This window comes from Tenacibaculum sp. SZ-18, assembly GCF_002813915.1.
Lineage (GTDB): Bacteria > Bacteroidota > Bacteroidia > Flavobacteriales > Flavobacteriaceae > Polaribacter.
The window spans coordinates 3,295,620-3,410,962 of the sequence record NZ_CP019335.1 but is presented as its reverse complement, the minus strand read 5'-3'; the positions used below and the strand labels follow the sequence as shown (position 1 = coordinate 3,410,962).

General features: G+C 31.6%; 97 protein-coding genes and 2 tRNA genes (2 of these 99 cut by a window edge). 56 read left to right on the top strand and 43 right to left on the bottom strand.

Annotation, left to right across the window (positions count from 1 at the left end; genetic code table 11):
• From BTO06_RS15410 to BTO06_RS15360, 11 genes are all read left to right on the top strand, one after another.
• Window positions 1–436, top strand: partial view of a ferritin gene (locus tag BTO06_RS15410; RefSeq protein ID WP_100926155.1) — the 3' portion only. The gene continues 74 nt to the left of window position 1, outside the view; only the last 436 of its 510 coding nucleotides appear in the window; the start codon falls outside the window, past its left edge; its stop codon occupies window positions 434–436.
• Window positions 437–751: 315 nt separating this feature from the next.
• A complete protein-coding gene (locus BTO06_RS15405) occupies window positions 752–1,912 on the top strand; it encodes a homogentisate 1,2-dioxygenase (protein ID WP_100926154.1) in 1,161 nt (386 codons plus the stop codon).
• Between the two features lie 18 nt (window positions 1,913–1,930).
• Window positions 1,931–3,091: a 4-hydroxyphenylpyruvate dioxygenase gene (gene hppD, locus BTO06_RS15400; RefSeq protein WP_100926153.1), complete on the top strand. Its 1,161-nt coding sequence runs from the start codon at window positions 1,931–1,933 to the stop codon at window positions 3,089–3,091.
• 77 nt (window positions 3,092–3,168) lie between these two features.
• Window positions 3,169–4,086 carry a tryptophan 2,3-dioxygenase family protein gene (locus BTO06_RS15395; protein ID WP_100926152.1) on the top strand — a complete coding sequence of 306 codons (918 nt, stop codon included), beginning with the start codon at window positions 3,169–3,171 and terminating at the stop codon, window positions 4,084–4,086.
• A 68-nt stretch (window positions 4,087–4,154) separates the two neighbouring features.
• The gene (locus BTO06_RS15390) at window positions 4,155–4,931 is read left to right on the top strand and encodes a DUF3108 domain-containing protein (RefSeq protein WP_100926151.1); all 777 of its coding nucleotides are present in this window, start codon (window positions 4,155–4,157) and stop codon (window positions 4,929–4,931) included.
• A gap of 83 nt (window positions 4,932–5,014) precedes the next feature.
• Window positions 5,015–6,337: a peptidoglycan DD-metalloendopeptidase family protein gene (locus BTO06_RS15385; protein ID WP_232731474.1), complete on the top strand. Its 1,323-nt coding sequence runs from the start codon at window positions 5,015–5,017 to the stop codon at window positions 6,335–6,337.
• A gap of 5 nt (window positions 6,338–6,342) precedes the next feature.
• Complete coding sequence (gene pgi / locus BTO06_RS15380) at window positions 6,343–7,908, top strand: glucose-6-phosphate isomerase (RefSeq protein ID WP_100926150.1); 1,566 nt, start codon at window positions 6,343–6,345, stop codon at window positions 7,906–7,908.
• Between the two features lie 223 nt (window positions 7,909–8,131).
• Complete coding sequence (locus BTO06_RS15375) at window positions 8,132–10,894, top strand: TonB-dependent receptor (RefSeq protein WP_100926149.1); 2,763 nt, start codon at window positions 8,132–8,134, stop codon at window positions 10,892–10,894.
• A 121-nt stretch (window positions 10,895–11,015) separates the two neighbouring features.
• The gene (locus BTO06_RS15370; protein ID WP_100926148.1) at window positions 11,016–11,426 is read left to right on the top strand and encodes a hypothetical protein; all 411 of its coding nucleotides are present in this window, start codon (window positions 11,016–11,018) and stop codon (window positions 11,424–11,426) included.
• Window positions 11,427–11,477: 51 nt separating this feature from the next.
• Window positions 11,478–12,209, top strand: coding sequence for a lysophospholipid acyltransferase family protein (locus BTO06_RS15365; RefSeq protein WP_100926147.1), 732 nt, complete (start codon window positions 11,478–11,480; stop codon window positions 12,207–12,209).
• A 56-nt stretch (window positions 12,210–12,265) separates the two neighbouring features.
• Window positions 12,266–13,246, top strand: a complete 981-nt coding sequence (locus BTO06_RS15360) for an acyl-ACP desaturase (protein WP_100926146.1) — start codon at window positions 12,266–12,268, stop codon at window positions 13,244–13,246.
• 142 nt (window positions 13,247–13,388) lie between these two features.
• Here the strand turns inward: BTO06_RS15360 and BTO06_RS19020 are convergent, their stop codons facing one another.
• The 4 genes from BTO06_RS19020 to BTO06_RS15340 all read right to left on the bottom strand — a co-directional run bounded on the left by BTO06_RS19020 (window position 13,389) and on the right by BTO06_RS15340 (window position 15,437).
• Window positions 13,389–13,499 (bottom strand): hypothetical protein, encoded by a 111-nt coding sequence (locus BTO06_RS19020; RefSeq protein ID WP_443081495.1) that lies wholly within the window; start codon window positions 13,497–13,499, stop codon window positions 13,389–13,391.
• Between the two features lie 87 nt (window positions 13,500–13,586).
• Window positions 13,587–14,213 (bottom strand): acyloxyacyl hydrolase, encoded by a 627-nt coding sequence (locus BTO06_RS15350; RefSeq protein ID WP_100926145.1) that lies wholly within the window; start codon window positions 14,211–14,213, stop codon window positions 13,587–13,589.
• Window positions 14,214–14,256: 43 nt separating this feature from the next.
• Window positions 14,257–14,616: a hypothetical protein gene (locus BTO06_RS15345; protein ID WP_100926144.1), complete on the bottom strand. Its 360-nt coding sequence runs from the start codon at window positions 14,614–14,616 to the stop codon at window positions 14,257–14,259.
• 44 nt (window positions 14,617–14,660) lie between these two features.
• Window positions 14,661–15,437, bottom strand: coding sequence for an amidohydrolase (locus BTO06_RS15340; protein ID WP_100926143.1), 777 nt, complete (start codon window positions 15,435–15,437; stop codon window positions 14,661–14,663).
• Window positions 15,438–15,486: 49 nt separating this feature from the next.
• Between BTO06_RS15340 and BTO06_RS15335 the strand changes: the two genes are divergently transcribed.
• Window positions 15,487–18,240, top strand: a complete 2,754-nt coding sequence (locus tag BTO06_RS15335) for a PD-(D/E)XK nuclease family protein (RefSeq protein ID WP_100926142.1) — start codon at window positions 15,487–15,489, stop codon at window positions 18,238–18,240.
• On the opposite strand, the gene BTO06_RS15330 is transcribed toward BTO06_RS15335, so the two are convergent.
• Window positions 18,221–18,787 carry a hypothetical protein gene (locus BTO06_RS15330; protein WP_100926141.1) on the bottom strand — a complete coding sequence of 189 codons (567 nt, stop codon included), beginning with the start codon at window positions 18,785–18,787 and terminating at the stop codon, window positions 18,221–18,223. The genes BTO06_RS15335 and BTO06_RS15330 overlap by 20 nt on opposite strands.
• A gap of 27 nt (window positions 18,788–18,814) precedes the next feature.
• Window positions 18,815–19,345 (bottom strand): GNAT family N-acetyltransferase, encoded by a 531-nt coding sequence (locus BTO06_RS15325; protein ID WP_100926140.1) that lies wholly within the window; start codon window positions 19,343–19,345, stop codon window positions 18,815–18,817.
• Window positions 19,346–19,492: 147 nt separating this feature from the next.
• Between BTO06_RS15325 and BTO06_RS15320 the strand changes: the two genes are divergently transcribed.
• The 4 genes from BTO06_RS15320 to BTO06_RS15305 are packed head-to-tail and all read left to right on the top strand — an operon-like array spanning window position 19,493 to window position 22,576.
• Window positions 19,493–20,680: a phosphoglycerate kinase gene (locus BTO06_RS15320; RefSeq protein ID WP_100926813.1), complete on the top strand. Its 1,188-nt coding sequence runs from the start codon at window positions 19,493–19,495 to the stop codon at window positions 20,678–20,680.
• A gap of 22 nt (window positions 20,681–20,702) precedes the next feature.
• Window positions 20,703–21,179, top strand: a complete 477-nt coding sequence (locus tag BTO06_RS15315; protein WP_157811884.1) for a hypothetical protein — start codon at window positions 20,703–20,705, stop codon at window positions 21,177–21,179.
• Window positions 21,176–22,216 (top strand): NADP(H)-dependent aldo-keto reductase, encoded by a 1,041-nt coding sequence (locus BTO06_RS15310; RefSeq protein ID WP_100926138.1) that lies wholly within the window; start codon window positions 21,176–21,178, stop codon window positions 22,214–22,216. Before BTO06_RS15315 ends, BTO06_RS15310 begins: the two co-directional genes overlap by 4 nt.
• Window positions 22,217–22,255: 39 nt before the next feature.
• The gene (locus BTO06_RS15305; RefSeq protein WP_232731473.1) at window positions 22,256–22,576 is read left to right on the top strand and encodes a c-type cytochrome; all 321 of its coding nucleotides are present in this window, start codon (window positions 22,256–22,258) and stop codon (window positions 22,574–22,576) included.
• A gap of 33 nt (window positions 22,577–22,609) precedes the next feature.
• On the opposite strand, the gene BTO06_RS15300 is transcribed toward BTO06_RS15305, so the two are convergent.
• Both BTO06_RS15300 and trpS read right to left on the bottom strand, forming a co-directional pair.
• Entirely contained in the window at window positions 22,610–24,040 is a 1,431-nt protein-coding gene (locus tag BTO06_RS15300; protein WP_100926137.1) for a S41 family peptidase, read from the bottom strand.
• 240 nt (window positions 24,041–24,280) lie between these two features.
• Window positions 24,281–25,249 (bottom strand): tryptophan--tRNA ligase, encoded by a 969-nt coding sequence (gene trpS, locus BTO06_RS15295; RefSeq protein ID WP_100926811.1) that lies wholly within the window; start codon window positions 25,247–25,249, stop codon window positions 24,281–24,283.
• 117 nt (window positions 25,250–25,366) lie between these two features.
• Between trpS and BTO06_RS15290 the strand changes: the two genes are divergently transcribed.
• The 3 genes from BTO06_RS15290 to BTO06_RS15280 are packed head-to-tail and all read left to right on the top strand — an operon-like array spanning window position 25,367 to window position 27,135.
• A complete protein-coding gene (locus BTO06_RS15290; protein ID WP_100926136.1) occupies window positions 25,367–26,143 on the top strand; it encodes a lysophospholipid acyltransferase family protein in 777 nt (258 codons plus the stop codon).
• On the top strand, window positions 26,133–26,774 hold the full coding sequence (gene trhA / locus BTO06_RS15285; protein ID WP_100926135.1) for a PAQR family membrane homeostasis protein TrhA: 642 nt from the start codon (window positions 26,133–26,135) through the stop codon (window positions 26,772–26,774). The genes BTO06_RS15290 and trhA overlap by 11 nt, the downstream gene beginning before the upstream one ends.
• A gap of 13 nt (window positions 26,775–26,787) precedes the next feature.
• The gene (locus BTO06_RS15280) at window positions 26,788–27,135 is read left to right on the top strand and encodes an SMI1/KNR4 family protein (protein ID WP_100926134.1); all 348 of its coding nucleotides are present in this window, start codon (window positions 26,788–26,790) and stop codon (window positions 27,133–27,135) included.
• Window positions 27,136–27,138: 3 nt separating this feature from the next.
• Here BTO06_RS15280 and BTO06_RS15275 read toward each other — a convergent pair whose 3' ends face one another.
• Complete coding sequence (locus BTO06_RS15275; RefSeq protein ID WP_100926133.1) at window positions 27,139–27,609, bottom strand: CYTH domain-containing protein; 471 nt, start codon at window positions 27,607–27,609, stop codon at window positions 27,139–27,141.
• Between the two features lie 68 nt (window positions 27,610–27,677).
• On the opposite strand from BTO06_RS15275, the gene porZ reads away from it, so the two are divergent.
• Genes porZ through BTO06_RS15255 form a run of 4 tightly spaced genes read left to right on the top strand, consistent with a single transcriptional unit; the run spans window position 27,678 to window position 33,482 of the window.
• Window positions 27,678–29,999 (top strand): type IX secretion system anionic LPS delivery protein PorZ, encoded by a 2,322-nt coding sequence (gene porZ, locus BTO06_RS15270; RefSeq protein WP_100926132.1) that lies wholly within the window; start codon window positions 27,678–27,680, stop codon window positions 29,997–29,999.
• Window positions 29,999–30,721, top strand: coding sequence for a DNA repair protein RecO (gene recO / locus BTO06_RS15265; protein WP_100926131.1), 723 nt, complete (start codon window positions 29,999–30,001; stop codon window positions 30,719–30,721). The genes porZ and recO overlap by 1 nt, the downstream gene beginning before the upstream one ends.
• A gap of 3 nt (window positions 30,722–30,724) precedes the next feature.
• Complete coding sequence (locus BTO06_RS15260; RefSeq protein ID WP_100926130.1) at window positions 30,725–33,205, top strand: TonB-dependent receptor; 2,481 nt, start codon at window positions 30,725–30,727, stop codon at window positions 33,203–33,205.
• Between the two features lie 4 nt (window positions 33,206–33,209).
• Window positions 33,210–33,482 (top strand): DUF3817 domain-containing protein, encoded by a 273-nt coding sequence (locus BTO06_RS15255; RefSeq protein WP_100926129.1) that lies wholly within the window; start codon window positions 33,210–33,212, stop codon window positions 33,480–33,482.
• Between the two features lie 87 nt (window positions 33,483–33,569).
• Here the strand turns inward: BTO06_RS15255 and BTO06_RS15250 are convergent, their stop codons facing one another.
• Both BTO06_RS15250 and BTO06_RS15245 read right to left on the bottom strand, forming a co-directional pair.
• Window positions 33,570–36,035 carry a DUF5686 and carboxypeptidase regulatory-like domain-containing protein gene (locus tag BTO06_RS15250; RefSeq protein WP_100926128.1) on the bottom strand — a complete coding sequence of 822 codons (2,466 nt, stop codon included), beginning with the start codon at window positions 36,033–36,035 and terminating at the stop codon, window positions 33,570–33,572.
• Window positions 36,036–36,269: 234 nt separating this feature from the next.
• Complete coding sequence (locus BTO06_RS15245; protein WP_100926127.1) at window positions 36,270–38,894, bottom strand: AsmA-like C-terminal region-containing protein; 2,625 nt, start codon at window positions 38,892–38,894, stop codon at window positions 36,270–36,272.
• 112 nt (window positions 38,895–39,006) lie between these two features.
• Between BTO06_RS15245 and queG the strand changes: the two genes are divergently transcribed.
• The 9 genes from queG (at window position 39,007) to BTO06_RS15200 (ending at window position 53,781) form a co-directional block, all read left to right on the top strand.
• Window positions 39,007–39,936 (top strand): tRNA epoxyqueuosine(34) reductase QueG, encoded by a 930-nt coding sequence (queG, locus tag BTO06_RS15240; protein WP_100926126.1) that lies wholly within the window; start codon window positions 39,007–39,009, stop codon window positions 39,934–39,936.
• A gap of 626 nt (window positions 39,937–40,562) precedes the next feature.
• Window positions 40,563–42,848 carry an NADP-dependent malic enzyme gene (locus BTO06_RS15235; protein ID WP_100926125.1) on the top strand — a complete coding sequence of 762 codons (2,286 nt, stop codon included), beginning with the start codon at window positions 40,563–40,565 and terminating at the stop codon, window positions 42,846–42,848.
• 70 nt (window positions 42,849–42,918) lie between these two features.
• Window positions 42,919–43,500 carry a Holliday junction branch migration protein RuvA gene (gene ruvA / locus BTO06_RS15230; RefSeq protein WP_100926124.1) on the top strand — a complete coding sequence of 194 codons (582 nt, stop codon included), beginning with the start codon at window positions 42,919–42,921 and terminating at the stop codon, window positions 43,498–43,500.
• A 6-nt stretch (window positions 43,501–43,506) separates the two neighbouring features.
• Window positions 43,507–50,763, top strand: a complete 7,257-nt coding sequence (sprA, locus tag BTO06_RS15225; protein ID WP_100926123.1) for a T9SS outer membrane translocon Sov/SprA — start codon at window positions 43,507–43,509, stop codon at window positions 50,761–50,763.
• Window positions 50,764–50,792: 29 nt separating this feature from the next.
• Entirely contained in the window at window positions 50,793–51,173 is a 381-nt protein-coding gene (gene gcvH / locus BTO06_RS15220; RefSeq protein ID WP_100926122.1) for a glycine cleavage system protein GcvH, read from the top strand.
• A complete protein-coding gene (locus BTO06_RS15215) occupies window positions 51,163–51,525 on the top strand; it encodes a VanZ family protein (protein WP_157811883.1) in 363 nt (120 codons plus the stop codon). Before gcvH ends, BTO06_RS15215 begins: the two co-directional genes overlap by 11 nt.
• A gap of 49 nt (window positions 51,526–51,574) precedes the next feature.
• Window positions 51,575–52,300 (top strand): energy transducer TonB, encoded by a 726-nt coding sequence (locus tag BTO06_RS15210; RefSeq protein ID WP_100926120.1) that lies wholly within the window; start codon window positions 51,575–51,577, stop codon window positions 52,298–52,300.
• Between the two features lie 98 nt (window positions 52,301–52,398).
• Window positions 52,399–53,151 (top strand): energy transducer TonB, encoded by a 753-nt coding sequence (locus BTO06_RS15205; protein WP_100926119.1) that lies wholly within the window; start codon window positions 52,399–52,401, stop codon window positions 53,149–53,151.
• Between the two features lie 45 nt (window positions 53,152–53,196).
• Window positions 53,197–53,781 carry an acyltransferase gene (locus tag BTO06_RS15200; protein WP_100926118.1) on the top strand — a complete coding sequence of 195 codons (585 nt, stop codon included), beginning with the start codon at window positions 53,197–53,199 and terminating at the stop codon, window positions 53,779–53,781.
• 58 nt (window positions 53,782–53,839) lie between these two features.
• Here BTO06_RS15200 and BTO06_RS15195 read toward each other — a convergent pair whose 3' ends face one another.
• From BTO06_RS15195 to BTO06_RS15170, 6 genes are all read right to left on the bottom strand, one after another.
• Entirely contained in the window at window positions 53,840–55,228 is a 1,389-nt protein-coding gene (locus BTO06_RS15195) for a DUF2029 domain-containing protein (RefSeq protein ID WP_100926117.1), read from the bottom strand.
• Window positions 55,228–56,718: a cellulose synthase family protein gene (locus tag BTO06_RS15190; RefSeq protein WP_100926116.1), complete on the bottom strand. Its 1,491-nt coding sequence runs from the start codon at window positions 56,716–56,718 to the stop codon at window positions 55,228–55,230. The genes BTO06_RS15195 and BTO06_RS15190 overlap by 1 nt, the downstream gene beginning before the upstream one ends.
• Window positions 56,718–57,410, bottom strand: a complete 693-nt coding sequence (locus BTO06_RS15185; protein ID WP_100926115.1) for a glycosyltransferase family 2 protein — start codon at window positions 57,408–57,410, stop codon at window positions 56,718–56,720. Before BTO06_RS15185 ends, BTO06_RS15190 begins: the two co-directional genes overlap by 1 nt.
• Before the next feature lie 180 nt (window positions 57,411–57,590).
• Window positions 57,591–57,881 carry a hypothetical protein gene (locus BTO06_RS15180; RefSeq protein WP_100926114.1) on the bottom strand — a complete coding sequence of 97 codons (291 nt, stop codon included), beginning with the start codon at window positions 57,879–57,881 and terminating at the stop codon, window positions 57,591–57,593.
• The gene (locus BTO06_RS15175) at window positions 57,871–59,475 is read right to left on the bottom strand and encodes a 4Fe-4S binding protein (RefSeq protein WP_100926113.1); all 1,605 of its coding nucleotides are present in this window, start codon (window positions 59,473–59,475) and stop codon (window positions 57,871–57,873) included. The genes BTO06_RS15180 and BTO06_RS15175 overlap by 11 nt, the downstream gene beginning before the upstream one ends.
• Window positions 59,476–59,489: 14 nt before the next feature.
• Window positions 59,490–60,833 carry an NAD(P)/FAD-dependent oxidoreductase gene (locus BTO06_RS15170; RefSeq protein ID WP_100926112.1) on the bottom strand — a complete coding sequence of 448 codons (1,344 nt, stop codon included), beginning with the start codon at window positions 60,831–60,833 and terminating at the stop codon, window positions 59,490–59,492.
• A 449-nt stretch (window positions 60,834–61,282) separates the two neighbouring features.
• On the opposite strand from BTO06_RS15170, the gene BTO06_RS15165 reads away from it, so the two are divergent.
• From BTO06_RS15165 to BTO06_RS15155, 3 genes are all read left to right on the top strand, one after another.
• Window positions 61,283–62,284 (top strand): glycoside hydrolase family 113, encoded by a 1,002-nt coding sequence (locus BTO06_RS15165; protein ID WP_100926111.1) that lies wholly within the window; start codon window positions 61,283–61,285, stop codon window positions 62,282–62,284.
• Between the two features lie 1,233 nt (window positions 62,285–63,517).
• The gene (locus BTO06_RS15160) at window positions 63,518–65,341 is read left to right on the top strand and encodes a transglutaminase-like domain-containing protein (protein ID WP_100926110.1); all 1,824 of its coding nucleotides are present in this window, start codon (window positions 63,518–63,520) and stop codon (window positions 65,339–65,341) included.
• Window positions 65,307–67,334: a DUF3857 domain-containing protein gene (locus BTO06_RS15155; protein ID WP_100926109.1), complete on the top strand. Its 2,028-nt coding sequence runs from the start codon at window positions 65,307–65,309 to the stop codon at window positions 67,332–67,334. Before BTO06_RS15160 ends, BTO06_RS15155 begins: the two co-directional genes overlap by 35 nt.
• A 124-nt stretch (window positions 67,335–67,458) precedes the next feature.
• On the opposite strand, the gene BTO06_RS15150 is transcribed toward BTO06_RS15155, so the two are convergent.
• From BTO06_RS15150 to BTO06_RS15135, 5 genes are all read right to left on the bottom strand, one after another.
• Entirely contained in the window at window positions 67,459–69,546 is a 2,088-nt protein-coding gene (locus BTO06_RS15150) for a S46 family peptidase (protein ID WP_100926108.1), read from the bottom strand.
• A 41-nt stretch (window positions 69,547–69,587) separates the two neighbouring features.
• Window positions 69,588–70,472: a sterol desaturase family protein gene (locus BTO06_RS15145; protein ID WP_100926107.1), complete on the bottom strand. Its 885-nt coding sequence runs from the start codon at window positions 70,470–70,472 to the stop codon at window positions 69,588–69,590.
• 69 nt (window positions 70,473–70,541) lie between these two features.
• Entirely contained in the window at window positions 70,542–70,838 is a 297-nt protein-coding gene (locus BTO06_RS15140) for a hypothetical protein (protein WP_100926106.1), read from the bottom strand.
• A 158-nt stretch (window positions 70,839–70,996) separates the two neighbouring features.
• Window positions 70,997–71,131, bottom strand: coding sequence for a hypothetical protein (locus BTO06_RS18915; protein ID WP_257790641.1), 135 nt, complete (start codon window positions 71,129–71,131; stop codon window positions 70,997–70,999).
• A gap of 31 nt (window positions 71,132–71,162) precedes the next feature.
• A complete protein-coding gene (locus tag BTO06_RS15135) occupies window positions 71,163–73,511 on the bottom strand; it encodes a penicillin acylase family protein (protein ID WP_100926105.1) in 2,349 nt (782 codons plus the stop codon).
• 298 nt (window positions 73,512–73,809) lie between these two features.
• Between BTO06_RS15135 and BTO06_RS18590 the strand changes: the two genes are divergently transcribed.
• Window positions 73,810–73,980 carry a hypothetical protein gene (locus tag BTO06_RS18590; protein WP_157811882.1) on the top strand — a complete coding sequence of 57 codons (171 nt, stop codon included), beginning with the start codon at window positions 73,810–73,812 and terminating at the stop codon, window positions 73,978–73,980.
• 868 nt (window positions 73,981–74,848) lie between these two features.
• Here BTO06_RS18590 and arsM read toward each other — a convergent pair.
• The 9 genes from arsM to BTO06_RS15090 form a co-directional block, all read right to left on the bottom strand.
• A complete protein-coding gene (gene arsM, locus BTO06_RS15130) occupies window positions 74,849–75,817 on the bottom strand; it encodes an arsenosugar biosynthesis arsenite methyltransferase ArsM (RefSeq protein ID WP_100926104.1) in 969 nt (322 codons plus the stop codon).
• Between the two features lie 83 nt (window positions 75,818–75,900).
• Window positions 75,901–76,716, bottom strand: coding sequence for a purine-nucleoside phosphorylase (locus tag BTO06_RS15125; RefSeq protein ID WP_100926103.1), 816 nt, complete (start codon window positions 76,714–76,716; stop codon window positions 75,901–75,903).
• Entirely contained in the window at window positions 76,713–77,300 is a 588-nt protein-coding gene (locus BTO06_RS15120; RefSeq protein ID WP_232731472.1) for a TIGR04282 family arsenosugar biosynthesis glycosyltransferase, read from the bottom strand. Before BTO06_RS15120 ends, BTO06_RS15125 begins: the two co-directional genes overlap by 4 nt.
• A gap of 10 nt (window positions 77,301–77,310) precedes the next feature.
• The gene (locus BTO06_RS15115) at window positions 77,311–77,808 is read right to left on the bottom strand and encodes a rhodanese-like domain-containing protein (protein WP_100926101.1); all 498 of its coding nucleotides are present in this window, start codon (window positions 77,806–77,808) and stop codon (window positions 77,311–77,313) included.
• A 4-nt stretch (window positions 77,809–77,812) separates the two neighbouring features.
• Window positions 77,813–78,865, bottom strand: coding sequence for an arsenosugar biosynthesis radical SAM (seleno)protein ArsS (arsS, locus tag BTO06_RS15110; protein ID WP_100926100.1), 1,053 nt, complete (start codon window positions 78,863–78,865; stop codon window positions 77,813–77,815).
• 7 nt (window positions 78,866–78,872) lie between these two features.
• Window positions 78,873–79,208 carry an arsenosugar biosynthesis-associated peroxidase-like protein gene (locus BTO06_RS15105; RefSeq protein ID WP_095074706.1) on the bottom strand — a complete coding sequence of 112 codons (336 nt, stop codon included), beginning with the start codon at window positions 79,206–79,208 and terminating at the stop codon, window positions 78,873–78,875.
• 56 nt (window positions 79,209–79,264) lie between these two features.
• Window positions 79,265–79,975, bottom strand: coding sequence for a DUF547 domain-containing protein (locus BTO06_RS15100; RefSeq protein ID WP_100926099.1), 711 nt, complete (start codon window positions 79,973–79,975; stop codon window positions 79,265–79,267).
• Window positions 79,976–80,669: 694 nt separating this feature from the next.
• A tRNA-Leu gene (locus tag BTO06_RS15095) sits at window positions 80,670–80,755 on the bottom strand.
• Window positions 80,756–80,779: 24 nt separating this feature from the next.
• Window positions 80,780–80,851: transfer RNA gene (locus BTO06_RS15090), tRNA-Gly, on the bottom strand.
• Between the two features lie 178 nt (window positions 80,852–81,029).
• Here BTO06_RS15090 and cyoE point away from each other — a divergent pair.
• From cyoE to tsaB, 11 genes are all read left to right on the top strand, one after another.
• Window positions 81,030–81,929: a heme o synthase gene (gene cyoE / locus BTO06_RS15085; protein WP_100926098.1), complete on the top strand. Its 900-nt coding sequence runs from the start codon at window positions 81,030–81,032 to the stop codon at window positions 81,927–81,929.
• Entirely contained in the window at window positions 81,930–82,514 is a 585-nt protein-coding gene (locus BTO06_RS15080; RefSeq protein WP_100926097.1) for a cytochrome c oxidase subunit 3, read from the top strand.
• Between the two features lie 58 nt (window positions 82,515–82,572).
• On the top strand, window positions 82,573–83,556 hold the full coding sequence (locus BTO06_RS15075; protein ID WP_100926096.1) for a cytochrome c oxidase subunit 3: 984 nt from the start codon (window positions 82,573–82,575) through the stop codon (window positions 83,554–83,556).
• Window positions 83,557–83,578: 22 nt separating this feature from the next.
• Window positions 83,579–83,917 carry a cytochrome C oxidase subunit IV family protein gene (locus tag BTO06_RS15070; protein WP_100926095.1) on the top strand — a complete coding sequence of 113 codons (339 nt, stop codon included), beginning with the start codon at window positions 83,579–83,581 and terminating at the stop codon, window positions 83,915–83,917.
• A gap of 186 nt (window positions 83,918–84,103) precedes the next feature.
• Window positions 84,104–84,751, top strand: a complete 648-nt coding sequence (locus BTO06_RS15065) for a hypothetical protein (protein ID WP_100926094.1) — start codon at window positions 84,104–84,106, stop codon at window positions 84,749–84,751.
• 6 nt (window positions 84,752–84,757) lie between these two features.
• A complete protein-coding gene (locus tag BTO06_RS15060) occupies window positions 84,758–85,405 on the top strand; it encodes an SCO family protein (protein ID WP_100926093.1) in 648 nt (215 codons plus the stop codon).
• A complete protein-coding gene (locus BTO06_RS15055) occupies window positions 85,398–85,931 on the top strand; it encodes a DUF420 domain-containing protein (RefSeq protein WP_100926092.1) in 534 nt (177 codons plus the stop codon). Before BTO06_RS15060 ends, BTO06_RS15055 begins: the two co-directional genes overlap by 8 nt.
• Before the next feature lies 1 nt (window position 85,932).
• Window positions 85,933–86,154 carry a hypothetical protein gene (locus BTO06_RS15050; protein WP_100926091.1) on the top strand — a complete coding sequence of 74 codons (222 nt, stop codon included), beginning with the start codon at window positions 85,933–85,935 and terminating at the stop codon, window positions 86,152–86,154.
• 62 nt (window positions 86,155–86,216) lie between these two features.
• Complete coding sequence (locus BTO06_RS15045; RefSeq protein ID WP_100926090.1) at window positions 86,217–87,551, top strand: TolC family protein; 1,335 nt, start codon at window positions 86,217–86,219, stop codon at window positions 87,549–87,551.
• A 15-nt stretch (window positions 87,552–87,566) separates the two neighbouring features.
• Window positions 87,567–88,883, top strand: coding sequence for a serine hydrolase domain-containing protein (locus BTO06_RS15040; RefSeq protein WP_100926089.1), 1,317 nt, complete (start codon window positions 87,567–87,569; stop codon window positions 88,881–88,883).
• Window positions 88,884–88,916: 33 nt separating this feature from the next.
• Window positions 88,917–89,591, top strand: a complete 675-nt coding sequence (tsaB, locus tag BTO06_RS15035) for a tRNA (adenosine(37)-N6)-threonylcarbamoyltransferase complex dimerization subunit type 1 TsaB (protein WP_100926088.1) — start codon at window positions 88,917–88,919, stop codon at window positions 89,589–89,591.
• Here the strand turns inward: tsaB and BTO06_RS15030 are convergent.
• Both BTO06_RS15030 and BTO06_RS15025 read right to left on the bottom strand, forming a co-directional pair.
• Entirely contained in the window at window positions 89,588–90,394 is an 807-nt protein-coding gene (locus BTO06_RS15030; RefSeq protein ID WP_100926087.1) for a mechanosensitive ion channel family protein, read from the bottom strand. The genes tsaB and BTO06_RS15030 overlap by 4 nt on opposite strands.
• 92 nt (window positions 90,395–90,486) lie before the next feature.
• The gene (locus BTO06_RS15025; protein ID WP_100926086.1) at window positions 90,487–90,687 is read right to left on the bottom strand and encodes a dodecin family protein; all 201 of its coding nucleotides are present in this window, start codon (window positions 90,685–90,687) and stop codon (window positions 90,487–90,489) included.
• Between the two features lie 102 nt (window positions 90,688–90,789).
• Between BTO06_RS15025 and BTO06_RS15020 the strand changes: the two genes are divergently transcribed.
• Window positions 90,790–91,203 carry a toxin-antitoxin system YwqK family antitoxin gene (locus tag BTO06_RS15020; protein WP_232731471.1) on the top strand — a complete coding sequence of 138 codons (414 nt, stop codon included), beginning with the start codon at window positions 90,790–90,792 and terminating at the stop codon, window positions 91,201–91,203.
• A gap of 79 nt (window positions 91,204–91,282) precedes the next feature.
• Here the strand turns inward: BTO06_RS15020 and BTO06_RS15015 are convergent, their stop codons facing one another.
• The 3 genes from BTO06_RS15015 to BTO06_RS15005 all read right to left on the bottom strand — a co-directional run bounded on the left by BTO06_RS15015 (window position 91,283) and on the right by BTO06_RS15005 (window position 98,818).
• The gene (locus BTO06_RS15015; protein ID WP_100926085.1) at window positions 91,283–93,244 is read right to left on the bottom strand and encodes a hypothetical protein; all 1,962 of its coding nucleotides are present in this window, start codon (window positions 93,242–93,244) and stop codon (window positions 91,283–91,285) included.
• A gap of 146 nt (window positions 93,245–93,390) precedes the next feature.
• Window positions 93,391–96,216, bottom strand: a complete 2,826-nt coding sequence (locus tag BTO06_RS15010; RefSeq protein WP_100926084.1) for a TonB-dependent receptor — start codon at window positions 96,214–96,216, stop codon at window positions 93,391–93,393.
• A 313-nt stretch (window positions 96,217–96,529) separates the two neighbouring features.
• On the bottom strand, window positions 96,530–98,818 hold the full coding sequence (locus tag BTO06_RS15005) for a TonB-dependent receptor (protein ID WP_100926083.1): 2,289 nt from the start codon (window positions 98,816–98,818) through the stop codon (window positions 96,530–96,532).
• Window positions 98,819–98,927: 109 nt separating this feature from the next.
• Between BTO06_RS15005 and BTO06_RS15000 the strand changes: the two genes are divergently transcribed.
• Window positions 98,928–99,584: a metal-dependent transcriptional regulator gene (locus BTO06_RS15000; protein ID WP_100926082.1), complete on the top strand. Its 657-nt coding sequence runs from the start codon at window positions 98,928–98,930 to the stop codon at window positions 99,582–99,584.
• Complete coding sequence (locus BTO06_RS14995; RefSeq protein ID WP_100926081.1) at window positions 99,581–100,417, top strand: ZIP family metal transporter; 837 nt, start codon at window positions 99,581–99,583, stop codon at window positions 100,415–100,417. Before BTO06_RS15000 ends, BTO06_RS14995 begins: the two co-directional genes overlap by 4 nt.
• Window positions 100,418–100,423: 6 nt before the next feature.
• Here BTO06_RS14995 and BTO06_RS14990 read toward each other — a convergent pair whose 3' ends face one another.
• The 3 genes from BTO06_RS14990 to BTO06_RS14980 are packed head-to-tail and all read right to left on the bottom strand — an operon-like array spanning window position 100,424 to window position 103,099.
• The gene (locus tag BTO06_RS14990) at window positions 100,424–101,569 is read right to left on the bottom strand and encodes a hypothetical protein (RefSeq protein WP_100926080.1); all 1,146 of its coding nucleotides are present in this window, start codon (window positions 101,567–101,569) and stop codon (window positions 100,424–100,426) included.
• Between the two features lie 19 nt (window positions 101,570–101,588).
• Window positions 101,589–102,155 carry a cysteine hydrolase family protein gene (locus BTO06_RS14985; protein WP_100926079.1) on the bottom strand — a complete coding sequence of 189 codons (567 nt, stop codon included), beginning with the start codon at window positions 102,153–102,155 and terminating at the stop codon, window positions 101,589–101,591.
• Window positions 102,152–103,099 (bottom strand): carbon-nitrogen hydrolase family protein, encoded by a 948-nt coding sequence (locus BTO06_RS14980; RefSeq protein WP_100926078.1) that lies wholly within the window; start codon window positions 103,097–103,099, stop codon window positions 102,152–102,154. The genes BTO06_RS14985 and BTO06_RS14980 overlap by 4 nt, the downstream gene beginning before the upstream one ends.
• Before the next feature lie 116 nt (window positions 103,100–103,215).
• Here BTO06_RS14980 and BTO06_RS14975 point away from each other — a divergent pair, with 116 nt between their 5' ends.
• From BTO06_RS14975 to BTO06_RS14950, 6 genes are all read left to right on the top strand, one after another.
• A complete protein-coding gene (locus tag BTO06_RS14975; protein ID WP_100926077.1) occupies window positions 103,216–103,752 on the top strand; it encodes a DUF2911 domain-containing protein in 537 nt (178 codons plus the stop codon).
• A gap of 71 nt (window positions 103,753–103,823) precedes the next feature.
• The gene (locus BTO06_RS14970; protein WP_100926076.1) at window positions 103,824–106,946 is read left to right on the top strand and encodes a UvrD-helicase domain-containing protein; all 3,123 of its coding nucleotides are present in this window, start codon (window positions 103,824–103,826) and stop codon (window positions 106,944–106,946) included.
• Between the two features lie 25 nt (window positions 106,947–106,971).
• A complete protein-coding gene (kbl, locus tag BTO06_RS14965; protein WP_100926075.1) occupies window positions 106,972–108,165 on the top strand; it encodes a glycine C-acetyltransferase in 1,194 nt (397 codons plus the stop codon).
• 121 nt (window positions 108,166–108,286) lie between these two features.
• Entirely contained in the window at window positions 108,287–109,678 is a 1,392-nt protein-coding gene (locus BTO06_RS14960) for an OmpA family protein (protein WP_100926074.1), read from the top strand.
• A gap of 167 nt (window positions 109,679–109,845) precedes the next feature.
• The gene (gene atpD / locus BTO06_RS14955; protein WP_100926809.1) at window positions 109,846–111,357 is read left to right on the top strand and encodes a F0F1 ATP synthase subunit beta; all 1,512 of its coding nucleotides are present in this window, start codon (window positions 109,846–109,848) and stop codon (window positions 111,355–111,357) included.
• Between the two features lie 19 nt (window positions 111,358–111,376).
• A complete protein-coding gene (locus tag BTO06_RS14950; protein WP_100926073.1) occupies window positions 111,377–111,670 on the top strand; it encodes a FoF1 ATP synthase subunit delta/epsilon in 294 nt (97 codons plus the stop codon).
• A gap of 77 nt (window positions 111,671–111,747) precedes the next feature.
• On the opposite strand, the gene pyk is transcribed toward BTO06_RS14950, so the two are convergent.
• The 4 genes from pyk to fabF form a co-directional block, all read right to left on the bottom strand.
• Window positions 111,748–113,175: a pyruvate kinase gene (gene pyk / locus BTO06_RS14945; protein ID WP_100926072.1), complete on the bottom strand. Its 1,428-nt coding sequence runs from the start codon at window positions 113,173–113,175 to the stop codon at window positions 111,748–111,750.
• 3 nt (window positions 113,176–113,178) lie between these two features.
• Entirely contained in the window at window positions 113,179–113,649 is a 471-nt protein-coding gene (locus BTO06_RS14940) for an IPExxxVDY family protein (RefSeq protein WP_100926071.1), read from the bottom strand.
• Between the two features lie 85 nt (window positions 113,650–113,734).
• The gene (rnc, locus tag BTO06_RS14935; protein ID WP_100926070.1) at window positions 113,735–114,475 is read right to left on the bottom strand and encodes a ribonuclease III; all 741 of its coding nucleotides are present in this window, start codon (window positions 114,473–114,475) and stop codon (window positions 113,735–113,737) included.
• 15 nt (window positions 114,476–114,490) lie between these two features.
• On the bottom strand, window positions 114,491–115,343 hold the 3' portion of the coding sequence (gene fabF, locus BTO06_RS14930) for a beta-ketoacyl-ACP synthase II (protein WP_100926069.1). It continues 398 nt past the right edge of the window; the window shows 853 of its 1,251 coding nt (coding positions 399–1,251); its start codon lies beyond the right edge, outside the window; its stop codon occupies window positions 114,491–114,493.

The following is a 115,343-nucleotide window of genomic DNA, read 5'->3' as shown; positions in this document are numbered from 1 at the left end:
AATGGAAATGCATGCATCGGCATCTTATTTAGCAATGGCTTCATGGTGCGATCAAAGAGAGTTACTAAATAGTAAATCATTCTTTTATAAACAAGCTGAGGAGGAAAGAGAGCATGCAATGAAAATTTTCGAATTTGTAAACGATGCAGGTGGAGCAGCAATGTCTCCTGAAGTTCATAATGTGAACAATGAGTTTGAAAGTTTGAGAGCTATTTATGAAAGATCTTTAGAAAAAGAAATAAATGTTACACAGTCCATTTACAAGTGTTTTAAAAAAGCACGTAATGTTGGAGACTTTGCCTCTGAGGTGTTTTTACAATGGTTCGTAAATGAGCAGGTAGAAGAAGAAGATACTATGAGAAGTATTTTAGATGTGTTCGATTTAATGGAAGGTATGCCACTTAAAATGATTGATGAAAGATTACCAAAAGAGTAATTTAAGTGATAACAACTATTTAAAAATCCGAGGTTCAATACTTCGGATTTTTTATTTTGTGTTAATTGATGAGTCATACTGACTTTTATCAGCCTATAATCCACATTCTTTTTATTATATTTGTGCTACAAACAACTAAAGCTCTAAAAATGTATTGGTTAGGCTTATTATCACACTTAAAATTTATGATTAAGCGAAATCCAGAATAGTGGATTATTACACCAATTTTATCAATTTGAAATTGTAACAAGCAATATTCATAATCTTCTCGAATAGCTGTTACAAGAGTCCATTAACAAATTAAAATATTGATTTATGCCTTTTTATCATAAATTAGGAAAAATACCACCAAAGCGTCATACGCAATTCCGTAAAAAAGATGGGAGTTTGTATTATGAGCAATTGTTTGGTACTATTGGGTTCGACGGAATGTCATCAAACTTATATCACGAGCAAAGACCAACCCAAGTAAAAGAAATAAAAAAACAATATTCTGTTGCGCCAAAAATCGCAAAGAAAAATAATATTCAATCGTATCGTTTTAGAGGATTTCAAGTTCCTCAAGAACAAGATTACTTAGACAGTAGAAAAATCGTATTAACAAATTCTGATTGTAACATTATTCTGTCGGCGCCAAAATCTTCAACAAAAGATTATTTTTATAAAAATACAGATGCAGATGAGGTAATTTTTGTGCACAGAGGAACAGGTAAGCTAAGAACTCATATGGGAAATTTGGATTTCAAATATGGAGATTACTTGGTAATTCCTCGTGGTATGATTTATAAATTAGATTTTGATACAGAAGACAATCGTTTATTCATAGTTGAATCTTACCGTCCAGTGTACACGCCTAAAAGATATCGCAATTGGTTCGGACAATTGTTAGAACATGCTCCATTTTGTGAAAGAGATATTCGTCAACCTTATGAGTTAGAAACATATAATGAAAAGGGAGACTTTTTAATCAAAATTAAAAAGCAAGACGAAATAATAGAAATGGTTTACGCAGCGCATCCTTTTGATGTTGTAGGTTATGACGGATTTAATTATCCATATGCATTTTCTATTCATGATTTTGAACCAATAACAGGAAGAGTTCACCAACCACCTCCAGTACATCAAACATTTGAAACAGATGCCTTTGTAATCTGTAGTTTTGTGCCAAGGTTGTATGATTATCACCCACAAGCAATTCCTGCTCCTTATAACCATAGTAATATTGATTCTGATGAAGTTCTATATTATGTTGATGGAGATTTTATGAGTAGAAATGATATTGATGCAGGACATATTTCGCTTCATCCTGCTGGAATTCCTCATGGCCCACACCCTGGAGCAACAGAAAGAAGTATTGGTCAAACAGTAACAGAAGAGTTAGCTGTAATGGTAGATACATTTAAGCCATTAATGGTTACAGAAGAAGCGATGAAAATAGCCGATGAAAAGTATTTTCAATCTTGGTTAGAAGAATAATTTAAATTTAGAAAAGATATGTCAAAAGATATAAAATCAGTAAACTACGGTTTAGAAAAAATATTTGAAGGAGCTCAAGATTTCCTTCCACTTTTAGGAACAGATTACGTTGAATTTTACGTAGGAAATGCAAAACAAGCTGCACACTTCTATAAAACAGCTTTTGGATTTCAATCATTAGCATATAGAGGATTAGAAACTGGTTCAAAAGACGAAGTAAGCTACGTGTTAGTTCAAGACAAAATTCGTTTAGTTTTAACAACTCCATTAAACAGTAAGTCTCCAATTAATGATCATATTGTGAAGCATGGAGATGGTGTAAAAGTTGTTGCGCTATGGGTTGAAGATGCTCGTTCTGCTTGGGAAGAAACTACAAAAAGAGGTGCGAAATCATACATGGAACCAACTGTAATCACTGATGAAGATGGAGAGGTTGTCCGTTCTGGAATTTACACGTATGGAGAAACAGTTCACATGTTTGTAGAGCGTAAAAACTACAAAGGAACATTTATGCCAGGATTCATGGATTGGAAATCTGATTATAATCCACCTTCAGCTGGTTTAAAGTATATTGATCATATGGTAGGAAATGTTGGTTGGGGACAAATGAATAAATGGGTAAAATGGTACGAAGAAGTAATGGGATTCGAGAACTTCTTATCATTTGACGACAAACAAATCCATACAGAATACTCTGCATTAATGAGTAAAGTTATGAGTAATGGAAATGGACGTGTTAAATTCCCGATTAACGAACCAGCAAAAGCGGCGAAAAGATCTCAAATTGAAGAATATTTAGATTTTTATGAAGGTGAAGGAGTTCAGCATATAGCAGTTGCTACGGATGATATTATTAAAACAGTATCACAATTAAGAGCAAATGGTGTAGAGTTTTTACCTCCACCACCGCAATCATATTATGATATGATTCCTGAACGTTTAGGAGATCATATGGAAATCATGAAGGAAGATATATCAAAACTTCAGGATTTATCAATTTTAGTTGATGCAGACGAAGAAGGTTATTTATTACAAATTTTTACCAAACCAGTTGAAGACAGACCAACATTGTTCTTTGAAATTATTCAAAGAATGGGAGCAAGAGGATTTGGAGCAGGAAATTTCAAGGCCTTATTCGAGTCAATCGAAAGAGAACAACAGAGAAGAGGAACTTTATAAATATATATTATTGAAGTATCTTTAGAACCAAGAAAGAAAATAACTTTCTTGGTTCTTTTTATATGAACTATAGTAACATGAGCAGAGAAGAATTATTAAAAGCTATAGAAGAAAAGTATGATAAACTGGGAGTACCAGTAGAAGCCATGCTTGAAGGTTTATTATGGAGTAAGCCAATTACGTATTGGGATTATATCCAAACCGATGCTTTATTAGGATTACAAATTCCAAGAACAACAGAGCCTGATGAAATGGTATTTATCATGTATCATCAAGTAAACGAATTGTTGTTTAAAATGATACTTTGGGAAATAGATCAAGTGGCAAAAACTAATGAAATTACCTCTGAGAAATTTTCAAAACACTTAATGAGAATTAGTCGCTATTTTGATGTGTTATGCAGTTCGTTTGAAGTAATGGGTGAAGGAATGGATGTAGAACAATATTTGAAGTTTAGGAATACCTTAACGCCAGCAAGCGGTTTTCAAAGTGCTCAATATCGTAAAATTGAATTTGCTTCCACAGAATTAATAAACTTAATTGATGCTCGTTTTAGAGATACTATAGATCGTAATTCGTCATTTAAAAATGCATATGATCATTTGTACTGGCAAGCCGCGGGTAAAAATTACACAACAGGACAGAAAACAACCTTGTTAAAGTTATTTGAGAAAAAATACATGGGTGAGTTTATCGAGTTCATGGAAGACTATAATGATATAAATCTTTCTAAAAAATTCATGCAACTACCTAAAGAAATTCAGGAAGACGAGGTTTTGATAAAAGCTATGCGCCATTACGATTATACTGTAAATGTAAAATGGGTTTTGGCTCATTACAATGCCGCAGGTAAATATTTAGGAGGTGATAACAAAGATATAGAGGCCACAGGTGGCAGTAGTTGGCGTAAATATTTACATCCTAAATATCAAAAAAGAGTTTTCTTTCCATACTTATGGAGTCAAGAAGAGCTTGAAAGTTGGGGGACATTTTAAAGTTATATAATTGCTAATTTCTTTTTATGGAATAATAATTGTAATAGTTTTTTCATAAGTTTGAATTTATGAAGATAAAAATAGTCCTTTTACTATTAGTTGGTATTTCATTATCAGCTTTATCGCAAGAAACAATTCCAGCATTTCAACACGGAGAATGGCTGCGTTATCGAATGAGCTACAGTGGTTTTTTAAAAGCTGGTGAAGCGACGTTAGAATTGAGAGAAGAAATATTTCAGGATAAAAAAGTGTTACATGCAATCGGTAAAGGAAAAACTTCGAGTGTAATTGGTTGGTTTTTTAAGGTAAGAGATACCTATGAAAGTTATTTCGATCCCAATGATGTAAGGCCCTATTATTTTATTCGTGATATTGACGAAGGTGGCTATAAAAAGAAGAAGAATATTACTTTTGATCATGATAAAAATACGGCTCACGTAAAAGACTTATTAAAGAAGAAAGATACTGTAATTTCTGTTACAGGTCCGCAGGATATGATTTCTACGTTTTATTTTCTGAGAAGTTATAATACAAAGAATTTGAAAAAAGGTGATGAAATTTATGTAGACATGTTCTTTGATGAAAAACAATACCCTTTTAAATTATTATTCTTAGGTTTTGAAACTTTAAATACAAAGTTCGGGAAAGTAAAAACGCAAATGTTTAGACCGTTGGTTCAAGCAGGAAGAGTTTTTAAGGCTAAAGAAAGTGTAACTGTTTGGATAACTGCTGATGACAACAAAGTTCCTGTAAAAATGAGTGCGTCTTTATCAGTTGGTTCGTTAAGAGCTGAACTTGATGCTTTTAAAGGTTTGACAAATCCTTTCGAAATCGTTGTAGAATAAAAATCGTTACAGTTTGTTAAAGTCTTACCAGAAATTCCTTTAATTTGTACTTTTGTGGTTGGTTCAAATTAAAACACAATTCGTTGAAAACTACCTATTACGCTGCGATATTAATTGTTTGGTTATTAACTTTTTATTCTTGTAAAGAGGAGAAAATCCAAGAAACACCTCAAGAAGTTATGGTTGAAGTTAAACCGAAACCAGTAATTAAATATGGATTTAATTTCGATAAGTATAAAGTAATCAATGATACTATTAAGAGTGGTGAGAGTTTCGGGATAATATTAGATAGACATCATGTTTTTTATCCGAAAATTAATCAAATCAGTACTACTATAAAAGATACATTTGATGTAAGAAAAGTAAGAGCTGGTAAACCGTATACAATCTTAGCCACTAAAGATACCTTAGAAAAAGCACAAATTTTCATCTACAAACATAATCGAATTGAATCAACTATTATCAATTTTCAAGATTCAGTTATATCAGCATATAAGTATAAGAAGCAAGTAAAATTTGTGGAAAGAGAAATTGCAGGAAGAGTAATTGATAATTTTTCAAATGCAATCGATACGTTAGGTTATAGTCCAATTCTAGCTTATAAGGTAGCAGATATTTATTCTTGGACGGTTGATTTTTATAGACTTCAGAAAGACGATACTTTTAAATTAATATTCGAGCAAAAATTCATTGAAGATTCTATTCCTGTTGGTTATGGAAATATAAAAGCCGCGGTATTTAATCACAAAGGAAAGGAATTGTATGCTTACCATTATTTAGCCGATTCAATCAAAGGAATTCCTGAGTACTATGATGATGAAGCAGGTTTATTAAGAAGACAATTTTTAAAATCACCAATAAAATTTCGATACCGAATTTCTTCTCGATATAACTTAAGAAGGAGAATAAAATTATATGGCAATCGTGTTCGACCTCATAAAGGGACTGATTTTGCAGCACCGTATGGTACACCAATTATGACGACAGCTAGTGGTACAGTTGTAGAATCGGCAAGAAGAGGTGGAAATGGAAATTATGTAAAAGTAAGGCACAATGGAACTTACTCCACTCAGTATTTACATATGAAGAGAAGAAAAGTTCGAGTTGGAGATTTTGTTCAACAAGGTGATATAATTGGTTGGGTTGGATTGACAGGAAATACAAGTGGACCTCATGTGTGTTATCGATTCTGGAAAAATGGAAGACAAGTCGATCCTTTTAGAGAGAAGTTACCAACCGCAAAACCAATGGTAGATAGCTTACGTCCGAAATATTATGAATTTATAGCTCCATTGAAAAAACAGTTAGATAGTATTCCTTATCCTGAAATAGAAGCTGTATTAGAAGAAATTATAAAGGAGAAAGAAACTAATGAAGAATCCGAAGAAATAATTGCGAAACCGTAGTAAATATGACTCTTAAGAACATCAATCCAACACAAACTGTAGCTTGGAAGAAATTAACTCAACATTTTGAAGAAACTAAAGACTTAACATTAACTGAGCTTTTTAGTAATACTTCTAGAAAAGAAACTTTTACGATCTCTCAAAATGATTTAGAATTAGATTATTCTAAGAACAAGATTACCGCTGAAACAATGGATTTGTTAAATGAGTTAGCAAATGAAGTTGAGTTAAGTGATGCAATTGAAAAGTATTTTTCAGGAGCAAAAATTAATGATACTGAAGGCAGGGCGGTTCTACATACTGCATTAAGGAGTAATTCGGAAGAAGAAGTTATTATTGACGGAAGAGATATAAAACCTAAGATTCAGACTGCGCTTCGAAAAATTCGAGCGTTTAGCAATAAAGTAATCTCGGGAAAATGGAAGGGCTACACAGGGAAGTCAATTACAGATATTGTAAATATAGGAATTGGAGGATCAGACCTTGGTCCAGATATGGTTGTTGAATCATTAAAATATTATAGAAATAAATTAAATGTACATTTTGTTTCAAATGTAGATGGTGATCATGTTTCTGAAGTAATCAGAGATCTGAATCCCGAAACCACTTTATTTATAATCGTTTCAAAAACATTCACAACTCAGGAAACTATCAGCAATGCAAATACAATTAAAGACTGGTTTTTAAGATCGGGTTCTATTTTCGATGTTGCAAAACACTTCGTTGCAGTATCAACAAATTTAAATGCTGTTTATGATTTTGGTATAGATAAAAACAATGTTTTTCCTATGTGGGATTGGGTTGGTGGACGTTTTTCATTATGGTCAGCCGTTGGATTATCAATTAGTTTAGCTGTTGGTTTTGAGAACTTTCGTGAATTATTAGATGGTGCAGAAGAGATGGACGTGCATTTCAGAAACACTGATTTTAATAAGAACATCCCAGTTGTACTTGCACTATTAAGTGTGTGGTATAATAATTTTTATAAAGCTGAAACCGAAGCAATATTACCCTATACACAATATTTATCAAAACTACCAGATTACTTGCAACAGGCAGTTATGGAAAGTAATGGAAAAAGTGTGGATAGAAATGGTAATTTCGTAAATTATCAAACAGGAACAATTGTTTGGGGTAGCACAGGAACTAATATGCAACATGCATTTATGCAACTTGTACACCAGGGAACAAAATTAATTCCAGCTGATTTTATTGGTTATAAAAAATCTTTACACGGATTAACCAATCATCATAAAAAGTTAATGGCCAATTATAATGCCCAAATGGAAGCATTAGCTTTCGGTAAGTCCGCAGAAGAGGTTCACTTAGAATTAAAAACGGCAGGAGACTTCGATAAAATCAATCAGTTACTGTCATATAAAGTGTTTAAAGGGAATAGACCTAGCAATGCTATTCTTTTTGATGAATTAACACCAAAATCTTTAGGAAAGTTAATAGCAATGTACGAACACAAAATATTTGTACAAGGTATCATATGGAATATCTATTCTTATGACCAGTTTGGAGTAGAATTGGGAAAAGAGTTAGCGAGAAAAATTCTATCTTCTTAAAAGAATCTTAAGAAAATACTAAAGGCTTTTAACCTGCCTAATTATGATCGCTATCTTCGGATGGAGATTTTTTATTGAAAAATAACTATCTTACTTAAAATTTTGTCATTATTTTAAGGATTGCTGAACTCTTAAAAATCTATTAAACTTAACATTTAGTTAACGTTTCTGACTCTGAAATAATAGAATTTTGCTTGGTTTTTAATAACAATAAAATAGGACAATGAAAAAAATCACAAATTTATTACTAGTAGCGTTATTTTTTGTTTCTGCTACAGTATTAGCCCAAACTCAAATTTCGGGTTCTGTTGTTGATGAAACAGGGGAGCCACTTCCTGGTGCATCGGTAGTTGAGAAGGCAACTACAAATGGTACATCAACAAACTTCGACGGAGAATTTAAATTAAATGTCAAGGGTACTTCAGGTACTTTAGTAGTTTCTTTTGTTGGTTACAAAGACAAACAAGTTGCATTTAACGGTGCAGGTAACGTAGGTACTATTCAATTACAACCTAGTGATAATGTATTAGAAGAGGTTGTTATTAAAGGATTAATTGATGTTGCAAAAGATAGAGAAACTCCAGTAGCGGTTTCTACAATTAAAGCTGCTGAAATCCAAGAAAAATTAGGATCTCAAGAATTTCCAGAGATTTTAAACACAACTCCATCTGTTTACGCAACTAAGTCTGGTGGAGGATTTGGAGATGCAAGAATAAATATTCGTGGTTTCTCTCAGGAGAATATCGCTGTATTAATTAACGGGGTTCCTGTTAATGATATGGAGAATGGTCGTGTATTCTGGTCTAACTGGGCTGGTTTATCTGACGTAACTACTGCGATGCAAGTTCAGAGAGGTTTAGGATCTTCTAAATTAGCTATTTCTTCTGTAGGTGGAACAATTAACATTATCACGAAAACTACAGATAAGAAAGAAGGTGGATCTGTTTTAGCTTCTTATGGAAATGATAATTATTTGAAAACATTAGCTACTTACTCAACTGGTAAAAACGAAAATGGTTTTGCAGCTTCTTTCTTATTCAGTAGAACTGCTGGAGACGGATATGTAAATGGAACTGAATTTGAGGGATATAACTATTTCGTAGGGTTAGGATGGGAAATTAATGAAGATCACGATTTACAGTTTATGTTGACTGGTGCTCCTCAAACTCATAACCAAAGAACTACAAGTTTCTTTAACATGGCTACTTTAGCAGATTACAGAAGATTAGGTAACAGATATAACTACAACCACGGTTTCTTAAATGGTGAGCAATTCAACTGGAGAAAGAACTTTTATCACAAGCCAGTTACATCTTTAAACTGGAACTGGGATATCGATGAAGAATCTTCTTTATCTGCTTCTGCTTACGTTTCTTTTGGACGTGGGGGAGGAACTGGAGATATCGGACGCTTAGGAGGTAACTTCGCTAGTTCAAGTAGATTTAGAGATCCAAGTACAGGTTTAGTATTATGGGATGAAATCGCTAACTCTAACTCAGGACAAGGTGGTACTTTCAGTAACGGATTTACGTATAACAACGTTGTTGATCCAAGTACTGGATTATACATTGTAAATGATGATGAATTAAGATCAACAGATATTCCTGCTGGATTAGAAAGAAGAAACGGAGCGATTCGTCGAGCTTCTATTAACTCTCACAACTGGTATGGTTTATTAGCTAACTATAACAGAAAGTTAAATGACGAATTTACTTTAGATTTTGGAGTAGATGTACGTTCTTATACTGGAATTCACTATAGAAGAATTGATAACTTATTAGGAGCTGATGGATACCGCGATAACGATAATATTAACCAACCTTTAAATGTATTAACTACGGAGTATTCTTCTGATTTATCAAGCTTATGGAATGTATTTAAAAGTACTGATGATGAGGAAAAAATCAACTACCATAATGATGGAAATGTACGTTGGTTCGGAGGATTTACTCAGTTAGAATATAACAATGGAGAAGGAATAACTGCATTCCTTCAAGGAGGTTTGTCTAATCAAGGATTTCAAAGAGTTGATTATTTTAACTATTTAGATACTGATCCAGCACAAACGACAGAATGGGTGAATTTATGGGGTGGAAACATAAAAGGAGGAATTAACTGGAACATTAATGAAGAGCACAATGTTTTCGCTAATGGAGGTTACTACTCTAAACAACCTTTCTTTGATGCTGTTTTCTTAAACTTTAGAAACGATATTAATGAAGCTGTTACAAACGAAAAAGTTTTAGGTCTTGAATTAGGATACGGATTCAAAACTGAGCGTTTTAATTTGAATGCCAACCTTTATAGAACTCAGTGGAAAGACAGATTTGTTACCGCTGGATTTGAAAATCAAACTACGGGAGATAGAGGAACAGCTCAATTAAACGGTGTGACTCAAACTCACATGGGAGTTGAATTAGAGTCTACTTATAAAATTACTGAGGATGTAACTTTATTTGGTATGGTATCTATTAACGACTGGGAGTTTAGTGGTACTGCAACAGGTAACGCTTTTGATAATGATAACCAAACTCAAATTGGATCAGTGAATGTAAACTTAGATGGTGTTAAAGTTGGAGATGCTGCGCAATCTACAGCCAGATTAGGAGTTGAAATTAGACCGTGGAAAGGATTTAAAGTAGATTATTCTCAACGTTTTGTTGATAGATTATACTCAGCTTTCACATTAGAAGATTCTTTTAGTAGTGGAATCGACGGAGTTGCTGAACCTGCAATTAAATTACCAGGTTATGCCTTATCTGATTTAGGATTCTCTTATAAGTGGAACTTCAATGAAGAAACTAACGAGTCAGTTAGCTTCCGTTTAAACATCAATAACTTGTTTGATGAGGAGTATATCGCAGAATCTAGAACTAACATTGCTGCTGAGCCAGGAGATGAAACTTTCAGAGGAGTTAATACTAGAAATAAAGTATTCTTTGGATTCGGAACTACTTGGAATTTCTCAGTAAGATATAGTTTCTAATTATTTAATTAGAACAGAATATAAAAAAGACCACCTTTGTCCTGAATTTATTTCAGGATATAAGGTGGTTTTTTTATGTCTAAAATCAGTATTTTTGTTGGATATAAACTAACAAATCATGATGAAAGTTATCCATTCTTATTGGGCCTATATTGTATTAGCTGTTTTAATTTATGCAGTTATTAATGCAGTTATTGGTTTAGTAAAGAAAAAAGAATTTACTCATAAAGATTTCCGCTTAGGACTGTTCACTTTAATTACAACTCATATTCAACTATTAATTGGTTTAGGTTGGTATTTTATGTCACCATGGTACAAATCAATGAAAGCAAGTGGAATTGATAGTTCAAATAGATTATTGGCAGTTGAGCATCCAATTATGATGATTCTTGCAATTGTATTAATTACCATGGGATGGTCAAAACATAAAAAGAAAGTTAAAAGTGAATCAAAGTTTAAAACTTTTGCTTTGTTCTACGGTCTAGGATTGGTGTTTATTTTATCACGAATACCTTGGTCTAACTGGCTCTAAAGTATAATATTTTTATTCCCGCTTTGCTGCGGGAATCTTATTTTTTTAAAAATGAAAATTATAAGTTATCTGTTATCTACAGTATTTGCCATTGTCTTTTTTATCATATTACTAATCTTCCATCCTATACAATGGATAGGATTAAAGTTAGGTGGTCAGGAGGGTCATCAGAAAGTAGTCAATATTATGAATTGGTTTCTTGTAAAGTCACTTTTGATTTTAGGAATTCCAGTGAGAGTTAAGAACAAATATGATATCCCAGAAAATCAAACAGTTATTTTTGTTTCAAACCATCAAAGTATGTTTGATATTCCTCCAATCATTTGGTTTTTCAGGAAACATTGTCCTAAATTTGTATCTAAAGTTGAGTTGGGTAAAGGTATTCCAAGTATTTCATTCAACTTAAAGTATGGAGGAGCTGCGTTAATTGACAGAAAAGATAAGAAACAGGCAATAGCAGAAATGATTAATTTCTCAAAAAGAATTAAAGAAAACAATTGGTCTGCAACAATATTTCCTGAAGGAACAAGAAGTAGAAACGGAAAACCTAAGAGTTTTGCTTCAAATGGGCTTAAAATGCTAGTTAAATACAATCCGGAAGCATATGTAGTTCCTTTAAGCATAAACAACTCTTGGAAAGTATTTAAGTATGGTAAATTTCCATTAGGAATTGGAAGTCCAATAACAATTGAAACTCACGAACCTATAAAGGTTAATGGCATCTCGTTTGAAGATTTATTAAAAAAAGTAGAATTAACTGTTAAGTCTGGAATTGCGGAATAAAGAAAAGGTACAACAAACAACAAACAATTAACTAATATTAATCCCGTAACAGACATATGTCAATACACAATATAAGAAAAGAAGTGATGAAAACCTTGGAAAGTAAAATCCATGGTTTTGTTGATGATTTTTTAATTCCAATTGAAAAAATTTGGCAGCCAACCGACTTTCTCCCAAATTCACAAAGTGAAAACTTTATTGAAGAAGTAAAAGAAATTCAAGAAATTTCTAAGGAGTTAGACGATGATTTTTGGACTGTTTTAATTGGTGATACAATTACAGAAGAAGCTTTACCAACATACGAATCTTGGTTAATGGAATTAGACGGAGTTGAACAAGATCCTGAGAACGGATGGTCGAAATGGGTAAGAGCTTGGACGGCTGAAGAAAACCGTCATGGAGACGTTTTAAATAAATATTTGTATTTATCTGGTAGAGTAAATATGAGAGAAGTTGAAATTTCTACGCAGCATTTAATTGCGGATGGATTTGATATTGGAACTTCTACTGATCCATATAAAAACTTCGTATACACAAGTTTCCAGGAATTAGCTACGTATGTTTCCCATAATAATGTAGCAAAAATAGCTCGTAAGAAAGGACATAAATTACTAGCAAGAATGTCTAAGATTATTGCAGGAGATGAAATGAGACATCATAAGGCTTATACTGCTTTTGTGAGTGAGATTTTCAAAATTGATCCTAGTGAAATGATGTTGGCTTTTGAAAAAATGATGAGGCATAAAATTGTTATGCCAGCAATGCATTTACGTGAGTCTTTCAATGCAAAAGGAAGTTTATTTGATGATTTTTCAACTGTTGCACAACGAATCGGAGTTTACACTGGATTTGATTACGTAGATATTTTGAAAAAGTTGAATGAAACTTGGGAAATAGATAAAATTACTGGTTTAACAGCAGAAGCGGAAAAAGCTAGAGATTATTTAATGAAACTTCCAGATAGAATGTATCGAATTACAGAACGTATTGTAATTCCTGATACAAAGTTTAATTTTAAATGGATGATACCAGCATAAAAAAAAGCAACCTAATTTAGGTTGCTTTTTTATTGTTTTAAACTGAAAGAGAAACTTCAATATTATCATCAATTTGAAGTTTTAATTTTTGACGAATCGAAGCTTTTATAGGGAGTAAATATGTAGCGTGCTTTGTGTCATACTAAATTGCAGTTTCCCATGCTAAATCTTGAATTTTAGATGTTGTTTTTAATCTTCCCCAGTCTTCTTCCATCCATTGGTTTTGCGTTCTAATTTCTTTTGTAACAGAGATAGGTAAAGAAATAAAATGCCAGCCGCCTGTAGTTGCATGTTTCCATAGATTTCCTGAAAACTTATATGATTTTAGAACTTATAACTATTATAAATTAAACGAGATTCCGGTTTCTATCCCAGCACTATTATGTCCACTATTTGGGAAGGCAAAATCTAAGTTTGAATTATGTCGCAAAGTAAAACGAAAGTCAAATCGTAGTTTTTGTTTTGAATATGAAAACCCTAGCCCTAGAATGTCGGAGAAAGCGAATCCCTTTTTCAAACGTTCAGTATCATCTCCGGAAATCATTGGCCCTACACTTCCTTGTATATAAGTGCTGAAATTTTTCAAAATGTTATATCTAACTATAATACCTAGATTTAAGGCATACTCATTAAATCTTCTTTTTTGAGTAAATAGTGCCCTTAATTCAAGATAATTTGGGGTTGAAGGACGAATAAACTGTTCATTTAACAACTGATATTTTACAAAATAAATACTAGGTTCAATAGTTAGTTCGTAGTTCCATCTTTTATTGTCAGACAGTAAGTAGTTTATTTGAAACTTAAAGAATTCATTTTTGTAAGCATAATCAGGATCGTTTAAAATAATATTATCTTGATTCGCCTGCCCGTAGTTTAAACCAATCCAAAATTTATCGTTACTTTCTTGGGATAAAACTTGATGAGTAATCATCATTAAAAACAAGAATAAGGAATAGTTTCTATTCATGAAAGTTACTAAGCCTTTGTTGCAGAGCTTTTGTTTTATAGGATTACATTCCGAATACTCTCATTGTACCATTTTCAATGTTTAATAATGAAACTCCATCGTAATAAGAATTTATACTACCATTAGAGTCAGTTACGTCGACCTCTAAAAAATCATTTATGTCTTTAGGTTTAAAAACAAAATAACCAAAGTCTTCACTAAACTTAAATTTATATGGTGTTTTTAAATTTTCAGTAAGTTTTCCATTTAAAACCATACTAAATTCAACAGGCTTTTTAGATGAAATTTTTATTGTTTTCTCCTTATTTATAAAAGGCTTGTCGCTATTTAAATTAGATTTACAAGACCAAAAACTTAAAGAAATTATTAATGTAAAGAATACTAAAATAATTATTTTTTTCATGTTTTTTTTATAATTTTTTAAGATTGCTAAGATAGTAAAATTGATTAGACAAGTTTGAACTTGTCTTTATCCTTCAGGAATCCAAGTTTATTTCTAATTTCACCTTGAGACTCTTTTTCTATCTGAACAGAAATAGTTTCCTGACGTTCGTTCTGTTCTTGAGATAATGGATTTCCTAAACAATCAAAAAGTATAGAATGACCAACATAATCGTAATTATTACCGTCCTTACCTATTCTATTTACACCTATTGTATAACTCATATTTTCAATAGCTCTGGCTTTTAATAATGTATCCCAAGCATTAATTCTTTTTTCTGGCCAACTTGCTACGTAAATCAACAAATCATAATCTTCCACATTTCTTGCCCAAACAGGAAAACGTAAATCGTAACAAATAAGCGGGCAAATTTTCCAACCTTTGTATTCTACAATTAATTTATTTGAACCTGAGTTATAAGTTTCATGCTCTTTGGCTAAAGTGAAAGTGTGTTTTTTATCATAGTATTGAAGTTCACCTGAAGGAAAAACAAAAAAGAGACGGTTGTAAAAATTCTTATTTTCTGAAATGATTACACTTCCTACTACTGCACTTTGTTTTTTTATTGCTGTTTCTCGCATCCAGTTTACAGTTTTTCCATTCATTTCTTCGGCGAGTTCTTTTGCATTCATTGAAAATCCAGTAGTAAACATTTCAGGTAAAACAATCAGGTCCAAATCATTACTTATTTTATCTATTTGTTCGGTAAAATAGTTAATGTTTTCTTGGACATTTTCCCAGGATAAATCTGCCTGTAATAAAGAAATATGTAGTGTATTCATTTGATTTGATTCTAAACCAAAAATAACATAATTATTGTACTTTAGATCTATGAAAACATTTATTCAGGAGACAATTGAAGACATTTTAAAAACAACAAATAGTTTCGAAAATGTCACATTTATTTTGCCGTCTAATCGTGCAGGTGTTTTTGTAAAACAAGCATTTAAAGAATCGCAAATAACTGGGTTTTTACCTGAAATAATAAATATTGAAGAATTCACTCAGAAGGTTTCGGGAATACGAAAAATAGATAGTATTCAGCTTTTATTTTACTTCTACAAAATTTACAAAGAACAAGAAGTTAATCCTGATTCATTTGATGCATTTGCTTCATGGGCTTTTACGGTAATTCAAGACTTTAATGAGATTGATCAGCATTTGGTAAATACAGAAGATGTATTTGTGTATATCAGAGATATTCAGCGTTTAAAAAATTGGTCTGTAAAAGGAACTATCCAAGAAACAGAATTGATGAAAAATCACTTTGCTTTCATGGAGAAGTTGAATGAATATTACAATGCTTTGTATGCGTTTTTATTAGAGAATAAAATTGGTTATCAGGGATGTATGTATCGAGAAGCAACCAAAAATATTCATCAGTTTTTAGAAAATAATAGTTCGAAAAAATTCTATTTCATTGGTTTTAATGCACTTAACAAAGCAGAAGAATTCTTATTGAAAGAAATGCTTATTCAAGGAAATACCGAAGTTTACTGGGATATAGATGAAACATTTTTGAATTCAACTCATCAAGCGGGGAATTTTATTAGAAAGTATCTGAGTTCATGGAAGTATTACGAAAAGGAGGAATTAAAAATGCCGAGTAATTACTTCAATGGAAATAAGAACATCCAATTAATAGGTGCTGCAAAGAATATTTCTCAAATGAAATATGTGGGCGAGTTATTATCAGATATGGAAAACCACAACAATACAGCTCTGGTTTTGTCTGATGAAACCTTGTTACCAATTTCGTTAAATTCTCTTCCAGAAAGTGTTTCTTCCATCAATATAACAATGGGATATCCGTTGAAAGATATTCCCCTGACAAGTTTGTTTTTATCTATCTTTCAATTGTTTATTTCTCAAGAAAAATTACAAAAAAAGGGGAGTAAAGAATTTTATTATAAAGATGTAATTAAAGTAATGAAACAACCATTATTACATCGATTATTAATAGTGAATGAAATTTCTGTTTCAGATGAAATTACTTCTGCAATTCACAACAACAATCATACTTTTGTAAGTAAAGAATTTATAGATAGATTTTTACAAAAAACAGAAAGTTCGGTTCAAGAATTAGTTGGAAGTCTTTTTTTAAATAGTAATGACGTAAGAGGGTTTTTAAATAAAATTATTGCACTTATTGATCAACTAAAAGCAATAGTTTCTGGTTTAGAAAAAGAATTTTTATTTCGTTACTACACCGCTTTTATGCAATTAAATAATTTGCAAAAAGAATTTGGTTACTTTTCAGATTTGAAGACGTTATATCAGTTTTTTAAACAATTAATTACTTCAGAAACCATTTCTTTCCAAGGAGAACCATTAGCTGGATTGCAGTTAATGGGAATGTTAGAAACTCGTTTGTTAGATTTTGAAACGGTAATATTAACTTCCGTAAATGAAGGTATTCTTCCAGGAAATTCAAAACAAACCTCTTTTATTCCGTTTGATGTAAAAGTTCAATTCGGATTGCCAACGTATCGTGAAAAAGATGCAATTTTCTCTTATCACTTTTTTAGGTTATTACAGAGAGCAAAAAATATTTATCTAGTTTATAACACTGAAAGTGATTCTTTTGGAGGTGGAGAGAAAAGTAGATTTATAGGACAACTTGAGTTGTTAAAGAAAAATATTACCAGTCGATTTATAAGTCCGAAAGTAACGACGAATGCCGAATTCAAAAAAGAAATACAAAAAAACGAGGCGGTTTTACTAAAACTTAAAGAACTAGCCAAGAAGGGAATTTCTCCTTCGGCATTAACGAATTATTTATATAATCCGATTGCTTTCTATCAACAAAAAGTTCTAAAAATTAAGGAGTTTGATGAAATTGAGGAAGAAGTTGCTTTTAATACTTTAGGAACTGTAGTTCACGAAACATTAAGAGAATTATACGAACCTTATTTAGGAAAATTCATTCAGTTGGAAAATGTGAAGGAAATGAAACCTAAAATTAAGGAATTTGTTCTTCGAAACTTTGCCATTCATTTTAAAAATGGAGATGTTTCTACAGGTAAAAACCGATTGATTTTTGAGGTGGCAACTCGTTTCGTTAGTAATTTCTTAAATCAAGAAATAGATTTATTAAAAGATGAATCGAATGAATTGAAAATTCTCGGAATAGAAAAAGATTACGAAGCTTATATTCACATTGATGAAATTGATTTTCCAATTAAAATTCATGGACAGGTTGATAGAATTGATCAATTAAATGGTGTTGCCAGAATTATTGATTATAAAACCGGAAGTGTAAAACCTTCAGATTTGAAGGTTCCGTTTTTAGAAGAAATCCGTGATTTTAAATACAGTAAAGCTATTCAGGTGTTATTATATGCATTTATGTATCTGGAAAGTGAAAACATTAATGAAAATGCTGAGATGCAGGCAGGAATAGTTTCCTTTAAAAAGTTACAATCAGGATTTATGAAACTTAATTTTTCAGAGAAGTTTAGAGGTGAAGATTTTAATGTAACACCAGAAAGAGTGTACGCTTTTATTGATGAGATGAAAATTCTTATAAGAGAGATTTACAATCAGGAAATTGATTTTGTAGAACCTAGTGAGTTGCCTTTTTAGTTTTTCTACCGATAAACAAACCAATCAAAAATATACTTAAAGGATAGAAATAAGACCATGAAAACAAATTAAAATTATATAAGTTTATTGTTTCTGGAAATTTTGCATCTAATTTTTCCTGATCAGGTTTATAGTTGCTTTTTTCACTAGAATTATATTCATTAATAGTTCGAGAGCACAGCCAAGTTGTTGGTGTAGTATAAACTCCTAAGATCGATTTATTCTCAGCGTAAACCAGATAATTTTGATTTATATTGGTAAAGTTAAATCCACAACTATTTCCATCTTGATATATTGTAATATATTTCTTTCTTGAGCCTTTCCATTTTTTTTCAATTTCAAAAGTCGCAGACCAGTGTGTAGTATGCTTTTGGTTCGGTGCTTCAGGATATGATTCATTGAAGAGTTCTTTTACTTCAATTAATCTTCCAACAAAGATTTCATCAGCCCATTCTACAGCTTGGTTAAATGGAATTGGTTCACAACTACAAGCGAAAGTTCGTAAAGTTGAGAATAATAAAATAGTTAATAGGTGAAATTTTTTCATTGTGCATTTTTGTTTAAAAATAACAAATTAAATTTCCATCGCAACAATTTTCCAAACCTGGTTATTAGCAGGATATTCAGAAATAGTTTTAAATCCTATAGCCTTATGAGCATTTATCGAGCGAATGTTTTCAGCATCGATTTCGGTTATAATACTAGAATACTTTTCGGTAAAAACAGCACTCATTTTTTCATATAAACTTCGGAAGATTCCTTTACCACGATGTTCTTTATCCACACAAACCTGCCCCATAATGATAAAATTCTGATCAATGTTTAACTTTTCCAATTCTGTAAACATAGGAATTAAAGCAGGAATGGAATCTTTAAAAACGGTTGACATTGATAAAGCATATCCAACAACTTTATCGTTGTATTTTGCAATAATATGTGGATGAATTTCATGCATTTGAAAAAGCGTTTCAAAATCATGTTCAACAGTAACAAAACCTTCTTGCTTTTTTTCTTCATCACTTAAAACTTTAGGCAAGTTTTTCTGTTGCAACCCCAATATTTGATGAAGCTCAGTTTCAGTAGAAGTTTGTGTGAAAATTAGCATTAGGTGTAGCAATAAGTTGAACAGATTTTTTGCAAACGTTTTCGTTATAAAAATAACGAAATATGCTTTTTTAATCGCGTTTTTTCTAATTTAGAATAATTATTTTTGCTAGAAATCAAAAAAGCAAACTTCTTAAAAACCGAAGCAATGAAGACAATCAACGATTTTAATTTTAAAGATAAAAAAGCATTAATCCGTGTAGATTTTAATGTGCCGTTAAACGATGAATTTCTAGTAACGGATGATACCAGAATCCAATCAGCAAAACCAACTATTATTAAAATATTAGAAGATGGTGGAAGCTGTGTATTAATGTCTCATTTAGGTCGTCCAAAAGGAGTTGATGAAAAATTCTCTTTACAGCATATTGTTGATAAGGTAAGCGAAGTAATTGGTGTACAAGTAAAGTTCGTAAACGATTGTGTTGGAGCTAGTGTTGAAGAAGCAGTAGCTGGATTACAAAACGGTGAGATTTTATTATTAGAAAATTTACGTTTTCACGGTGAAGAAAAAGCAGGAGGTGTTGCCTTTGCAGAACAACTTTCAAAGTTAGGAGATGTGTATGTAAATGATGCTTTTGGAACTGCTCATAGAGCTCATGCATCAACAGCAGTAATTGCACAATTTTTTCCAAAAAACAAATGTTTTGGGTCTTTATTAGCGAAAGAAATTGAAAGTATAGATAAAGTATTAAACAACTCTGAAAAGCCTGTAACTGCAATTTTAGGAGGAGCAAAAGTATCTTCTAAAATTGGTGTGATTGAAAATATTATTGAGAAAGTAGATCATATTATTGTTGGTGGAGGAATGACGTTCACATTTGTAAAAGCCTTAGGTGGATCAATTGGAAATTCTTTAGTTGAAGAAGATAAGTTACAGTTAGCTTTAGATATTTTAAAAATTGCGAAAGAGAAAAATACTGAAATTCACTTACCAGTAGATGCTGTTATTGCGGATAATTTTGCAAACGATGCAAATACACAAAAAGTGAATACTAATGAAATTCCTGATGGTTGGATGGGATTAGATGTTGGACCAGAAACATCTAAAAAGTTTGCAGAAGTTTTAGCGAACTCTAAAACCATTTTATGGAATGGACCTTTAGGAGTTTTTGAAATGGAGAACTTTGCAAAAGGAACAATTGAACTAGGAAATGCAATTGACGCAGCAACTAAAAACGGAGCGTTCTCTTTAGTTGGAGGAGGAGATTCTGTAGCAGCGGTAAAACAATTTGGATTTGCAGATAAAGTAAGTTATGTGTCAACTGGTGGAGGAGCTATGTTAGAAAGCTTAGAAGGAAAAACCTTACCAGGAATTGATGCTATTTTAAACTAATAGGAATCAACCGATGAGGAAAGTGTCGATTTTTATTTTCATAATAGCGTTATTTAACTGCTGTGAAGTAAAAAAAGAAGTCGATATCAAAGGGAACTGGAGCTTTTTAAAAAGGAATAAAGAAGTTGTAGAAGGAGCTGAATGGGATTATGAGGAATGGTTTGTAACAAAAAATCGTATTTATAGATTTTCATATTATTTAGGTGAACGGATTCCTGTTTATTATAAAATAGAAAATGGTAATTTATACGTGAATGTTTCGACCAATGAAAAGTATTCTATTAAGGACTTACAAGGTCAAATAAATCAGACGGAAAAAGGTAAATTTATTTTAATAAACCCATCTTCTATAGAATTTAATAGAATAGAGAATAGTGAATATAAATTATCTGATTTTCTTTATAATGAGGGAAATTCAAATGAACGATTAAAAATAGATAATACTTATACTCAACATTTTTTTAATCGTTTTAATTCAATAACTAAAAGAAATAAATGAAATATACAACGTTACCAAATACTGATGTAAAAGTTTCTAAAATATGTTTAGGAACTATGACATGGGGAAATCAAAATACAGAAGCAGAGGGTTTCGAACAAATGGATTACGCTTTAGAACAAGGTGTAAACTTTTTTGACACGGCAGAATTATATTCTGTTCCTGCAACACCAGAAACGTATGGTGCAACAGAAAAAATTATTGGAAACTGGTTTAAGAAAACTGGAAATAGAGAGAAGGTAGTTTTAGCTTCTAAAATTGCTGGAGGTGGAGCGTATACTGCTCATATTAGATCAGGAGGATTAACAGGTCAAAATATTATTGAAGCTGTTGAAGGAAGTTTAAAGCGTTTACAAACAGATTATATCGATTTATATCAATTGCACTGGCCGAACAGAGGTGTAAATTGTTTTGGTGTTAGAGATTATCCATACAAAACGTCAACAAAAGAAGCAGAAGATCATATTGAGATTTTAGAAACACTTCAGGAATTAATTAAACAAGGAAAGATAAAACACGTTGGATTATCAAATGAAACTCCTTGGGGAACGATGAAGTATTTACAAGCTGCTGAACAGAAAGGATTACCAAGAATGGCAACAATCCAAAATTCATATTCATTAATCCACCGTGGTTATGAATATGGGATGTCAGAAGTTTCAATGCGTGAAAATATTGGATTATTAGCGTATTCTCCATTAGCACAAGGAGTACTTTCTGGAAAGTATTTAGATGGTGGTCAGCCAAAAGGAGCAAGAGGAACATTATTCCCTCGTTTTATTGCTCGTTATATGGGCGACGGATCTCAAGAAGCAGTTCGAGCATATTTAGCAATTGCTGAGAAACACGGATTGACGTTGTCTGAATTATCATTAGCGTATATCAATCAATTACCATTTGTAACAAGTAACATTATTGGCGCTACAAAAATGGATCAATTAAAGGAGAATATCGGTTCTATTAACATCGATTTATCTGAAGAGATTTTAGAGGAAATCGAAGCTGTACATACAGCAAGACCGAATCCGGCGCCATAGTTTTAATTTGAGTATAAAAAAAAAATATTCTCATCATACATGGTAGTATTCATAACTATCATGATGATGCTTTTTTATTCTTTGTTGTTTTCAAATTCTAATAACGAACTATTAGAGTGCGGTGTTGTAGACACAATAGATAAAATTAGTAAAGATAAAAGAGAGGGAAGAAAGCTTTTTAATGCAAATTGTGCTTCTTGTCATAAATTGGACAAACATATGATTGGACCAGCATTGAGAAATATAAATTTGGATTCACTTTCTTTAAAGAAGTATTTGAATTCTGAGCGACATAGTCAGAGGTATCCACAGTTAACCACTGAACAGCAACATGAAATTTTAAAATATACTAAGGACTAAAAAACCGAAGCCTTTGACTTCGGTTTTATTAGTTTATTGTTTCTTCAAAAGTTCAATGGTTTGATCAACCCAACTTTTTATGTTATTTAGATAATGATTTGGAGCAATGCCAATCACTTCATACGCGCGTTGTTTTTTATATCTACTTGATGTACAGGTTAAGGTAAAGTTATAACAGGGCGTGTATACCGCTCCAACTTCTCCATAGCCAACATATCCTCCAGAATTTTCACCAACTAAAATTGTTTTTGAGCTTTGTTGTGCTAAGAACAACAACGCTTCACAAGAACTAACACAATTTTTATTATATAGAATTGCTACTTTTTGTACAGCGTTCGATTTATAATTTTTACTTATTTTTTCGCCTTTAGAAACAGACATGAATGAATTTAATCGTGCTTTTTTCATTTTCTTTAATCGTTTTGCAAACCACTTCACACGATCTTCACTAAAATTAATAGTATCTTCTTTCGCGTTTGTATACCATCTTTCCCAAATTTTAATATTGTCTTTTGTAATGTATAAATCTACTTTGTCGGTTTTAATTTTGTTAGTATAAATAAACTCTAATAATGGGTCTACATTAGCATCACTTCCACCACCATTATTGCGAACATCAATTATCAAATAAGGTTTTGTTCTGATTGTGTTGAATGATGCATCGTATAGTGAATCTATCTTTGCACTTCTTCCTCCAGAGAACGTCGGAATTTTCAAATAAGCAATGCTATCGTTTACTGTTTTAAAATCAAACTTATAGGAAACATCCGTAGCATGATTGACTTGTTTTTCAAGTGAGGTTTTAAACCAGAAATCACCTAAAACTCCTTCTTTTAAAGAGAATCTACTATCATATTCTAGAGCATGATTTTTAAGATATGAAATCGCTTGAAATTCATGTTGAACCTCCGTCTTTTTAAGTTCAAATTTTACCTGTCCCGCTTTCCAAAGTTTAGTTTTAGATTCCAGAATAACACCAACATAATCTCTAAGAGCTGTTTTATTGGGAATAACCGCAATTTTGTAGGCTCCTTTTATTTCATAAATACCTCTAATATCATCTAATGGATATTGGTTTTGATCAATTTGATCTTCAGGAATTAGTTCTCTTGAAGTAAATGTTTTTGATGCTAAAAATTGCTGTACTTGCTCTTCATTTGAATCATCAATATTTTCACTTCGCATGTAAATAGAAGAATGATTATCTCTGAAAAACTCAACGAATTGTAAAGTTAATTTATAGCAATCGCTTTTCGTTTCAGCTTTTTCTGCTTCGGTTTTTAAACTAGTTTTTAAAGAAGCGTATGTATCTTTTGTTTTGGAATTTACATTGTCTTTAAACCCTGGAAGATTGTTTTCGTAATAAGTAATTATAAAATCTAAATCTTTAGAACATTTACATGCCTCTTGCGAAAAAGAATAATTGCTAATGAATAGTAGTAAAAGGATAATTGTATTCTTCATTGTTGATTTTTTAAAAGACAACTATAAATTTAAGATGTTAGAGATTAAAGAGTGTTTTGAACATCTGGCGTCTTTTATGCGAAACTAATTTATGACTTTTAGAAGAATTTGATCTAATCGGTTTTCCGAATGTTTAGCTTTTTATTCTAAATGATCACTTCTTGAAAAAGAAAAACACCTACGAATTCAGTTTTTAAAGAATACACAGGTGTTAATATATTTTAGATTTTTAGTCTGAAACTAGTAACCCACTTTAGCACGAACGCGTTGTAAAACATCTTGAGCTACTTTTCTAGCTTTTTCTGCTCCAATGGCTAAAGCTTCGTCAATCTCATTTTTGTTTTCCATATAATGGTTATACTTTGCTCTAACATCAGCAAATTTCTCTATAATTAACTCATATAAAGCTTGCTTAGCATGTCCATAACCATAGTTTCCTCCTTCGTAATTTGTTCGCATTTCAGCAATTTGCTCTTCAGAACCTAATAACTTGTATAGAGCAAAAACATTATCAGTATCTGGGTTTTTTGGTTCTTCTAACGGAGTACTATCCGTTTGAATTTTCATAATTTGCTTACGTAACTTTTTGTCTGGTAAAAAGATATTGATTACGTTATCACGAGATTTACTCATTTTTTCTCCATCAATTCCAGGAACTAATTGTGTGTGTTCTTGAATTTTTGCTTGAGGCGGAACTAAAGTTTCACCTACAACATTATTCAATCTTTCAGCAACATCTCTAGTCATTTCTAAATGCTGTAATTGATCTTTTCCAACAGGAACTATTTCTGCATCGTATAATAAAATATCAGCAGCCATTAACATTGGATACGTAAATAAACCAGCATTAACATCCTCTAAACGGTCTGCTTTATCTTTAAAACTATGTGCAAGTTTTAACCTGTTATATGGAAAAAAACAATTCAAATACCATGTCAATTCAGTAACTTCAGGAATATCACTCTGACGATAAAAAACTGTTTTATTCACATCAATACCACAAGCTAACCAAGTAGCAGCTGTACTGTAAGTGTTTTCACGTAATTGATTTCCGTCTTTAATTTGAGTTAAAGAGTGCATATCTGCAATAAATAAAAACGATTCGTTTTCTGGCTTATTTGCCATTTTTATAGCAGGTAAAATAGCACCTAATAAATTTCCTAAGTGTGGAGTTCCTGTACTTTGTACACCAGTTAAGATCCTAGACATTGTATTTTTTACTTTATAAGTTTTTTCAAAATAAGCTTTTGAAACTTGTTGATTTTTTGCGAAAACAAAAGTAACGTTTAAATCTATCAAACAAAAGAAATTACTACATTAGCGAATATGAAGTACATAAAAATTCCTTTCTTGTTTCTTTGGCGTGCATGGTTTTATGTATTGATGTTTGCTGGGATTTTGTTCATGTCTCCGTTGTTAATTGCACTGTCTTCAAGTGAAAAATTATACCCATATTTTTGGAGTTTAGTTCGTTTTTTTTCGTTCTATTTATTATACGGTATGGGTTGTAGAGTTGAAATTGAAAAAGAAGAGGAAATAGACAGAGACAAGAGTTATGTGTTTTGTGCAAATCATGCTTCATTTTTTGATATTTGGTTAATGGCCATAATGAGTAAAAATCCAATTGTTTTTGTTGGAAAAAAGGAATTAGTAAAGATTCCAATTTTTGGCTTTTTTTATAAGAGAGTGGTAATAATGGTTGACAGAGGAAGCGCTAACAGTAGAAGAAAAGTATATGGTTTGGCGAAAAAGCGATTAAGATATGGAACTAGTGTCGCTATTTATCCAGAAGGGTTAGTACCAGATGAAGAAGTAGTGCTAGCACCTTTTAAAAATGGAGCTTTTAGTTTAGCAATAGAACATCAAATTCCAATTGTTCCTCAAGTATATTTCGATTGTAAAAGTTCTTTCTCTTGGAATATTTTTAAAGGTGGTCCGAAAAAATTAAGAGCAAAACAATGTAAATTTATTCTTACAGAAGGGTTATCTTTAGAAGATAGAATACCACTAAAAAACAAAACATTCGATTTAATTTACAACGAATTGATAAACGATAAAAAGTATATGAAATATACTTTAGCAGCTAAGAAACATGAGCAATAACAAACTACTTAACGATTACAGTCAAAAAGAAGAGTTTTTAAATATTCTAACTCATGGTTTTGGATTCGTTGCAAGTAGTGTTGGTTTTATTTTTTTAGTAATAAAATCAATGCGTTATGTGTCGTTTTGGGAAAGTGCAAGCTTTATTATTTTCGGGTTATCTATGATGTTGTTGTATGCCGCTTCAACTTTATATCATAATGCTAAAAACCTTGAAAAAAGAGCCAAACTTAAAGTCTTTGATCATGCTGCGATTTTTGTTTTAATAGCTGGAAGTTATACTCCATTTTGTATTGTAGCATTGCAATCAAAATTAGGTTGGAATATGTTCTTACTAGTATGGGTAATTGCTTTGGTTGGAATTATTTTCAAACTATTTTTTACTGGAAAGTTAGAGCATGTTTCTACCGTAATGTATGTGGTAATGGGTTGGTTAGTCGTCTTTTTTATTTCTCCACTTATGGATAGTTTATCTGAATTAGGAGCAACTTATTTAATTACTGGAGGAGTTTTTTATACTATTGGAGCTATTTTATATTCCATTAAAAAAATTCCGTTTAACCACGCCATATTTCATGTGTTTGTTTTGCTTGGTAGTTTCAGTCATTTTTGGGCGATTTATAAATTATAAATCTGTAAAAAGCATGCAACTATTAAAGGATTATGAAGCTAAGAAAAACATTAGTTTTCCGATAGTTTATATTGATTTCTTTTCTAAATATCAAAAGAAGTTACCTCATGGTTTAGTAGGAACGGATGTATTCAATGGCGTTGAAGATTTGAATTTATGGGCAAAGGAGTTGTTAAATGAGAATAATGTAAAAGATTTTTTGAGGGAAGACGATTTTGTTTTTATGATGCACCAAGGATATATGTTTTGGTATTTCAAAATTAGTGGAGATGAAAATCCCATGGTATATTCTTATTTCGAAGGTGATTTAAAACCTAAAGATAGAGGTAAGTTAAAATATTTTTTAGCGGAATATATTTAAAACTTACCACTCACAATAAGGCTTCTTATTCAAGTTAGAATTATAATATGCTGGTTTTCCAGTGACTTCTTCTCCTAACCATTTAGGACAGATATAATTTTCATTTTCTGAAGCAAGTTCTACTTCAGCAACAATTAACCCTAAATTGTCTCCAAGAAAAACATCTACTTCAAAAATATGATTTCCAATTTTAACTAAGTAGCGGTATTTTTCAATAATTCCTTTTTCGCATAAGTTCATTAAATCATTTGCTTCTGCTTTGCTAATTTCTTTTTCCCATTCAAAACGAGATGTACCTGAATCATTCGATTTTCCTTTTACTGTTAAAAAACCTTTTTCATCCTTAATACGAACACGAACAACTCGTTCCTTATCAGAATTTAAGAATCCTTGTTTTATATAATTACGCTGATAAGCGTCCTCTTTAAAACTGTGATCTTTTACTAAGAATTTTCGCTCTATTTCAATACTCATACAAGTCGTTTCAAATTTGTACGAATGTATCGCTTTTGTCGTTATTATTAAATATCTTTGACCAGATTATGAAGAAAATCACTACTTTTTTATTCGCTTTATTTTCAATTGTTTCCTATTCACAAACAGATTTTAGTACTCAGTGGGAAGATTTTTTTTCGTACAATAACATTAAAGATTTTACTATTTCTGGTGATGTTGTATATGCTTTAGCTGATAATGCAGTTTTCACCTATGATTTACAAACCCAAGAAACTCAAAAATTATCATCGGTAAATGGACTTTCAGGAGAAACTACTTCTGCTATTTTTTATAATGAAACTTATGAAAGATTAGTTATTGGTTATGATAATGGATTAATTGAAATTATAGATAGAGATGGAACTGTTACTGTTTCACCTGATATTGTAAATTTTAACCAGTCGGGAATTAAACAAGTAAATGCAATTTATCAATTTAACGATGAACTTTTATTAGCAACTTCTTTTGCAGTAATTGTATATAATATTGAAAGACTAGAATTTGGAGATACTTATTTTATTGGTCCAGGTTCAAGTAGCGTAAATGTCAATGATATCGTAGTTTCTAATAATGAGATTTTTGCAGCGACTGATACAGGAATTTTTGTTGCAAATGTTAATGGAGGAAGTTTGTTAGATTCTAATAATTGGACTTTGCGTTTTAATGGCGGTTTTCAGCATATCGTAGAATTCGAGGGAAATGTATATGTTTCTTCAAATAGAAATTTAATTAGACTTAACGGAAATACGCAACAGAGTATTTTTTCGTATTCTGAAGATATTTCAGAACTAAAAGTTGATAGTAATAGATTAATTGTTTCACTTGGGTCGAGTGCCAATGTGTACAATCAATCATTAGCACTAGTTGGAAGTAACTCGGTAAGTCCAACTTTTGATTTTACATTGAATTCGGCTGGTGTAAACAATAATATTGCTTTTTTAGCAACCCAAGAGTTTGGAATTCTGTTTGCACCAATTGGATCTCAGAGTTACACAGAAGTTCATCCGCAAGGACCACTTTCAAATAATGTTTTTTCTATTGAAGCGAATAATAATAGTTTATGGGTTGTATATGGAGGATATGATACAACATTCACGCCATCACAAGTAAGACAAGGTTATTCGCATTACAACGGTGCAGATTGGATAAATACACCTTTTAATCCCGGTGATCCTTTTGGTGATTTAGTTCATATTACTATTGATAGAAATAGTGATAACCGAGTTTTTATTAGTTCTTTTGGAGATACAGGTGCTGTAAATTCAAAATTAACAGGTGGTTTATATGAAATTATTGATGATCAAATAGCGAGATTTTACAATCATTTGAATAGTCCGTTAGAGGACATTGTTCCGTTAGATCCAAATAGAGTAACTGTTCGTGTTTCTGGGACAGCTTTAGATAGAGATGGGAATTTATGGGTTACCAATTTATTAGCTAATAACAGATTGAAAAAACTATCAACTTCAGGAACTTGGACGAATTATGATATTAATGAATTGTACATTGATAATAAACCTGGTTTAGGTGAAGTTGCTATTGATAATGCCAACACAGTTTGGATAACTACCAGAAGGAATGGAGTTTTTGCATACAACGAAAATGGCGACCGTAAAGGCGGTTTAACAACCGAACCAACCAGAGGAAACTTGCCTAATGCTTTTGCAAAAACAATTGCTATTGATAAAAATAATCGACTTTGGATTGGAACCCAATCAGGATTAGTTGTGTTTAGTAATGCTTCCGGAATTTTTGATTCGACAATTTATGAAGCTTCTCCAATTATTATTCTCGATGAAGGAATTCCAAAAAAGTTATTAGGAGATCAAACTATTAACTCTATTAAAGTAGATGGAGCAAATAATAAATGGTTTGGAACTGATAATGCAGGGGTACTTTATACGAATCCAAGCGGACAAAATACATTGGCGAATTTTAATAAAGACAATTCTCCTTTACCATCTAATAAAATTCTTAAAATAGCCATAGACGAGTTTTCAGGGAAAGTGTATTTCGCTACAGATAAAGGTATTGTAGTTTACAATAGTCAAGTAGCTCCTTTTGGTAACGAATTAGGAGAAGTGTACGCTTATCCAAACCCAGTTTTAAATACGCATTCATCAGTAACAATTGCAGGTAGAAACGGAACCAATATTCCGAAAGGAACGAATGTTAAAATTTTGGATGTGGCAGGTAATTTAGTTTATGAAACAAATGTTGTGGAAGGTCAACAAGTACAAGGAGGTAAAGTTGTTTGGAACAAAAGAAACTTAGCGGGCCAAAAAGTTGCGTCAGGAGTTTATGTTGTTTTATTAGTTACCGATGATGGAACAGAAACTTCAACTACTAAAATAGCTATTGTAAATTAATGGCGGTTCTTACAACGAAAGCTATCGTTTTTAGCTCTATTAAATATGGTGATACAAGTTTGATTGTGAAATGTTTTACACTTGAAGAAGGTATAAAAAGTTACATGATTAAAGGTGTTCTAAAGGCCAAAAAAGGCAAATTAAAAGCAGCATACTTTCAACCACTAACTTTACTGAATTTAACAGCAAGTCACAATAACAAAGGAAATTTAAATTCTATCAGAGAGGCAAATGTTTACAGTCCTTATGAAAGAATTCCCTTAGAAATTAAAAAGCAATCGATAGTACTTTTCTTATCGGAAATTTTATCTTCAATCATTCAAGAAGAAGAAAAAAACGAAAGTTTATTCAACTATATTGAAACCGCTCTTATTTGGCTGGATACTCATGATGAAATTGCGAATTTTCATTTGTTATTTCTCCTAAACCTTTCCAAGTATTTAGGTTTTTATCCTGATACGTCTAACTCATCTGCGAATGCGTTTAATTTATTAGAAGGTTCTTTCACAACTAGAGCCTATGAAAAATTAACACTAGTAGATGTCGATTTAATACTTTTTAAAAGGCTGTTAGGCATAAATTTTGATACAATTCATACAATTTCTTTCAATAAAAAAGAAAGACAAACCTTGCTAAGGGTTATAATTCAATATTTTGAATTACATTTGGAGGGTTTTAAAAAACCAAAATCTTTAGACGTTTTAGAAACTGTTTTTAGTTAACTCATGAGGTGCATTTTCATACTTTTTTTATGTTTTTCTTCAACCGTTTTTTCACAACAAATTACCGTTTATGACGGTGAAACAGGAAAAGTAATTGAGGCTGTAGCATTATATAATTTAGATAAGTCTATTTCGGCTATTACAAATAAAAATGGGCGTGTTGATATTTCTGAGTTTTCTAAAGGAATCATTTATTTTTCTCATGTTTCTTATGCTGAATTTTCCGTGAGAAAATCAGATATACTTTTAAACAATAATGTTGTATATCTATCTAAAGAGTCTGAGCAATTAGATGAAGTTGTTATCTCTGTTTTAAAGGCAAAAGCAAAAGCTAATAGAATTGCAGAACAAATAGAGGTTTTTAATGCCAAGGAAATTCAAAAGCTTTCACCACAAACTTCTGCTGAAATATTAGAAGTAATCCCTGGAATTAGAGTTCAAAGGTCTCAATTAGGAGGAGGTAGTCCAGTTTTACGTGGTATGGAGAGTAATAGAGTTTTATTAGTTGTTGATGGTGTTCGAATGAATAATGCAATATATCGTAAAGGACATTTGCAAAATTCGATTACCGTAGCTCCAAATATGTTAGATAAAACTGAAGTCGTTTTTGGTCCTTCATCTGTAATTTATGGCTCTGATGCATTAGGTGGAGCAATTCATTATTACACAAAAACTCCTAAACTATCAAAGGATAAGGAAGTAAAAGTAGGTTTATTTTCTCGTTATTCAACAGTGAATGATGAAAGAACGAATCAAGCGTCTTTTGAGTTGCGTTTTCCAAAATGGGCTAGCTTTACAAGTGTTGCATACAGTGAGTTTGGTGATTTGAAAATGGGAGAGAATCGTTCACATGGTTTTGAAGATTGGGGAAAAGTTTTCTATTATTCTGATAATTTGAATGGAAATTATAATCCAAATCCGATATTAAATCCTGACCCTGCTACACAAAGAAATACGGGTTATAATCAAACAGATATTTTACAGAAGTTTTATGTTCCTCTTTCTAGAGGTACAGATTTAAAAGTAAATATTCAGTATTCCACTTCTTCCGATATTCCAAGGTTCGATCGAATGACTGAAGTTACTGATATTAATGATCCTTCATCTTTGAAGTTTGCAGAATGGTATTATGGTCCACAAGACAGGTTTTTAGTTTCTCCTCAATTGACTATTAATCCTAAAAAGAAATGGTTAAACGAAGGAACATTTACATTTGCCTATCAAAATATAAAAGAAAGTAGAATCCAGCGCCGTTTCGGAAGTTTAGAAAGAAGTTACAGAGAAGAAAAAGTTGATATTTATAGTTTAAATGGAGATTTTTCTGTGGAGTTGGCTAGGAATCGTAATTTAGGTTATGGATTTGAAGTGGCTTATAATGATGTAAGTTCTAATTCTTTTGGAAAAGAATTGAATGTGATAAACAATCAGATTGTTGGTTCTACAGATGACTTTGCTGTACAGTCAAGATATCCTGATGGTGGAAGTAGCTACCTTAGTTCTGCGTTATATGCGAATTACAGACAAGATATTAATAAGAAATCTACCTTAAACTTTGGAGCGAGACTTACAAATACACAGTTAAGAGCAAAGTGGATTGACAATACTTTTATAACCCTACCAGATTCAGATATTAGTTTATCAAATACTGCCCTAACTGCAACGATTGGTTATGTTTATAAACCAGCGAAAACATGGAAGTTTAATGCAGTTATTTCTTCTGGATTCAGATCGCCAAATATTGATGATGTAGGTAAAATTAGAGAGAAAAGTAATCGACTTACCATTCCTAATGTGGATTTAAAACCGGAGCATGCTTATAATGCTGAAATTGGTGTTGAGAAATATTTCAACAATAAAAAATTCAGAATTGGAGCAAATGTGTATTATATGTTGTTAGATAACTATATCTACAGAGAGGCAATTTCTGATCTTGGTTTATCCTTAGATTATGATGGAGAAACATTTACAACAGCAAATAGTCAAATTTTAGCTAACGTGAATAAAGGAAACGCTTACGTCACTGGTTTTACAGTAAATTACCAAGGTAAATTATTTAAAAACTGGACAACTAGTGGATCCATAACATATACAAAAGGAGAAACTTTTGACACAAACGAGCCAATGTCTTCAATTCCACCTTTATTCGGAAACTTTGACGTGAATTATGTGAATAAGAGTGTTGAAGCTGGTGTGAATTTTCGTTTCAATGCTATGAAGCATATCGAAGATTTTAATATTAGTGAAGGTATCGATAATCATGATTTAACGCCAATTGTAGATCCAAATGCAACGGAAGACATTAATAAGTTCTATGGCTCTCCTAGTTGGGCAACGGTTGGGGTTCATGCTGGATATAAATTGAACACAAATTTTAAACTTCAAGGAAGATTATCCAACATCTTCGATAAACATTATCGAGAGTTTGCTTCAGGATTATCTGCTCCAGGACGTAATTTATCATTAAGTGTAATTGCTAATTTTTAATTTTATGATTAACCTATTTAAAGTAGTGAGTTTATTAGAGGGACTTTCTTATATCTTATTATTATTTATTGCTACACCAATTAAATATATATACGATAATCATACTTATGTAAAGTGGTTAGGAATGCCACATGGATTGTTATTTGTAGTATACATCATTTTAGCATATTTCTTATGGGAGTCTCAAAAATGGAGTGCTAAAGAATTTTCGATTATATGTTTATTATCATTACTGCCTTTCGGAACTTTTTTCGTAGGAAAATATTTGAAAGAGTAAGATCTATACTTTTACATTATAATATCAAAAAAGCACAACATTTCTGTTGTGCTTTTTTTATTTCTTATTGAAATTTTAAGCTTAAAATTAATCAAACAAACTAATTCCAAATAACAATCTGTTTTCTTTTTGTCCATTAAAGTTAGATTGAACGAAATCTAAACGTAAGAAACGCCATTTTCCCCATCCAATATTATCTAATCCAATTGAATATTCAGTATATGGTTTTCTGCCTCCAGAGAAGTACGTTTTAGCACCAATGACCGTATGAAAGTTAAGTTTATTCAACAAAGGTATTTTGTTTAATAAAAATCCTTCAAAATTATGTTGAGTGTGAAATTCAGCGTAGCGATCGTTTGTACTAAATTGATAATATGGCATAATTGAAAAACTACTTAATCGATTACCTGGAGCAAGATCTATTTCATTTGCTAAAGGATGGTAGAAATCCATAAATGGAATGTCCTTTTTGTCAAAAAACAAACCAGCTCTTGCATTATAGTCAAAAGTACCAATATTACCTAACGATACATTTTGTTGTAATCTAGAGAAAACTAAATCTGAATGAAACTCAGAGTTTTCTGAACCAAATGTTTTTCTGTATCCTAAAGTTAAGGTTGGATATTTCGAATTCGTAACTGTAAATCTTGATTTTGGATAACTAATGTACTTACTTCCGAAGTTAAAACTTCCAGCCAATTGCGTTTTAAAAATACTATGATCTGTAAAAGCAGGTAATGTGCTTGTTGGATCAATTGGATTATTTGTTTGATAGGTCTTTCTTTTACTGAAAAATGAATAATCAGTTGTGTTAGAAAGTGCTTTTCTATCTTCATATCCGAAAGATGTATATAAATCAATTCCTGGAGTTACTTCTTTTGAAAAGTTTAATTGAGCAAATGTTTTTTCGTAAAACTTTGCATAGTTTGATTTATCAATTAAAGAATATAACGTATTATTAAAGCTACTAATAGGATTTCTCTGATCGAATTGAACTACATCAATCCCTCCAGAAATAGATAATCTTGGTCGACTAATATTATTCCATTTTTTATAAAAGCTTACCGTTGGTCGGAGTATTTTATCGGAAAACCCATAATTAAGGCCAGCACTAACACCCCAGTTTTTTCCTTCGTCGTTTACTCTTTTTGAAAAACTAACCCGAGTATCAATATTAAATCCTTGAACAGTATTAAATTGTGTATTGGTAAGAAGTCCATTGTAGCTGATAGACCATTTTTCGTAACTATTTCTATATGAGTATCCAACCAAAGGAGAAAGTAATGTGAATTTATTTGATTTTTGATCAACAGAATCTAAATATTTTTTCGATTTACGGACAATTTTTATGCTGTCTTTAACAACATAATCTCTTTTTTCTTCTTTAGTTAAAGGAACACTTCGAAGATCATTCCAGTATGCTGAATCTTTTTTAGTAGCGTTTTCCTCAAATGATAATATTTCTTTTCCAAAAGTGTTTTTCGAAAATGTGGGTTTGAAATTATAATTAGAATATGAAGCTGAGAAACGGCCGTCTAAGTTAAACCCGAATAAACCAACTTTAAAATCTATTGTTTGTAAAATGAGCGCCCAAACTCCAGAATTAGGCTCGAAGTTGTAATTTTGTTTAATGTGTAAAACATCAATAGCTGGATTGTTAATTTGTTTACCTGTAATAGTTAAATCAGCTCCATAAATAGCCCAGTCATCTTCAACTACATAAATAAATCCACCAAATACTCGATCGTTTTCTCTTCTAGGTATAATTTTTATTTTATTAATTAACCTACCATTTTTATCATAAAAAGTCCCTTCTAGCTTGAATTTATAATAGCTAAATGTATAGTTTGAAATAGGAGAGAAAATATTAGATTCAGCAATTGGAACTAAGTTATTGTACAAATTAAAATTTACGTCTTGAGCTCGATTAAAAGAGATTCCATTATCTCGTCCACTTACTTTTGATGCCACAATAACTTCTTTAAAATTCTTAGGTTTTTTCTGATACCAAATTTTAGAAACAGTTTCAGATAAGTAGATAATTCCGCTTCTGGTAGAATCTAATCCACCACCTAAATCGCCAACTTGTTGACCTAAAATTTTCTTCGGTGCATTTTTAATTTTGAATAATCCACGGGAATAAAAATCTGAAGTATATTGTCCAGATTTATTAGTGTTTCTTTCTTTGCTAGCAATTACTTTACGAATAATGCCATTTGCGGGATTTTCGTTTGTATTTACAGTGACCTCTTCTAATTGAACTTCTTCTTCTTTCAGTTGAACGTTGAGTTGAAAAGGGAAGCTAGAAATTTCAACCTGTTTTTTTAATGTTTTAAATCCTAAGAATTGAAAAACAACAGTTTGTTTTCCAGTTTTTTTAGTTTCAAGTATATACTCGCCGTTGTCATTGGTTGTAGTTCCACTTAATGTATTTTGTAAATAAACACTTACGAATGGAAGAGGTTGGTTGCTTTTGTCAACGACTTTTCCTCTAATTTGTGCAACGGTACTTGTAATAAGTAATAAGAATAGTAACGTAGTTATATTTTTCATCTACTTGGTTTTGGTTAAGGTTGAGTTTCGTTTTTTCAATTGAAATCAAACTTGCAACAGAAGACGAAAAAGTTCATGTTTTGTTACAAAAAAGGATTCCGCAAAATAAGTTTTATTAGTATCAAGTATTGCACGTAAAACAAGCTCAATATCTGATACTTAAAAACTCATGAGGCAAACATAAAAGAAAAAGAAACTTCTTTTTCCTTAGAAAATGTTAAAGAGTTAAATTGCTTATTCGTCCTTTTTTTTCTTTTTCTTTTTACCAAATAATCCACCTAAGGCATCTTTAACTTTATTAGTCGTATTTCCTTTTTTATCAGTACCTGTAGCAGATGATTTATTATTTTTATTTCCGCCTAAAAGGCCTCCTACAGCCTTGTCAATTAGGTTGTTTTTTTGTTGATTTACTAGCTCTGTTGTTAAGTTATTGACTGCAGATTTTAAGTCAGTTTTAACAGATGGATTAGAAAAGCTTCCTGAAAAGTTTGCTGTAACGGGAACAGTTATATTCTGATCTTTTGTGTTTAGTTTTGATAATAAACCACCTACTTCCGAACCTAAATATTTTGCAGGAATATTAAAAGTAGCATTATAGTCCATTATTTGATCAAAACTATGACTACCTCCTATTTCAACGTCAATATCTTTATATTTTAATTTGAAAGGTTTTACGTTTACTTTTCCATTATTAAAAGATACATTGGTTTTAATATCTTTTACATCAAGTTTTTTCAAATCTAAAAACCCTAAATTCTGATCTAATAAATTTAAAGCTTTAGAATTTTTTACTTCTAAATTCGTGGCTAAAATTTCAGCTAGTGCTTTTCCTGAAACAGAGGACAAGTTTGGTGTAAAGTCATCTTTCAGATCTCCTGAAAGATTGATATTACTATTAAGTTTTCCTTGCAAAACATCAGAAAGTGGAGCGAGCATACTTAATAATTCAATATTTTTAAAGGAATCACTAATATTGAAATACTTAAAACCTAAATCAACATTAAAAACTGATTTTTCGGGTTTTGTGTCCACTTCACCGTTTAAAGCCATAATTCCCCCAAACATTCCTCCTTCTACGTTAGTCAAAATGGCTTTTTGATCTTTAATATTTAAGGTGCCTTTCACGTTTTTTAACTTTAGGTTATCATAAAAAACCTCTTTTGCATTAGCGTTTACAACACAATCTAAAAAGGCAGGTATTTTCATGTTTTCTTCTAATTCATTTGGTATAGAAGAATCATTTTTTTCTGGAGCTTGGTCAATTTCATTTGAAGTATTAGTAACCATAAAATCATTTACTTTAAAAGAATTTGAGTTCAAATTAAAATTTCCCTGCAAATTTTTATCGGAAAGAATAAACCCTAAAAAATTACGAATAGTTCCTGTTGCATTTAGGTCACTCGTTCCTGTAATTGCCTCAAAATTTGTAAGAGAAATCTTAGTTGGAGTAAAATCCACATTGGCACTATTTATTTTTAAAGGATTTGCCAGCTCTTCCCCATTAAAAAATAAATTTGTAATGTTAAGATGGCCACTATTTTTAATACGTTGATACCTGTTGTTTTGAACAGCATCGATATCAAATTGAGAAGTAAGATTTGCATTAATAATCCCACTTAGTTCATTATCTAATTTTACAGGATATACTTTATCAATATGACTTAAATCGATTTTTCCGTTAAGCGTTGCATTGATGTAGGGATTCTTCAATAAATTACTCACCTTAGCATTTCCATTAAAATTATTTTCATCAATATTAAAGGCCAATCTATTTACAGAAATATAAGTATCATCAACATTTCCTGTGGTATTTTTAATTTGAGTATCAATGTGAATGTTGTTTACACTTTTAGGTAAACTAGGATATTTGAAAGAAGCATTAGTTGATTTGATGGCAATATCAATTGTTGGGATAGTTTTTTCAGTGACCTTTCCATCAATTTTACCCACAACACTAAAGTCACCTGATGTTTTTACGTCAGTAATATTTGTTGAGTATTCTTCTGGAACAAGAGCTAAAAAGTTTTTAAAATCTGAAGAAGGTGTTTTGAAGTTTACCTGTATTTGCTGACTTTCATCTTCATTTAATTGAACGTAACCATCAAAAATTAAAGGCAATTTATTTATATAAGCTTCATTTTTAAGGAAAGTATATTTACTGTTTTCTAGATCTAAGTCTAATACAGCACTTACATCTAAATGTTGGTCATTGATAAATTTTGCGCCGTCTTTTTCAAATAAAATACTCATGGTAGTTTTTGTATCTAACTCAGTTCTTTTTTGAGAGAAATCTCCACTTCCTGAATGATTAAAATCGGAAAGGACAACCCTCATTTTTTCTTTCTCATCAGTATATTTTATAGTAGTTTTGGTTAACTCATAAGCATTTAAAGACAACTTGAAATTGCTGGACGAATTATTTTCTGTTTCCTCTTGTTCAGAAGAAACTGAAACATCTTTTTTAGTGATATCATAATTAGCGTTACCCTTTTCATCAATAATAACATTGACTAACGTATTATCAATGGAAAAAGATTGAATTTTTAACTCGCTATTTACGCTCTTAAAAATTTCGGTAAGTTTTAATTTTAGTTGGATATTTTCACTATATAATAAAGTATCTCCTTCAAAAGGAGAGAAATTTGTTATGGCTACATTTTTTAGCTCAATCGAAGCTTTTGGAAAGTTTTTAAGTAAGCTTAAATTCGCATCAGAAAACTCTACCTTTGCATTTAAATTGTTGTTAATAGTTTCCTTTAATAAAGAAACCAACTTATCCTGAAATAAGAAAGGTATAGTAGCCAAAGCGATTATGAAAAGGGTTACTATTGATAAAATGATTTTTACAATTTTTTTCATGATGCTAATAATTTTGAGATGAAAACATTAATGAGTTTGCTGTGTTGAGTGAGTAATTATAACAAAGTTAAAAGTTATCAGTAATATTGTGGTTAATTAATAGTTACTTTTTTTGAAAAAAGCAAGACAATTTTCTAAACTAATTAAAAAGCATGCCAGCTACTTAGGGTTTTTAGACTGCGGCATCGCTAAAGCTGATTTTTTAGAAAAAGAAGCACCGCGACTTGAAACTTGGCTACAGAATAATTACCATGGTCAAATGCAGTATATGGAAAACCATTTTGATAAGCGATTAGATCCAAGACTATTAGTAGAAGGAGCAAAGTCTGTAATTTCATTGTCTTATAATTATTATCCTGAACAAATACAAGAGAAGAATTCTTACAAGGTTGCTAAATATGCGTATGGTGAAGATTATCACCATGTCATAAAGAGCAAACTGTTTGCTTTATTAGAATTTCTTCGTGAGGAGATTGGAAACATAAATGGACGTTGTTTTGTTGATTCTGCACCAGTTTTAGAAAGAGCATGGGCAGAAAGAGCTGGTTTAGGATGGAATGGTAAACACACATTATTAATTCAAAAGAAACAGGGGTCTTTTTTCTTTTTAGCGGAATTAATAATTGATTTGGAATTAGAGTATGATCAACCTTTTACAACAGATCACTGCGGGAGTTGTACGCGTTGCATTGATGCTTGTCCTACTGATGCAATTTTACCGAACAACTCTATTGACGCTAGTAAATGTATCTCTTATGCTACCATTGAGTTAAAAGACAATATTCCATTAACGTTCAAAGATAAAATGGAAGATTGGATGTTTGGTTGTGATATTTGTCAAGACGTTTGTCCTTGGAATCGATTTTCTAAACCGCATAATCAACCTTTATTCAGCCCAAAAGATTCTATGTTGGAAATGGACAAAAGGGATTGGCAAGAGTTAACAGAAGAGACATTTAAAAAGGTATTCAAAAAATCCGCAGTAAAAAGAACGAAATATGCTGGATTAACGAGAAACATAAGCTTCCTAAAAGAAAAGTAAAACTAAACTGATCTCGGTGTTTTATTCATATTCTTCAAATAAGAACCATTATAATGTATGAATTCTTCCACAAAAAGATTCACAGTAAACTTACCATACGATTTTTTCATTCAAGTACACATGAAAGTACATTTCAATAAACTTTTCAACTTTTTTTATTTTAAGTAAATGATATATTTCGTTTCAATTTGATTACACCCTGAGGTACAAACTAGCTTCTCGCAATGCAACTAGAAATGTGCCTATTGTTAACTCTGTCAATTGTACAGTTGGTAATTATTTAAAATTATTTTCTGCCTTTATTGAGATTTTTAAAGATGGAATGAAAACTCTCTGCGAGTGTTAAAGGCTTCCATAATAGCTTGAAAGTAATATGCTTTCGAAAAAATAGTGTAAGCAAAGGTGTTGTTCAAAATATTTCAGTTTTACTGAGGATTGTTTCGTTTCACATAACTTTGTCTTATGATGTTCAGAACTGGTAATGTTTGTGGCATATGATTTAATTTTTGATTAATAAAAAATCTTAATAATGGGGAGGGAAAAAGGAGATGTCTCATTTTCTAATAAATTATGATACTAAATAACAAACCTTATATTTGTGAATCCACAATTAAGCATAAAAGTTTATGAGCGAATCACGTAAAAGACGCGAAGCCTTATTATATCACGCGAAACCATCACCAGGAAAAATATCGGTAGTACCGACTAAAAAATATGCCACTCAACACGATTTATCTTTAGCGTACTCACCAGGAGTTGCTGAGCCTTGTTTAGAAATAGCAAAAGATAAAAACAATGTTTACAAATACACAACAAAAGGAAATTTAGTTGCAGTAATTTCAAATGGAACAGCTGTTTTAGGTTTAGGAGATATTGGTCCAGAAGCCTCAAAACCTGTCATGGAAGGAAAAGGATTACTTTTTAAAATTTTTGCAGATATAGATGTATTCGATATTGAAGTTGATGCAACAGATATCGATAAGTTTGTAGAAACTGTGAAAGCAATCGCTCCGACATTTGGAGGAATTAACCTTGAAGATATTAAAGCTCCAGAGGCTTTTGAAATTGAAAGACGTTTAAAGGAAGAGTTAAATATTCCTGTAATGCACGATGATCAACATGGAACAGCTATTATTTCTGCGGCTGCATTGAAGAATGCATTAGAAATAAATGGGAAAAATATTGAAAATGTTCAGATTGTTGTAAATGGAGCAGGAGCTGCTGCCATATCTTGTACTCGCTTGTATTTGGCTCTTGGAGCTAAAAGGGAAAATGTTGTCATGTGTGATAGCAAGGGAGTTATCCGAAAAAGTAGAGAAAACTTAACTCCGCAAAAGGAAGAATTTGCGACGGAAAGAGATGTGGATACTTTGAAAGAAGCGATGAATAATGCAGATGTATTTATAGGTTTATCAAAGGGAAATGTTGTAAGTCCAGAGATGCTATTATCAATGGCTAAAAACCCTATTGTATTTGCAATGGCAAATCCTGAACCAGAAATATCATATGATTTAGCAGTCGCTACACGTGATGATATTATTATGGCAACAGGAAGATCTGATAATCCAAATCAAGTAAACAATGTATTAGGTTTCCCATTTATTTTCAGAGGTGCCTTAGATGTGAGAGCAACTAAAATTAATGAAGAAATGAAAATGGCTGCCGTACATGCATTGGCAGATTTAGCTAAGAAATCAGTGCCCGAACAAGTAAATATTGTTTATGACGAAATTAGTCTTTCATTTGGTAAAGAGTATATTATCCCTAAGCCTTTTGATCCAAGATTAATTTATGAAATTCCACCTGCAATTGCGAAAGCAGCAATGGATAGTGGTGTTGCTCAACAACCTATTGAAGATTGGGATCGATATAGAGACACTTTAATGGATAGATCAGGATCTGGAAGTAAAGAAGTGAGAATCTTACATAACAGAGCTCGAACAAATCCTAAGAAAATTATATTTGCAGAAGCAGATCATTTAGATGTATTAAAAGCTGCTCAAAGGGTTTATGATGAGAAAATAGGTATTCCAATTCTTTTGGGAAATAAAGAAATCATTCTAGAATTAAAACTGGAACTAGGTTTTGAGGCAGATGTGACTATTATCGACCCTAAAACTTCAGAAGAGAAGGAAAGAAGATTAAGATTTGCTGAAAAATTCTGGAAAACAAGACAACGTAAAGGAATTACTTTGTTGGAAGCTCAAAAATGGATGCGTGAGCGCAACTATTTTGCTGCAATGATGGTAAATGAAGGAGAAGCAGATGGATTAATTACAGGGTATTCACGTCCTTATCCATCGGTAGTAAAACCAATTTTAGAATTGATAGAAAAAGATCGTGGTGTTTTAAAAGTAGCTGCAACGAACCTATTGCTTACAAAGCAAGGACCAATGTTCTTATCAGATACAACGATTAATATTAATCCAAACGCGAAAGAACTCGCCAAAATTACTCATTACACAAGTATTTTAGCTCGTATGTTTGGTATGAAGCCAAATGTAGCAATGTTAAGCTTCTCTAACTTCGGATCAACAAGGTCTGAGACTTCAGTTAAAATTCGTGAGGCGGTTGAGTATATGCATGAACAGTATCCAGACTTAGTAGTTGATGGAGAGATTCAAGCAGATTTTGCATTAAATGAAGAGTTATTGTCAAAGGAATTTTCTTTTTCTAAACTTAAAGGAAAAAAGGTAAACGTGTTGATTTTTCCAAACTTAGAATCAGCAAATATTACTTATAAATTAATGAAACAAGTAAACGGAGCAGAGTCGATTGGTCCTATTTTGTTAGGTTTAAGTAAGCCTGTTCATGTTTTGCAACTTGGAGCAAGTGTAGATGAAATGGTAAATATGGCAGCGGTAGCTGTGGTAGATGCGCAGGAGAGAGAGAAGAGAAGTTTAAAGAATTAATAAGGAGTAAAATACAGGTTTTACAATCCTAAAAATTTTGCTACTTTAGGCGTCGGTTACACAAAAACAAATGATTACCCAAATAAAAGGAAGATTGGTAGAGAAAAATCCTACCTACGTTGTGGTAGATTGCAACGGATTAGGATACCTACTGAATATTTCACTAAACACCTACGGATCACTTCCAACGGATGAAAATGTAAAGTTATATACGCATCTTTCAATAAGAGAAGATGCACATACGCTCTACGGTTTCATTGATAAGGTTGAGCGAGAAGTATTTAAGTTACTTATTTCTGTTTCAGGAGTTGGACCTAGCATCGCAAGAACAATGTTGTCTTCAATGACCGCAGAGGATGTTCAGCATGCAATTGCATCTGAGAATGTAAAATTGATTCAATCGGTTAAGGGAATAGGATCCAAAACAGCACAAAGGGTTATCATCGATTTAAAAGAGAAAATCTTAAAAACGTTTAATATTGACGAAGTTTCTGTAACTGAGAGCAATACTAATAAAGAAGAAGCGTTATCTGCATTAGAGGTTTTAGGATTTACTCGAAAACAGTCAGACAAAGTAATTACCAACATATTAAAAGAATCGCCATCGGCGTCTGTGGAAGAGCTGATAAAAAAGGCACTTAAAAACTTGTAAAAGAAGTTGAGAAAACATTTTCGTAATAGATTTTTTACAGCACTTGCTATACTAGTAAGTGTTGTTTCATTTGCTCAGAGTACAAATAAGAAAGATTCTATTCCAGCAAAAAAAGATAGCATCGTTCCATTAAAGTATAATTTTAATTTTGCACAAAAGGCTCATCTCTTTTTAAACAATCCAACAGATATTCAAGTTCGATACGATAAAGCTATTAATAAGTTTGTGATTGTTGAAAAGATTGGAGATTACGTTATTGGAACTCCAATTTATATGACACCTCGCGAATACGATAAGTTTAAATTAAAAAACGATTTAAAATCTTATTTCAGAGAAAAAGTAGATGCCGCAAATCCAAACAAAAAAGGAAACGATAAAAAACGAAAAAATCTTCTTCCAAAATATTATGTCAATTCCAAGTTTTTCGAAAACGTTTTTGGAGGAAATGAAGTTGAGGTAATTCCAACTGGTCAAATAAGTATAAAGTTAGGTGGGATTTATCAGAATACTGAAAATCCTCAAATATCTGTCGAGAATCAAAGCAGTTTTACTTTTGATTTTGATCAGCAAATTAGTGCAAGTATTCAAGCAAAAGTTGGAAAACGTTTACAAGTAACTGCAAATTACGATACACAATCTACTTTCGATTTTCAAAATATCATTAAAGTTGAATATACGCCAACAGAAGATGATATTATACAGAAAATTGATGCGGGTAACGTAAACTTGCCAATTAAAAACTCATTAATTAATGGTGCTCAAGCTCTTTTTGGAGTTCGTGCAGATTTTCAATTCGGAAAAACAACGATTCGTACGGCTTTTTCGCAACAAAATTCTCAATCAAGAAATGTTGTTGCAGAAGGTGGTGCTGTAATAGAGCCGTTTGAGTTGCGGGTTACGGATTATGATAATGACAGACACTTCTTTTTATCTCAATACTTCAGAGAGAACTACAGTAAAGCATTATCTAATTATCCATTAGTTAGTAGTCCAGTTAATATTAACCGAATTGAAGTTTGGATTACTAACAGAAATCAGAATGTACAAGATTACAGAAGTATTGTCGCCTTTGCAGATATAGGAGAGTCTGATTTAGAAAATATGGTAAGTGCAAATCTTTCAACCGGTATTCCTCAAGAAAATTATGTAGATGTTGTTTCAAATCCAGTTAGTGTACAAGGAACACCAATTCCTTATAATGGGGTAAATAATATTAATGATTTATTGAGTGTTACTTCTGGCGGAATTCGTGAGGTGGGAACTTTAGATGCTTCTTTGCCAGTAGAAATGATTCAAGGTAATGATTATTCTTATCTTCAAAATGCAAGAAAATTACAATCAAACGAATATACATTACATCCTCAGTTAGGTTTCATTTCTTTAAATAGAAGGTTAAATGATGGAGAAGTATTAGCGGTAGCATATGAGTATACAGTTGTAGGTGCTTCGAATAACGAAACAGTTTTTAAAGTTGGTGAATTTTCAAATGATGGGATCAACGCACCATCAAATATTGCTGTTAAATTATTACGTAGTGAAATTTTAACAACAAGGAGAGAAATAGGAACCAATACTCCTCCAACATTCATCCCTGCACCGACTTGGAGACTAATGATGAAAAATGTTTATGCTTTAGGAGCATATCCTTTACGCCAAGAAGGTTTTCGTTTTGAGTTATTGTATCGTGACGATGAAACGGGAATTTTACAAAACACATTACAAAATGCTCAACAAACAGATTTACAAAATAGAACATTAATAAACTTATTCAATATTGATAAGTTAGATCAAAGTCAGTTTAAGGTCGATGGTGGAGACGGTTTTTTTGATTTTGTCGAAGGAATTACTGTGAATTCTGATAAGGGATTAATTTACTTTCCAGAAGCCGAACCATTTGGAATTGATTTAGAAACAAAAATTACTGATGCGGTTGATCAATCAAAATATTTATTCAAGGATCTTTATTTAACAACTAAAGTTCAGGCAAAAAATGAATTTCAAAATAAGGATAAGTTTTTCTTAAAAGGATATTTTAAATCGGAGGCTAGTAGAGGTATTTCGTTAGGAGCGTTTAATATTCCAAGAGGTTCAGTTAGAGTTTCAGCTGGAGGAAGAACTTTGGTAGAAGGAGTAGATTATGTAGTAGATTATCAGTTAGGTAGAGTTCAAATTTTAGATCCAGGATTAGAAGCATCAGGTGTTCCAATCAATGCATCTGTAGAAAATAATACATTTTTTAATCAACAAAGAAAGACATTTTTAGGAGTTGATATTGAGCATAAAATAAATGAAAACTTTATCATTGGAGGAACATTTTTAAATGTTAGCGAAAGACCCATAACTCCTAAAGTTAATTTTGGAGCGGAACCTATTGATAATGTCATGTTAGGTTTGAATGTAGATTTCTCCTCGGAAATCCCATATTTCACGAAGCTGGCAAATAAACTTCCTTTTGTGGAAACAGATGCACCATCAAATATATCGGTTCGTGCAGATATGGCATATTTATTACCGGGTTCACCGAGTGGTATTGATGTAAACGGAACAGCAACTTCATATTTGGATGATTTCGAGGCAACTCAAATTCCAATTAATTTAACTTCTCCACAACAATGGTTTTTGGCAAGTACTCCATTGTCTCAGGATTTCGCCGAAGCGACAAATGATCCAAGGTATAATTTTAGAAGAGGTAAATTATCATGGTATAGTATTGATCAGTTATTTTATTCAAATAGTACAAATAGACCTTCAAATATTACCGATATAGAACTATCAAGAAATGAAGTTCGACAGATTAGTTTCTCTGAATTATTTCCAAATACAGATTTAGATATCACTCAAATAAATTTAGTAAGAACATTAGATTTAGCATATTTTCCAAGTGAAAGAGGTCCTTACAATTTCAATACAGAAACAACAGAGTTAAATGGAGACGGAACATTTGTCAACCCCAATCAAAACTGGGGAGGAATTATGCGTGCATTAACAACTACAAATAATTTCGAACAAGCAAACGTTGAATATATTCAGTTTTGGTTAATGGACCCGTATGAAGGATATTCTATTACCCCAGAAGAGGGATTACCGGCTGGAGTTGATCCGCAAAATCAAGTAAATCAAGGAAAATTATTTATCAACTTAGGGAGTATTTCTGAAGATATCCTTAGAGATTCACAAAAACAATTTGAAAATGGGTTATCAACAACTCAGAATCCAGTACCACAAGTTGATACAAATATGGGTACTATTCCAAGAAACCCATCTATTTTATACGCATTTAGCGCAGATGCAGATGAAAGAACGCAACAAGATATAGGTTTAGATGGACTTTCAGATAGCCAAGAGAGAAATCTAATAGACAGAATCAATAATGATTCAAGTTTGCCAATTAATATTGATGTAACAAGACTTAACCAAGAAGATTTATCAGGAGATAATTTTCAATTTTTTAGAAGTGGAGACTTGGATGCTTCAAACGCTTCTATTCTTACTCGTTATAAAAATTATAACGGAACCGAAGGAAATTCACCAACGACTGATCAATCTGGAGAAGATTTTCCAACTTCTGGATCTACCTATCCAGATGTTGAAGATTTAAATCGAGATCAAACAATGGATCCTGTAAGCGCATATTTCGAATATGAGGTTTCATTACGAAAAAGTGATTTAGTAAAAGGGAATAACTTCATTGTAGATGTAAAATCTGAGCCAGTTACATTACCAAATGGTGAAACGAGAAGTACAACATGGTATCAATTTAGAATTCCTGTACGAAATGGATTTACGCAAGCAGTAGGTGGAATTACCGATTTTAATAGTATTCGTTTTATGCGAATGTATTTAACTGAGTTCAACATGCCGGTTGTAACCCGTTTTGCAGAACTAGAGTTAGTTCGTGGAGACTGGAGACGTTATACGAGAACATTGGATCCAACAATTCCTGAACAAGATTTAGATAATGATGATTTAAATAATTTTGAGGTTGGAGTTGTAAGTATTGAGCAAAACGATGATCGATATGAATTGCCTCCAGGAATTACTAGAGAACAATTACAAGGAACCAATAGAATTCAACGTCAGAATGAGCAATCTTCTACGATAACGGTAAATGATTTAGAACCAGGAAAGGCAAGAGCAATTTTTAAAAATATTAGTATTGATTTACGTCGTTATAAAAATTTAAGAATGTTTTTACATGCAGAACAAGTTCCTGGAAAAACAGTTTCTGACAATGACATGTCTGCTATTATTCGTTTGGGAACAGATTTAAATGAAAACTATTACGAAATTGAGAAACCATTAATCTTATCTACATCGAGTAATTCTCCATTAGAAGTTTGGCCAGAAGAAAATAATCTTGATATTTTAATGACAGACTTGTCAACATTAAAATTAGATAGAGATGGAGCAAATGTTTCTCCTGCTGATATATATTCTGGAACTGATTCAAATGGATTAATTATAAAAGTAAAAGGTAATCCAACTCTAGCTCAAGTGAGAACTGTTATGTTAGGAGTAAAGAATACAACTTTAAACGATAGAAGTGTAGAAGTTTGGTTTAACGAGTTAAGAGCCGTAGGATTTGATAATCAAGGTGGTTGGGCGGCAGTTTTAAATGCAGACACCAACTTTGCAGATGTAATTGATTTGTCTTTAGCTGGTCGTATGTCAACAGTTGGATTTGGAAATGTTGATCAACGTGTACAAGAAAGAAGTTTAGAGGAACAGAAACAATATAACGTTTCAACAAATGTTCAGTTAGGTAAAATGATGCCTAAGAAATGGAACATGCAAGTTCCTATGAGTTATAGTTATGGAGAAGAATTTATCGATCCAAAATTCGATCCGCAATATCAAGATGTTGTTTTAGAAGATGCTAAATCCAAAGGATCTGCACAAGCGCAGAGAAATGCTGAAAATGCTCAGGATTATACAAGAAGAAAAAGTATTAGTTTCATTAATGTTAAGAAGAATAGAAATCCGAAAAGTGATAAAAAACCAAAATTCTACGATGTAGAAAATATCGCCGCTTCTTATTCTTTTAGTGAAGAGTTTCATAAAGATTATAACATTGAAAGATTCGTTAATCAAAATTTAATGGCTGGATTAAATTATAACTTTAACTTTACTCCATTCGTGATTGAACCTTTCAAAAAGTCTAAAATATTTAAAGGAAGACACTGGCGTTTTATTAAAGATTTAAACTTTAATCCAGTTCCGAAAAACTTAACTGTGAATTCTAAGATTAACAGAAATTATAATTTACAGCAATCAAGAAATTTAATTGAAGGTTTAACACCACAACCAGAATTAATTCAACGTAGATTTTTGTTTGATTGGGATTATACAATTGCATTTGATTTATCAAAGTCGTTACAGTTAAATTTCAACGCTACTAATAATTACATCTATGATAGTTTTGGTCAAGATGAAAAGCTAGAAATTTTCGATAAGTTTTTTACTTTCGGAAGAAGAAATCAATACCATCAAACATTAAACGCTACTTATAAAGTTCCAATTAATAAACTACCATATCTAAGTTTTATAACCTCAGATTATGGATACACTGCCGATTTTGATTGGCAAGCTTCTTCTAGAAGTACGATTACGGAAGAGGTAAACGGAATCCCAGTAGAGGTAAGTATCGAAGATAAAGTTGGTAATATGATTCAGAATGCCAATAAGCATACAATTGGAGCAACTATCGATTTTAAACGTTTTTATAAAACAATTGGTTTAGAGAATTTATTTCTTAAAAAGAGTCAAAGAAAAGCAGTAAGTGGTCAGAAAAAAGGTGTAGCTCTTGGAAGTAATGGAGCGAAATCTCAACCAATAAAATTAAAGAAGAATGCCTCATTCGGTAAGAAACTTTTAAAAGGAACCTATGATGTGTTGACTTCTGTTAAAAGAGCTAAGATTAATTATTCTCGTGAAAGTGGAACTCTATTACAAGGATTCCGTCCTTCAGTTGGTTTCTTAGGAAGAAGTAATTATAACGGTAGTGTTGCGCCAACTTTAGGTTTTGTTTTTGGTAGTCAAACGGAAATGTTAAATGAAGCTATCTCTAACGGTTGGTTAATTACCCGTGATGCGAACGCGGATTATTATAACCAGAATTATGGAAGAACTAGAAATGATAATTTGGATTATAATATTTCTATTAAACCTTTAAAAGACTTTACAATAGATTTAAGAGGTAATAGAATTAAGACATCTAACATCACACAACAGTTAGATGTAATATTAAAACCCGGCGGAGATCCCACAAATAATAACGATTACGAACAAAATCCAGCCTTAAGAGCATTTGAAACTGGAAATTATAGCACGAGTCATTTCATGTTAGGAACCATGTTTACAGATGGAGATGCGTTGTATCAGAACTTTTTAGACAATAGAGATATTATAGCAAACAGAATCGCTGCAGAACGTGGTATAATTGTAAATGATATTGATCCAAACAATAATAATCCAGGTTTTAAAAGAAATGGTCAACAAGCAATGCTGCCTGCATTTCTAGCTGCTTATTCAGGTACCAATGCTAACTCGACAAGTACAGACATTTTCAGGAATATTCCATTACCAAACTGGACTATGCGTTATAATGGTTTAATGAAGTTAAAGTGGTTTAAGAAAAACTTCTCTTCATTTACGCTTTCTCATAGTTATAAATCATCGTATACAATTGCTAATTTCACTAATAATTTACAATACGATGAAAACGACTTAAGCTTAACAAATAATTCGGGGAATTATCAACCAGAATTATTAATTTCGTCGGCAACATTAATCGATGAGTTTTCACCACTTATAAAAGTGGATATGAAAATGAGGAATTCATTTTCTTTGAGAGGTGAAATTAAAAAGGATAGAAGTTTATCCTTGAACTTTAACAATAACACCTTAACTGATATTAAAGGGACTGAGTTTATTTTTGGTTTTGGATATCGAATTAAAGATGTTAAAATGATAACAAGAATCACTGGTAAAAAAGAAACTCTTAAAGGAGATATTAATTTGAGAGCAGATATTTCACTAAGAGATAATTTAACACTGATTAGGTCGGTAGACGAGCAGAATAATCAAATAACCGGTGGAGAACGATTGTTTGGGTTGAAGTTTTTAGCAGATTATAATTTGAATAGTAATTTAAGAGCTTCTTTTTATTATAATCATAATACGTTTGATTATGCAATTTCAACAAATTTCCCCCGTCAATCGATTAATGCAGGATTTAACATAGTATATAACTTAGGAAACTAAAATTTTAAAACACATAAAATAAAACTACAATGAATATTCCAGCTGAATTAAAGTATACTAAAGACCACGAATGGGTAAAAGTTGAAGGAGATGTTGCTATTATAGGTATTACTGATTTTGCTCAGAGCGAATTAGGAGATATCGTATACGTAGATGTAGATACATTAGATGAGACAGTTGAAACAGAAGAAGTTTTTGGTTCTGTTGAAGCCGTAAAAACAGTTTCTGATTTATTTATGCCTTTAACAGGAGAAATTATTGAATTTAATGAGAAATTAGAAGACGAGCCAGAATTAGTAAATTCTGATCCCTACGGAGAAGGATGGATGATTAAGGTTAAGATTTCTGATAACGCTCAAGTTGATAGTTTATTAGATGCTGATGCTTACAAAGAAATTATTGCAGAGTAAATTTATTTATTTAGCAATTGTTGTAACTGTAGGAATAGCTGTTTTAAGTTTGATTAAAATTAATGCTCCTGCAGTTAGTTTAAGTTATTCTGATAAAGCATTTCATACATTGGCCTATTTTGTTCTTGGTTTTTTATGGTTGTTAGCAATAAGAAAAAAGGGCACGAAATTTGCAGTGATATTATTAGTGATTTTGTTTGGAATCCTTTTAGAAATTCTACAATCACTATTGACGGATTATAGGACCTTTGAATACTTAGATATGGTAGCAAATAGTTTAGGGGCATTCATATCAGTTTTAGCTTTCACATATATTGAAAAAAAGCAGTCCAAATTGTTAAATAGCTTGTAAAAGTCGAAATAAATTACTTAAATTAGCAAACCTTATAAAAACTATTAGGATGGAAATAAAGAAAAATCCAAAATTTAACCTTGAAAACTACAGTAAACTGTTCATTCAGTTAGGTTTAGTTTTGGCTTTGTTTGTAACATATGTTGCAATTGAGCATAAGACCTATGATAAATCTATTGGTGATCTTGGTGTGGCGGACTTAGGAAATGACATTGATGAAGAGACTTTAGTAATTAATGCACCACCACCACCACCGCCTCCACCCGTAACTCCACCACCACCAACACCAGAAAAAATCGAGGTTGTTGAAGACGATAAGGAAATTGAAGAAACAGTTATTGAATCTACTGAAACTGATGAGTCTGAATCTGTAGAAGTTGAAGAAATCGTTGAGGCAGTAGAGGAAGAAGAAGTAATTGAGGATGTACCTTTTTCAATCATTGAAGATGTACCAGTTTTCCCTGGATGTACAGGATCAAACCAGCAAAAGAAAGATTGTTTAAATAAGAAGATGCGTAAGCACGTTCAGAGGTATTTCGATGCTGAATTAGCAAACGAATTAGGATTGCCATCAGGAAAAAAAAGAATTTTTGTTCAATTTAAAATTGACAAAGATGGTTCGATTACTAGTATTCAAGCAAGAGCTCCACATCCAAGATTAAAGAAAGAGGCTGAGCGAATTGTAAAAAAGTTACCTAAAATGAAACCTGGTAGACAAAGAGGTAAGGCCGTAAGAGTGGGTTATACTTTACCGATTACTTTCAACGTTGAATAGGAAGATACAAATATTTATTAAAAACGACTCTTTTGAGTCGTTTTTTTTTGTGGCATGTTTTTTGGATTTAATTAGTTCTAATTTAAAACTATTACATTATGAAAAAGTTAAAGAAGCATCCCAGAAAACAGCTAGAGAAATACTCTAACATATTTACACAATTAGGTTTAGTTTTAGTTTTGTTTATTGTTTTTGTTACATTAGAACATCAAACAGAAAAGAAATCAGAAGCAATTGCGCGAGATTTTATTATAAACGACGATAATACGTTCACATTATCTGATTATGTAAAGATTCCGAAAATAGTTGAAGTACATAAACCTACCCCTAAACCTAGAGTTATTCCAAAAGTAGTTCCCCTTATTAACTTTAAACCAGTAAAAGAAACATCTAAGATTGAGGTAACGGAACCTGCCATTGTAGTTTCTGATAATACGCCAGTAATCACAACCAAAGTTATACCTGCAGAAAATAAGGAACCAACATTGGTTGGGCCTGTATCAATAAATAACGTACAGAGAGCTCCTATTTTTAAGGGTTGTGAACGATCTTCTGAAATCGAGAACAGAAGGTGTTTTGAAAGTAAAATGAAGCAGTTGGTATTACGAAACTTTAATACGGAGTTAGCCAACGAATTAGGACTAAGAAGCGGAAAAAAGAGAATTATGACTCAGTTTGTTATTGATAAAAATGGATATGTTACAGATATTCAAATAAGGGCCCCACATCCGGAGCTAAAAAAGGAGGCTGGAAGAATCATTGGTAAAATACCTAAATTGACGCCAGGTATGCAAAACGACAAGGCTGTTAAAGTTAAATATACATTGCCAATTAGTTTTATGGTAGAATAAATAGAAAAAACTCAATCATTAGATTGAGTTTTTTAATTTTGTTATATGAGCAAGTTAAAAGAATATTTTTCCCATGAAACAGCGGTTATAGATGAAGGCTGTGTTATTGGGCAAGGAACCAAAATTTGGCACTTCAGTCATGTAATGACTAATTGCAGTATTGGTGAAGGTTGTAATTTAGGTCAGAATGTGGTTGTTTCCCCTTCTGTTGTTCTTGGAAAGAACGTAAAAGTTCAAAATAATGTTTCCATTTATACAGGGGTTATTTGTGAAGATGATGTTTTTTTGGGGCCTTCAATGGTTTTTACGAATGTGATCAATCCGCGAAGCGCTGTCAATAGAAAGAATGAATTTAAACAAACTTTGGTAAAGAAAGGCGCAAGTATTGGTGCAAACGCTACAATTATATGCGGTATTACAATTGGTGAATATGCACTCATTGGTGCTGGAGCTGTTGTAACTAAGGATGTACCTGCTTTTGCATTAGTAGTTGGAAACCCATCAAAACCGATTGGTTGGGTAAGTAAGAATGGACATCGTTTAAATTTTAATGAGAATGGAAGAGCTATTTGTCCGGAAACATCTGAAAAATATATACTTATCGAAGATAGATTAATGTTAGAAAAATAAGAATTTAATGTTAATTTTTTTTGCGTCAGAAGAAATAAGACATATATTTGTCATGTGGTTATAAACCACTTTCTTTTTCTTTTTCATAGCAATTTTTCCCACTCAATCTTTGAGTGGGTTTTTTTAGTTCATAAATTAAGAATCCGTATAGGATACTATATTCTAGAGTTACAAACCATAAATTTTCTTTCCATGTTAAATTTGCATAAGCTTGATAGCTCAAAATAATTATGAATGACCAAATTAAAGGGAATCTATATTCTGTAAATATTGATAATACCACTAGTGTTGCCAAATACCATGGATGCATAGTAGTTGTAGTAAAATAATAGAACGACGATGCTAATAACATAGTGGTTATGATTTCTGTTGTTGTTTTATTTCTTCTAAATAAACTTATTAATAAGATAAAGATAATGGTTAGGATAGGCGTAATTTTACCAATGATTGCTATTTCATTATAACCACGGAAAAGATATCCTATTTCTCTGAAGATATAGTATAAACTTGCATTGAATTCAAATGATCGAAACCATAGTCCAACAGAATTACTGTAATTACTAATTAAAAACTCTGAAATAAAAGGAAGAAATAATATTCCATTCGTACCAATGATAATAACATAAAAAAGTAGAAGTTTAATCCCATTCTCTTTCCATTTTATCTTTCTACCTCTTAATAGAAAACGTTTCAAAAATATGGGAAGAAATAACAATGGGATTAATTTAATACTAATGGAAAATGCAAACATAAATCCAGATAATATCCATTTTCTTTTATGAAAAAGATAGAGTGCTATAATTAAGAAAAATAACATTACTGGTTCGTAATGCAGATTTCCTGTTAACTCTATTATAATAAATGGATTGAGAGCATATAAAAATATGTTATTCGGATTTATATCAAGTTTACGCAATAATTTCGATCCAAAATATATGATTCCAATATCTGCAAAAATAATTTGAAGACGCATTATAATGACAGAGCCTAAAATTGATTTACCAGAAAATAAAGCTGCAATAAAAAAGCATAATTGATTTAATGGAGGATAGTTGGTGTAATGACTTCCATTCATTGGTCCCATTCCCGCATAAAGCTCTTCAGCTTGCTCAATAATTAAAAATTCCTCCTCGATAAATGTTTGTGGAAGGGATATATAAGGATTTAAATTTTCTAAAATCATTCTTCCGTCCCATATAAACCTATAAAAGTCTTGCGATAAGTTAGGCATAGCTAACAAAAAAACTAACCTAAATAAAATAGCAATTGTTGCTAAGTTTTTAAAAGAAAAGTTTAAATTAATGAAAAAAATATATCCAGTAAAAAGAGCTGTCCAAAATAAGATAATTTTTCCAAAAAAAGTTCTTTCAAGATGATAAGCAAATATATAATATAACAAACAAGATATTATTGTAATTGCCGTGAAAGAAGCTTTTTTGATAAACATTATGCTTTGGAAAATATGGATTTAAAGAATACATAACTAAAACCAATACATAACATTAAATGAAAAGGAAATAGTCCAAAATCTCCACCTTGGTCACCAACAATAAAAGCACTATATAAACCAAAAGCAAAGTATAAAGCTAATATACCTTCTATAATAACGTTTAAAGAAGGCTTCTTCTTGATGTATTTATTGTTTTTCCAATTATCTTTGAGCGTTCTAATATTGAATTTTGGTGTACGAACAAATTCACTTTTCTTACCAAAGTGACCTTCTAAAACTGCAATGGTATTGTGTAAAGAGAATCCCATTGCGATGGAGAAAAATGTAAAAAATGCTCCAATATATTTTATAAAACTCTTAATTCCACCGCCAAAGTTTCGCTTAAACATAAACCAATAACAAATGAAGAATATTGCTGTACTTGTTACAAAGAAGCTCATAACGATGAAATATATTCTTAAATGAGTATATTCATTTTTAATATATAACATAGGAATACTCAAAACTCCCATTAAAAATACACAAGTAAACATTGAACTGTTTAAAAGATGTAAAACACTATGAATTTTAGTTTTGAAGTTTACATTCTTACTTGTAATAATTTTGCTCAGCATTTTTTGGAAATTCTCTGCACCACCTTTATTCCACCTGAATTGTTGAGATCTAGCCGCACTAATCACAACAGGTAATTCAGCTGGAGTAACAACATCTTCTAAATATTTAAACTTCCATTTTTTCAATTGAGCACGATAACTCAAATCTAAATCTTCAGTTAAAGTGTCGCCTTCCCAGTTCCCAGCATCAATGATACATTCCTTTCGCCAAATACCCGCAGTACCGTTAAAGTTGATGAAATGTCCCTTGCTGTTTCGTCCAACTTGTTCTAAAGAAAAATGTGCATCTAAAGCAAATGCTTGTACTTTGGTTAAAGTCGAATAATCTCGGTTGATATGGCCCCATCTAGTTTGGACAACACCAATTTCTGGATTTTTAAAATAAATTACTGTTTTTTCTAACCAACATGGTTTTGGTAAAAAGTCGGCATCAAAAATAGCGATGAATTCTCCTTTAGCGATTTTTAAACCTTCTTTTAAAGCTCCTGCTTTAAATCCAATTCTGTTTTCTCGTCGAATGTGTTGAATGTCTAATCCAGTTTCCTGTAATCTTTTTACATGTGCTGCCGTTGTTTCCACAGATTCATCTGTAGAATCATCCAAAACTTGAATTTCTAACTTTTCTCTTGGATATTTTAAGAGAGCAATATTATCTAGAAGTCTCTCCATTACATACAATTCATTAAAAACAGGTAATTGAATCGTTACATATGGAACTTCGTCTTCCTTACTTAAATCAAAGGTCTCAGAATTGTCTGTTTTTTTTCTAGAAGATAAATAGTTAAAAAGTAAATTTAATTGTGCTAAAGCATACATGAAAACTAGCAATAATGAAATGCTGTAAAGACTAATAATAATGTATTCGAGAATCATTATTTAAAACTGTATTTGAAGATCCAAGTTAATATTTTTACGCCCGCTAATATAGTTCCTTTTACGGTTCCTGAAACTTTAGAAACGCCAATTCTGTTTCTATATTTTACAGGTATTTCTGTATAAGTAAATTTTCTTTTAATCGCTTTCAATTGCATCTCTACAGTCCAACCGTAGGTTTTATCTTCCATTTCTAGCGCCAATAACTTATCGAATTTTATAGCTCTAAAAGGACCTAAATCTGTGAACTTTGCTCCAAAAAAGACTTTCATTAAAAAAGTTGCTAACCAATTTCCAAAAACTTGTTGTGGAGTCATAGAACCATTTTCACGAAGTCTTTTAACTCTAGAACCAATGACAAAATCAATATCATCATTAATAATCGGAGCAGTAATTTCATCAAGTTGTTCAGGATAATCAGAATAATCACCATCCAAAAAAACGATGATATCTGGTTTTTTTCCTTGTTTAGTAATGTATTCCATCCCTTTTAAACAAGCATAACCATAACCTCTTCTTTTTTCTTGAAGTACCGTAGCTCCAGCATTTGTTGCATTTAATTCTGTATTATCTGTAGAGTTATTACTAACAACAATAACTTCACTTACACTTTTTGGAATATCATTAATCACTTTGGCAATTGAGTTTTGCTCATTGTATGCCGGAATAATAACTATAATTCTGGGTTCCATGGGCTATTTAAATCGTTCAGATTAATCCTCTTTTAAAAAAGAGGATTAATCTCTTCCCTTTTTTATTTTTTTCGTTTTCAAATTTGGAAGTATTACCAGTTCAGTTAAAACAATAGCCATCCTTTCTATTATTCTTCAATGGGCATTTATGATTAATATTTACTTATTATCATAGAATAGCTACCATTTGTTTTTCAGGCTTTTAACAAAGTATCCTTCCTTACTCTTAGACGTATCTCGGTTGTAAAAGTACCAATATTTATTTCTTAGACCATTGTTATAATGACCTTTCTCTTTATTATTCTCATTTTTATAATTGAAAACCCAATATTTTTCTTTTTTGTCATTTTCCATCCACCCTTCAGACTTTATTTTACCATTATCAAGATAGTTTTTTTGATAAACTTTTTGAGCAAAACAAGAATAGGCTAGAAATAAGAGAATTAAAGTGATTTTTGGTCTATTTTTCATTCATTAATTCTAATAAATCAACATCATTTCCTAATAAAACTTGAGTAGGATTAATTCTACCTTTTTCTGGACCATTTTCAAGTTTTAAAACTCCTCTTGGACAAACAGCAGAACAAACACCACATCCAACGCAGCTCGAACGAACAATGTTTTCTCCTTTTTGAGCATAAGATCGAACATCAATTCCTTGTTCACAATAGGTAGAACAATTTCCACAAGAAATACATTGTCCACCATTAGTTGTAATTCTGAATCTTGATTTGAAACGTTGCACTAAACCCATGTACGCAGCTAATGGACAACCAAAACGACACCAAACACGGTTACCTAAAATTGGATAAAAACCTGTTCCAATAACTCCAGAAAAAATAGATCCGATTAAGAATCCGTATGAACTTTGAATATCATAAGCAGATAACCCAAAAGCAACTTCTTTCCAACTTTCAATTTCTGCAAAATAGGTATATAAAGTCAAGGCAGTCATTAATGTCGCAAACACTAAAACTCCATGAATTAACCAACGTTCAACTTTCCAAGAGAATAGAGATTTACTTGATAATTGACGGTAAGGATCTCCTAAAGTTTCGGCTAATCCACCACATCCACAAACCCAAGAACAGTACCATCTTTTTCCATAGAAGTAAACCATTACAGGAATAATTACCAATGTTAAAATAATTCCCCAAACCAACATGAATATTCCCATATTTCCATTTTCGATTAAACTATTAATATTCCAATCAAAAAAGAAAGAATAGTTTAATGGCCAAGCATTTTTAAAATCAAACCAAGGTTTATTAAAGGCAACTAATATTTCAGGAATTAAAAAAGCAAATGCAATTTGAAAGAACAGAACAACTAATGTTCTAACAATCTGATAGTTGTTATGACGGTATTTTATGAACATACGTACAGCGAAAACTGTCATTACTGCACAATACATAAATCCATATAAGAACCACTGACTTGACTCATTTCCACTTAAACTTTTACTAACGCCATTTACAGATAAAATTGGATTGATTAAGTAGTTAGGGAAGAAATATAGCAACATATAAAATCCTACGAAAAACACGAATGCTACCATTCCAAGAATTCCTCTGTTTGTTGCCGAATGCTGAAAAATCCCATTATTTTTTATTCCAGGAGGTCCTAATAATTGATAGTCTGCACCAAAGAATAGTAAACCACCTAAAATGGCTAATCCGAAGGTAAGGAAGAAGAAGAATCCTTGATTTTGAACTACCCAACCAGTAGCCGAAGCTCTTACTAACGGATACACAAAATCTTTATACGTTTTATTCCATTTTATATGAATAATTTTTTCCCAGGCAATTTCATCTTTACTTTTTTGAAATTCATTTGATTGTTTAGCGATATCAATTATTTTAGATGATAATTGATAAGCAGTCAATTCTTTACCAACAATATCTTGTTTCGCTTTTTCAATAAAAAATTCACTTTTTACTTTTTGTGAAGCCCAATTATTAAATGTTTCTTCGGAAACATTATTCGTTCCGATAAACATACTCGCTGTAAAAATAGCAAACCCAATTAGAGAGAGTACTAAACCTATATTTTTAATCACTTTCATTGTATGCTAATTAATTATGCTTTGCTAAATATGCGTTTCCAACTTTTCTTTTTAGCCTGAATATTAGTTCCATGTGCCTTATTGAATTTTGAAATAATTTCTTGTTCATACTGTTTATAAAACTCAGGATCAAAATTTGCATCAGCTAAATGTTGAAGTACATGAATTACAGATTTCTTTTCGGTTAATACTTTGTCGAAAAACTCATGACGCATCCTAATTCCGAAGGCGTTTATCCCAATAAATTCTTTAGAATCTTTATCAAAGCTTAAGTGAATAGCTTTCTTACCATCTTTATGCTTCCAGAAAAAACGAGCCTCATTTTCTCTTGGCTTTGCCCAAACCCAACCATAAGTTTGGTATTCAATATCAATAAATTTAGCAGAGTTAAACCAATGTCCTGGTCTGTATTCAGTAGGATTTCCACAAATGGTTTGAGCAACAGTTTCGCCCATCATTCTTCCTGTATACCAAACAGCTTCAATTGGTCTTCTTTGTCCGATAGCTTCTCTTTGTTCTGCGCAGTCACCAATTGCGTAAACATCTTTAATATTTGTTTCCAAAGAACGATTTACTAGTACACCACGATTTGATTCAATTTCAGAACTTTTTACAAATTTTATATTTGGGGAAACGCCAGCGGTTAAACCAACGACATTACATTCAATTTCTTCTCCTGTTTCAGCAATTACAATAGATTTAACTTGTCCTTTTTCATCGGATTTAATCTCTTTTAGATTTACTCCCAATCTTAGATCTATATGATTATCAATAATCTCCTGATTTATCATTTCTGATTCTTGATCTGGTAGAACACCGTTCCAGAAACTCTTTTCTCTAACTAAAAATGTAACAGGTATATTTCTACTGTGGAGCATTTCAGCTAATTCAATTCCAATCAAACCGCCGCCAACAATTACAGCTCGTTTACATACTTTATTATTCGGTGCATACTTTTCTAGGCTTTCTAAATCCTGTTTATGATACATGCCCATAACACCATTTAAATCTTGTCCTGACCAGCCAAATTTATTTGGTTTAGAACCGGCAGCAATAATTAATTTATCATAAGAAAAAGATTCACTGTTCTCAAGGTTAAGATTTTTATTTTTAGTATCAATACTAGCAACTCTTGCTTGTTTTAGTTCTATTCTATTTTTACTCCAGAACCAGTCTTCATAAGGTTTTGTATTTTCAAATTTCATATGACCCATGTAAATATACATTAGGGCTGTTCTTGAAAAGAAATGCGAGGTTTCAGAAGAAATAATGGTAATTTTTTTGTCGGACAGTTTACGGATATGGCGGGCAGCTGTTACACCAGAAACTCCGTTACCAATAATGACGATATGTTCCATGTTTTAGAGAATTGCTTTTGCTTGAGTCGATTCATAAGATAAGAATTTACGATTGTTTTAAATTTAGAATAATTTTAAATAATAATAAATACTTAATTTGCTAGAGGAAAGAACAATTACTTAAAGTGTTACATACTACGTGTAATTTTGATGATGGTAAAAATTTTGCAAATAATACTTCCTTAGTAGTGACAATGGATTTTAAGAGCTACTTCTCAAGTAACGACAATATACTCTTAGAATTTTGAAGAGGCTAAACAAAATAATACAGTGTTATAATTAGATGGAGAACATTAATTTACCCATGTTTTAAGTATTGAAATATTCTAGTAAATATTGATTAAGGATATAATTTTCAAAGTTTAGAAGAAACATACAGTATTTCACTAAGAGCATTATTTTAAGACTAGTTTAATAAAAAAAATGATTGTAATCGTTATTTTTAGGGTATGAAGATAAACCTATATTTCTTGGTTGTAGGTGTTACATTTTTCCTTTCTTGTAATAGTCAGAAGGAAAAAATAAACGGATTAAGTTTTGTATCCTCTTCGGAAGCCATCAATGATAAACATGTACAACCCGTTAAAAAGTCATCAGCGAATTATGTTTCACTGATGCCTTTCGGTTTTATAAAAGATGTATCGTCACCAAATATTCGGTACAATTCTAAGTGGCAATGGTTTGGAGAAAAGAAAGAAGGGATTCATCAATATGCATCAGCTTTTAAAAAAGAACAAATAAAGATTATGTTGAAACCTCAAATTTGGGTTTCAAGAGGTGAATTTACTGGTTTCATAGAAATGAAATCCGAAGAAAAATGGAAACAGTTGGAAGAGACATATTCGAAATTCATTTTAGAATATGCGAAAGTGGCTGAAGAGATAAATGCCGAAATCTTTTGTATTGGTACTGAATTAGAAAAGTTTGTAATAAACAGACCTTTATATTGGACAAAATTGATTCGAGAGGTTAAAATGGTGTATTCGGGTAAGTTAACCTATGCGGCAAATTGGGATGAGTTTAAAAGAGTTCCGTTCTGGTCTGAATTGGATTATATAGGAGTAGATGCTTATTTCCCATTAAGTGATAAAAAATCCCCAACTGTGGAAGAGTTTGAAGCTGGATGGAATTCACATAAAACCGTAATTGTCAATTTACAAAAGAAGTTTAATAAACCAATTTTGTTTACAGAATTTGGTTACAGAAGTATACATTATACTGGAAAAGAGCCTTGGAAATCGGATAGAATTGAAGGTGAAGTGGATTTACATGCTCAAAGTAATGCAACCCAAGCAATTTATAATCAGTTTTGGAAAGAGGATTGGTTTGCTGGTGGGTTTTTATGGAAATGGTTTCACAATCATGAAAAGTCAGGTGGAACTAATAATAATAGGTTCACTCCTCAGAATAAACCTGTAGAAAAGTTAATTCAGATATTATATGCGCAATAAAATTAGTTCTACTCATATGTATCGTTTAATTTTCTTCTTGTACTTACAATAAAAAAAGATTTTTATCTACTGAAAATTTGAATGATTATTTTGATTTTCATTCTGATAGAAAATTCTAGATTAAGTCATTGTTTTTAAGGTAAATGATAAACAAAATAACATTTTGGTTTATGTGTGTTATTATCCGATTTCAGTAAGCACAAAATTGCAATATTGTAAAATTAAAGATGTAAATATTAATCCAAATAGTTTAGCTTATTACAGTTTAAAATAGTTGCTGTTGAACAATATTCTTGGTAATAAATTATCCAGCTTCGTGAGAGATTAAAATTATGAAGCTTTGGAAATTATTATCTTTTTAACTAATAGAAAAATACATAAATCGAATCCGATTCGGTTAAAACATAAATAAGTCCAAACACAATATATCAATAATCTAACTTGAGATAAAACTGTATCAACTTCATCAAAACATTTTTGTAGTTAAAGCAACTCAATAGAAGAAGTTATTTATTCTTAGGTCATAGTAGATGAAAATGATAACTTTATTTCTAGAACATGTAAGACAACTTTACTATTATACCTGAACTTACTTTTTGGACGATAACCAGCAGTCCGTTTGCATATAAAATTAGAGTTTACAAGTACAACTTTTTATTTATAAATATTGCGATTAAAGGATTTTATGGGAATAACGGCTACAGTATATATTCGTATAATGTTCGATCTTTAAACTTATTTACTAGAAAATTAGGTGTAGCATTTACACATCAAAATTGAAAAAGTGTAGCATCTTTGTTTTTCAATAATCAATCTGTAAATTATTTGTGTAACAATATTTCCACAGAGATTTTAGGATCTTATCAATTTCATTTTAATCATTATCTAACCTTAGGAGTCAACTATTTTAATAAGAGATATGAGCCTTTAAGAGTAGATACTAGTCCAATTATATGATAAAAAATGGTTCGCTTTGCAAGCAAATGGATTTATTGATGAAGTAACTTGACGTCAACTTGAAGGAGAAATAAATGATTTTTTGAGGATAGAAATATTCAGTTATTTTATGGAGTGGGATAGTATTTTTATTAGGAGTAACATATTATAGAGTAATTTTTCTACTTAGGTAAATAAGGATTGCTAATTTGAATTACTTCATTTTAAGTAACTTTGTCGCTAATTCTTTAATTAGAAACAATTAGTTTAGTTGTTTACTATTAAAAAATATGCAAAATGAAAAAGATACTACTTATTGGAAATGTTCTCTATTTACTTTTCTGTAATTCAATATTATATAGTCAAGATATTCACATAAAAAACATGTCGGAAATAATTGAAGTCAAAGAAGATTCTTCCTTTGTAAGAAATGTTTCAGTTATTTTCAAAGAGAGTAAAGAGCCTTATTTTTATCCTATTTTTTATGATGGTGAGTTGGAAAATATTTCAAATGTTAAACTTTTTAATAAGAAAAAGAGGCGGGAGAAACCGATAACCAAAGTCAAAACATATGAAGAAGATGCCAAGTTAGATTTTATAACAAGTACAAAAGTTAAGTATGTTTTAATTCCTCCAGAAAAGGAAATAAAACTATCATATTCTTCTTCTTGCAAGGAATTAATGTATTTCTCAAGTTTAGCATTTTTTTCTCATAACAAGACAGATACAATTAATTATAGAATTGAAGTTCCGAAAAAATTCAATTTAGTTCATAATACGATCTTCAAAGAATCTTTATCGTACTATAAAATAGATTCTACTAAAACTGATTTAAATTCAATTTGGAATATAAAAGTATCTCCCCAAAAAGTAGAGCCCGATCCATTCCAGCTTTTTGGAGTATATAAAAATAAGAAGACACCTTTAATGCGAATTATTGTTACTCCTAACTCGTATAAAAATCGACCTGCTAATTACATAAATGATTGGTACAAAGGAGAAGTTTCTTTAAAAAAAGGATTAAACTTTGAAGTAAAGAAGAAAATAGATGCTTTAACCAGTAATATTAATAGTCCATCTGAAATCGTAAATGTATTATATAATTATGTGAGAAATAATTTTAAGTATGTAGCAATAGAAGTTGGGATGGGGGCATTTATTCCTACTCATGCAAATACAGTTTACAATAACAAAGAAGGAGATTGTAAAGATCTTTCTAATTTTTTATCAGAAGCATTAAATTATAAAGGAATTAAAAGTGATATTGCATTGGCTGCAACTTTTGATCATATTTCTGATTGTAATTTCCCTTCACTTAGCTCTGCAAATCATGTTATTACTACGGCATATATTAATAATGAAATTATTTTATTAGATCCTACTGATCCTATACATAGAGAAAGAACTCCTGTTGAAAGTTTGCAAGATCGCACAATATTCATTGTAAACGATAATGGAGGAAAGTATTACAAGGTGAAGAGTTTTACTCCAGAACAAAACAAAATTCTCTACCAATTAAATTTAAAAGTTAATGCAACAGATGTTGAGGGAGATTTTAAGGTTTCATATGAAGGGATTTCTAGTAATTTCTTAAAATATCGATTTAAGAATAAAAGTATAAAAGAGCGAACTGAATATGAGAAAGTGTTTTATGAAGAGATTTTTAGAAACCAATCAATTTCAAAGTTAGAATTACTTAAAGACTCTGATAAACTGGCCTATAAAGGGGAAATTTCAGTAAGTAGTAAAACTTTCGATGATGATAAAAGTAAATACTTATTTATTGATTTTTTACCTAAGATAATTGAGACAGAAAGTCGAGATTCATTTATAGAAGGTATAAACTCAGGAAACCCTTTTCATAAAGTTGTGCGAGCTAATATAAGTTTGAATGAACCTGTACTCAATTTTAAACCTATAGTCCATAATTATGAAGAAGATGGAGTCTCTTTAAAAGTTACTATAAAACTAATTTCAAATCAAGAAATTGAATGCAATTATGATTTTGTTTTGAATCATATATACTTAGAAGAAGAAAATGTCAATAAAACAAATGAGATTTTAAAATCATTTAAAAAAATAATCAATGAACCTATTATCCTTGAAAAACAGAAAAGTTAGCTTGTTATTAATAAGTACATGCTTATTGTTTTTTAGTTTCAATTCTATAGTAAATAACAATGATCCTTTTTTAACAATTTGTAAAAAAGCAGATGGTTATTATTCATATTCATACACAGATGTAACATATGCTAGAAATTGGGGAGGTTTTAAAAGATATGTATCTATCAGTAATAAGTTAGTCATAAATACTTCTAAAGGAGTGGAAAATTATGCCTTTTTGAATTTAACTGATTTTGAAAGTAATCATTTAGAGAAAATTAAGGTACGTACCCTAAAAGCAGATGGATCAATAGTTAATTTAGATTCTAGTTTAGTTTTTAAACGAGACAATAAGAAGAAAAAATTTGGAGAAATAAAGTATCCAATACCAGGGGTTGAACCTGGAGACACGATTGAGACGAGTTATGTATATTATGAAGGATTAAGTAAAACGGATTTAAAAAATTATGTTAGTTTACATGCTGAATTACCAAGTTTAAATTCACAATATTCAGTAAAAGCGCATCCAGAAATGATGATGCGATACAAATCCTATAATGGTTTTCCTGAACCATCAGTAGTTTCAAATGATTCTATAATTTATGCCCAATTTTCAATGGATAAGTTAGAAGGGATTGAAAAAAATGAATACAATTGCTTGCCATGCGAAAAACCCTATTTATATTATTCGTTAGATGAAAGAGGAAGTGAATTAAGAACATGGAAGGATGTTTATAATGAAGAATTTAATTATGTAACTCAACCATTTGCCTTAGACTATGATAGAATTTCTTATTACAAGAGATGGAAGAGAAGAGTAATTGGGAAAGCTAAAGACAGTTCTAAATTTTATAAATTTAAATTACTATATACAGAGGCCCTTAAGAATTTTAAAATGGAACCAGCAAAGGCCAATGAATTAATAAAATCCAGTGGTTATTTTTTAAAAGAAAAACGTTTTGACCCTCTTAGTATTAAGCGATTTTACAGGCAAATTTTGGAGGATTTAGAAATAGATTATTGGGCAGTATTTGGTAGAACAAAACGATTAGGATCTATTAGTAAGCACTATATTAGAAAAGGCGAGTTTGATCATGTATTTTATGCTTATGAAGATGAAAACGAAAAGTTAGTATTTTTATATCCTCACGAGGATTTTTTTCAATATCAAATTAATGAAGTTCCTACATCAATTTATAATACAGATGTGATTTTAGTTAAACCTTATTTAACCAAGAAAAGAAAAAAGAAAGATAAATTTATTTCAAGGGATTTAGAGGTTGCAAAGGCTGATTCCGTATCAATTAAGTTTGTGAAAATGCCAGGAATGAATCCGAATGTTAACTACATGTATCAAATCGTTTCGGGTAAAGTTGATGTGGAGAAAAAAGAAACTACTTATAAATCAAGGTTCAAACTTTCAGGAGGATTATCTACTGAATTAAGAAGCTTTTACGGAATGTTAAATAAAAACGAAGAAGCGAGTAAGTTTTATAATACCTTATCTGAAATTCAAGGAATCGATACTACTCTAGATATTGATACCGTTATCAAGGTATCTTTAAATGGAAAAAAGCCTTTTGTGTTTAAAATTAATAGTGAAGGTAAATTAAACAACGCTGTTACCTTTATAAATGATAGTCTTATTAGTGTTTCAATAGATAAGTTATTAAATCATAATCAAATTGAAGATGCTTCTAATTCTATGGAGTTAAGTTCTTATCTTGATTATGGTTATAGTGACTTACTAACGTATTATATAAACTTCCCTTCGGATATAGAGGTTTTAGGAAAATCAAATTCAGATTTAAAGTTTAAAAACAATTTTGGAGAGTATTCTTTCGAGTTTAAGAAAACAAAGAACAAACAAATTAGGTTAAAATCGGAGTATAAAATCTTAAAAGATTTAATTCCTTATGATAAACGAGAAGAAATAAAATTATTAAATGAAAAGGTTAAAGAGATAAAAAATAAACGATTTGTTATTAAATTAAAGAAGATAAAGTCATAAAGTAATTCGATGAAACCTTTTTTGAACCGCTAGGGTTTTTGAATATTGAATGATTTTATTTTAGATAAAAAAAGGATAATTCTAATGAATTATCCTTTTTTAATTTAATATTAATTATGAGTGTTTACTTCTTAGGATGAACTAATTTCATTTCATCAATTAAATGTTTTGCTCCCGCGTATTTATCAATAATGAATAAAATATAACGAGCATCTACCATAATGTTTCTACAAATCTCAGGATCGTAGTTCATATCACTCATAGTTCCTTCCCAAACACGATCAAAATTCAATCCAACTAAGTTTCCATTAGCATCAATTGCTGGACTTCCAGAGTTCCCTCCAGTTGTATGATTTGTTCCTAAGAAACAAACAGGAACCTTCCCGTTTTTATCTGCGTATTGTCCGTAGTTTTTTGCTTTGTATAAGTCTCTTAGTTTTTTTGGAACATCAAATTCATAGTCACCAGGAACATATTTTTCAATAACTCCATCTAAATAACTTACTGGATTATAATACACGGCATCTCTTGGCGAATATCCACGAACTTGACCATAAGTAACACGTAAAGTACTGTTAGCATCTGGAAAATAACGCGCTTTTGGTAAGGCCTCCATTAAGGCTTTCATGTATTGTTTTTGCAGAGCAACAATTGGCTGATTTTTTTGTTGAAACTCTCGGTTAATTTGTGCGTAAAATTCCTGAATCATAGGTTTTGCGTAAGCATAAGCAGCATCATTGTTAAGTTTTTTAACAACTTCTTCTGAAGATCCTTCTAGTAACTTTAACGCTTTATCTAAATCTGTAAAGCTTGTGGTTTCATAAATAGAAGCATCTGTATTTTTATTATACAAAGGCATTACATTTTTAAATACACCTTTATCTACATTTACATCGTAGTTTTTATGAATTCCTTTTAATTTTCCGATTAGTGAATTCTTTACTTTATCAAATAATTCAGGTTTGTTTTTAGCGGCCATTTCTAGTTCAAATGATCTAAAAGTCATTTGCATTAATTCATTTGTAACTAAAAACACTTCAATAAAGTTTCTTCGCTTAATATTAATGCTTGAAAAATCTTTATATAACTTTTCAAATTCAGGTAAAATGGCACCATATTTTCCTTCTAGACCTTTTTCTTTAAGTGCTTTTTTAAAGATTTCTTCGAATTCTACACGTTGTTGAATAGCATTACTTTTTTGAATTCCTAAATTTTCACCAATCCACTTTTTCCATGCATTCGCAATTCTAGCTTGTTTAGAAGCGTATTTTATTCTTACTGCATCACTAGCTTTCATTTGCGCATCAATTTCCTTTAAAGCAGCTTCTCTAATAGCAATATTACTTGGGTTAAATTCTTGCGTAATGCGTTTAATTGCTGTTGCTGGTAAATATTCATTAGTTCTTCCTGGGAAACCAAAAACCAACGTAAAATCACCTTCCTCTACGCCGTCTAAAGAAACAGGTAAAAAGTGTTTAGGTTTATAAGGCGCATTATCTTTACTATACTTTGCAGGACGGTTATTTTTATCTGCATAAATTCTGAATAAAGAAAAATCACCAGTATGACGTGGGAAAACCCAGTTATCGGTATCACTGCCAAACTTACCAATACTGCTCGGTGGCGCTCCTACTAAACGAATATCTTCAAATCGTTCGGTAACAAATAAGAAATATTGGTTTCCTTTATAAAACGGACTAACTTTTACTAATTGCCAATCTTCTTTTTTAGTCGATTCTTTTATTCCATTTATGTTCTTGTCAATTGCAGATTGTTTTTCACGTTCCGTCATTGTATCTGTAACTCCAGCTAAAGCTTTAGTTGTTACATCTTCAATTCTAACAATAAATTCCACGTATAGGTTGTTGTTTGGCAATTCTTGATCTAAATTCATTGCCCAGAATCCATTTTTTAAATAATCATTTTCTAGTGAAGAATGTGATTGAATTTGTCCAAATCCACAGTGATGATTTGTTAAAATTAATCCTTTAGAAGAAATTATTTCACTTGTACAACCTCCGTTAAAGTGACCAATTGCATCTTTTAAACTAGAGTTATTTACATTGTAAATATCTTTTGCTGAAAGCTTACTTCCTAAAGATTTCATTTCTTGTTCATTCATTCCTTCTAACAAAGAAGGAATCCACATTCCGCCTTGTTGCGCGGTAACTTGAACAAAAAGAAATAGGAATAAAATTTTTATATATCTCATTTGGTTTATTTGTTTATCCGCTAAAGATACAAATAGCCAAATTATTTTTTATTTAAAGGATATAATTCTTGATTTAAAAAGTCTTGAGGAAACTTGTCATCACCTTCAAAACCAATTTCAATATCTCTACCTGAATGAGGAATATAATCTGTTTTAAAAATGTAATCCCATAAACTTAAGGTAATTCCGAAGTTAACTCCATTTTTTCTGTCTTCTGGAAGTTCTTTAGCGTGATGCCAAATATGCATTTTGGGATTGTTTAAAATGTACTTTAAAAATCCATAATCCCAATTAATATTGGCATGATTTAAATGTCCGATAGTAATATTAAAAAAGTGAACAATAGCAACATCTTGAGCTGTAAATCCACCTATAATTGCTAATGGAATATATTTTAATGATTTGTATACAACAGGTTCCATCCAATGATAACGAAGATGTGCAGCAAATCCCATTTGTTTTACAGAATGATGTACTTTATGAAAATTCCATAAAAACTCGTATTTGTGCAACAATCGATGTGTACACCATTGGACAAAATCAATGATAAAAAGGAACGTGAAAATACGAAGCCAGTATGGAAAAGAGTTTATATCAAATAACTGAAAACTAGAAACAGATAAACCTACAAAACCTAATACATCATTAAAAGCTTGTTCAGTTGTATTTGATAAAGCAATTAAAACAATAAGATTTAAAATGAAAAAATTGAAAAACATATAAAAGGTATCCAACCAAAAATCTTTTCTAAAAAAAGGTTGATTTTTTCTCCAAGGAAATATAATTTCTAAAGACCAAACGATTAATGAAATTAAAATTAAACCATAGAAATAATTTTCCCAATTTAATTCAAAAAGAACAGATTGCTTGATATAATTCCAATAGTTGGAATACGATTTAGATATAAGATCTAAGTATTTTTGCATGTTTCTATAAAAATATGACTATTATACACTCCATAATTGTCGATTGTTGCAATAAATAATTACAACGTATTATGAATCATTTCCAAAGTAGAACGTACTCAACCAATTCCCATTCCCAATTTCATGATGGATTTTTGATACTGTTGTATTTCCATCAAATTTTTCTCCAAATCCTTTAATAGTTACGATGTCATTTGTATTCACAACTTCAGTTCCTTGAACTTTTATATCTCCATGTATAGTATTGGTATTAGAGCGATTAATTGATATAGTTGAATCCATTATATTTTCACCAGAAGATAATTGGAATACAGCTTCTTTGCGACCAATGTGTGAGTTTATAGAAGTACAATACACAATAAACATATTGCTAATTTTAGCGTTAACTTTAATTTCTTTTCGAATTATTTCTGCTGAACAAATACTATGATTTTGATTATAATAGCCTACTTTAACTTCTAAAGTATTTCCTATTTCAAAAATAGAAGAGTTTGCAGTTGCAAAGTTTCTATCGTCAAGAATTTTTAATTGTATTTCATTATTTGTGATAATAAAATTGTAACGTGTTTTATTTCAATTGAATCATAAATAGAATTTCCATTCGGAAGCACTTCAATAGTAACTAATTCACTTTGATTTTGGAAGTTGTTTTTTATCATTAGTTTGACTTATTAAGTTTTGAAAACCTTTTTAGTTTAATACTAGTTTATATTTTGAGTTTTCAATTACTTTTTCTTGAGAAATCCAATAGGGAATCCAAGTATTATTTTTCCAGATTTCTACTTGAGATTTATAATATGGATGGAATATTCTAGCTGAATTTCCTCCAGCAAGAGCTCCCATAAATTTTTCAGAATCGCTTAAATCAGCAACCATTCTGAATGAACTAAACCAACCAGTATCAAAGTTGAGATCTTTAGTTTTTTTATACATTCCTCTATTTATGGTTTGATTAGAACCACTTTTAGGGAATTCTTCAAAACCAAGTAAAGATTTACCAAAACCTTCTTGACGAATTGGGCTGGCGAAATATATTTTATGAATTTTACCCCAAGTCCATTCTTTGGAATTAGGACCAATTTCTTTAGTAAGATACTTTGTAGTCATGATTCCAGCTTGAACAATTAAATCATCTAGAGTTTCAACTTCAGGTGTAGTGGTGTTATCTATAACTTTGTGATTCGTAACAATTAAATCATCTAATTTTTGCATCCAGTAATATCCGCTACTCCAGAATGTGTCTTCTAACTCATCTGGTAATTCATCGTTTAAAATTAAAGTTGCCAAATATTCATACAATACATTATAAACAGCTCCACCTTGCGCATTTACATCATCAACATAATTCCAGTTACTTAGTATTTCACCCAATTCTTTTGTTTCGTCGTTTTTGTTCAAAGCAGCTTCAAAAATAGGAGCCAATCTTTCTGCTTGCATGTTTTTACAATCTAGAATGAGTTGCCATAAATCATCCTTACTAAACTTGCGATTTTCACTTAAAACCTCTTTGATTCTTAAGTAGCGATAATTCGGTGAGAAATGCTCTGAGTAATAAAAAGGATAATCATCAGGACGCGTATCATGGTTTGCTGTTGCTACCCAATTTTTCTTAGGATTTATCATATGCGGCATACTATCTTTAGGAATAAATTCATCAAAAGTTTGAGTTTCTTTAGTCATTCCTTGACTGTTTACTCTTTTGGGAATCAAACCTGTAGCTTGATGCGCTATATTCCCTTCTACATCTCCGAAAACAAAGTTGAAAAATATATTATCTACCCCGAATAATGCTTCTCTTAATTCTGATACATTTTTAGATTCTAAAAACCGCTCAAAACCAATAGATTTACTTCTTGAATAAGCAAGTGACCATTGTAAACTAACAATATCTTCAGTCATAATTCCAAAAACGTCGAAATCGGAAATTATTGGACCACGAACTGTTGATCGAACTTCAATTTCAACATCTTCGCCATCTTTAACTTTTATAATTTCTTTTCTTTTTGAAATTGGAAGTTTTTCCTCTCCGGCAAAATAGAAATCACCCTCGGTTTTTTCTATAAATAAATCTTGACTATCACCATAACCATTGGTAACTCCAAAAGAAACAAATTCGTTACGACCACCAAGAATCCCGGGAATACCTGGAATTGCAATTCCAGCACTTTTAAATTCTGGACATGACAAACCAATAGGATGAAAAATTCCAGGAAGCAATCTAGAATCAACATGAGGATCATTGCAAACAATAACTTTACCTGAAGCTGATTTTTCACCAGAAACGGCCCAGTTGTTAGATCCGAATTCAGGCAGCGGTAATAATGTTGGAGACATTTTAGTAGGCTCGACATTTAGTTTTTCTGAAAGAGCAGCTTTAATTTTATTAAAATCAATAAGCAATGGTTTTGTTCTGTCAGGGTTTATGTTTAATGGAAATATGTTTTTATCTAAAGTAGATTTTGTGGCTAGATTTAATGTTAAAATTTCATCCTCCATATCTCTACCATGAGTAAAACCTATAAATAGAATTATATTCATAATGTCCAAAGGTTGAATTTCTGATGGTTGGATACCAAGTAAACCTAATTCTACTGGAAATTCATTTGCACTAGTTGAAAGGTATTCATTAAAACCTTCGCAGTACCAAGTCAAAAAATCTACAGTCTCTTTATTTAAATTAGCAAAGCTATTTTTTGCATGTTGAGGTAAATTGAAAACTCGCATTTTAATATCAGATTGCACCATTGAAGGTCCAATTATTTCTGCTAATTCTCCTTTAATTAGTGCTCTATAAAATTCTATTTGGAAAAGACGATCTTGAGCAGATACAAATCCTTGTCCTCTAATGACGTCGGCCTTATTTTCAGCAACAACATACGGAATACCATTTTCATCTCTATGAATTTGTATTGGAGCGGTGTTTTTTGAAATTTGTACAGTTCCTTCTCTTTTAAAGTTGTTGATATTGGAAATATAAACAACTACAGCAATTATTATGAGAATTAAGATTGAAGCAAAAATTAGTTTGCCTTTTTTCATAATAGGTCGAGTTTATTTAAAATTAATAGTACTAAGATAGTTTATTATTCATCTATGGGAAATTATCTACTACGGATTTAAAAGTATACATCTAAAAATAAAATATATTTAGGTTTTTATTTAGTTAGAATAATTAATATGCTATCCCTTAAACAAATACTGCAATCCTAATTGTGCTTTACATCTTAAATTAATAAAATCAAGTACTCAAGGTTTTGTATTTTCATTTAAAGTGAATTAATAAACAGGTTAATGGTTTTGTATTCCTTGAAATTCGAATAAGTTAAAGGTGGAATTTATGAATTTCGGTACAAAAACTAAATATGGTCAGTTTTTATTTAACAAATTCAATACATTAAATACATCAAAGCTTACTTGTAAATTATCGTTGTTTTTAAATGAAATATTTCTAGTTTTTTTAGTTACGGAAGAATTAATGACTACTTCATTAAGAGCAGTGCTTTCTTAAGTTAATGCGATATCTAAAGTTGTTGTTTTACCTAAGTTGATTTGAATTTTAGATTTCTAATATGTGTGAAAATCGATAAATTGAATTTCTAATCGATATTGATTTCCAAGATAAATTTTGGTTATTAAATAATGTCCAGATTCTTGAGAGCTTTTACTGTATTTTAAATTGCTATTATTTTCAGACATAATAATTCTATGATAATTAACTAGATTAAATATGATTCATGAAAATTCTACTCATAGAAACATAGTGACGTAATAATTGAGTTTATTATGAAATCATAATTGAAGGAGAACTTTTATTAAAGTCATCGGAAGAATATGTTAAATTACAGGTTTTCAAAATTATTTATAATAAACTCTTTTGGACAAGAAATAATTGAAAGTAAAAGATTTTTCAGAATCAGACGGGTATTTCTTATCTATTTAAAAAGTGATATAAATTTTTTGTTTCATCAACATTCTTTAATACTTCAATATGCTTAGTGGTATGCTTTTTTGATATGAAATACTGTTTTAAAGCAGTAATAAGTAGATTGCTTTGCTAAGGTAACTTTTTAAATTCTTCTTTATGAAAAGTACTTGTTTAAAGTGTAATCAAATTATATCTACCATTTATTGAAGTTTTTAAAGTGAGAATTTGATTCTGAAGATTCTATATGGCAGAAAATAATACTCATTTTTAAAATCAGGAAGGTTATTTCCAATGATGATTACTGCATCGTAACCTTCTTTAAAAACTGATGTTATGGCATTAATTAGCTTCGATACATTAAGTTGAGGTAACCCCGATGATATTACATAAAGTTGAAATAACAAAAAAACACCTCAATATGAGGTGTTTATATATCTTGATTTATGTTTTTTTAACAACATCCGCCACCATCATAATGGAAAGTAGATTCTGAAATGAAAATATCTTTTCTTCCTAAATCTGCTAAAGCACCAGCAGTTTTATCACAAATAGCTAATGGTTGATTTTTAAGTAGCGTATGACCTTTTCCATCATCAAAATATTCTTCTTCTCCGAAGTAAATTGCGGCTTTTCCAGTAAAAATACATGGTCCATCTATTGGCATTGGATCTTTAATGGCAGCAACTTCAATTGATTCGATGTAAATTAGGTCTTCAGTTGGATAATTTAAAGGATCTAAAATTCTATATGGCTTTCTCGCTCTAATTTCTATGGTACCGAAACCAGCATCCGTTAACATTTTAACGTATTCTGCAATTGGCAAACTACCACTTAAGCATAATGCACGTAAACGCTCATCATTACGTAATGTTTGATTCATTGGTTGTTCACAAGTTGGATCACTCATAACTAAACGTCCGTGTGGTTTTAAAACACGATACATTTCAGCAATAGCTTTCTTTAAGTCATCTGCTTTAAAAATATTAAACAAGCAGTTTTGTGCAGCAACATCAATTGAATTATCTTCAACAGGTAAATTCATTGCATCACCTTTGCGTAGGTCAACAAATTCACTTTTGAACCAATTGTTTTGTTTCTCGGCTTCAATAAAGTTTTTATCTGAAACTTCTAACATTTCATCAACTACATCTACACCAATTACTCCATTTTTTTGACGAGAAAAATATGCAAATTGTAATAATTCCATTCCTCCGCCAACTCCTACGTATAAAACTTTTGGATTATTAGTTAAATCTCTTGCATGCACAGTAGAGCCACAACCGTAGTTCATTTCTTGCATAATTTTAGGGATTTTTAAACCTGGTAGTTCCCAAATAGGGTTAGTAGTACAGCATAATCCAACATCTGGTGTTAAAGCTGCTTCTTTATATACATCTTTTGTTGTTTCTAAATAACTCATTTTTATATGATTCTAGACAGCCTTGATTTTTTTAAATATTGATAATAAAAATATTTTTCTCTTTTCGCTTGTCGTTTTTTTCTCTATAATTTACTAATCAATTCTTTAAACAATGTAATCAGTTTTGGTTCCGCTTTACCTGCGACTGCAATAATATCTGAAATATCTACAGGCTGTAGATTTTTAGGGTCACATTCATCGGTTAAAACCGAAATCGCACAACAAGGAATATTTAATTGTTTAGCGACAATTACTTCAGGAACAGTACTCATTCCAACAGCATCTGTTTCTAATATTTGAAGCATTCTGTATTCAGCGCGTGTTTCTAATTGCGGACCTAATACACTTGCATAAATTCCTTCATGTAGGTTTATGTCGTTCTGTTTTGCAATAACTTTCAGACGGTCGTTCAATTTTCTTGAATATGGTTCTAACATGTCTGCAAAAATGTTCCCGAATTCTTTTGCTTGTTTAAAAGCTAATGGAGAACTACCTTGTAAATTGATGTGGTCTTCAATTAACATTAAGTCTCCTTTTTTGTATGAAAGATTAATTGCTCCTGCAGCATTTGAAATTAAAAGAGTTTTAATTCCTAATCCGTGCATTGTTCTAATTCCATAAGTAACTTCCCAAGGAGTATAACCTTCATACAAATGAAAACGACCAGACATTACAACCACACTTTTACCTGATAATTTACCAAAGATTAATTTTCCTGAATGGAACTCAACTGTTGCTTCTGGAAAGTTTGGAATTTCACCGTATTGGATTTCTTGGTTGATTTCTATGTCGTCAACTAACTTACCTAAACCTGTTCCTAATACAATTCCTACTTCTGGAGTATCAATATTTTTATCAGTTATATATTTTATAGTTTCTTTCAGTTGTTGTCGTTTCATGGCTTTAAAAATTGTGTGAATGCTGGATGATCTCGAATGTCTTCAACAACATCAACATCGTTAAGTATTGGTAATAAAAATACGCTTTGTTTTTTTAAGTCGTTTAAAGTCGCTTCTCGAATAGATGAGGTTCCCCAATCTTTATTATTAAAAACATCGGGATAAACTTGTTTTGCGGCCAATAGATAATATCCACCATCTTCTGCAGGACCAATTACAACATCATTTGAGTTCAATTGATGAAAAGCTTCATCAATATGATGTGATTCTAATTCGTATAAATCACTCCCAATTATGGCAACTTTTTCGTATCCCATTGAGAAAGCAGTTGTGAATGCATTTTGCATTCGTTCTCCTAAATCATCACCTTCTTGTTGTAATTTTTGAAATACGGTAGCATCCCATATATCATTATCTCTTACCTTAACAGAATAAAACACTGCCTTATCAGATGATATTTGCTGTGTTACTTCTTTTGTTCTGTTTAATAAGAATTTATAGATCTCAAGTGCTTTTTTGTCACCTAGAGATTTTGCAAGTCGAGTTTTTACCTTTCCTAATTCAGGATTTCTGGTAAAAATCATCAACAAATTTTTACTCATATATCTTAATTCCTTTCGTTAACCATACTCCCCATTCTTTATTGAAAGCATGGACTTCTTCTGTGGGGTTATTGTTTTTATTTAGAACCCTATTCCCATTATTTTTCCATTCAAAAATACCGCCATATAAGTTGAATACGTTTGTGTATCCCGCTTTTTTAAGTTGTTCTGCAACATCTTCTGAACGAATACCTATAGAACAATATACTACTATTTTGGCGTTTTTATCTTCTGGTAATTGTTGTAGTGTTTTTTGTAAATCGAAATGATCATAACCAACACAAATAGCGTTTTTTAAATGACTTACTTCAAACTCTATTGGTTCACGAGCATCTAATAACACTGTATTTTCATCTTTATCATCTAAATTTTCAACATGAATATAAGGGACTGATTCTTGGTTGAATTTTTTCAACAACTTCTTTAAACTTCCCTGTGCTTGGGTAGTTTGAATTAAAAACAATGAAAAGAGGAAGACTAATTGTTTCATTTGCTTAAGCTACAGTTCCTTGACAGCTACTTCCCGCTCCGGCAGTACAACCGTAACAATGTTGGTTGATAATGATATTACGTTTTCTCAACAATTCTTCATTGTATTCTGAAATATGTTTTACTTTACTAGCAACTTTCAGATTAAGCATTTGGTTAAAATCACAATCGTATAACCAGCCATCCCAACTAACAGAAAGTGTATTCGTACACATTACATTTTCAACCGCCATAGGATTATATGCTTCGACTAAAGCATACATATAGTCTTCATAATTTTCAGAAGCAATTAAATAATCTAGAAATCTACTAATAGGTAGATTTGTGATAGCAAATAAATTATTGAAAACAATATTAAAATCTTCTAACAATGCTTTCTTGAAATCACTTTCTAAGCCAGCTTGATCACCTGGTAAAAATGCACCTGATGGATTGTAAACAAGATCTAATTGTAATCCAGAATCTTCTTTTCCGTAACCAACATTATTTAACATTTGTAATGCTTTGATGGATTTATCGAAAACTCCATCACCACGTTGCTTATCTGTTTTTCCACGTGTCCAGTGCGGCATAGATGAGACAACATGAACATTATGTTTTTTAAAGAACTCAGGTAGATCGTAATACTTTTTATTCGCACGAATAATGGTCAGATTCGATCGGACGATAAAATCTTTAATTCCAGCTTTTGAAGCTTCTTCTACAAACCAACGAAACTTAGGATTCATCTCTGGAGCTCCACCAGTTAAATCTAAAGTGTGTGCACCAGTTTTTTTAATTACCTCTAAACACTGATTCATGGTTTCTTGAGTCATGATTTCTTTTCTATCAGGACCAGCGTCTACATGACAGTGAGCACAAACTTGATTACACATGTAACCTAGGTTTATTTGTAGAATTTCTAATTTCTTAGGCTGTAAAGGAAATTGATTTGTTTCCTTAATTTTTTCAGCAAACGTAGGTAATTCACCATCCTTAAAAATTCCATTTGATAGAATTTCTAATTGACGCTCAGTGTTTGCTAAATCGTTATTTCTTGCCAAAAGCGATTTCTTCATTGATCTATTACATTTCTAATTTGTTCACTTTGTTCATCATTTGAACACCGTGAACTAAGGTAGCACCACTTTTAATTGCTGCTCCAACGTGAATAGCTTCCATCATTTCTTCTTTTGTGATTCCACGTTGTAATCCATCTTTTGTATATGCATCAATGCAATATGGACATTGCTCTGTATGTGCTACGGCTAGTGCTATTAAACTTTTTTCTCGAGCGGTAAGTGCTCCTTCTTCAAAAACTTTACCATAATAGTCGAAGAACTTGTTTCCAAGTTCTTCACTCCATTCTGTTATTTTACCGAACTTTCTTAAGTCGGAAGGATCATAATATGTTTTAGACATGTACTTTCTTTTATGTTTTATACTGAATTTGTTTCAGTAAAATGAGAATAAAAATACTATTTTCCGTTCAGATTCCAGTCATATGGTAAATGATGAATTTTAGCATCAGCATCTACAGGTTCGTTTGCATATTTGTTAATGTAGTCAACAACAGAACCTTTTATAGTGAAATCTCCCTTGAACCAGTTAAAGATTTCCGAGATATGAATTGTACTCTTTTTATTTAATTTGTTACGCTTAGGATCATTAATAAACTGCTTCATTAAGCTCTCTAGTTCACTATCAATGTTTGCTTCAGTAAAAGCTTTGTTATGTAATTTAGGACATGATACAGAGGCACAGTTAACACCAACGTGAATTCTAGGGTCGAACAATTTTTTTCGTAAAATATTATGCTCTATATGGTCTAAAGTGTATGGTTTTCCACCTACAAATGCGAAAGGAATTTTCCATGGGCTTTTTTCTTTTTCCTTTATTTTCATGATACTTTTAACGGGATAGTTATTTAAGATCAATTTAATTGTGTAGGCGTTATATGCATTAATCCAAAATGCCTTTTGCTTATTTTTAGACCAAGATGAACTTGGAGATGTTTTTTCTAAATAAGCGAGATAATTATTTAATGTAGCTTCATCTTTTTTCAAAGCATTATAGTTTACATTTCCTTTAGCATCAACATGTGTACTCAATATACCATTAAATATACTCGTTTGTGCCGAAACAGTTACAGTTATAAAAAGGTTAATAATTAGGAGGAATTTTTTCATAAGTTTTTTAATTATGTTTTTAGACGCATATATATTTTAAACTTTACAAATAATATTATAGGAAGTATTTCTGATATTACTAAATAATTTATAATTGGGAGGCTTAATAGAATTATGATTTCAAATAAAATATTTTGTTTTCATTGACATCATGAAAAAGGCGATTGTTTTAAGGTAATTAGTACGTTGTCATTTTTTGCATTAAATTGAATATTGATGTTTTTGAGATTAGTTATAGAATTAGAGATTGTGTTGCGTTAAATTCAAATTTCTCAATTATTAGACAAAGTAGAATTTAATATTTGAAATTAAATTAAAAATGAGAATAAAAAGATATACATTAGGATAGTTTAATTCAAAATAAAGTTTCGCTCATCGATGTACGAATAAATGAAGGTTAAAAATTTTTTTGATGTTGCTAAATCCTAATTCATAGTAATAATTAATAAAGAATTATCAATAGAGCCAAACCGAATACGTGTAATGCGAATTGTATTCGGTTGTAAAAGAATAAATTGAACTCCAAGAAGGAACTTGAAACTACAATTGCAGATATAATCTTCATTACAATGTAGTCATTAGGTGATTTTTTTGAATATATTTTGTGAACGAATTTTGAAAAGATTCATAAAATTTAAAGCTTATTCATCTTTAACAAAATAAAAAAAGCCGAAACATTTTGTTTCGGCTTTAGTACTGAAGGCGGGACTTGAACCCGCACGAGCATTACGGCTCATTGGATTTTAAGTCCAACGTGTCTACCAATTCCACCACTTCAGCATTGGTAATTTATAAAAGGTTCTGAGCGAAAGACGGGATTTGAACCCGCGACCCTCACCTTGGCAAGGTGATGCTCTACCCCTGAGCTACTTTCGCGTAGTCTTTGTCTAAGATCGTATGCAATCGTGATTGCGGGTGCAAATATACAACCCTTTTTTAATCTGCCAAACAAAATTTAATTATTTTTAAAAAAAGTTTAGATTATCAATATAATGTAAATTTTATGGTGGTTACATATATATAGAATATCTTTGCAAAAACTTTTAAAAGTAAGGTGAGTTCAGTTTTGACGGCAGAAAAATCAGTTTTAAAAACATTTTTTATAGATTTTAAACAACTAACTAAGGTTGGTTTGTCCGTAAGTGTGGTGTTTACATCAATAGCTGGTTATTTATTAGGAGCAGAAACGGTAGACTATTCAATTATATTATTATTAAGTGTTGGAGGATATTTAATGGTAGGTGCGTCCAATGCTTTTAATCAGGTGATAGAAAAGGATATTGACGCTGTAATGCAAAGAACAAAAAATCGGCCTTTACCTTCAGGTAGGATGAAACCGACTTCTGCGTTCATAATAGCAACGGTTTTTACCATAGCAGGAATCGCAATACTATATATAATTCATCCTAAATGTGCATTATTCGGTGCAATTTCTATTTTTTTATATACTAGTGTATACACTCCATTAAAAGCAATAACTCCTCTTGCAGTTTTTGTTGGAGCAATTCCGGGAGCGATTCCTTTCATGTTAGGATGGGTAGCAGCCACAGGAAATTTTGGAATAGAAGCTGGTTTTTTATTTATGATTCAATTTTTTTGGCAGTTTCCACATTTTTGGGCTATCGGGTGGTTACAAGATGAGGAGTATAAAAAAGCAGGATTGCATATGTTGCCTATGGATAAAAAAGATAAAGGTGCAGTTGCACAGATAATTTTTTATACATGTGTAATGATTTTGATTTCGGTAGCACCTGTATTAAAGGTTACAGGTTCATTATACATTTATCCAATAACTGCGTTTACAGTAGTTATTTTAGGATTATTGATGTTGTTTTACGGAATTAAATTATATAAGTCTCAAGAAAATACTGATGCTAGAAAATTAATGTTGGCTAGCGTTTTTTATATCACAGTATTACCAATTATTTACGTAATAGATAAATTTTTACATTAAATGAGCGAAGTTCAAGTAGATAAAGAGCTGAAAGAAGCAAAAAGAAAGTCAGCAAAACCTATGCTTTGGGTATCCTTAATAAGTATGGTGATGTTTTTTGCTGGATTGACAAGTGCTTACATCGTAAGTGCGAAAAGAGAGGATTGGGTATCGTTTGATTTACCACAGGCATTTTACATTAGCACCGCATTAATTGTATTAAGTAGTATTACCTTATTTATTTCTCAATCATTTTTGAAGAAAGACGATTTAAAGAAATCAATGATGTTTTTGTTAGCCGCTTTAGGGTTAGGTTTAGCATTTGTATGGTATCAATATGTAGGTTTTAAAGAATTAGAAAGTTTAGGGTTATATTTTACAGGTCCGAAAAGTACAGTTTCAACATCTTTTGTGATTGGAATTACATTTATTCACGTTTTACACCTTCTGGCGGGAGTTCTAGTGCTTTTTGTCGTTATTTATAATCATTTTAAAAAGAAGTATTCATCAGCCAATATGCTTGGATTTGAACTAGGTGCAATCTTTTGGCATTTCGTAGATTTAGTATGGATACTTTTATTTTTATTTTTTAAGTTTTACAAGTAATATAAAATGCGTAATTTTGGCGCATTATTTAACAAAAATTAACTGATAAAAGATATTTATGGATTCTAATATCGCTGTAAATTCTGACAATAAAGAGACTTGGGGTGGTGGAGCAGGAGTGCGTCCATTTGGAGCAAGTTATGGTAAAATGATGATGTGGTTTTTTATCCTATCTGATGCATTAACATTTTCGGGGTTCTTAGCTGCTTACGGTTTGACGCGTTTTAAATTTATTGACTCATGGCCTATCGCTGATGAAGTTTTTACACACGTTCCGTTTTTTCATGGGAATTACCCAATGTACTACGTTGCGTTTATGACATTTATTTTAATTGTATCGTCGGTAACTATGGTTTTAGCAGTTGATGCTGGTCATAAGATGCAAAAGAAGAAAGTGGCCACTTATATGTTTGTAACAATCGTATTTGGGTTGATATTCGTTGGTTCTCAGGCTTGGGAGTGGAAAACTTTTATTAAAGGATCTTATGGTGCTGTGAGAACTACAGACAATAAAATTTTACAGTTTGTCAAAAATGGTGAGCAAATAGCATTAGCAGATTTTGTAAACACTGAAAGAGTTGACGGAAGAGAACAACATACAGCAAAGAATGGGTTATGGTTTAATAAAGAAAAAACTATATCTCAATATTCAGTAGCTCAAGTACAAGAAGCTTTCATGGCAGATCCTTCTTTACAGGTAAGGTCAGAAAGAATCGATTTAGACACTAAGAAGAAAATTACCTTCTCAAGAGATGAAAGTTTAAAGCAATTGGAGAAAGCTAATTTAGTTGTAGAAGGAGCAAACTTACAAGTAAACGAATATGGAAATCCAATATTTGCAGATTTCTTTTTCTTTATTACAGGCTTCCATGGTTTTCACGTATTTTCAGGAATCGTATTGAATATCATCATATTTTTTAATGTTGTTTTAGGAACATACGAAAAAAGAGGACATTACGAAATGGTGGAAAAAGTTGGATTATATTGGCACTTCGTAGATTTAGTTTGGGTATTCGTATTTACATTCTTCTACTTAGTTTAATTAATTATAAAGAGATTTAAAGATGGCACATTCACACGAGTCAAATACAAAAAGAATTTGGATTGTTTTAGCAATCTTATCGTTTATCACAGCTGTTGAAGTTGGTTTAGGTATTGTTAAGCCTGATGCTTTACATTTACATGGTCCGGGTACAAGCTGGTTAAACTGGATATTTATTATATTAACATTAGCAAAAGCATATTATATTGCTTGGGCATTTATGCACCTTGAAGGCGAAAAGAAGTGGTTTAGGCGCGCAATTGTTTGGACAGCAGTTTTCTTAATCTGTTACCTTTTATTCATCGTTTTATTTGAAGGTGGATACTTATATGATACTTTGGCGCCGTTAATAAAATGGTAAAAATATATTTAGAAAAGAGGTGGTGGTTTTTAACCACCTTTTTTTTGCTTAAAATTTAAATACGAAGTCAAATTTATGTTGTCGGTTTAAAACGTGATTTAGTCAATATATACTTGCTAATAGTTTATTTTCTCTAGTAAAAAGGACGAGAAATTCGTATTTTTGTAATGCAATTAAAACATACACGTGAAAACAACAAACAAATATATAGTACTTTCAATTTTATTTATAGTTCCTTTGTTATTTTATATCTTTCTGTCAATGGGAATGAATAATTTTGCAAAGCTACCTGTGCTGACAAATAATGTTGTAGATGTTTCAATAGTAGACAAAAATTATAAATTTGAAGGGAAAATTTCAATTGTACTTTTTCCAGGAAGTAAACCTGAGCTTGTAAAAGGAGAAATTTTCAATTTAAACCAAAAAATTTATAAACCTTTCTATGGTTTTAAAGATTTTCAAATGATTGTTGTTTGTCCCGAAGAATCGAAAACGCAAATTATTAAAATTCAAAAAGCCCTTGGGAACTATACTGATATGCTTCGTTGGAATTTTATGTTTGCGAAAGATGAAGTCGTTAAGGCATTATACGATAGTTTCAATACGAATGAATCATTAGATGCTAATTTGCATACATCAATGGCTTTTATAATTGATAAGGAATTGAATTTAAGAGGAAGAACGGATGACAAGGATATGGCTGATGGAAAATTATTTGGCTACAATATGGGTTCAGTAGGAGAATTAAATGATAAAATGAAGGACGATGTTAAAGTTGTTTTGGCGGAATATCGTTTAGCGCTTAAGAAAAATAGTGCTGACAGAAAAAAGTAAAACTTTATGAAGAAAACGAAATATTCATACGTTGGTATTACATTTATTGTATTACTCTTTGGAATTTATTCAGTTCCTAAGATTATTAAGAATTTTCAAAAGGCCGATTTACACAAGTTTTCTAAAGTTCCCAATTTTGATTTCGTAAATCAAGAGGGAAAAACCATCACAAATAAAGATTATTCAGGTAAAGTTTATGTTGTTGAGTTTTTCTTTGCGACTTGTCCTACGATCTGTCCAATTATGAATCGAAAAATGGTGACCATTCAAAATGAATTTTTTGGAAACCCTAATTTCGGTATTGCTTCTTTTACTATTACTCCAGATATTGATACACCAGAAAAGTTAAAAGAGTATGCTGACAATTATAATATAACTCACAAAAATTGGAATTTATTAACTGGGAAATCTCAAGATGAAGTATTTAAACTTTCTAATGAAGGATTTAAATTATATGCTGGAAACGGGCAAGTTTCTCATGGTGGTTTTGAACATTCGGGTTTATTTGCTTTAGTTGATAAAGATGGATATATTCGTTCAAGATATGACGAACAGGGTAATGCAATAATGTATTACAGAGCCTTAGAAGAACAAGATTTTCCAGATCAGATTAATGAATTAAAACAAGATATTAAACTTTTATTAAATGAGTAATTTAGTTGCAAACGAACAAAAGTACAAGAAGTTCATTACCGTAGTATCAATTGTTATTCCTATAGCAGTTGCCGCACTTTTTGGAATCAAAATTCCTAATGTTGAAGCGTTATCTTTTTTACCACCAATATATGCCACTATTAATGGATTGACGGCAGTATTATTAATTGTTTCAGTTATAGCAATTAAAAATGGTAATAGAAAGTTGCATGAACAACTAAATACTACGGCTCTAGTTTTTTCAGCATTATTTTTGGTGATGTATGTAGCATATCATATGACCTCGGAATCAACAGAATTTGGAGGGGAAGGTGTTATTAAGTATGTTTATTATTTCATTTTAATCACACACATTTTATTATCAATTGTAGTAATTCCATTTGTGTTATTTACTTTTATGAGAGCCAAGCTTGGACAGTTTGCCCAACATAGGAAAATAGCAAAGATTACTTTTCCTTTGTGGTTATATGTTGCAGTAACAGGGGTTATAGTGTATTTAATGATAAGTCCATATTATGCCGTATAAAATGAAGAATAGAGTCTTATTTTTTATCTTTTTAGTTATTTCCAACCTTTTGTATACTCAATGCGCCATGTGTAAAGCTGTGGTTGAAGGAGGAAATGAACCAATGGCAGAGGCAGTGAATGACGGAATAACATATCTAATGATATTTCCATACATTTTAGTAGGACTTTTATTCTTCGCATTATATAAGTATCGTAAAAAACTAAAAATGCAAGAATCTTAAATTTTTTTGTAACATATTATAATCTTTGTCGTCATATTCTTGGTTTACAAAAATATAATACTTTGAAAAAAACGAAACTAACACTACTGACGGCAGTACTAATTGGAACAATTTCTTCATTTGGTCAAAAAAAATGGACACTTAAAGAAGCGGTAGACCACGCTCTAACTAATAACATTACGATTAAACAAAATAAGTTAAGTGTTGAAATAGCTGAAAAGGATGTAAAAAGTAATAAGGCAAATTTCCTTCCATCTTTGAACGCTAGTACTGGAGGAAACTTATCTACCGGTTCAACTTTTGATCCTGTAACCCAAAACAGAACCCCTAATACAACACTTTTTGGTGGGTCATTAGGAGTAGCGGCTTCTTACACCGTTTTCAATGGATTTAGAAACCTAAACACATACAAGCAGGCTAAGCTAGGGGTGGAAAGTAGTAAACTTGATTTAAGTATAATAGAGAATGATATTTCTTTACGAGTTGTAAACACATATCTTAATGTTTTATTTGCAAAAGAAAATTTAGAAGTTGCTAAAGTACAAGCTGAGATAAGTAGGAAGCAAATACAACAGGCACAAGTGCAATTTGAAGCTGGTTCTATACCTAAAGGCGATCTATTAAACATACAATCTACAGCTGCGAATGATGCCCAAAATGTAGTTACTCAAGAGAATAGTTTAAATATCGCATTATTACAATTAGCTCAGTTAATTCAAGTACCTTACGAAAATTTTGATGTTACTGTAATAGAAGTTGGAACTCCATCTGCTGCTTTACTTTACAGTAGTTCTAATGAAGTATATCAAAAAGCATTAACAAATCGTCCAGAAATTGAGAAGGCAAAATTGACCATAGAAAATGCTCAGTTAGGTGTTGAAATTGCTAAAGCAGGATATTATCCAACAATCAATACTTCTTTAAGAGCAGATACCAATTATAGATATTTTATTGATCCATCAGTTCCTACAGGAGAATTATTTGAGCAGTTAGATGGAAATTTGGGTTATAGTTTAGGATTTAGTATTAGCGTTCCTATTTTTAATGGTTTTAGAAATGACGCTAACGTTGAGCGTTCTAAAATTCAAAAAATAGTGTCTCAAACTAACTTAGAGAATGAGAAGCTTCGCTTACAGCAAACCATCGAACAGGCTTTCTTAGATGCAAAAGCAGCAGCAAAAACCTATGAAGCGGCAGGGATATCTCTTGAAGCTCAACGAGAGGCGTTTAAAAATGCCGAAGTGAGTTTTAACTACGGTAGTATGACGCAGTTTGACTATGATCAAGTTCGAAATAGATTGGTAAATGCAGAGTCTGCTTCTATTAGAGCTAAATACGATTATATATTTAAAACCAAAGTATTAAAATTCTATTACGGAGAAAACATAATCGATTAACAAAATCTATAAGCTATGAAAAAAGTCCTTATGTTTTTCTTTGTTAGTGTTGGATTAATTGCTCAGAACATTAATAAAGAAAAACTAGATAATTATTTCTTACAATTACAGAAAAACAATAAAATTTTAGGAAGCTCTGCTGTTCTAAAAGATGGTAATATAGTTTATCAAAAAGCTATTGGTTTTGCCGATGTTGTTGTAAAAAAGACTAATACAGTTCATACTAAGTTTAGAGTTGGTTCAATTTCAAAAACATTTACAACTGTTTTAATTTTTAAAGCAATTGAAAACGGTAAACTAACTCTTGAAACATCTTTAGATAATTTCTTTCCAACAGTTCAAAACTCCTCTTCAATTACGATTAAGAATCTTTTAAATCACTCTAGTGGAATCTTTAATTTTACTAATAGTAATGATTATGTGAAGTATTATACTTCCGCTAAGTCACGCGAGGAGCTTCTTCAGATTATAAACAAGTACGAGAGTGATTTTAAACCTGGTTCTAAGCACTCTTACAGTAATTCTAATTTTGTGTTATTATCATTTATTCTTGAAGATGTATTTAAAAGCACCTATGCGTCAATTTTACAAAAGTATATTGCCAAGCCTTTACAATTGAAAAACACATATGTTGGTGGTAAATTAGATGTAGTAGATAATGAATGTAAATCATATAATTATGCTTTCAAGAATTGGAATGAAATGCCCGAAACAGATATGTCTATCCCTTTAGGTGCAGGAGCTGTAGTTTCTACACCAAGTGATTTATTAACTTTTATTGATGCGTTATTCAACGAAAAGTTAATTACAAAACATCATGTGGATTTAATGACTACAATTGAAAATGACTATGGCTTAGGGATTTTTAAATATCCATTTGGCAAACAATATGGGTTTGGTCATGGAGGAGGAATAGATGGTTTTAAATCAATTTTGATGTATTTTCCTGAGAAGAAAATCGGCATTGCCACAACAACAAACGGAATTGGTCCAGATTTTCAATTAAACTCATTGTCTTTAGTTTTGTTAAGAGCTGCGAATAATATCGATTTTTCCATCCCGGATTTCAAAGAAATAAAAGTTGATGTTAATATTTTAAAGTCTTACGAAGGAGTTTATGCTTCTAAAAACATGCCTTTAAAGATTACGATAAAAGAAGAAGAGAGTAAACTTTCCGCTCAAGCGACTGGACAGTCAGCTTTCCAATTAACTGCAAAATCCAAAACACAATTTACTTATTCAATTGCAGGAATTGTGTTGGAATTTAGTCCTGAAAAAAATGAAATGATATTGAAGCAAGGAGGCGGACTTTATACATTTACAAAACAATAAGGCTTTGTATATTTGCATAAAAATATTCGGGTTTTGGCACTTATACTTAACATTGAAACTTCAACTAAGAATTGTTCAGTCTCTATAGCTAAAGATGGTAATTTAGTTCATTTTAAAGAGATAAATGATGGTAATTATTCTCACGCAGAAAAATTACATCCGTTTATATTGGATGTTTTGTCAGAAGCCAATGTAGAACGTAATTCTTTAGATGCCATTGCTGTTAGTAAAGGTCCTGGTTCTTATACCGGATTGAGAATAGGAGTTTCTGCTGCTAAGGGACTCTGTTTCTCTTTGGATATTCCTTTAATTTCCGTAGACACTTTATTGTCACTCGCTCATTCTATAAGTGTTGAAGATGGGGTTATTATTCCCATGATAGATGCAAGGCGAATGGAAGTGTATTCAGCTATTTATGATAGCAACTATGAGCAATTTCGTGAAATAAAGGCAGAAGTAATTGAAGAAACATCTTTTAGTTCATTTAACGAGCAAAAAGTGTTTTTCTTAGGCGATGGAGTAAGTAAGTGTAAAGAAGTGTTGAATAGCTCTAATTTCACGTTTGTTGAAGGTAAATTTCCTTCGGCAATTGAAATGGCTAAACTAAGCTATGATAAATACAAAAAAAACGACATAGAAGATGTCGCTTATTTTGAGCCTTTTTATTTAAAAGACTTTATTGTTACTCCACAAAAGAAGAAAGTTTAACTTTCTTTTTGAATTTCCACAGAATGAGGATAAGGAATTTCAATTCCAGCTTTATCTAATTCGATTTTGGTGTTTTCCATAATGTGGAAATAGGCATCCCAATAATCAGTTGACCTTACCCAAGTTCTAGTAATAAAGTTAACCGAACTTTCAGCCAACTCTCCTAATAAAACTTGAGTAGCAGGGTCGTTTAAAGTGTATGGAGTGTTGTTGATAACCCCAAATAAAACATCCTTAGTTTCTTTAATATCTGCATCGTAAGAAACACCAAAGGTAATATCAACTCTTCGTTTTTCCTCAGATGAATAATTTATAATATTTCCATTAGATAATGCTCCGTTAGGTAATATTATTTCTTTGTTATCTACAGTATTTAATTTGGTTGTAAAAATTTGAATTTCTTTTACAACACCTTGTTCACCTTGAGCTTCAATGTAATCCCCTATTTTAAAAGGTCTAAAAATCATAATTAAGGCACCTCCAGCAAAATTTGATAGAGAGCCTTGTAAAGCCATACCAATGGCTAAACCTGCAGCAGCTATAATAGCAGCGAAAGATGTTGTTTCAACGCCTAATTGCCCAGCAACCGTTACAAATAAAAATATCTTTAATGTCCAATTTATAAGGTTTATTAAAAAACCTCTTAAAGAAGTGTCGATACTTCTTTTTTTCATTATTTTACTAATAGCTTTAGAGATAACGTTAACCACCCATAAACCAATAATTAGTAATAATAATGCTCCTATTACTTTAGGTGCATAAGTGACCAATAGGTCTGTAATTTGAGAAATGTAATCTTCCATTTTTAGATTTAAGTTAAATATTAATTGAGTGATTCGACAATTGATCACTCTAGGAATAAAATAGTATTAGTAGAATCGGTTTTATTAAGTAATTATTTTACTTCAAAAGTGATTTTTAAGTTAACTCTAAATTCGGCAACTTCATCATTGTTAACAACAACACTTTGCGATTGTACAAATGCCGATCTTATATTTTTAACGGATTTTGAAGCTTGTTTAATTCCTTTTTTAGTTGCGTCTTCCCAGCTTTTGTCAGAGTTTGCTAGGACCTCAATAACTTTCATTACAGCCATAATAACAATTTTAATTGATTAATAATTTCCTTCGTGAAGATAAGATTTATGCTATTATTTTCCCAATCATATTTCCAATGTTAAATAAATGTTACCAAAAAGTTGCATAAAAGTAAAATAAAAGTTAAGTTTGTAATGAGAATGTTATTGAATAAAATGATTAAAGATATGAAGAAAGTAATGATTTTAGCTTGCGGACTACTATTCGCAGTAGCTCAAGGACAAGAAATAAAGCCAAAGTATCAAAAAGAAGGTGACTTAATTAAGGTAACTCATTTTCATGATAATGGAACTGTTAAGGAGCAAGGTTATTACAAAGATAAACTCCTTCATGGTGTTTGGAATCGTTTTGATGAGAAAGGAAACAAAACTGTAATGGCGCATTACAATCGAGGAAAGAAAGTAGGAAAATGGTTCATCTGGACAAAAGATGAATTGAAGGAAATAAATTATCAAAACAATACCATTGCTAGTGTTCAATCTTGGAAGGAAAGTAACAAAATAGCAATAAAGTAATTAATAAAACTAAATAAAAATAAAAAAAGCCGAGGACTTACCCTCGGCTTTTTCTATTTTATAGTGTTTTGACTACTTCTTATAAACCAGCATTTCTCCAAGTCCAAGTAGAAATATCTACCTTAGTTCCTGTTTTGTAATCAGCAGTAGTATCTGCATCTGATCCATCAATTTGTACGTTAGATAAAGATCCTCCGTCTTTCATATCAATGTTTTTGTCATATCCTTCTAACCAAATGTTAGTGATTGTAGCTCCAGATTCTTTTTTGAATTGTAAAGCAGTACCACCTACAGTTGAAATTGCAGTTAAGTTTACAAATTTAGGATTGTTATTATCTTTGTCTCCTTCAAATGCAGTAGAGAATCCAGCAACAGTATGAGAGATGTAAGTATTAGTTACAGTTCCATTCCACCCTTCAGTCCAGTCAACTGAATCATCCTCATTATTTTCTAGATAGAAATTAGAAGCAGAAACAGTTCCTCCGAAGAATTCAACACCATCATCAGATCCGTTGATTACAGAAATGTACTCGACAGTAGTCCCAGAACCTACTGCGTATAAAGAAAGACCGTTGTATTGAGATTCAGAGTTAATTTGAGCTCCAGTTCCTTTTAATACTAAATATCTTATAGATCCTGAGTTATCAGCATCCTCAGTACCACCATAAATGAATCCACCAACTTCAGCTTCAGCATCTACACCAGCAGTAGTTGTAGCCTTACCACAGATAGTTAATCCTCCCCAGTCTCCAGGGTTTCCTGAAACAGAAGCAATTACTACTGGATTAGCAGAAGTACCCTGAATATCAATTTTACCGCCTTTTAATACTGCGATATATACACCAGTACCACCATCTCTAGCTTCGATTTTAGTCCCTGCAGGAATTACTAACTCACCACCATCTTGTATAATGTAAGAAGAGTTTAATTTATACTTTACAGAAGAATCTAAAGTTACTTTTCCAGAAACAGTACCTTGTAATAAAGTAGTATCAGGGGTTAAAGAAGAATTTACCCAACTAAAAGTAGAAACATCAACCGTAGCAGGTGTAGTATAGTTTAATAATGGATCAGCGGTATTACCATCAATAATAACGTTTGATAATGGACCACCATCTTTCATGTCGATAGAAACATCATATCCAGTTAGAGATAATCCAGTAATAGTAGCTCCTGATTCTTTTTTGAACTGTAAAGCAGTACCACCAACGGTAGAAACAGCTGTAACATTGTTGAATTTAGGATTACCATTATCTTTATCCGCTTCAAAAGCAGTAGAGAAACCAGCTTTAGTGTTAGAAATGTACGTGTTATTTACCGTTCCATTCCATCCTTCAGTCCAGTCAACTGCATCATCTTCGGCGTTCTCTAAATATATGTTCGAAGCAGAAACAGTTCCACCAAAAAACTCAACTCCATCATCAGCACCGTTAACAACAGCAACGTTATTGATTAAAGTTCCAGAACCTACAGCATATAAAGAAACTCCATTGTATTGCGATTCTGAATTAATTTGAGCTCCAGTTCCTTTAATTAGTAAGTAGTTAATATTACCAGAACTATCACCATCGTTAGTACCACCATATTTGAATCCACCTACTTCAGCTTCAGCATCTACACCAGCAGTGGTAGTTGCTTCACCACAAATAGTTAAACCACCCCAATCGCCAGGAGTTGAACTGGCCGAAGCCATTACAACAGGACTTGAAGCAGATCCTTGGATGTCAATCTGACCACCCTTTAAAACAGCAATGTAAACTTCAGTACCACCAGCAGCAGCAGTAATTCTAGTTCCTGCAGGAATAGTTAATTTAGCTCCGCTTTGTATGATAAAAGAACTTGGTAAACTGTAAGCTGTCCCGGCAGATAAAGTATAATCTTGATCAAGACTTCCCTTCATAACTCCGTTATTTAAGTCTTGAATCACCTGTGATTCGTCTGGTTGGATTGGATCTGGATCATCACTTCCACAGTTAGTTAGGGTAAGTGTAGCAAAAGAAAATGCTACTAAACCTAAAAATTTAAATGTTAATTTTCTCATTTTTTTGTTAATTTGACCTATATATGTTTTAGATATAATTTTATGTTGCAAAGAAATCTTATAAACCTTTTTTTAGTTTTAAGTGTATATTAATAATAGGTTACAAATCTTGCTCTTTAACTATTCAAATGTAAACTTTGAGTTAATTAAAAGTTATACGATAAACCAAGACTTAATTGGGTACCTCTATTATATCTTCTCACAATCTCATTTGTTTCAGAACCAGTAATTTGATTTACGATTAACTGTGTTTGATCTATATCTGGATTTAACAAGTTTCTTCCAATTAACTTTACAGTAAATCCTTTCGTGATTTGCTTACTCAATACCATATCAAGAGTAACAAAACCTTTTTCTATAATTTCTTCGTTGAATAATACAGCACTGTTAGCGAAATCTTCAGGGCCGCCTAAAGCAAATATTTTATCAGATGAATAGTTTCCAACTAAAGTAGCGATAAACTCATTTTCAGCTCTGTTATTATAAGTAATAGAACCGTTAAAAATATAGTTAGAAGCACCTTGTAATCCAGAAGTGGTTTTGCTATTATATTGGAAGTTTTCTAATAAATCTTGTTCAAACCACATTCCTGTAGCATTAGCAGTTATGTTTAAAATTCCTTGATCATCGTCATTCTTAAGTACATCTAGTCTACCTTCAATTTCAAAACCTAATACATCTGCTTGTTCACCAGTATTGGCGAACTGGAAATTACCAGAAGAACCTCTAGTTAATGCTAAGTTTATTGGATTTTCAATTTGCTTGTAGAATGCAGTTGCGGATATTAATTCTCCTCTACTAGGGAAAAATTCCCATTTTAAATCGATGTTATACACATCAGATTTTTCAACATTTGGATTCCCTTTGATAACACGACCAGTTGGTGTTACATATTCGAAAGGAGAGACCTCTTTGAATTCAGGTAAAGTTTGAGTTATACTCGAGGCAAAACGTAAGAAGTTTCTTTCGTTAATTTCATACTTCAAGTTAACACTTGGGTAAAGACTACCATACGTCTTTTCTAAACTACCAACTCTCGGTGTCCCATTTGGACTAATGTAGTTAGTAATATCCCATAAAGCTGTCATTTCATCATATTCATAACTTAACCCTAAATTACCGGAAAGATTATTATCAAAGTCAAAGTCAAAGTTCACATAACCAGCAATAATTTGTAAGTCAGCAACAAAACGATCAACTTCTCCTACTCTTAAAGTCAAATTGTTATTAAAACCAGAAGTAGTAAATGTTCCTGATAATTCATCTATTGATGGTGCTTGAACTCCTCTGGCTCTAACCCCAATGAATTGAGATCTAAAACTTCTTTCTCTCTTTCTGTAATTTAAACCATAATTTAATTTAAATGGTTTGTCATCATCTTCATTAGCTGCTCCTAATTTCCATGAGTTGCTAATGAAACCATTGTATTCAGTATCTTCAATTTTTTGTCCTGATTTTCTTTGTTGGAAATCTCCTACTGCAGAAAACTCAATTAATGGGCTATTAGCAAAATCTAAGATATTTACTTCATTTCTAATTCTGTTTGGTTCTTCAGCTAATACGAAGTTGTAACCAGCTCCCCAGTTTAATGTATTGGTTTCATTCCATTTGTGCTCACCTAGTAATTGATTTACAAACATTGTTGTTTGTCTGTAGTTTTGATCTCTTACAAAAGCTCCAAATTCTTGTGGATCTTGATCGAATACATAACCAAATCCTTTTCTACCTGCTTCGTATAAAACTTCTTGTCCTTTATTAACAAATAAAGTGTTATATCTTAATTTGTTGTTATCGTTTAAGCGTGTTTTTACGTTAATATATCCAGTCGTATTGATATTATGAATAAATCTTTCAACGTCTCTTCTTTCAGGATCTACTCCATTTGCAATAGTTTGTGGTAAGTCCGGTTCAAGAGTAGAGAATCCATTATCTTCAATATTTGATCTAAAAGATCTAAAGATTTCATCTCTATAGTTACTTGATTCTGAATGAGAAGCCGTAGCAAATATTCTGAAGTCTTTACCCAAAAGTTTGAATTTTTTTCCTGCAGAAATAGAACCGCTAAAATTAAAAGGTTTACCATCATTTGTTTTAGTGTCCCATCCTTGTTGAGTAATTTGATCCACTAAAGCAAATTTTTTCTCATGGAAACCAAAAGTAATATCATCACTAATAATAGTTTTTCTAAAATCTCCATCTAAATTTAAAAGATTTGTATTTGTTCCACCACTTACATTAATAGAGAACATGTCTTTGGAATATTCTTTAGAAACAACATTTACATTACCTGAAGCTTCATCAGCATATCTAGAAGTAACATAAGTTTTACTAATTCCTACATTTTGTATAACTTGTGTTGAGAATAAGTTCAGATTAATATTCTTTTTATCCACGTTATCTGATGGTATTGGTAACCCATTCATCCTAGTAGACAAATATCGATCACCTAATCCTCGGATATAAATATCTCCTGAAGCATCACTCTTGGTAACACCTGATATTTTTGTAGTTGCTGTAGCGGCATTACTAACACCTTTTTTTGCTAATTCAACAGCTCCAATACTTTCCTTAATAACCGTAGCTTTCTTTTGTTCTAGTAAAAGAGCACTCTCTTTTTCTTTACTTACAGTAGCGTTAATTTGAATTTCTTCTAACTTTTCACCACCACTAGCACCCATCACTTGGTTAACAGTGATTGTTTGTCCTGCAGTAACAACAACTTCTTTTTCAATTGTTTGGTAGCCAACAAAACTAAATACTAATGTATATTTACCTGGAGAAACTGGAATAGTGTATGTACCATCCATATCAGTGTTGCCTCCTATCGATGTACCCTTAATAAATACATTAGCAAAAGGTAAAGGCTCGTTGTTCATTTCTTTATCAGTAACTACCCCCTTAATAGTTCCTTTGTCTTGAGCAAAAACAAACTGACTTAAGCTTAAAAAAGCTATGAATAAAATTTTTTTCATTTTATGTTATTCTATTACAATGTGCAAAAGTCTGCTGAAACTGTAAAATAAAAGTTAGCTATAAATTATGTTTCTATTACTAGAATGTTTAATTAACGTTAACTAAAAATATTAAATGTTAGGAAAGTGTTTAGTAATCTTAAAACTGAAATGAAATAGCTTTTAGATTGTTCTGTTTTTCTAAGTAAATAAAGGTTATACTATGAAATTTTCTATTAACGATTTGTTTACAAACAAAAAACCAGAGAACAGAAATTCTCCGGTAATATGTTTCTTATTTTAATTAGTAATCGAGATAAATAATAAACAGAGTTTAATTATTTATAAACTTCAAACCAACAAAGAAAGTTCTAGGTCTTGAAGGTCCATAAATATAGTTTGCATCTCTATCTGCACCTTGATCGAAATCTTGTTGGTAGCTGTCAAAAATATTTTGAATACCACCACTTATTCTTAAAGTGGAGTGTTTGTGCTTATCAAGTGAAAAATCATAAGATGATTTTATATTTAATTCTAGAAAGTCAGTTGTTTTTTCTAATCGATCCTCAGCTATGAATCCAGCTAAATGTGGAACGTACATACTTCCAGTATAAACAGCAGATAGATTGTTTTGAAACTTTTTATTTGGAGCATAGGTGGCAATAAAGTTTCCATAAAAGTTAGGAGATTTGAAAAAGTTATCTGCGTTTTCTAATGAAATATTAGGATCGTCAGACCATTGTACTGGTTTGTCAAATTTCCCTTCTTGAATGGTTGCTCCTGCTTGTAATATCCATTTTTCATTTGGAGCATATTTTGTTTCGATGTTAATTCCTTTTACATGGGCGTTATCTCCATTTCTCTTTTCCCAAATCAAATTATTTAATTGTTCAAGGATAAAAGGATTTACAATTTTAGTATAGAAAGCCTCTAAAGTGAATGAAACTTCACCTTCAGTTAAACTTTTATTCCAATCGAAAGATCCTGTAAAACTATGAGATGTTTCTGAAACTAAATTAGATCGATCAACGCGAACAGTTAATACCTCTCCAGCTGCAATTTGCGCATGTAAATCTTCTGTGAATACTTGTGGAGCTCTAAATCCTTTTGCATATGAAGCTCTAAATCGAGAATTTTCATTGGCAAAGTACATTACATTTAAACGCGGATTAAAAATCACACTTTCATCAGTTAAGTTATGAATATCTGCACGTAAACCTCCTAAAACTTTCCATTGTTTATTAATAGTCCATTCTTGCTGAGCATAAAGTCCATAAGTTCTTAAAGTTTGATTTACAAAAGCATTAAAACCAGGTTTTTCATCTTTCATTTTATCATACTTAAACTCAATTCCTCCAGTGAAATTTCCTTTTCCACCTAAGAAATCAGATAATTTATGAGCATATTGAGAACCTAAAACCCAAGTTTCATCTCTAGAATTACCAAATCCTAATACTTCACCATTTTGAGCAACTAAATCTTCACCACCTCCGTAGTAGTTTTTATTTTTTGAGCGAGAGGTAGAAACATAGGCAGAGAAATGTTGTTTTCCTTCATTAACAGAAGATTCAAACGTAAGTCCACCAGTCAATACATCAGAATCGATTTGTTCGGCAACTTCACTTTCAAAGGGTTGTAAACCTAATTTATTTCCTCCTCTTCTAAATTCACTAATAGAATTGAATTCTGCTGTTAATCTTGTATTATCCGAAGGCTTTATATATCCTTTAAATCCGAAGGTTTGCGTTTCTAATTTTGTTAATTCAGTGAAAGAATCTCCATCGTAATCATACGGATTTCTATTTCTATACATTCCAAAATAAGTTAGTCCTGCAGATGCTTCATCATTTACAACGGTTCCATTAATAGTTGTGGCAACATCTAATGTTTCTCCTTTAATTAAAGAAACATTTTGTCCTACTTGAAATGTATTGTCGATCGGATCTTTAGTAATAATGTTAATGGTTCCAGCAATAGCATTTGCACCATATAAAGCAGATCCTCCACCACGAACTACTTCAATTCTTTGAATAATATTCGCAGGAATTTGATCTAAACCATATATTCCGTTTAAAGCACTAAAAATTGGTCTACTATCTACTAATATTTGAGAGTAGGCTCCGTCTAATCCATTAATTCGTACTTGAGAGAAACCACAATTCTGACAATTAGTTTCCATACGCAGTCCTGGCTGGAAGTTTAATCCTTCAGATAAACTAACAGACTGAGTTGCTTCTAATAGTTTCGCGTCAGTAACAGTTACAATTACTGGAGCCACTTTTCTATTTAAATATGATCGTGTTGCACTTACAACAACTTGGTCTAGCCCTAAAAGATCTTCTTGTAGTGTGATATCAAGTGTTTTGGTTTCTGAACCGTTGAAACTAATTTCCTTTTCGATCAACTTAAATCCAACACTCTGAAATACGATTGTAGCTTTTGGTTGATTTAAGGTTAAGGTGTACTCACCTTTATCATTTGTTATGGTTCCTTGTGATTTGTCTTTAGTATATACCGATACAAATTCCTGTGGTTCTTTTTTAAAAGTAACTTTTCCTTTTATAGTTTGTCCGTAACTCATAAGTGTTACGAATAAAAATACTGTCTGTAAGAAAGATTTCATTTTTTTATTCTAAAATAAATTTATTGCAAAGATAAATTAATTTTTAGATAAGACTAAAAATTAACTTTCATAAATCAAAAATTTGTATGTTTGCATAGAATTAAGTTCCATGTTTTCACAATCTGAGGAGAATTATATAAAAACCATTTACCATTTGGCGCTAGATTCCGATAAAGGAATTAGCACAAATGCTATTGCTAAACAATTAGATACAAAAGCATCTTCGGTTACAGATATGATTAAAAAACTATCTGATAAAGAAGTAGTGGTATATAAAAAGTATCAAGGTGTAAATCTAACCCGTTTTGGTAAAAGAGTTGCAACAGGAATTATTAGAAAACATAGATTGTGGGAAGTTTTTTTAGTAGAAAAATTAAATTTTTCTTGGGATGAAGTTCATGAAGTAGCTGAACAGTTAGAGCACATAAAATCACCTAAACTTATTAATGAATTAGATATTTTTTTAGGATACCCTAAACATGATCCACATGGAGATCCGATTCCAGATGAGGAAGGAAATATGCAGCAGATAGAGAAGAATCTTTTATCCGCATTACCTAAAGGAACAGTTGGAGTTTGTGTTGGAGTGAATGATAGTTCGTCTGATTTTTTAAAATTCTTGGATAAGCAAGGAATTGGTTTAGGAGTTGAAATTACTATAATAGATATCGAACCTTTTGATGGCTCTTTAACTATAGAAATTAATAACAAACCGCTGTCTATTTCAAATAAAATAGCTAGCAACTTATACATTAAAAAGATATGAGTTTTTTCGATCAAATAGTTGAGTTTTGTAAGGAATATCCAATACAAGGAGCGCTTTATGCATCTCTATTTACTTGGGGATTAACAGCTTTAGGAGCTGCTTTGGTTTTCTTTTTTAAGAAAATGAATCGAGCAGTATTAGATGGAATGTTAGGATTTACAGGAGGAGTAATGGTAGCTGCGAGTTTTTGGAGTTTATTATCTCCGGCAATTGAGAATAGCCCTGGAGAAGGATTTGTTAAAGTTTTACCATCTACTATTGGATTTGCTTTTGGTGCTTTGGCTTTATTTGGAATGGATAAATGGTTACCTCACTTACACATTAACTTTAAAGAAGATGAAGCAGAAGGTGTAAAAACAAATTGGCATAAAACAACTTTATTAGTATTAGCAATCACGCTTCATAATATTCCGGAGGGATTAGCTGTTGGAGTTTTATTTGGAGCAGCTTCAACATTAGTTGGAGTAGAGCAAACAGAAATGATTATTGCTGCTATTTCTTTAGCTATCGGAATCGGAATTCAAAACTTTCCGGAAGGTTTTGCGGTTGCAATGCCATTAAGGCGTCAGGGTGTAAGTAGAAGAAAGAGTTTTTGGTACGGACAATTATCTGCCATAGTTGAACCTTTTGCAGCGGTTTTAGGAGCGTTAGCTGTTTCGTTTTTCACTCCAATTTTGCCTTATGCATTAGCTTTTGCAGCGGGAGCAATGATTTTCGTAGTTGTGGAAGAAGTGATTCCAGAAACACAAAGAGATAAATATACTGATATTGCAACCCTTGGTTTTATTGGTGGATTTATTGTGATGATGTCTTTGGATGTTGGGTTAGGATAAACAGGATTAATAAGTTTTTGAAATTCTATTAATTGAAATATAGTTTTCAAAAGGATCATTAGAATTTACTATTCTATTTACAGAAATTAGAGTTAGATATTTATCATTTTTGATTATTAATGGAGTTGAAGACTCAGATAACTCGGAGTTAAATCTCTTTTCTGACATCAACTTACCATCTTTTGTTATTTTGAAAATATAAGGGAAACTCTCACCGTCTTTGTAAAGATTGACAGAAGCTGTGATTAGATAATTTTTATCTGAAATAATTATATTTCCTGCTTCTTCGTAGTAATGTTTGCTCAGTTCCTTTGTCCATATTATTTGTCCTTTTCTATTAAGTTTAGCTACTACAAGATTTTTTCTTGAGTTTTCTATGTATTTCGTTCCTGTTAAAATAAACGAGTTGTTTTTCAACTGTTTTATTTGTTTCGGAATAATAGATTTAGTTAAAGTTGATTTCCATAATATTTCACCATTAATTTTAGTTAAAATTAAAGTAGGATAATCAGATTTTTCATTAAGTGTTGTTATTAAAATATTGTTATTTGAAGTTGATGTAAGAGTGCAAGGATTCCCATATTCTTTGTGAAAAATACTCGAAATTAAGTTGCCATTAAAATCAAATTGTTCAAAAATTACACCATATTGGTTATCTTTATAAGCATCTGAAACTAGAGTTAGACTTTTATCTTTATTAAGGCAAATAAAACTATTCCCTGCTGGATGTTTTTCAGTTTTTAATTCTTTTTCCCAGAGTTTATTCCATTTATTATCATACTTACATAAAAAGTCATGAGTGTAATTTTTTCCCATAGTTACTCTCAATGTTTCTATTGTGTAAAAACCATCAATAGACTTTACATAATCAGTAACTGAATGGTTGAAGTTAACTTTGGAACTATTTATTATTCTTCCATTATCTGTTAGACTTACTATAAATTCTGTTGTTTCTAAAGTATCATCAATTGCATAATTGAGAAGAAATTTATTATTATCATTTTCGCTTTTAAAAAGACGAATATGGTGATCATAACCTAAAGAAATAGAGACTGATGAGATAATTTTGAAAGTAGATTCTTTTGAGTCAGCTGTTTCTTTTTTACATCCAAAAGAAATAACTAGTAAGAGAACAAATACTATTTTTTTCATTAATACTTTTTGTGTGATATTAAACTCTACTCAACAATTCATTTGTAGAAATAACGTCAGCAAATTCTTCATGTAAGTTTGCCAGTGTTGTTTGATGAATGGTTTCGGATGAAAAGATTTCTCCATTTATTCCTTTTCTGTCAAATGTCGCAGTAGCATCGCTAACTAATATGGTGTCGAAACCTAAATTTCCTGCCATTCTAGTTGTGGTAGAAATACAATGGTTTGTGGTCAATCCAACAATTACAACGTTCCTAATTTGTTGATTTTTAAGTGTAGTTTCAAGATTTGTTCCAATAAAAGCGCTATTCACATCTTTTACAATTACGGGCTCACCTGGTAGTGGTTTCACAATGTCTTGAATTTCAAAACCAGGGTGAGATTTATGTAATAATGATTTAGGGTTTTGCGAACTATGTTGAATATGATAAACAGGAAGTTTTAGCGCTCTCCATTCTTTTAAAACTTGAGCACATTTCTCTTCTGCATCTTTGTTATTTCTATTTCCACCCCAATAGGCTTCATCGTCAAATCCTTTTTGAATGTCAACTAGTAAAAGTGCTGTGTTTAATTCTCTTAATTTCATGAAAAATCGATGATAGATTGTCTTTCTCTATTTAAAGTTAATTTGGTGACATCTGGTCTTGAGTAATGACCAACACAATCAAAATTATGTCGTTCCTCAAGTACTGTTTGATAATCAATTTCACCCGTAAACAATCCTTCTTCTCCAACAACTGGCGGAATTACCCATTCTCCATCAGGTCCAGAAATACAAGATCCACCGTTCGCTAAAATTTTCGGTGCGTCCTTAATAATTAAATCATAATTTGGTGTGTCTTTAGGAAAATCATCAATAGACATAAATCCGCTTACAGAGACAACAAAAGACCTGCTTTCTTTTGCAATAAACTTTGTAATATCAAAAGTGTTTCTTTCCGCTCCAGGCCAAACTGCAATATGCAAGTTTTCTCCTTGTGCGTATAAAGCTGTTCTTGGTAAAGGCATCCAATTTTCCCAACAGTTTAATCCTCCAACAGTAAAATTCCCTAAAGGATGAACCGTTAAACCATGACCATCACCTGGAGACCAAGTTAGGCGTTCTTCGTATGTCGGTTGTAATTTTCTGTGAACAGATTGTATGGTTCCTGTTTTGTCAATATACACTAAAGAACAATATAAACTATGACCACCGCGATTAACCGCTCTTTCAATAATACCCAAATAAATTGCAATTGAATTTTCTTTGGCGGTTCTACAAATGCTATTCAAATCACCTTTTTCAACTTCAATGGAGTTTTTTAAATAATGAGCATGTATCTCTTTTTGGATTGGTGAGTTAAACTCAGAGCCATTAGTGATAGATAACCAGAAAGGATATCCTGGCAATAATCCTTCACCAAAAACTACAAGATCACATTCTTCTTTAGCGGCTTTTACAATATATGAATTGACTTTTTCGATGGTCTTTTCTTTGTTTAGCCAAACAGGAGAAATTTGCGCCATCCCAATTTTCAAGATACTGCTCATTAAATAGTTAAATAGGTTTGTTTGTATAACGAAGATAAACGAAAAGTTGCTTCAATTAGAAATTTCTACTGTATTTAACAGAGTCCGAAAAATTTGAATAGGATTATAACACATTACTGACTATTCCAGGCAAAGATAAATGGAAGCTAAAATGGCATAAATATGCTAGCTCAAATTGGAATGATTACAAAGAACAAACTCCTTATAAGGTAATGGAAGTTCTAGTAAAAGATTTAAAAGAAGTTGTAGAAACCTTTTCGATGAGATTTCAAAACAACTCATTGCACGGTTCAGATCTATATATTGAATGGGAAACAACTCGAGTTGAAATTTCAATAAAGATTCCGGAAGAATTAGAAATAGTTAATTCTATCAATAAAACCTTATCCGGTCCAAGTAATGCCGAATATTTTAGAGCAGCACTTTACCTTCATGAAACCAAAACTGATTTGCCAAAGGCGTTAGAATATATTCAAAAAGTTACTTCCTCAGAAAAAGCATTCTTTTTCCAAGTAACAAGGGAAGCTTTGATTTTAAAAGATTTGAATGAAATAAGTAAAGCAAAGAAAGTAGCCAAAAGGGCTTTGAGGTTATCTGAAAAAGTTAAGAATAACGATTTTATTAGAATTAATAAGGAAATACTTAGTCTATAAAAGCATAATATTTTAAAAAACACCTTACGAATTAGGGTGTTTTTTTAGTTAACTTGCATAAAAATTTAGTCGTGGAAGTAAGTCCTTCATTTCAAATATTTAATGCATCTGCAGGAAGTGGAAAAACATTTACGTTAGTGAAAGAGTACTTAAAAGTAGTACTACAATCGAGTGATGTGTTTTACTTTCAGAAAATATTAGCCATAACATTTACCAACAAAGCAGCTGGTGAAATGAAAGAGCGTGTAATGAAATCACTATCAGATGCTGCAGAAGAAGTTGAAAATGATATTATCGGGCAGATATTACAGGAAACGACTTTAGATAAAACAACTGTAAAAGAAAGAAGTACGAAGGTTTTAAATGCAATACTTCAAAATTACTCAGATTTTTCGATAACTACAATTGATAGTTTTACACATAAAATCATTAAAAATTTTGCTTTCGATTTAGGTTTGACTTTAAATTTTGAGGTCGAAATGGATGCCGTTTCATTATTAAATGAAGCAGTAGATATATTAATTTCAAAAATTGGAACTAGTAATGAGCTGACGAATCTTTTAATTGATTTCTCGTTGTCAAAAATTGATGAAGATAAATCTTGGGATATCAGCTTAGAGTTGAAAGAATTTTCGAAAATTTTATTGAACGAGGATGATGTAAAGCATTTTAGAATTTTACAACAAAGAACAACGTCTGATTTTATTAATCTGAAGCATAAGTTACAAAATCATCGAGTTCTAGTTGAAAAAAGATTGAAGGAAATAGGAATTGAAGGATTAGAAATTATTCAAACTGCTGGATTAGATCATAAAGATTTTTACTATTCATTACTTCCGAAACATTTTGCAGCCTTAAAAAATAATCCTAGCTCTGCTAAGTTTTTTGATCAAAGTAAACTAAAAGAGCGAATAGAAGAAAATTTATTCTATTCAAAAACAAAGTCAGATCATATAAAAAGTATCATAGAAGGAATTTTACCTCAATTACTGAAGCTATATACTGAATCAGAGAATTTGTTTAAAGATTTAGTGCTGCAAAAACTAACATTGAAAAGTTTAATTCCTCTAGCAGTTTTAAATACAATTAATAAGGAGCTTTCTAATTTAAAAGAGGAGAATAATATTCGTTTAAATGCCGAGTTCAACCAATTAATTTCTGACAACATAAAAGATCAACCCACACCATTCATATACGAGCGAATTGGAGAGCGTTTCATGCATTATTTTATTGATGAAATGCAGGATACTTCTGTGCTTCAGTGGGAAAATTTAATTCCTTTAGTTGACAATGCTTTGGCTCAAGGATATAGTAGTTTGTTATTGGTGGGTGATGCAAAGCAGGCAATTTATCGTTGGCGTGGAGGAAAAGCAGAGCAATTCATAAATTTAAGTAACGAGAATTATAAAGTCTTTCAGGCAGACAAAAGCATTGAAATTTTAGATACGAATTACCGAAGTTATTCAGAGGTTATTCAATTCAACAATGATTTTTTTCAACATGTTAGTGGGTATTTAGGGAATTCTGAATATCAGAATTTATTTATTGAAGGAAACAAGCAATTAAAAAACAAGAAGAAAGGTGGTCAAGTAACCATTAGTTTTTTAGAAAAGGAAGAGGATAAAGAAGCTGAAAAAAAGAAATATCCTCAAAAAGTATTTGAAACGATAAATGATCTAAGAAGCCAATATGCATTAAATGAAATTGCAGTTCTTGTGAGAAAAAAGAGTGAAGGAGTTCAAGTAGCAAATTATTTATCTGAAAAAGAAATACCGTTAATTTCTTCCGAAACCCTGTTGTTAAAAAATAGTGAGAAGGTAAATTTCATAAGTAATTTAATTCAGTTAATTCTTCAATCTGACAATGAGGAACTAAAGTTTGAGGTGTTACATTTTCTGTTTCATCATTTGTCAATTGAAGAAGAAATTCACACATTTTTGAATCAACTAATTAAGAAAGATATTGGAACTTTTTTTGCGGAACTACAGGTTTATAATATTCATTTTCAAATAAATGATTATTTTGAATTACCTCTTTACGATAAAGTTGAGTATATAATTAGAAGTTTTAATTTAATTGAAGATTCTGATGCATACGTGCAGTTTTTCTTGGATATTGTTCTAGATCAGCAAAATAAAGGCAATGACGTTCATGACTTTATGGAGTATTGGAATCTTAAGAAAGATTTGTTAAGTATTGTTACTTCTGAAGATGCTGAAGCTGTTCATATAATGACCATTCATAAATCTAAAGGTTTAGAGTTTCCAGTTGTGATTTTCCCTTATGATTTGGATGTTTATCGTCAAGTCAAACCTAAGGTTTGGTTTGATAGTATTCCAGAATCCTATGAAGGTTTTAGCGAGTTGCTTATCGATTTTAATAAATCAATAGGTTACATAAATGAAAGAGGATCGGAATTATATGATCGGCAAATTCAAGAATTAGAATTAGATAATTTTAATTTGTTATATGTTGCATTAACGAGAGCAGTTGAGCAATTGCATATTATTACTGAAAAAAGATTGTCTAAGTCTGGAGAAAATACGAATTATTATTCTGGTTTGTTTATTTCATTTTTGAAAAAACTCGGATTGTGGAATGATAATGAGATCGAGTATAAATTCGGTGATTGTAATAGAATAAGTTCCCAAGAACGAACCAAAAGCGAAATCCAAATTCAAGAAAAGTTTATTACTACACCTTGGCAAAGTCATAATATTTTATTGTTAGCAAGTGATTCGAAATTATGGGATACTGATCAGGAAGAGTCTGTTCAATATGGTAATTTAATGCATGCTATCTTAGCTGAAATTCATTCAGTAGACGATTTAGAAAGTGTTTTTCATTTTTATGAAATGAGAGGAGATATATCTGCTACTTTACTAAAAACGATTAAAAACTTAGTTGTTAAAATCGTAGGTCATGATGAATTAGAAAAGTATTTTTCTGATGAAGTTCAAGTGTATAATGAGAAAGATATTTTAACTCAACAAAGCACAATTATTATTCCTGATAGACTTGTTTTCAAGAATGATTTAGTTACAATTATAGACTACAAAACAGGAATAGAAAATGATTCTCACGTATATCAAATTAAACATTATGGGAACGAGCTAGAAAAGTTAGGGTTTAATATTGATAAAAAATTACTTGTATACATAAATGATGAAGTTTTAGTTAAAGAAATTGACTAATTTTACATCGCAAACAAACTATACTATGTACGGAAAAATCAAAGAACATTTACAACAAGAAATTCAGGATATTAAAGATGCTGGATTATATAAAAGTGAAAGAATAATAACTTCTTCTCAAGATGCAGTTATTAAAATTTCCACAGGAGAAGAAGTAATTAACTTTTGTGCGAATAACTATTTAGGTCTTTCAAATAACAAGGAAGTGATCAAGGCTGCCAAAGATGTTATGGATACTCATGGATTTGGAATGTCATCTGTTCGTTTCATTTGTGGAACTCAAGATATTCATAAACAATTGGAAGCTAAAATCGCTGAGTTTTATCAAACAGAGGATACAATTTTATATGCTGCTGCTTTTGACGCAAACGGAGGAGTTTTTGAACCTTTATTGTCAAAAGAAGATGCAATTATATCAGATAGTTTAAATCATGCATCAATCATTGATGGTGTGAGATTGTGTAAAGCTGCCCGTTATCGTTATAATAATAATGATATGGCTTCTTTAGAAGAGCAGTTAATTGAAGCAAATAAACAAAATCATAGATTCAAGATAATTGTTACGGACGGTGTTTTCTCTATGGATGGAATCGTTGCGAAGCTCGATGAAATCTGTGATTTAGCGGAAAAGTACGACGCTTTAGTTATGATTGATGAGTGTCATGCTGCTGGTTTTATTGGAGCCACAGGACGAGGAACTTTAGAATTAAAGAATGTTCTAGGTAGAATTGATATTATTACGGGAACACTAGGGAAAGCTTTAGGTGGCGCAATGGGAGGATATACCACAGGTAAAAAAGAGATAATTGAAATATTGCGTCAAAGATCTAGACCATATTTGTTCTCTAATTCTCTTGCTCCAGCAATCGTTGGAGCATCATTAAAAGTGTTTGATATTCTTTCGAATGACACTTCACTAAGAGATAAGTTGGAGTGGAATACAAATTACTTTAGAACAGAAATGGAAAAGGCGGGATTTGATTTAGTGGGTGCAGATGCTGCGATTGTTCCTGTAATGTTATATGATGCAAAGCTGTCGCAAATAATGGCTGATAAATTACTTGATGAAGGGATTTATGTTATTGGATTTTTCTATCCAGTTGTACCAAAAGAACAAGCAAGAATAAGAGTGCAATTATCTGCTGCGCATGATAAAGAGCATTTAGATAAGGCAATAAATGCGTTCATAAAAGTTGGAAAAGAGTTAAACGTTATTTAGTAATTAGAATGACAAAAACTTGTTTTTTTTATAAGTTTTTGTAGATTTGCTTTTGTAAATAAGTTTTAAGAACTTACATTTGCTATATATATAAACGAACTTTTAATTTAAATTTTTGATAATGAAACAATTAAGAATAGCTGTGGCTATGTTTGCGTTTCTAACGTTCATCAACGTTAACGCACAAGATGAAAACAACCCTTGGGCTGTTGGTTTCGGTATTAACACTGTAGATGTTAGAATTCCATCAGAGTTTGGTGACTATGTACAAGATTACATTGGAACAAGCGAATGGGGAGATAATACTTTACCTTCAATCTCAAGAATAAGCATTGATAGATACTTGAGTGATGGATTCACGTTGCAATTAGCGGGTTCTATAAACAAAGTAAAAACTTTTGCTTCTGAAGAAGACATTGATGAGCTTTACTGGGCTATCGATTTAATTGCTAAGTGGGATTTAAATAATGTTATTGGAGATACTGCTTGGTGGGATCCTTACGTATACGTAGGGGGTGGTTTTGTTGACTTTGGAACAATGGAAGCTGGAAACTTTGTAGAAGGTAGTGAAGGTACTTTAAACTTAGGTGCTGGTTTTAATGTTTGGTTTAACGACAATATCGGTGTGAACTTCCAAACTGGTGCTAAAAAAGAATTTGCTGACAAAGTTCGTGATCATTTCCAACATTCATTTGGTCTAGTTTTCCGTTTTGGAGGAAAAGATACAGATGGTGATGGAGTTTATGACAAAAATGATGCTTGTCCAGATGTTGCTGGTCTAAAAGAATTCAATGGTTGTCCAGATGCTGACGGAGACGGAATCAAAGATTCTGACGACGCATGTCCGAATGAAGCTGGTATAGCTGCATTAAATGGATGTCCAGATGCTGACGGTGACGGTATTGCTGACAAAGACGATGCTTGTCCAAATGAAGCTGGAACTAAAGCAATGAATGGTTGTCCAGACGCTGACGGTGATGGAATCGCTAATAATAAAGATAAGTGTCCAAACGAGGCAGGTCCTGCTGAAAATGGAGGATGTCCTTGGGGAGATAAGGATAATGACGGAGTTACTGACAACTTAGATAAGTGTCCAGATGTTCCAGGTGTTGCTTCTAGACAAGGTTGTCCTGAGCCAAAGCCAGTTATTACTGAACAAGCGAAGAAAGAAATGGATGAGTTTGCTAGAGCTATTTATTTCAATTCAGGAAGATCTTCTTTCAGACCTGGTGTTACTGGAAAGTTAAAAGCAATTGCTGGAATCATGAATGAATATCCAAATGCTAATTTTAACATCGAAGGTCATACAGATAGTTCAGGTGCTGCAAAAACTAACCAAAGATTATCTGAAAAAAGAGCTAAAGCTGTTTTAGATTATTTAATTAACAAAGGTGGAGTGGCAGCTTCAAGATTATCATCAGCTGGTTTAGGTGAAGACTATCCTATTGCTACTAATAAAACTAGAGCTGGTAGAGCACAAAACAGACGTGTAGAGATTAATTTAAAGAAGTAATCGATACCAACATATAACATAGAAAGCCTTGCTTAAGCAAGGCTTTCTTCTTTTTTTAAAATTATTATATAAAGACTTTTAATATTGTTATAAAAAAATTACCTTTGCGCTCTGAAAAGTGGGATAAATATCACTTAATAAATACAATAACTAAATTACAGAAAGTAATGTCTACAATAACAGGTAAAGTTTCTCAAATTATTGGTCCAGTTATCGATGTTGAGTTTAATACAGAAAACGCTGAATTGCCAAAGATTTATGATTCGTTAGAAATTAAAAAGGCTGACGGAACTATATTAGTTTTAGAAGTTCAACAACACATCGGTGAAGATACTGTACGTACTATCTCAATGGATGCTACTGATGGTCTTAAAAGAGGTCAAGATGTAGTAGCTACGGGTAATCCAATTCAAATGCCAATTGGAGATGATATCTATGGACGTTTATTTAATGTAACAGGTGAGGCGATTGATGGTTTAGGAGATTTACCAAAAGAAGGTAAAGATGGTTTACCAATTCACCGTCAAGCACCAAAGTTTGAGGAGTTATCTACATCTACAGAGGTTTTATTTACAGGAATTAAGGTAATTGATTTAATAGAGCCTTATGCAAAAGGTGGTAAGATTGGATTATTCGGAGGAGCAGGAGTAGGTAAAACAGTATTGATTCAGGAGTTAATTAACAATATTGCAAAAGGACACGGTGGTTTATCGGTATTTGCTGGTGTAGGAGAAAGAACTCGTGAGGGGAACGATTTATTACGTGAGATGTTAGAATCTGGTATTATTAAATATGGTGATGATTTTATGCACTCAATGGAAGAAGGTGGATGGGATTTATCAAAAGTAGAGAAAGATACTATGAGAGATTCAAAGGCTACTTTCGTTTTCGGACAAATGAATGAGCCACCAGGTGCACGTGCAAGAGTTGCGTTATCTGGGTTAACAATAGCAGAGTATTTCCGTGATGGAGCTGGAGAAGACCAAGGTAAGGATGTATTATTCTTCGTTGATAATATTTTCCGTTTTACACAAGCAGGTTCTGAAGTGTCTGCCTTATTAGGTCGTATGCCATCTGCGGTAGGTTACCAACCAACTTTAGCTACAGAAATGGGAGCAATGCAAGAACGTATTACTTCTACTAAAAAAGGATCTATTACTTCTGTTCAGGCAGTATATGTACCTGCAGATGATTTAACGGATCCAGCACCAGCAACAACATTCGCTCACTTAGATGCAACTACGGTATTATCACGTAAAATTGCTGAGTTAGGTATTTATCCTGCGGTGGATCCATTAGATTCTACTTCAAGAATTTTAACGGCAGATATTCTAGGAGATGAGCATTATAATTGTGCACAAAGAGTAAAGGAGTTGTTACAGCGTTATAAAGAGTTACAAGATATTATTGCTATTTTAGGTATGGAGGAATTATCTGAAGAGGATAAATTAGTAGTACACAGAGCGCGACGTGTGCAACGTTTCTTATCTCAACCTTTCCATGTAGCAGAGCAATTTACTGGAATTCCAGGAGTATTAGTTGATATTAAAGACACTATTAAAGGATTCAACATGATCATGGATGGAGAGTTAGATAAGTATCCTGAAGCTGCATTTAACTTAAGAGGATCTATTGAGGATGCTATTGAAGCTGGAGAGAAAATGTTAGCTGAGGCTTAATAATTAATACTGATCGATTATGTTTTTAGAAATTGTAACTCCAGAAGCTGTAGTATTCTCATCAGAAGTTGATTCTGTTGTGGTGCCAGGCGTTGATGGAGAGTTCCAAGTTTTAAACAATCACGCACCAATCGTGTCCGTTTTAAACGAAGGATTAGTTAAAGTACATGTTCACAGTCAAATTCATTTAGTTTTTGATGATTTACACGGTAGTCTTGAAAAATTACCGGCAGATGATAAAGTGTTAACTTTGGCAATCAATTCTGGAACACTTGAAATGAAAGACAATAAGGTTGTTTTATTAGCAGATTAAACCTTATTTAAATATTAAAATAAAAACCCGTAAGATTGTTAATTTACGGGTTTTTTTAATACTTATTTTTTTTCTGATTAATCGATTTGAGAAGCTCTTAGTGTATTTACCATTCCCTTTTCATCCACTGGCATAGAACTCAAATTAATAACGAATTCTCCAGGTTTTACAAATCCTTTTTCTTTGATAATTTCATTTAAATCTTTTATAGTGTCGTCAGTATTTAATTCACGATCATAATAAAAGGCCCTAACTCCCCATAGTAAATTTAACTTACCAAGAATTCTTCTTTCGGATGAAAATGCAATTACGTGTGATTTTGGACGCCAAGCTGATATTTGAAATGCAGTATATCCACTATTAGTTAAAGTTGATATAGCTGAAGCTTTAATGTCATCAGCCATAAGAGCTGCATGATAACAGACAGATTTTGTAATGAAACGATTAGTTCTAATGTGTGGTGCTTCAACAGGAACTTTAATTAAGTCTGAGAATTCTACACTACCAATAATTTCTGTCATCTTTTGGATAACACGTAAAGGATGTTTTCCAACAGATGTTTCTCCTGATAACATAACGGCATCCGCTCCGTCCATAATAGAATTTGCAACATCATTAACTTCCGCTCTCGTTGGAACACTATTATCAATCATAGTTTCCATCATTTGCGTTGCAATAATAACCGGAATTCTTGCTTTTTTAGCTCGTCGAACTAACATTTTCTGTATTAATGGAACATCTTGCATTGGTACTTCAACACCTAAATCACCTCTTGCTACCATTAATCCATCACAATAAGGAACCAAAGCGTCAATATTTTCTACTGCTTCAGGCTTTTCGATTTTAGCAATTACTGGAACTCTATAACGTGATTTTTGTTTGATTAAATCGCGCAGCATTCTTAAATCCTCGGGATTTCTAACAAATGATAGAGCAATCCAATCTACTTCTTGCTCTAGAGCGAAAACAACATCTTTTTTATCTTTTTCTGTTAAAGCAGGTAAAGAAATATTTGTATTAGGAAGGTTTACACCTTTTTTCGATTTTAATGGTCCTCCAACGATTACTTTGGTTACTACATTTTTTGTTCTATCCGTAGAAATTACCTCAAATTGGAGTTTACCATCATCAACAAGAATATTTTCCCCAGGTTTTACATCTTTAGGAAATTGTTGATAAGTCATGAAAGCCTTTTTATTGTTACCTTTACATTTCTCTGTAGTGAAAGTAAAATTATCTCCTGCTTTTAACTCGATATCATCTTCCATTATACCAACTCGTAATTTTGGACCTTGTAAATCAGCTAAAACAGCTACATTATATCCTCTTTCCTCATTTATTTCACGAATTTGGAGTATTCTTTCCTTAACTGTATCGTAATCGGCATGAGAGAAGTTAATTCTAAACACATTAACGCCAGCAGCAGCCATTTCTGCTAAGATTTCTTTTGTATTTGTGGCAGGTCCTAAAGTAGCTACTATCTTTGTTTTCTTGTTATGTGGCATAGGTTAAAAGATTAAAAATTCTTTTGATTTTAGTTTGTTTGTATCTATAATGTATGAGGTGATTACTTCAGGGATGAGATTAATCACTTCGTTTATCTTGTCAATATTAGTTTGAGTAACGTCGCCTTCTAATTTTAGAAAGAAATCGACTTTCTTTTTCTCTGGAATTAAATAGATTCTTGTTTCATTTTCAGAAAAAAGCCCGATATTATCAGTCTTGACATGCATCTTACACAAATTAGAGACTAAAAACCAAGACTCTTCACTATTAGAATCAGTATATTCATATAAAGGAAAAAATGCTTTATTGGATGTACTAAAGATATCAACATCATTATCACATCGTTTAAGATTTATTCCTAAGTATAAGTTTAATAAGTATGCGAGTCGATATTCTTCAATTGCACTGTGAATACCTACAATAGAGTATTTATCGCACAAAAAATCGTCAAAACTTACCGTATGAACTTGCATAAAACTGACTATTTACTCACGTGCTAAGTTAAAGAATGTAATGGTAAGATAAGGTGAAAAAAAACGAAAACGATTTCGATTTTAACTAATGAAGATCATTAATTTCACTTTGGAAAGCATAATAAACCCTTTTGGCGGCCATTTCTTCTGCTTTTTTCTTAGAAGTAGCTCTTCCTTTAGCAATCTTTTGCCCATCAATGTAGACAATTACACTAAAGTGTTTTTGAACTTGTTTTCCTGTATCTTCATAGCTTTCAAAAAGATATTTTCTTTTTGTTTTTTGACACCATTCGATTATATATCCTTTATAACTTGAAATTTTATTTTCAAGCTTTTGAAGGTCTACATAAGGAATAATCACTTGATCGTAGATGAACTGGTGACAATAGTTATATCCACGGTCTAAATAAATGGCTCCTATCAGAGCTTCAAAAATATTACCATGAATATTTTCTCCGATTTGATTCTGATTGATATTACTCTTAACGAAGCGAATAAGATCTAAATCTTGACCTAGCTTGTTTAAACTTTCTCTGCTTACCACTTTAGAGCGCATTTGCGTTAAGTAGCCTTCATTTCCTCTAGGTGCTTCTTTGTACAAAAAAGAAGCGATTACAGAACCTAATATTGCGTCTCCTAAAAACTCTAATCGTTCATAGTTGATAGGCTTACCTTTGCTATCAGTCAATTTAAGAGACCGATGAATAAACGATCTTTTATAATGATCTAATTTTATAGGTTTAAAGTTGAGTAGTGCTTTTAAATCATAGTAAAATTCTTCGTCCTCCTTAGTTTTTGGTCGAACTATTTTTCGAAGAAAATTCATATGGAGTAATTGATATTAGTCTAATTTTCTAAAAGCTACACAAGCATTGTGTCCTCCGAATCCAAACGTATTACTCATTGCAACTTTTATCTCTCGTTTTTGAGGCTTATTTAAAGTTAAATTTAAATCGGGATTGATATTTTCATCCGGATTTGAGTGATTAATAGTTGGAGGTACAATTCCATGTTTCATTGCCAATATAGAGGCAATTGCTTCGATAGCACCAGCAGCACCTAATAGATGCCCTGTCATAGATTTTGTAGAATTAATATTTATGTTTTTAGCGTGATCACCAAAAACTGCTGAAATTGCTTTTAATTCTGCTACATCACCTAAAGGTGTAGAAGTTCCGTGAGTATTAATATGATCTACTTCTTCAGGTTTAATTCCCGCGTTTTCTAAACAATTTTTCATTACAGCAATTACTCCTAATCCTTCAGGATGTGGTGCTGTCATGTGATGTGCGTCAGAAGATAATCCTCCACCCATAACTTCGGCATAAATTTTTGCACCTCTAGCTTTAGCGTGTTCATATTCTTCTAAAATTAATGCACCAGCTCCTTCTCCTAAAACAAATCCATCTCTTTGAGCGTCAAATGGTCTTGATGCTCCTTCTGGGTCATCATTTCTAGTTGATAAGGCGTGCATTGCATTAAATCCACCCATCCCAGCAATAGTAACAGCTGCTTCACTACCTCCAGATACAATTACGTCGCAATGACCTAGGCGTATATAGTTTAAAGCATCAATTAAAGCATTTGCTGATGATGCACATGCAGACACAGTAGTGTAATTCGGTCCCATGAAACCATTTTTAATAGAAATGTTTCCTGGAGCGATATCCGCAATCATTTTTGGAATAAAAAAA

Coding starts and splice junctions, on each gene's coding strand:
- BTO06_RS15050 (WP_100926091.1), top strand. CDS start 85,933: ATGAAGAATAGAGTCTTATTTTTTATCTTTTTAGTTATTTCCAACCTT.
- BTO06_RS15280 (WP_100926134.1), top strand. CDS start 26,788: ATGCAACTATTAAAGGATTATGAAGCTAAGAAAAACATTAGTTTTCCG.
- BTO06_RS15070 (WP_100926095.1), top strand. CDS start 83,579: ATGGCACATTCACACGAGTCAAATACAAAAAGAATTTGGATTGTTTTA.
- BTO06_RS15260 (WP_100926130.1), top strand. CDS start 30,725: ATGAGGTGCATTTTCATACTTTTTTTATGTTTTTCTTCAACCGTTTTT.
- BTO06_RS15005 (WP_100926083.1), bottom strand. CDS start 98,818: ATGAAATCTTTCTTACAGACAGTATTTTTATTCGTAACACTTATGAGT.
- BTO06_RS15325 (WP_100926140.1), bottom strand. CDS start 19,345: ATGCTAATTTTCACACAAACTTCTACTGAAACTGAGCTTCATCAAATA.
- BTO06_RS15405 (WP_100926154.1), top strand. CDS start 752: ATGCCTTTTTATCATAAATTAGGAAAAATACCACCAAAGCGTCATACG.
- trpS (WP_100926811.1), bottom strand. CDS start 25,249: ATGTCTAGGATCTTAACTGGTGTACAAAGTACAGGAACTCCACACTTA.
- BTO06_RS15025 (WP_100926086.1), bottom strand. CDS start 90,687: ATGGCTGTAATGAAAGTTATTGAGGTCCTAGCAAACTCTGACAAAAGC.
- pgi (WP_100926150.1), top strand. CDS start 6,343: ATGACTCTTAAGAACATCAATCCAACACAAACTGTAGCTTGGAAGAAA.
- BTO06_RS15120 (WP_232731472.1), bottom strand. CDS start 77,300: ATGATTTTTACCAGAAATCCTGAATTAGGAAAGGTAAAAACTCGACTT.
- BTO06_RS15015 (WP_100926085.1), bottom strand. CDS start 93,244: ATGAGAAAATTAACATTTAAATTTTTAGGTTTAGTAGCATTTTCTTTT.
- BTO06_RS15150 (WP_100926108.1), bottom strand. CDS start 69,546: ATGAGATATATAAAAATTTTATTCCTATTTCTTTTTGTTCAAGTTACC.
- BTO06_RS15140 (WP_100926106.1), bottom strand. CDS start 70,838: ATGTTTATTGTGTATTGTACTTCTATAAACTCACACATTGGTCGCAAA.
- hppD (WP_100926153.1), top strand. CDS start 1,931: ATGTCAAAAGATATAAAATCAGTAAACTACGGTTTAGAAAAAATATTT.
- BTO06_RS15235 (WP_100926125.1), top strand. CDS start 40,563: ATGAGCGAATCACGTAAAAGACGCGAAGCCTTATTATATCACGCGAAA.
- atpD (WP_100926809.1), top strand. CDS start 109,846: ATGTCTACAATAACAGGTAAAGTTTCTCAAATTATTGGTCCAGTTATC.
- BTO06_RS15275 (WP_100926133.1), bottom strand. CDS start 27,609: ATGAGTATTGAAATAGAGCGAAAATTCTTAGTAAAAGATCACAGTTTT.
- BTO06_RS15060 (WP_100926093.1), top strand. CDS start 84,758: ATGAAGAAAACGAAATATTCATACGTTGGTATTACATTTATTGTATTA.
- rnc (WP_100926070.1), bottom strand. CDS start 114,475: ATGAATTTTCTTCGAAAAATAGTTCGACCAAAAACTAAGGAGGACGAA.
- BTO06_RS15190 (WP_100926116.1), bottom strand. CDS start 56,718: ATGATTCTCGAATACATTATTATTAGTCTTTACAGCATTTCATTATTG.
- BTO06_RS15250 (WP_100926128.1), bottom strand. CDS start 36,035: ATGAAAAATATAACTACGTTACTATTCTTATTACTTATTACAAGTACC.
- BTO06_RS15255 (WP_100926129.1), top strand. CDS start 33,210: ATGATTAACCTATTTAAAGTAGTGAGTTTATTAGAGGGACTTTCTTAT.
- gcvH (WP_100926122.1), top strand. CDS start 50,793: ATGAATATTCCAGCTGAATTAAAGTATACTAAAGACCACGAATGGGTA.
- BTO06_RS15210 (WP_100926120.1), top strand. CDS start 51,575: ATGGAAATAAAGAAAAATCCAAAATTTAACCTTGAAAACTACAGTAAA.
- BTO06_RS15290 (WP_100926136.1), top strand. CDS start 25,367: ATGAAGTACATAAAAATTCCTTTCTTGTTTCTTTGGCGTGCATGGTTT.
- BTO06_RS14990 (WP_100926080.1), bottom strand. CDS start 101,569: ATGAAAAAAATAGTATTTGTTCTCTTACTAGTTATTTCTTTTGGATGT.
- BTO06_RS15080 (WP_100926097.1), top strand. CDS start 81,930: ATGAGCGAAGTTCAAGTAGATAAAGAGCTGAAAGAAGCAAAAAGAAAG.
- BTO06_RS15135 (WP_100926105.1), bottom strand. CDS start 73,511: ATGAAAAAAGGCAAACTAATTTTTGCTTCAATCTTAATTCTCATAATA.
- BTO06_RS15125 (WP_100926103.1), bottom strand. CDS start 76,716: ATGAAACGACAACAACTGAAAGAAACTATAAAATATATAACTGATAAA.
- BTO06_RS15000 (WP_100926082.1), top strand. CDS start 98,928: ATGTTTTCACAATCTGAGGAGAATTATATAAAAACCATTTACCATTTG.
- BTO06_RS15115 (WP_100926101.1), bottom strand. CDS start 77,808: ATGAAACAATTAGTCTTCCTCTTTTCATTGTTTTTAATTCAAACTACC.
- BTO06_RS15335 (WP_100926142.1), top strand. CDS start 15,487: ATGAAAACATTTATTCAGGAGACAATTGAAGACATTTTAAAAACAACA.
- BTO06_RS15205 (WP_100926119.1), top strand. CDS start 52,399: ATGAAAAAGTTAAAGAAGCATCCCAGAAAACAGCTAGAGAAATACTCT.
- BTO06_RS15155 (WP_100926109.1), top strand. CDS start 65,307: ATGAACCTATTATCCTTGAAAAACAGAAAAGTTAGCTTGTTATTAATA.
- BTO06_RS15040 (WP_100926089.1), top strand. CDS start 87,567: ATGAAAAAAGTCCTTATGTTTTTCTTTGTTAGTGTTGGATTAATTGCT.
- BTO06_RS15055 (WP_100926092.1), top strand. CDS start 85,398: ATGAGTAATTTAGTTGCAAACGAACAAAAGTACAAGAAGTTCATTACC.
- BTO06_RS15030 (WP_100926087.1), bottom strand. CDS start 90,394: ATGGAAGATTACATTTCTCAAATTACAGACCTATTGGTCACTTATGCA.
- porZ (WP_100926132.1), top strand. CDS start 27,678: ATGAAGAAAATCACTACTTTTTTATTCGCTTTATTTTCAATTGTTTCC.
- BTO06_RS15010 (WP_100926084.1), bottom strand. CDS start 96,216: ATGAAAAAAATTTTATTCATAGCTTTTTTAAGCTTAAGTCAGTTTGTT.
- BTO06_RS15340 (WP_100926143.1), bottom strand. CDS start 15,437: ATGAATACACTACATATTTCTTTATTACAGGCAGATTTATCCTGGGAA.
- BTO06_RS15180 (WP_100926114.1), bottom strand. CDS start 57,881: ATGAAAAATAGACCAAAAATCACTTTAATTCTCTTATTTCTAGCCTAT.
- BTO06_RS15185 (WP_100926115.1), bottom strand. CDS start 57,410: ATGGAACCCAGAATTATAGTTATTATTCCGGCATACAATGAGCAAAAC.
- BTO06_RS14960 (WP_100926074.1), top strand. CDS start 108,287: ATGAAACAATTAAGAATAGCTGTGGCTATGTTTGCGTTTCTAACGTTC.
- BTO06_RS15075 (WP_100926096.1), top strand. CDS start 82,573: ATGGATTCTAATATCGCTGTAAATTCTGACAATAAAGAGACTTGGGGT.
- BTO06_RS18590 (WP_157811882.1), top strand. CDS start 73,810: ATGAATTTCGGTACAAAAACTAAATATGGTCAGTTTTTATTTAACAAA.
- arsM (WP_100926104.1), bottom strand. CDS start 75,817: ATGAGTTATTTAGAAACAACAAAAGATGTATATAAAGAAGCAGCTTTA.
- BTO06_RS18915 (WP_257790641.1), bottom strand. CDS start 71,131: ATGATAAAAAACAACTTCCAAAATCAAAGTGAATTAGTTACTATTGAA.
- trhA (WP_100926135.1), top strand. CDS start 26,133: ATGAGCAATAACAAACTACTTAACGATTACAGTCAAAAAGAAGAGTTT.
- BTO06_RS15105 (WP_095074706.1), bottom strand. CDS start 79,208: ATGTCTAAAACATATTATGATCCTTCCGACTTAAGAAAGTTCGGTAAA.
- BTO06_RS15360 (WP_100926146.1), top strand. CDS start 12,266: ATGTCAATACACAATATAAGAAAAGAAGTGATGAAAACCTTGGAAAGT.
- kbl (WP_100926075.1), top strand. CDS start 106,972: ATGTACGGAAAAATCAAAGAACATTTACAACAAGAAATTCAGGATATT.
- BTO06_RS15170 (WP_100926112.1), bottom strand. CDS start 60,833: ATGGAACATATCGTCATTATTGGTAACGGAGTTTCTGGTGTAACAGCT.
- ruvA (WP_100926124.1), top strand. CDS start 42,919: ATGATTACCCAAATAAAAGGAAGATTGGTAGAGAAAAATCCTACCTAC.
- BTO06_RS15345 (WP_100926144.1), bottom strand. CDS start 14,616: ATGAAAAAAATAATTATTTTAGTATTCTTTACATTAATAATTTCTTTA.
- BTO06_RS15365 (WP_100926147.1), top strand. CDS start 11,478: ATGAAAATTATAAGTTATCTGTTATCTACAGTATTTGCCATTGTCTTT.
- BTO06_RS15305 (WP_232731473.1), top strand. CDS start 22,256: ATGGTAGTATTCATAACTATCATGATGATGCTTTTTTATTCTTTGTTG.
- BTO06_RS15320 (WP_100926813.1), top strand. CDS start 19,493: ATGAAGACAATCAACGATTTTAATTTTAAAGATAAAAAAGCATTAATC.
- BTO06_RS15100 (WP_100926099.1), bottom strand. CDS start 79,975: ATGAAAAAATTCCTCCTAATTATTAACCTTTTTATAACTGTAACTGTT.
- BTO06_RS15175 (WP_100926113.1), bottom strand. CDS start 59,475: ATGAAAGTGATTAAAAATATAGGTTTAGTACTCTCTCTAATTGGGTTT.
- BTO06_RS15200 (WP_100926118.1), top strand. CDS start 53,197: ATGAGCAAGTTAAAAGAATATTTTTCCCATGAAACAGCGGTTATAGAT.
- BTO06_RS15310 (WP_100926138.1), top strand. CDS start 21,176: ATGAAATATACAACGTTACCAAATACTGATGTAAAAGTTTCTAAAATA.
- BTO06_RS14940 (WP_100926071.1), bottom strand. CDS start 113,649: ATGCAAGTTCATACGGTAAGTTTTGACGATTTTTTGTGCGATAAATAC.
- BTO06_RS15330 (WP_100926141.1), bottom strand. CDS start 18,787: ATGAAAAAATTTCACCTATTAACTATTTTATTATTCTCAACTTTACGA.
- BTO06_RS14985 (WP_100926079.1), bottom strand. CDS start 102,155: ATGAAATTAAGAGAATTAAACACAGCACTTTTACTAGTTGACATTCAA.
- BTO06_RS15390 (WP_100926151.1), top strand. CDS start 4,155: ATGAAGATAAAAATAGTCCTTTTACTATTAGTTGGTATTTCATTATCA.
- BTO06_RS14980 (WP_100926078.1), bottom strand. CDS start 103,099: ATGAGCAGTATCTTGAAAATTGGGATGGCGCAAATTTCTCCTGTTTGG.
- recO (WP_100926131.1), top strand. CDS start 29,999: ATGGCGGTTCTTACAACGAAAGCTATCGTTTTTAGCTCTATTAAATAT.
- BTO06_RS15145 (WP_100926107.1), bottom strand. CDS start 70,472: ATGCAAAAATACTTAGATCTTATATCTAAATCGTATTCCAACTATTGG.
- BTO06_RS15245 (WP_100926127.1), bottom strand. CDS start 38,894: ATGAAAAAAATTGTAAAAATCATTTTATCAATAGTAACCCTTTTCATA.
- BTO06_RS15195 (WP_100926117.1), bottom strand. CDS start 55,228: ATGTTTATCAAAAAAGCTTCTTTCACGGCAATTACAATAATATCTTGT.
- BTO06_RS15160 (WP_100926110.1), top strand. CDS start 63,518: ATGAAAAAGATACTACTTATTGGAAATGTTCTCTATTTACTTTTCTGT.
- BTO06_RS14995 (WP_100926081.1), top strand. CDS start 99,581: ATGAGTTTTTTCGATCAAATAGTTGAGTTTTGTAAGGAATATCCAATA.
- arsS (WP_100926100.1), bottom strand. CDS start 78,865: ATGAAGAAATCGCTTTTGGCAAGAAATAACGATTTAGCAAACACTGAG.
- BTO06_RS15370 (WP_100926148.1), top strand. CDS start 11,016: ATGAAAGTTATCCATTCTTATTGGGCCTATATTGTATTAGCTGTTTTA.
- BTO06_RS15300 (WP_100926137.1), bottom strand. CDS start 24,040: ATGAAGAATACAATTATCCTTTTACTACTATTCATTAGCAATTATTCT.
- BTO06_RS15350 (WP_100926145.1), bottom strand. CDS start 14,213: ATGAATAGAAACTATTCCTTATTCTTGTTTTTAATGATGATTACTCAT.
- pyk (WP_100926072.1), bottom strand. CDS start 113,175: ATGCCACATAACAAGAAAACAAAGATAGTAGCTACTTTAGGACCTGCC.
- BTO06_RS15395 (WP_100926152.1), top strand. CDS start 3,169: ATGAGCAGAGAAGAATTATTAAAAGCTATAGAAGAAAAGTATGATAAA.
- BTO06_RS15165 (WP_100926111.1), top strand. CDS start 61,283: ATGAAGATAAACCTATATTTCTTGGTTGTAGGTGTTACATTTTTCCTT.
- BTO06_RS14950 (WP_100926073.1), top strand. CDS start 111,377: ATGTTTTTAGAAATTGTAACTCCAGAAGCTGTAGTATTCTCATCAGAA.
- BTO06_RS15375 (WP_100926149.1), top strand. CDS start 8,132: ATGAAAAAAATCACAAATTTATTACTAGTAGCGTTATTTTTTGTTTCT.